Here is a 114,318-nt window from a genome sequence, read left to right as displayed (position 1 = left end):
GAGCCTGACCCCGCCGATCACGGCCACCAGGCGGGGCTCGTCACCGGCGGCCACCTCCAGCTCCGCCCCGAGCGCGGCGAGGTCCGCGGCGACGGCCGCGGGGTCGGGGTGGAGGGCCGAGAGCGAGGTCAGCTCCACCACGGGCAGGCCGCGCTCGGCGGGATGCGCCGTGCTCCCCCAGTCGATCAGGAACGGGACCAGGCCGTCGCCGGTGTCGTCGGGTGAGGACGTGAGCCGCCACTCCAGCAGCTCGCCCTCCGGGGTGCGGCGTGACATCGGGTGGACGTCGCCCGGCTCGTACCCGCGCTCGCGGGCCCGCGCGACGGTCGCGTCGAGGTCGGCAGGGTGGATCGCCCAGGTGACCAGGCGCGGGCCGGGCAGCAGGTCGAGGCCGAACGGCCGGGCGAGGCCGGGATCAGGCTGGTCGGGATCCGGGCCGATGATCTCCAGGTAGCGGCGCCCGCCCAGGCCCAGCAGGTAGTTGCGGGTGCCCAGGCCCACGTGGCGCCCGCCCTCGACGGGCTCCGCGCCGAGCAGGCCGGCGAGCTCCCGTACGGTCGCGTACAGGTCGGGGGTGGCGTAGACGAGGTGGTCGAACAGTTCTTCCGGCATGGGTCGGGCTCCCGTCCGTGTTCGCGGCGGACGGCTCGGCGCCCGCAGGAGAGGTGTACTCACGGTACGAGGCGAGGCGGGCGTCACCACCGGCGGTGGCACCGCTACCGGCACCGCTACCGGCACCGGCATCCATCCCGGCACCAACGCTGACACCGGCACCGGCATCGGCACCGGCGCGGTCGTCGGCGCGGCCCGGCGACGGCGACACCGGCCCCGGCCCCGGCCCCGGCGTCGGCCCCGGCGTCGGCACGGTCATCGGCGCAGTCTCCCGACGGTGGCCAGGGCGGCGCGGGCGGACGCGGCGTCGTGGACCCGGAAGACCCGGGCTCCCTGCCAGGCGGAGACCGCCAGCGTGGCCATGGTCCCGGCGTGGCGCTCGTCCACCGGCAGACCGCCGAGGGTCTCGCCGACGAAGTCCTTGTTGGAGACCGCGACGAGCACCGGCCAGCCGGTGGCGACCATCTCGTCCAGGCGGCGGCTGACCTCCAGGGAGTGCCAGGTGTTCTTGCCGAAGTCGTGCGCCGGGTCGATGAGGATCGACTCCCTGGGCACCCCCGCGGCGACGGCGCGCTCGGCGAGGTCGACGGTGTAGCCGATGACGTCGGCGACCACGTCGGCGTAGGCGATGCGGTGCGGGCGGGTGCGCGGGGTCACGCGGCCGGCGTGCGCGCAGACCAGGCCGATGCCGTGCTTGGCGGCGACCCCGGCCAGCTCGGGGTCGACCCCGCCCCAGGTGTCGTTGAGAAGGTCCGCGCCCGCCTCGGCGACGACCTCGGCGACCTCCGCGCGCCAGGTGTCGACGCTGACGACGAGCCGGGGGTGGCGACGCCTCACCTCCGCGACCAGGTCGGCCACCCGGCGGATCTCCTCCGCGGGATCGACCTCGTCGCCGGGACCCGCCTTGACGCCGCCGATGTCGACGATGTCCGCGCCTCCCGCGACGGCACCGTCCACCGCCTCCAGGGCCGCCGCGAAGCCGTACGTCCTTCCCCGGTCGAAGAAGGAGTCGGGAGTGCGGTTGACCACCGCCATGATCGCGAACTCGCCGGGCCGGAACTCACGGCCGCGCAGGCGCAAGATAGTCATCGAGACCGAGCCTATAGCCCGGTGTCGGAGAGGACGGCGCTCCCACCTGCGCCGCCTCTGGGGGAAACGTGGAAAACCGATGAGCCTCGGGGCTCCTACGCGGCCGACCCACTTTCGGCCACGGACAGGAACTCCTGGGCGATGGCGGGCAGCCGCCGCCGCGCGTGAACGATGGCGATCACCCGGCGGACCGAGGGATCGAGGGTGCGGACCACGAGCCCGGCGCGGGCGGCCTGCTCGGCCATCCCCCGATACCAGAGCATCGAGGCCGTACCCGAACGGACGGTGCTCAGCCAGTTGCCGCGCTCGTCGAGCTGCGTCGCCACCACGGGGGCCACACCGTGTTTGGCGAAGAGCGCGTCGAACTCCCGGCGCCGGGAACTGCCGGGAACCGGCAGCACCAGACGCATGCCGTTGAGTCTCCTCATCGGCACCGGGTCGGGCAGGTCCACGCCGGGCGGGGAGATCAGCACGATCTCCTGACGCTCCAGCGGATGGCTGATCAGATCGGTGGGGACGGGAAGGTCCGTCAGGCCGAGATCGGCCCGCTGGTCCCTGATGGCGCTCACCACGCCGTCCCGTCCGTCACAGCGGACGATGTGAATGCGTACTCCGGGATGTTCCGCGGTGTACGCGGGGAGGAGGCGTCCTGCCAGCCCCGGTTCGAGGCTGGGTATCGAGGCGATGCGAAGCTCCGCCTCGGACGCGTGGCCGTGCGTGGACAGGGACTCGATCTCGCGGACGGCGTCGAGCGCCTCCCGGGCCAGCTTGACCACCCGGCGCCCCTGCGCCGTGACGACCACGCCACGTCCGGAACGTGCGAACAACGTCATTCCGAGCTCTCGTTCCAAATCCCTGATCGCACGGGAAAGGGCAGGTTGTGCGATGTACAGCGACCTGGCCGCGTCGGTCATGGTGCGATGCTCCGCCGTCGCGACCACATAGCGGAGCTGCTGCAGATTCATGATTTGAAGCTAGGTCACGGGCCCTGGATCGGTCCGGCACATCGCGGAGATCACCTCGGATGATTTCGGAATGTAATCGAATGCAGCGACATCCGTGACGGATGATAAATCAGTATGCTTACGCCCCAAATTCGGCAAAAGTCCGGACCCGTAGCTCAACATCGGACGCTCGGGTCAACGGGGAGACAGCGTGACAGGCAACGGGCATTACCCCCCTCCGCCCCCTCCACCTCAGGGGCGACCACCCCAGGCACCGCCCGAGTGGGCGGCCCAGGGCCATCCTCAACCGCCACCGCCGGGATATCCGCCACAGCCGCCACCCCCGGGACAGGGATACTCACATCTGCCCACTTATCCGGGGCAGGGAGGCCCGCCGGGGCGGGGAGGCCCGCCGGCGCCTCCACCGGCACCGCCGCCGGAACAGGCGGGGTATCCGCCGGCACCACCGAGACAGGGAAACCATCCAGCGTCGCCGCCGGGGCACGGGAGCCACCCGGCGTCGCCGCCAGGACAGGGATTCCCTCCCGGGTACGGGTACCCGCCCGCTCCCTCGCGGCAGCCACCCCCGCCCCCGCCCGGCCAGGGGTACCCGCCCCAGGGACCACCTCAGGGCCCGCCTCCGGGACCACCTCAGGGCCCGCCGCAGGGCCGCCCCCAGCCGCCGCCCCCGGGATATCCGCCACCCGGACATCCGCCGCGTTTCCCGCCCCCGCCGGCGCCTCCGCAACAGCCACCGCCGGGACAGGGATACCGGCATCCGCCGACGCTGCCCGGGGGCCAGGCGCCGTACGGGGGTCAAGCGCCGTACGGGCAGACGCTGCCCGGGGGCCAGGCGCCGTACGGGGGTCAGGCGCCGTACGGGCAGACGCTGCCCGGGGGCCAGGCGCCCTACGGGCATCCGGCCCCGCCACCGCCGCCGGACCCCCGGCAGCGGCACGCCTACCCGCCACCGCGGTGGCAGCCGCAGCGTCGGCGCTCCGGCGGTGCCGGGGCGATCGTCGGCGGGGTCCTCGGCGTGTTCGCGCTGGTGTTCGTCGGGCTCGTGGTGGTGGGCGCGGTGGCCAAGAACAGCCGCCGCTCGGATCCGGTCTCGCCGGTCGCGATCCTGCCGCTGCCCACGTCCCTGGACGACAGGCCGTCGTACACGCCCACCGCGGAGCCCGCGCGGACCTCGTCCGCCGAGCCGAGCCGGACGACGGCCTCCTCCGACATCTCGCAGGACACGATCAAGCCCCCGGTCAAGGTGCGTACGCTCAACACCAGCCTGGAGAACAACACGCTCTACCGGGCCGGAGGGCTGCCCAGGGTGAACTGCCCGGCGGGATCGGCCAGCATCTACAGCCACAGCCAGCTCAAGGCGCTGATCCTCAGGACGTCCAAGTGCATGGATCGGGGCTGGTCCCAGATCATGCGCAAGCAGGGCATGGACTGGCACCCGCCCGGCTACGCCCTCACTTCGACGAAGGGCCGCGGCGCCTGTGGCGACTTCCCCTCGCCGGGCAGCATGGTGCCGTACTACTGCCCGCGCAACACCACCATCTACGCCTCGACCAGGGCGATGGTGCGGGGGGTGGGCAACTCCGGCGGGTACGGCTCCATCACCGACTGGCACGGCGGGGTCGTCAGCATGATGGCGCACGAGTACGGGCACCACGTGCAGCAGATGTCGGGGCTGTCCAACACCTGGTGGCAGCGGTCGCTGCGGTCCGGCAGCCGGAGCGGGAGGCTCGCGCTGAGCCGCAGGTTCGAGCTCCAGGCGACCTGCTTCGGCGCGATGTTCATGCGCTCGGTCTCGGCCAGCTACCCGGTGACCCCGGCCCGTCGCAACACCCTCTACTACTTCTACTCGCGCGTGGGCGACTGGCCCGGCTACCCCCGGGACCACGGCTCCCCGCAGAACAACAACCGGTGGTTCCGTCAGGGCTACGAGAAGAACAAGGCGTTCCAGTGCAACACCTGGTTGGCGCCTTCCTCATCGACGTCTTAGGCGACGTCACGACTTAAAGGATCATTCACCACAGATTAGCCATCTGTCTGTCATGTCCAGGTATGGGGACTAGAATCCTGGCAAATTCCGTTCAATCGGGGAACCTGGCTGTTTTGGCAGGTAGACCGGGGCAAAACGTAGTAGGAAGCGGTGTGACGATGCGCCTTGGGCAAGACTCGGGGGATCTCGCCGGCGACAGTGGGAAACGGCGCCCCCGGCGTCGCAGCGGCGGCTCGGGCACGAACCGCGGCAGCGCGCAGGGTCCGGCCGAGACGCGAGTCCCCCCTGGCCCACCCGGCGTGCCACCGGCCCAGGACACTCCCGCCGGGGACGCGCGCAACGGGCTCAGGGCGGTTCCCGACCTGGTCCAGGGCGTACCGGACGGGCAGGGGACGCCTCCCCCGCACGGTGCGCCCAACGGCCAGGGAACATCTCCCTCGCACGGCGTACCCAACGGGCAGGGAACGTCCGCCTCGCACGGTCTGCCCAGCGGGCAGGCCGCGTACAACGGGCAGGAACCCCTTCCCGCCCAGGGCGGGCCCGACGCCCGGATGACCTCCTCCTCCCAGACCGGAGCGGGCACGCGGCCCGGCCAGGGCGCGGGGCCGGGCCAGGGCGCGGGGCCGATCCAGGGCGCGGAGCCGGGCCAGGCGGGCGGCCGGACCGGAGGGCCCGCCGGGTCTCCCCCCGGTCCCCCGGGCCCTCCCGGGCCGCCCGTCCCTCCCGGGAAGCGCCCGCGGTTCGCCAGGCCGCTCACGGTCGGCGCGCTCATCGGCTGGACCGCGCTGTCGGCGATCCTCCCCGGCGCGGCGCACCTGCGGTCGGGCCACCGCCGCACCGGATACATCCTGCTCACGATCTTCGGCGCGCTGCTGCTGTCCGTCCTGGTCGGCGCGCTCGTCCTCAGCAGCAAGGGGAACGCGGGGTTCCTCGCCCGCGACAGCACGCTGATGACCGGGGCGGTGCTGGCCATCGTCGGCGCGATCGCCTGGTTCCTGCTGGTGCTCTTCTCCTATATCGCCCTCGGGCCCGACCGGCTCAGCGGCCGGGGACAGATCTTGTCGGGCGTCGCGGTCGGCGTGCTGTGCGTGTCGGTGATGGCGCCGTTCGCGCTGACCGCGAGCACCGTGCTGACCGGCAAGGAGACGGCCAACGCCATCTTCGAGAGCACCTCCAGCAACCCCACGGCCGTCCCCGTCAAGCACGAGGACCCGTGGGGCGGGCGCAAGCGGGTGAACTTCCTGCTCGTCGGCGGCGACGGCGCCGGAAACCGGGAGGGCGTGCGGACCGACAGCATGACCATGGCCAGCGTGCACGTCGAGACCGGCAACACCGCCATGTTCAGCCTTCCCCGCAACCTCCAGCACGTCCGCTTCCCGCCCAGCACCGCGCTCGGCAAGAGGTTCCCCAACGGCTTCATGCGCGAGCTGCCCAACGGCGGCCTGCTCAACGAGGTCTGGCAGTACGCCGAGGACCACCCCGAGCTGATGCCCGGAGTCAAGAACGGGCAGCGGGGCCCCCGGGCGCTCATGGACGCCGTCGGCTACACGCTCAACCTGAAGATCGACTACTACGCCCTGGTCAACATGTTCGGCTTCGCCCACCTGGTGGACGCCATCGGCGGCCTGAAGATCAGGGTGGAGCGCGACGTCCCGTGGGGCGGCCTCTACGGCACCGCCGGGACCATCAAGGCCGGATACCGGAAGCTCTCCGGCGAGGAGGCTCTCTGGTACGGGCGCTCCCGCGTCGGCAGCGACGACTTCTCCCGGATGGCCCGCCAGCGCTGCGTCATCGGCGCCTTCGCCCAGCAGGCCACCCCTTCGGTCGTGCTCACCAACTTCGCCAAGATCGCGGGCGTGGCCAAGAAGATGGCCAAGACCGACATCCCCCGCGAGCTGCTGGAGCACATCATCGAGCTGGGGCTGAAGGTCAAGGACGCCCGGATCGTCAGCCTCCAGTTCGTGCCGCCGCAGTTCTACACCGGCTCGCCCGACTGGCAGAAGATCCGTGCCGCGACCGCCAGGGCGCTGCGCCGCTCGCTGCAGCCCGCCCGCCGCCCCCTGGCCGCGACGGCCTCGCCCGGCGCGAGCGGTACGAGCGGTACGAGCGGCGCGACACCCGCCGCCACGCCCAAGCCCTCCAGGACGGCGGTGGCGGCCGCCCCGAGCCAGACGCCCACCCAGAACGGCGAGGCCGAGTCCCTGGACGAGCTCTGCGGATTCTGACGGCCCCGCGCGGGCGGCCCCGCCGCTGAGGGCCCTCGCGCTGTCGCCACACGCGTGTGGCCCGCCCTCCTTCACGGGAGGACGGGCCACAGTGCTTTTCCAGGACTCCAGGTGCTCCGGGACTCCGGGATTTCGGGACTCCGGGCCCCCGGCGCCTCAGAACCCCGGGGTCACCCGGAACCCGCCGACCTCAGCCGACCTTCGCCACTCCGGCACCCCCGGCACCCCCGGCGCCTCCGGCCGCCCCGGAGGTCCTGGGCAGCAGGGCGAAGGCGCCCAGATAGACCAGGCCCGCCACGATCAGCAGTCCCTGGTAGCCGATGACCAGCGCCAGATACTCCAGGCAACCGCCGACCATCGCGCCCAGCAGGTTGGCCCCGAAGGACACCGTGGCGTCCGCGGAGTCGGCGAAGCGCTTGGCGAACACCACGTTGGCCGCGAAGATCGGCAGGAACGCCACGACCACGGCGGTCACCGCGCGCAGCGGCAGCGGCAGGCTCAGCAGCCAGGAGTTGGGCACCAGCCAGGCCAGGACGAGCCCCGCGAGCAGCACGCCGTACATCACGGGCAGGGACGGCACCCTGAAGCGGCGCGTCACCTCCACCGCGGCGAGCACGGCGACCAGCACCCCGCCGAACACGATCGCGTTCACCACCCAGGTGGTGCCGAACAGCAGCGCGAACCCGGTGACGCTCTTCGTCTCCAGCAGCAGGAACGCCACCCCGAGCAGGAACAGGTCGGCGTACGGGCGCATCCTCCGGTACGGACCGGCGACGGCGCGGACGGCGAGCAGGCTCACGACGAGGATCAGGCCGAGGGTGATGATGTAGATCTGCGGGATCGTCCGGTCCTTCAGATACAGGAAGGGCAGGTCGTCGCTGGCCGGCGGCGGGGTGTCGGCCTTCGCCCCCGCCCACTCGGACTCACACCGCTGCGCCTCGGCGGTGAGCCCCGCGGTGATCACCGCCTGCTGGCCGGTCTCGCTGACGATGTCGACGCAGGGCTTGTGGCCGAAGGCGGCCTGCATGGTGGAGCCGAGGCGGTCCACCAGCCAGGTCTCGCGGTAGTAGTTGTACATCGAGAAGGTCCCGCCGGGCTTGAGGTGGTCCCTGGCCGCCTCCATCGCCTGCTGGGTGAACAGGTAGCTCTCCAGCCGCAGCGAGCTCGCCCCGGACACCAGGGTGAGCGAGTCGGGCAGCGCGAAGAGGATGAGGTCGTACTTGTCGGAGGTCCGTTCCAGGAAGGCGCGGCCGTCGGTGACGTGGGGGGTGACCCGGGGGTCGTCGTAGGGCTTGTCCGGGTGGTAGGAGCGGCCGAGTTCGAGCAGCTTGGGGTCGATCTCCACCGCGTCGACGTGCTTGGCGCCCTTCGACAGCGCGATGGACACGTCGGTGCCGCTGCCCGCGCCCACGATGAGCACGTTGTCCAGCTTGCCGGAGGTCGCGCGCTCGTACGGCAGGGCGTACTGGCGCTCCCACTCCAGGCGGCTCTTGGCCGGGGTGGCCTGCTGGTGCGGGATGCCGTTGACGTCGATGTTCATCAGCGGCACGTCGTTCCAGTAGCCGCGCACGTAGGTCACCTTGTAGTAGGGCGACCACAGCGCCCCGGCCGTCAGCGTCTCCGTCGCGAGGACGCCGACGACGATCAGCGACGGCACGAGCAGCGCCGCGCGGGCCCAGACCCTGCGGGGCCAGAGCAGCACCGCGTAGGCGATCGCGGCGATCGTGCCCCACACCACCGGGGGCGCGCTGAGGAACGACAGCGCGGTGAACAGCCCGATGCCGGTGAGGCTGCCGATCAGGTCGTAGCGGTAGGCCTCCAGCCGTTCGAGTTCGGGGAAGCACCGCCCGACCAGCTCGGCCGGGCCCATCAGCACGATCGCCGCCGCGGCGAAGATCACCGGCAGGATCAGCCAGGGGGGCGGCCCGCTCGCGCTCAGGCTCGTCCAGTACAGGACGCCCTCGGTCTGGCGGTCCACGGTGACCGGGAAGAGCCACACGACCAGGACCAGGACGGCCAGCACGATCGGCGAGTAGTACGGCTGCCGGGTGCTGCGTCCCACCCGCAGGAAACCGAGCCCGATGCCGAGGAAGGACCCGAGCAGGACGAAGTTGGTGAAGTAACTCAGATGGACGATGTTCGATCCGGTCCATCGAATCAGGGCCAGTTCCAGGAAGAGCATGAAACCACTGGCCACTATCAGTCTGGGCCGCGTGCTCAGCCAGTGCGTGTGCCGGACATCGGGGCTGGGGGGTGGAGTCGTCTCCGCCTCTGCGGTCATGACGCACAACGCTAGTGATCGGTACCCGCGCAGGGAAGGAAATCCACGCCTGTCGTTTGCAGTGGTTCGTCCTACGAGTTCGGTTAGGGGGTGATTTCAACGGCTGGACGCGATCGAGGCGGATGCAGGAACGTGGTGGGACCCGATCTCCTCGAACCCCGGTGGTGCACATGCGGGTCCTGCTCCAGCTCCGTCCCTCCCCCGACGTCGTCGCGGCCGTGGCCGACCCGGCGGTGAGCACTCCGGCGGCCGACGTCGCCGACGCGCTGCCCGGGGTCGTCGTGGACCCCTCCTTCACCCCGGTCGTCTCGCCCCGGCCGGTCCCCGCGGCCGGGGGCGACCCCCTCTCGCTCAACCAGCCGCTCACGTTCTCCTTCGCCGACAACGAGGCCTCCGTCCTGGTCCGCGGGGAGATCTCCGACGACGAGATCTCCACCCGGATCACCCTGCTGCCCTCGCTCCGTCCCGACGTCGTGGGAGTCTTCGCCGACCCGGTGATCGAGCGGGGTCTCACCTGCGGCGGGACACCCCCGGTGGGCGACTGGCGGGACGTGGAGCGGCTGCTGAACGTCGCCGAGCTGGCCCGCGAGGGTCTCGACGGCTCGGGCGTCGCGCTCGCGGTGCTCGACACCGGCATCAACGCCGCGCACGTGGCCCGGCGCCTCGACCGCGCCGTCGCCCTCGACGCGCAGCACAGCTGGAAGCCGTCGGGGGTACGGGGCGAAGCGGGCGAGTTCCCCGTCGACCACGGCACGATGTGCGCCTTCGACACGCTCATCGCCGCGCCGAGGGCGTCGCTGATCGACGTGCCCGTGCTGCTGTCCCGGCGCCCCGGCGGCAGCGCGCTGGACGGCCTGCTGTCGGACGCGGTGGCGGCCTTCGCCCACCTGCGCACCGTCCTGGAGGCCCAGCCCGCCGCCTCGCGCTCCCTGGTCATCAGCAACAGCTGGGGCTCCTTCTCTCCCGACTGGGACTTCCCCGCGGGCCACCCCGGCAACTACTCCGACAACCCGGCCCACCCGTTCAACCTGATCGTCGCCAGCCTGGAGCGGGCGGGCGCCGACGTGCTGTTCGCCGCGGGAAACTGCGGGCGCGACTGTCCCGACGGCCGGTGCGCGTACCCCAGCCGGCCGATCACGGGCGCCAACTCCCACCCGCGCGTCCTGTCGATCGGCGGCGTCGACGTCCAGAAGCGGCGGGTCGGCTACTCCTCCCAGGGGCCCGGCCGCCTCACCGCCCGCAAGCCCGACCTCTGCGCCTACACCCACTTCTCCGGCTCGGGGGCCTTCGGCGACGACGAGGCCGACTCGGGCACCTCGGCCGCGTGTCCCGTCGCCGCCGGGCTGGTCGCGGCCGTACGCACCCAGTGGCCCTCCTCCCGCCTGTCGCCCGCCCAGCTGCGCACCCTGCTCCGGCGCACCGCCGACGACCACGGCGACATCGGGTTCGACCACGACTACGGCTACGGCGTCCTCGACACCGCCGGAATGCTCGCCTCGTTGCGTCGCCGCGCCAAACGCGTAGCGTGAGTGCATGCTCCTGATCACCGTACGGCTCCCGTCCGACGCGACGCTCGCGCAGGCCATGCGGCGACTGGAGTTGTCCGAGGACGACGTCGACACCGACTACGGCCTGGTGCTCATCGACCCCACCAAGGGTCTGTACGGTCTGCGGGTGAGCGAGTCCGCCGCCCACCGGGTCTCCCCGGCGGGCGGTGGCCCCTACTCCGACCCGAAGATCGAGCCGTACGGCCCCCCGGGCTGAGCACCGCGCTCGCCGGGCGGAGCCCCTGTTCCGGCCCTGTCCAGGCCCTGTTCAGGCCCGGCGGCGACCCGGCGGCGATGCCGTGGCCGCGGGAGGAGTCCGCGGAGACGGACGGTCAGGCGTTCTCGCGGTTGAAGACGCGGGTCCCCGCGGCGACGCAGAGCACGGACAGGACCACGGTCACGGCGACGCCGAGACCGACGGTCCCGTTCGCGTAGTGGCCGTTGAACAGCTCGCGCATGGCCTCCAGCACGTAGCGGAACGGCGTGGCGCGCGACAGGACGTCCAGCCAGCCCGGTGCCATCGACATCGGCAGGAACGCGCCGGACAGCAGGACCAGCGGGACGATCGCCGTGCTCATGATCGGCGCGAACGCCTCGGGGTCCATGACGAGCGCGATGGCGTTGGACAGCGCGGCCAGGCTGACGCCGAGCAGGATCATCATCAGCAGCGCGACCAGCACACCGGGAACCGCCGCGCGCAGGCCGAAGGCGTAGCCCACCGCGATCAGCATGATCGACTGGATCACCAGGGTGAGCGAGTTGGCCAGGACGCGGCCGAGCAGCAGGGAGACGCGGTGTGCCGGGGTGACCCGCAGCCGCTCCAGCACCCCGGCCCTGGCGTCCATGACGATGCCGAACCCGGCCAGGCCCGCGCTGAACAGCGCCACCTGGATGAGCAGACCGGGGATCAGCGTCTCCCAGGGGCCGATCGTGACGAACAGCGGGCCGAACAGCACCAGGTAGAGCAGGGGCTGCAGGACCCCGAAAATGATCCCCGCCTTCTGCCGCAGCGAGATCCGGACGTTGTGCCGGAAGATCAGCCAGGTGTCGCGGACGACGCTCATCGCTCCCCACCCGCCAGGTGAGCCGCCCGCCGCCCGCCGTTCGTTTCCGGTGAGCCCGGTGAGCCCGGTGGATCGTCTCTCAGGGAGCGGTCCGTGACGGACTCGCCGTCCGTTCCCGATGAGTCCGGCGAGCCCGGCGAGCCCAGTGAGCCCGGCGGATCGTCTCTCAGGGAGCGGCCGGTGATGGACAGGAAGACGTCGTCGAGGGTGCCGGTGCCGCCCTTGAGCTCGGCCGGGGTGCCCTGGGCGACGATCACGCCTCCGTCGATGATGAACAGGCGGTCGGCGAGCGCGTCCGCCTCGTCGAGATAGTGCGTGGTCAGGAAGACCGTGAGACCGAACCCGTCGCGCAGTCCTCTGATGTGGTCCCACAGCGCGGCCCGGCTCTGCGGGTCCAGGCCCGTGGTGGGCTCGTCGAGGAAGAGCAGGACGGGGTCGTGCACCAGGCCGAAGGCGAGGTCGAAGCGGCGGCGCTGACCGCCGGAGAGCGCGCCGCCCGGCCGGTCGCGCAGTTCGGTGAGCCCGAACCGGCCGAGCACCCCCGCGACCCGTTCGCGCGCCTCGGCCGGGCGCATGCCGTACAGCATGGCGTGCAGTTCCAGCTCCTCCCCCACCGGGTTCGACAGGTCGATTCCACCGCTCTGGGACACGTAGCCGACGCGCCGCCGCACCCCCCTCGGGTCGGTGAGCAGGTCGTGGCCCGCGACCGTGGCGGTGCCGCCGGTGGGACGGACCAGGGTGGTCAGCATCCGCATCGTGGTCGTCTTCCCCGCGCCGTTCGGGCCGAGGAATCCGACGATCTCCCCGGCCTCCACCGCCAGGTCGACGCCCCGGACGGCCGCCACGCCGCCGGGGAAGGTCTTGCTCAGTGCCGATGTCTTGATCATTCGATCGCCTCCATTTTTACAGTAACACCAATTTTGGAGTCACTGTAAAAATAGCCCGACACCTAGGATGGGATCCATGAGCGAGGGCCTGCGCGAGCGTAAGAAACGGGAGACCCGGCAGCGCATCTCCGACATCGCCACGTGGCTGTTCGTGACGAAGGGCTTCGACAACGTGACGGTGGCCGAGGTCGCCAGGACAGCCGACGTGTCGGTCAACACGGTCTTCAACTACTTCGGCACCAAGGAGGACCTGCTCTTCGACCGGCAGGAGGAGGTCGAGGACCTGCTGAGCGGGGTCGTACGGGAGCGAAGGCCCGGCGAGAGCGCGCTGGAGGCGCTGCGCCGCGACTTCCTGGACGCGCTCGACACCCGCCACCACCGCTACGGGTTCCACGAGGGAAGCGACGCCTTCACCCGCATGGTCTCGCGGAGCCCGTCACTCAACGGCCGGGTGCGGGAGATGAACGAGGCGCGGGAGAAGGCCCTGGCCAGGACGCTCACCGAGGAGGCGGGCGCCGAGCCCGGCGACCTCACCCCCGTGTTCGTCGCCGCCCAGATCAGCGCGGTGCTGCACCGGCTGATGACCCACGCCGTCGAACGCATGCTGGCGGGCGAGACCCTCGACGTCATCGCCCCCGACCTGCGACGACACGCCGAACGCGCCTTCGGGCTGCTGGAGTCGGGCATCGGCGACTACTGCGTCCGCCGGTAGGACGTCCCCCGGGGAACCCTTCCGGCCTCCCCGCGGCCGGAAGGCCACGGGGAGCGGAGACAACGACGACACCGGCGCGTCGCCCGCGTCGCGGTACGTCGGCGTGCGAGCCAGGGGGGCCGTCCCGGCCGGGCGACTTCCGGAGCCCGAAGGTGACCGTGACGGACGAGGCTCCGACGGGCCGGCCCAGCGCCCGGACCGGGCTCCGCTCACTGCCGGTCGTGGCGGTTGTCGAGCAGGTGGGTGAGCAGGCCCATGGTGGCGGCACCGGCGGCGCCACCGCTGAGCAGGGCGGTGGGCCAGGTCGCGCCGGTGGCCAGGGTGAGCGCGCAGGCGATGGTCGTCACCAGCGTGGTGGTGGTCAAGGTGAGAAGCACGGGTACGGAAAACATCGAGGTCACTCCTGAAGGGGCCTTTGAAAGGGCGTTGCCGGGGATCCGGCGGTCTGGTCGTCGGCCCAGAACGCGATGAGCTCGGTGGCGGTGAGCTCGTCGGTGGGGCGGCGGGGCGGGACACGGCCGGTGGTCAGGGACCACACGGTCACCAGCAAGGTCAGCAACTGGTCGTCGTTGTGCACCCACGGCGGGGGCGGGGAGCCCGGCCGGGTGGCGGTGACACGGAGAAAGACCGGGGAGGCCAGGGCATGCGCCACGGGCTTTCTCCTTCGTCGTCGACATCGGATGGCGTGACCAACGATGGGGTGCCGCACGGGTGGCCGCTACCGGTTCAAACATGTCCGGAAAAAGCCGGATAAAAGATCTTTTTCGGCCCGAAAAAGATTCATGTTCCTCTTTTGGCAACGGCTTTTCGACCCGGCTGGACGTGACGAGGTTCCCGTCCCCTTCGATGAGGTCCGGCATCATCCGGTTTCGTCCGGAGTCATCCGGACTTATCCGCATCCGGCCGTACTCATCCGAGCCCATCCGGATCTATCCGGTCTCATCCGGGGCTCGGTGCAGTTGTGTAAGTACAGGTCAACCGCTAGTTAATTCCGGACGAAGCAGAATGTGTGATCTCCCTCAGATTGACCACCACTGGTGTCAATATGACTTCCGCAACCACCGATAGATCATGGATCACTTGATTTCGGCTAAGGGTGATGGCTGAACAACACCGTGTTGCGGCGCTACGCGCCTTCGTCGACCAGCTCAACGAGCTGCACGACCTGGCCGGCTCCCCGACGCTGTCCCATTTGCGCACGCTGTCGCTGCTCGTCCCCGAGGACAACCTGAGAAGGGGGCTGGCGACGAGCACCACGCACGACATCCTGAGCGGGAAACGCAAACGCGTACCGCCTTGGGCATGGGTGGCGTGCTTCGTGGCCACCTGCGCGCTGGCCGCCAAGGAGACCGGCTTGAACGTCCAGGCCATGGGCGATACGCAGGCTTGGCACCGGAGATGGCGGGCCGCCCAGGACGCGCGCCCTCCCGACCCGCCGGCCGCGCTCCCCTCACCCGCGCAGCGGCTCCCGGCCCGGCACGCGCCGCTCACCCCGCCACCGCTCACCCCGACACCGCTCGCGCCGACACCCACCCCGCCACCGCTCACTCCGACACCGCTCACCCCGCCGTTCACCCGGGCTCCGGGCAACAGCGCGGCCCACCCGCCGACGGCCGAAATCGAGTTCCCGCCGCTGTCTCCGGCCCGCCAGCGGCTGCTGCAGATCTACGGCAGGACCGGCGCCCGCCTGCTGACCCGAAGCGAGACCGGCGACGGCCGACGCTGCATGCACCTGGCCGTCATCGCCCTGCTGAGGGGCTGTTCCAGCGAGGCACGGCCGGAGCTGCGCCAGGCCCGCGCCGCCGATCACCCCGACGTGTCGAGACTGCTCGACCATTCCGGCCGGCTGCGGGCCGATCACCGGCAGGCCGCCGCCGACCTCGCCTACGCCTATGGCCGTGACTACGAGCGGGCCGATCCGACCAAGCCCAGCGTCGCGATGTTCTTCTACCGGCTCGCCAGCGACCACGGCCACGCCGCGGCCGCCTACCGGCTCGCGATGATCCACCAGGACAAGGGAGAGGACTGGGCGGCCGCGAGCCTGTTCAGCCGGGCCGCCGGTTTCGGCCACCCCCAGGCGGCCGCGAAGTTCAACGGAGCCTCCCAGCAGCTCACCCAGGCCCCGTGGAACGCCGCGGGCGTCATGCGCCCAACCCTGATCGAGGAAGACGAGCCCGCCATGGAACCGCCCTCGCCGGCCGGTGACCCTCCCCCGGAGTTTCTCTGAGACGGCCCGCCGACCCTCGGCGTCGCCTCTCCCCCCGAACGTCGCCCTGCGGCACGCCGATACGAAGAGACCGCCCCCAACGCTCGCCGCGACGAGACACACCACGGCGGGCCGGGCCAAGCCGATGACCGGGATCCTGCCCCTCCTCTTCGAGCGGGGGCGGCCCTGTCTCCGTGGCCACCCTTCGTCGAAGTGTCTATCAGTGCTCGGCTCGTCACTTCAGGTGAATGCTCAATTTTCATGATTCCTCACCGAGCGCTCCGTGGCGCCCCGGTGGTCGTCCTCGACGCGGGCGAGGAAGAAGTCCCGGACATCCCCGGCGAGCAGCTCCGGCACTTCCATCGCGGCGAAGTGGCCACCGCTCTCGAACTCCGACCAGTGCCTGATGTCGTACAGCCGCTCGGCCAGCGGTCGCACCGACTGCGTGATGTCGTGCGCGAACACCGCCACGCCAACCGGCACCGGGCACGGCTCGATCCGCCGCGGAGCCTCGCGGGACAGCCGCGCCGAGGAAGCCGCGGTGGCGGTGAGCCAGTACAGCGAGATGTCGGTGAGCATCCGCTCGTCACTGATCGGCGAGCGAGGGTCCGTCCACTGCGCGAAGCGCTCGGCGATCCAGGCCAGCTGGCCGACCGGCGAGTCGGTCAGCGCGTAGCCGATGGTCTGCGGGGTGGTGGCCTGCAGAGCCTGGTACGGCGGACGATTCGCCATCAGCTGCCGGACCTTGTCCAGCCGGGCTTCGTCCGTTTCGGACAGTTCGATGTCGGCGTCCGGGACCGGCCGGGTCGGCAGGTAGTTGACGTGCACCCCGACGACCCGCTCGGGCGCCACCGCGCCGAGCGCCATCGAGATGCCCGAGCCGAAGTCGCCCCCCTGCGCGCCATAGCGCTCGTACCCGAGACGGCTCATCAACTCGGCCCAGGCCCGCGCGACCCGGACGATGTCCCAGCCGCGCTCGTGGGTCGGCCCGGAGAAGCCGAAGCCCGGGATGGACGGGATCACCAGATGGAAGTCGCCCGACAGCGGCTCGATCACGTCGAGGAACTCCAGGAACGAACCGGGCCAGCCGTGGGTGAGGACCAGCGCGAGCGCATCCGGCTTCGCCGACCGGACATGGACGAAGTGGATGTTCTGGCCGTCGATCTCGGTGGTGAAGTGCGGGAGCTCGTTGAGCCTGGCCTCGTGCTCGCGCCAGTCGTAACCGGTGCGCCAGTATTCGGCCAGTTCCTTGAGTCGCGCCAGCGGGAAGCCGTAGTCCCACCCGGCGTCGGCGACCTCGTTGGGCCAGCGGGTGCGGGCGAGCCGGTCGGCCAGGTCGTCGAGGTCGGCCTGGGGGATGTCGATGCGGAACGGCTTGATCATGGTCTCGGCTCCGGGGAGATTCGTTCGGTGGGCGAATGTTTGATGGACTAACGTTTACTTGGCAAACGATAGCAAACCATTAGTGCGCCGAACGAATCCCTGGACTTGCCACATGGAGACCGGCATGACTTCCCCGGCGGGAGGGCCTGCCCAGCCGGCTGCCGGGCCATACCGCCCAGCACGCGCACCGCCTGGCGGCCGACGGCTTCTCGTCCGTCGGCGCCCGCACGGCCGCCGGTGTCGCGCCTGGCCGGTTCCACCTCGGCGTACGGATCGCGACGCGGTGCGCAGGCCCTCGCCCTTGCCGGGATGCCGTCGGAGTGGGGGGTCATCGGAGCACGGCGGAAACCGGGCGCCCCCCTGAAGACGCGGGTCGAGGCAGGACGAGAGCACAGGTTTCGGCGATGGGCCGCCGCGTGACGCGCGGGCCCGCCGCCACCGGCCGGGAAACGATGTGCGCGGTACGAACCGCTGGGAGGCGCGATGTTTCCGGACAGCAAAGATCGAATGGCCGGAATGTTTCGCAACACGTATACAGGATCCGGAACTTCACCAGTCCGTTATGATCTTGGCTGTTCCCGGCCCCTCCGACCCCCAGGAGCCCCCGTGCCCTCGCGCGAGCGTCTCCGCGCCCTGCTCGAAACAGACCGTTTCCAGCAGTTCATCATCGCCGTCATCGTGATCAACGCGGCCACCCTCGGGCTGGAGACCTCGGCGGCGACCGTCGAACGGTACGGCACGGCGCTCACCGCCGTCGACCACCTGGCGCTCTACATCTTCGTCGTCGAACTGGCCGCCAGGCTCTACGCCTACGGCTGGCGGTTCTTCCGCAACCCGTGGAACCTCTTCGACGCCGCGATCGTGACGGTCTCACTGCTGCCCACGGCGGGCGGGCTCTCGGTGCTGCGGGCGCTGCGGATCCTGCGGGCGCTGCGGCTGATCTCCGTGGTGCCGAGCCTGCGCCGGGTGGTGACCGCGCTGCTCACCGCGATGCCGGGGATGAGCTCGATCGTGCTGCTGCTGGCACTGGTGCTCTACGTCACGGCGGTGATGGGCACGAAGCTCTATCACGTCACCGCCCCGGAGTACTTCGGCGACCTGCCCACCTCGCTGTTCACCCTGTTCCAGATGATGACCGGGGACGCCTGGTCCGACATCACCCGCGAGGTGATGGCCGTACACCCGTCGGCGTGGGTGTTCTTCGTGGTGTTCATGCTGGTGTGCACCTTCGTGGTGCTGAACCTGTTCATCGCGGTGGTGGTCAGCGCGATGGAGGAGGAGCACGCCGAGGAGTCCGTCCAGGCGACCGAGGACCTGGGCAGGGCGGTGCTCACCGAGCTGGCCACGCTCCGGGCCGAGGTGCGGGAGCTGCGGGACCGGGTCCCGGTGACACCGAACGGCGGTCCCGGCCCGGCCGTGAAGGACACCCCGGGCGTGGTGGGAAACGGCGCGAGAAAGCCCGCCACCCGGGGGGCGGCGGGCCGGCGCCGCGGATCGGCGTCAGGTCAGCGCGAGTAGAACTCCACCACGAGCTGCTCGTCCACCGGGACCACGACCTGCTCGCGCAGCGGGCGGCTGAACAGGGTGAACTTGAGCTCGGCGTGATTGACGTCGAGATAGGCGGCGATCCGGTCGTCCGCGTACACGCCTTCGGAGGCGGCGACGAAGGGCTGCATCCGGTGTGACTTCTCGCGCACCGCGACGACCTGGCCCGGCTTGACCAGATAGCTGGGGATGTCGACCTTGCGGCCGTCCACGGTGATGTGGCCGTGGGCGACGTACTGGCGGGCCGCGTAAATGGACGGGGCGAGGCCGGAGCGCAGGACCAGGGAGGCGAGGCGCGTCTCCAGCAGCACCACCAGCTCCGCGCCCGCACGCCCGGTGCCGCGCAACGCCAGGTCCCAGTAGCGGCGCATCTGCCGCTCGGAGACGTCGTAGTACCAGCGGAGCTTCTGCTTCTCCATCAACCGCAGCCCGTAGTCACCGGTCTGCCGCCGGTTGGTCTTGCGGCCGTGCTCACCCGGCGGGTAGGGGCGCTCCTCGAAATAGCGGACGGCCTTGCGGGTCAGCGGCACGCCGGCCCTCCGGGACAGACGCACCTTCGGTCCGGTGTAGCGCATGCTCACTCCTTTGTGGTTAGGTCTACCTTAGTTAGGTAAGGCTAATCTTATACAGCAGTGTCTCCCGACCTCAAGGAGAGCCGGTCCATGCAGCCCGTCACCGCTCCGCCGATCCCCGAGCGGGTCCGCACCCTCGCCGCCACCGCCGCTCCCACCCACGTGTCCATCTCCGGAACCACCGGAGCGGCGGCCCCCGCCAAGGGCGGCGTGGACGGCGCCGGCCGTCCCGTGCTGCTCGTCCTGCCGGGCGACCCGCTCTACGACGCGCGGGACGAGCCCGTGGTGACCGTGGACCTGACGTCGAACCGCTCGCTGGGAGAGCACGAGCTGTCACGTGGCCTGCTCAAGGTGCAGGGCTGGGTACAGGCCGTGCCCGAGGCCGAAGTGCGGGAGACGGCGGTGGCGATCGCCGAGCGCTGCCCCGACGAGGCCCTGTTCGAGGTGCTCGAGAGGACGGACGGCCCCCGGCTGCTCCGCGTCGACGTCGGCAGGGTGATATATCTCACCGGGCCGGAGTCGGGCGTGCTCGACGCCGAGGAGTATCTCGGCGCCACCCCCGACCCCCTGATGGGCGAGGCCGAGCGCATGCTCCACCACGTCAACGATTCCCACCGCAGGCAGCTGGAGACCGCGCTGGGCTCCCTGCTCGCCGCGCCGGTGCCGGAGGCCTGGCTCTGGGAACTCGACCGCTTCGGGGCGACCGTCCGCCGCGGCGTGGACGACCCGACGCTGATCCGGCTCCCCTGGCCCTCCCCCGTCACCGACGCCGAGTCTCTCGAACACGCCGTACGCTGCCTGCTCTGCCACCACTGACGAACCCCCACCACCGCCGGAGCCGGGCCGGTACGGACGGAGCGGCCACGGACGGCGGGGGGCGGCCAGGTCGGGGGCGGCCGGGGCGATCGGGAGGCGGGCGCCCGGAGGACAACCGATGTCCGGAGGGCGGCCGCCGTTCCGAGGACGGCCGGGAGACGGAGGGTGTCCGGGGCACCCGGAGGACGGCCGTTGGCGCGATCAGGTGGCAGCCGTTCGACGGCAGGCGGGCGATACCTTACGCGGATTTCTTATCGCGGATTTCTTATCGCTGTGGCGCCATTTCCGGCCTCGATGGGAAATGGCGCCAGGCCATTTCGCGCGAAACCACCCCGGAAGCGGAATTATTCCCAGGGTGCGATCGTCCCGAGAGGAATTCGTCTCGGGAACGGAATGTCAGCCCTCGGACATCACCTCGCTGGTGTTCCGGATGACCTGGTCGACGAAACCGTAGTCCATGGCCTCGGTGGCGGTGAACCAGCGGTCGCGATCCCAGTCTTCCTCGATCCGCTCCAGCGGCTGGCCGGTGTGGAAGGCGATCCGCTCGCGCATCGTCTGCTTGGTGTAGAGCATCTGCTCGGCCTGGATGGCGATGTCGGCGGCCGTACCCCCGAGGCCCCCCGAGGGCTGATGCATGATCACCCTGGCGTGCGGCAGGATGTAGCGCTTGCCCGGGGCGCCCGAGCAGAGCAGGAACTGCCCCATGGACCCCGCGATGCCCATGGCCACGGTGGCGACGTCGTTGGGGATGTACTGCATCACGTCGTAGACGGCCATTCCGGCCGACACCGAGCCACCGGGTGAGTTGATGTAGAGCCAGATGTCGCGCCGGTCGTCGTCGGCGGAGAGCAGGAGCAGCTCCCCGCAGATCCGGTTGGCGACCTCGTCGTTCACCTCGCTGCCGAGCACGACGATCCGCTTGCGCAGCAACCGCTGGTACAGCTGGTCTTCGGGGACGATCTGGGGACCGCTCATGTCTTCCACCTACTCCGAACCCGGGTTCGCGAATAACGAATACTCGCGACCATAGTCCCGCCGGGGACCGCGCTTTCCATTCGTTCGCTGTCAGCGCTTTTCGCTGAAAGCGCAGCGTCCGTCATTTCGTTTTCCCATCGCGCCCGGCCGTTCCCCGGCGAGCCGGTGGCCTCTGCCCCACCCCGCAGGACCAGGTCCCGCCGCGCCGGCCACGTCTCGTCGCCGGGCGCGGTCACCGGCTCCTGTTCGCCCGCGCCTCGGCGACGGCCGGCGACCGCCGTGGCCGGATCCCTCGCCAGGCGGCGGTCATCCCGCCGTCGATCGCGAGCGCGGCCCGGCGACGAACCCGGTCTCGTCGCCCGGCGGGAACGCCACGAACGCCACGATCTCCTTCCGCCCGCCCGGTCCGCCCGCGCGGTCGCATCGCCCCGGCCGCGCGTCACCGGCGTCCTCAGCGGCGGTCCGGGGCCGGATCGGCCTGACCCCCGGGGAGGGCATGTTTACCCCCTCCTCTGCGGGAGAGGGGATACCACTGCGTGGACAAGACTCCACAAACGGGAGGGATCACATCATGGGTGCAGACGACAAGATTGCCAACAAGGCCGAAGAGCTCGGAGGCAAGGTCAAGGAAGGCGCGGGACGCGCCACCGGCGACGAGCGCCTTGAGGCCGAAGGCAGGACCGACCAGGCCGAAAGCCACCTCAAGCAGGCCGGGGAGAAGCTGAAGGACGGCGCGGAGAAGGTCAAGGACGCTTTCAAGAGCTGATTTCCGGTCATGTGACGGGGGTCGGTTCCCGGCCATGTGGCGGGGGTCCCGGTTTTCCGGGACCCCCGCCGCCGCGTTCGGGGTGGGAACGCCCCCTTGGGAGGCCGGGCCGGGAGGCTCGAAGCGAGCGGTTCCAGGAGGCCGGGTCGCCCCTGAGGGGCCAGGTGATCCCTGAGGGGCAGGTGATCCCTGAGGGGCAGGTGATCCCGAAAGGCCGGGGCGCTCCCGCAGGAGACCGGGTCAGCGGGTCAGGAGGAGGCCGGGTCAGGAGGCCGGGCCGACCTCCGGTTCCGGTGCCCCGTCGCCGGCCGTGCCCTCCCCCTCCCCCGCGTTTCCCCCGGCATCGTTCCCGACGTTCCCGACGTTCCCGGCGTTCCCGGTGTCCCCATCGGCCTCGCCCGCCTCGCCGTCCTCAGCGCCGTCCCCCGGGACGGTCCCGTCGTCCCCGTCATCGGCCTCGGCGTCGCTCGCGCCTTCAGGGCTCTCCTCTTCCGGGGTGCGGCGCGCGTCGTCGGGGTCCGCCAGCAGCGGCCGCTCGGGGAAGGTCGTGTCCGACCCCGACCGCTCCGCCACGACCCGGGTCTCGCCGTCGACCCCTCGCGGACCCGCGGGCGGCGGGTCCTTCTCGGGGATGTCACGCTCGGTCGTGTCTTCGCTCACATCAGGAGTCTCGGTCATGCCGGTCCCCTCCCCTGGGAAACCCCAAATATGTCGCAGGCAGGCATGGGGCCGGTCAGCCGGGTAGGGAAACCCTCGACGAAGGGAGCGAGATCATGACGGTCACACGATTCCAGGATCTACCACTGGCCGATCACGACAGGGCCTGGGACAGCGAAGCGGCCGAGAAGCGCATCCGCTCGTGGTCAGGCGCCACGGAGGAGCCCAACACCCGCTACCGGGAAGCCCATCTCTGGTACGACGGCGACGAACCGGAGAACTTCGGGAGCTACAAGCTCCCCATCGCCGATGTGATCGACGGCAGGCTCAAGGTGGTGCCGCACGCCGTACGGGCCGCGGGAGGGATCCTGCAGGGGGCCCGGGGCGGGGTCAAGGTGCCCAAGGAGGACCTCGACCGGATCAAGGCCCACCTGGCCAAGTACTACGCCAAGATGGGCGAGGACGCCCCCTGGGAGTCCTGAGCGGATGACGCGCTTCGCGTTCGGCCTCGACCCCGCGTGGCGGATACCGTTGCTGCTTCTCGGGGTGAGACCCGGCACGGCCTTCGCCGAGGTCCGTGAGGGCGAGTTCGCGGTCCGCTTCGGTTTCTGGTCGCTGCGCACGCCCCTGTCCAATGTCGCGGGCACCACCGTGACCGGTCCGTACGCGCCGTGGAAGGCCATCGGGCCGCGCCTGTCTCTGGCCGACCGCGGGGTGACGTTCGGCACCAACGCCAGGCGGGGCGTGTGCGTCCGGTTCCACACCCCGGTGCCCGCCCTGGCGCCCGGCGGTTTCCTGACCCATCCGGGCGCAACCCTGACGGTCGCCGATCCCGAAGGACTGGTGGAAGCCCTCGAACAGTCACGTCGAACGTGAGCCGGACACATGACAGCGGGGCGTCCGGGTAAGGGACGCGTTCCAACCGAGGAGGGAAACATGACGGCCGAAGGACAGATGCCGGAGGAGACTTCGGCGAGCGGGAAGCCCATGGTCGCGGCCACCCCGCGCGACGTCGTCCACATTCGCCTGGGCTCGTTCGCCCTGATAGCGGTGATCGGCCTCGGAGTGCTCGGTGTCGTGGCCGGGATCACCTGGCTCACCGTCGCGATGGCCGTGCTGGCCGTGATCGCGATCGCGGACATCGTCCTGGCGATGCGCCGGCAGTCACGTGCCGCTCCGGGCACGACGACGGAAGCGGGCTGAGCCGCCGCGCGGCTCCCGGGACGCGCCCCCCGCGCGTCCCCGGCCCGGCACCTTGCGCCGCCCGCGCGGCAGAGGCCGGTACACGGCGCGGCACGTGCCCGGAAGGCGCCCATGTCCCCGATCGCCCCCTCCGGCGACCGCACCGCGCGGCGTGACGGCGAACGGCGCCGGGCGTGGTCGGCCACGCCCGGCGCCGTCATACCCGGCCATTACCGTGTTCTGCCTTTTCCAGGATTACCAGGTGCGGAAGACGACAGGAGGGTAGAAAGACCGGAAGCCAAAAGGAACGTACGTGTTGTAGAAACCGAACGGCGAATAGCGGGGGTAGAAGCCGAACGGGTTGTAGGGGTTGTAGGGGTCGAAGCTGCTGCTGCCGGTGGTCGCCGGAAGGGCCGACAGGGAGGCGACCTGCTGGGGCGCCGCGCTTGCGCCGGCGGGCTGGGCCGCCATCGTCAAGCCGACGACCAGGCTGGATGCCACCAAGGTGCCGGCGGCGAGAGCATGCTTGAACATGAAAAATCACTCCGTGTCTGATGGTTGAACCCGGCGTGCCGCCAGGACTTACAGGGCGTCGAACAGATTTCCAGGAAATATGCTGAATCGACGTCACGTAAGACGCTAGTTCAGAGCCATAAGGACCTTCGCCCCAGAAAGGACAAAGCCTTGGTCCGGGATCGTCGCCGGAAAGGACCGGAAAGGAAAGGCGGGGGTTACACCGGAGCGGGGATCACACACCCGCTTTCCACCGGGGATCACTCACCCGTTTCCGCCGGGGATTCGCGCCTCGTACGGCGCACCGTCTCCTGTACGCGCCGTCTCCCGCGCAGCACACCGTCTCCCGTACAGCGCGTCGTCTGCCGTGACCGCCTACCGTCCTCCCTGCCGTCCCGGACGCCACGTGGTCCGGCGTACCGGCAGCCGGAACCGGCCGGTCCACTCCAGCCGGTCCAGCAGATAGGCCACGCCGCGCGCGGTGTAGGAGACCTGGAACCTCTCCGCGATCAGCGCTGCGACGCGCTCGGTGGTCCAGCGGCCGTCCTCCCAGCCGTGGGCGGCGGCGCCCTCCTCCAGGGCCTCCTCCAGCCGCGCCAGTTGCTCGTCGGTGAGCTTGCGGCCACTGCCGGATCCCTTGGAGGCCAGCGCCGCCCTGCCGCCCCGCCGCCAGAGCGCGTACCACTCGTAGGCGGACTTCCGGGTGATTCCCAGCAGCCGCGCCACCTGCGCCGGCGCGATCTCCCCCGCGAACATGTCCGCGGCCCGGAACCGCAGTCTCTCGCGCCTCTCCCGCTCCTGCGCGGACAGCCCACCACCTCTGTCTGAATATCTCATACTTTAAGGCTCTCACCTGGGCAAACGTGATCTAACAGGCACCCATCCCGTGTCACCCCGGCGGTTCCCGGAAAGGAGCGGGATCAGCGGGGCGCGGGGATCCTCGCGGAGGGGTGGGCGTTCAGGAACTCGTCCAGCACGAGGGTGGCGGCCCCGTGGGCCACGGCGTCGGGACCGAGGCGGCCCAGGACGATGGAGGTCGCCGCGTACGGACGGGGCAGGGAGCTCTCCGCCGAGGCGGCGCGGATGTCGTCGAGCAGGTGCCGGCCGAGCAGGAGCCCGAGCCAGCCGCCGATGACGATCCGCTCGGGGTTGATGAGGTTGATCAGGTTGGACAGGCCGACGCCCAGGTAGGTGACGGTCTGGGTGATCACCGGTGATCTGGACTCCACCAGGGCGGCCAGCTCGGCCTGCCAGTCTGCCGTCCGGGTGGGCACCCCGGCGCGGTCGAGGATGCCCTCGGCCCCGATGTAGGCCTCCAGGCAGCCGCGGCCGCCGCACCGGCAGGTCCGGCCGTTCACCACTATCTTGGTGTGGCCCCACTCCCCGGCGCTGCTGCTCACGCCGCGGAAGGTCACGCTGTCGGAGACGATGGCGGCCCCGACGCCGGAGCCGATCAACACGATCACCGCGTCGCCGGAGCCGCGCCCCGCGCCGTCGCGTCCCGGGGCGCCGCCACCGCGGCGGGGGTCGGGCCACAGCTCGGCACGGCCCAGCGCCTTGGCCCCGTTCTCGACGAAGAGCGGGAGCGTGGTGCCCGCGCGTAGGAGCGCTCCCATGGGGACGCCGTCCCAGCCGAAGGTCCTGGCGTGGATGGGCGCGTCGGGACCGTCCTCGACGATGCCGGGAACGCCCACGCCCACGCCGAGGGCCTGGTCCGCCGGGACGCCCGCGTCGTCGAGGACGACCTCGATCCCGGCGAGGATGTGGCGCGCCACGAGCTCGATCTGGTGCCCGCCGGGGCGCAGGGCGTACTCGACCCTGGCCCGCTCGTTCATCTCGAGGTCGAACAGCTCGACGCGCACGTGGGTCTCCGCGACGTCGACGCCGACCACGTGGCCGTAGACGGGGTTGACGCGGAGGATGGCGCGCGGGCGGCCGCCGTCGGACTCGGCCTGGCCGGCCTCGACGACGATGTTCTCGGCGAGGAGGTCGCCCGTCATGCTGCTGACCGTGGCGGCGCTGAGGCCGGTGAGCCTGGTCAGCTCGTTGCGGGTCACGGGGCCGTTGAAGTAGAGGGTCCTCAGCAGCATGGCCCGGTTGCCCTTGCGCACGTCGCGGACCGTCCTGCGCTCGGGCCTCACGATGGCCCACCTCCCCATGTCACGGCACATGGTAGTTGAGAATCAGAAGATCTTCGTCCGGCTCCCCGGGCCTCCGGGCGGCCCCTGCCCCACGGGTGACCGACGTCCGTCTTTCCTCCGTGTTACCAAAGCGTTTCTTAAGGGGACTGAACTTTTTTCACATCTTACATTATCGTCCGTTGCACCCCCCATCAGGAGGAAGAAATGATCAGGAGAGTCACAGGGGCTGCGGCCGGTATGGCACTGCTCGCCGGGCTCGTCGCCTGCGGCGGCGGCAACGGGACGGCCTCAGAGGCCACGACACTGACCTACTGGATGTTCCAGGACCGCACCCCGCAGGCGGGGGAGGTCGTCGAGAAGCTGCGCACCGACTTCGAGAAGGCCAACAACGTCACCGTCAAGATCGTCAAGATCCCCAAGGACGACTACAACACCAAGCTGGGCAGCGCCGTGGCCGCCGGGACCGTCCCCGACGTCGGCATCCTGGACCAGCCGCTGGTCGCCAGGTACGCGCTGGACGGCACCATCAAGGAGGTGCCCGCCGGCACGGTCGACGAGAAGATCTTCTACGAGGGCGCCCTCAACACCAACAAGGTGAACGACAAGCTCTACGGGCTGCCGCTCGACCACACCGCGGTCGCGCTCTTCTACAACAAGAAGCTGGTGCCGACGCCCCCCAAGACCTGGGACGAGCTCAAGGCGACGGCCGCGAAGATCCACCAGGCCGACCCGAAGATCGCGGGCATGGTGGTGCCGAAGGGTGACGGCTACGGCGGCTGGATGTGGCCGGGCTTCCTCGGCGCCGCCGGAGGCTCCCTGGTGGACGAGAAGAGCAAGAAGATCCTGTTCGACCAGCAGCCCGGAGTCGACGCGCTCCAGCTCTGGGTCGACCTGCTGCCCTCGTCGCCCCGGCAGATCACCGACTCGGACAAGCCCTTCGAGAACGGCCTCGCCGGAATGATGATCTCCGGCCCGTGGGACGTGGCCACCATCAAGGCGGACTTCCCCGACCTGGAGTTCAGCACCGCCCCGCTGCCGTACAAGACCGAGCCCTCCGGCAACATCGGCGGCGAGAACGCGGTGGTCTTCAGCAAGGGCAAGAACGCCGAGCTGGCGTGGAAGTGGCTGACCTTCCTGACGAACGCCCAGAACAACACCACCCTGGCGCAGGCGCTGGGCGGCTTCCCGACCAACATCGAGGCCGCCGAGCGGGACGCGGCCACGTTCGGGCCCGACCAGGCGGCGTTCCTGGAGCAGCTCAAGGTCGCCCAGGCCAGGCCGGCGCTGCCGGAGTGGATCCAGATCAACGACGAGATCATCGCACCCGCCATCGAGGCGGCGCTGAGCGGCAAGGTCACCTCCCAGCAGGCGCTGACCGAGGCCGCGGACAAGACGCGCGCGCTGCTCAAGTGGAACGGCTAACGCGAAAGCGAGGCAAACGTGGCATCTCCGGTGCTGGCTGACAAGCCCGCCGTGACGCCTCCTCCCGGGCGGCGACGCCGTCGCCCGGGGTTCGGGCGACGCGACCACGTCATCGGGTGGCTGCTGATCGCCCCCGCGGTGATCTACTTCGTCATCTTCCTGCTCTACCCCGCCCTGGCCGCCCTCTACTACAGCTTCACCGACTGGAACCTGCGGACGGCGCCGAACTGGGTGGGCCTGGCCAACTACACCGACCTGCTGTTCGACGACGTGAAGTATCCGCACTTCTGGAAGTCGGTCCAGGTCACCCTGCAGTACACGCTGATCGCCGTACCGCTCACGCTGGGCACCGCGCTCGTCCAGGCGCTGCTGATCAACGCGATCCGCCGGGGCTCCAACCTGTTCCGGCTGCTGCTGTTCCTGCCGGTCGTGACGGCCGAGGCGGCCGTGGGCGCCATCTGGCGGTGGCTCTACGACCCGCAGTACGGCCTGGTCAACACCATGATCGGGCTGGTCGGCATCCCGCCGCAGAACTGGCTCAACACCCCGGACCTGGTCATCCCCGCGCTGTCGTTCATCGCCGCCTGGCAGTGCGGCATCTCGATGATCATCTATCTCGCCGGGCTGAAGGGCATCCCCGACTCGATCCGCGAGGCCGCGATCATCGACGGCGCGGGCCCCTTCCAGCGGTTCCGGAAGATCGTCGTGCCGATGCTGCGGCCCACCACCTTCTACCTGCTGGTCACCGGCGTGATCGCGGCGCTCCAGGTCTTCGGCCTGGTGTACGTGATCTTCTCGGGCGGCGGCGGCAGAAGCGTCACCGGTGGCCCCGAGCAGTCGGGCCTGACCTACGTCCTGCACCTGTACCTGTTCGCGTTCCGCTACGACGCGATGGGCGCGGCCTGCGCGATGTCGTTCATCCTGTTCGTCTTCATCATGATCATTACTGCGCTGCAGTTCAAGTTCGTCAAGCAGGAGGCGTCGTGAAGGCCGCGAGGAGAGTACGGCTCGCGCCCATCTACATCGCGCTGGTGCTGCTGGCCCTGGTGTCGGTCGTCCCGTTCCTGTGGATGCTGGCGACCTCGTTCAAGCACGGCTCGGACGTCTACACCAAGGTGCCCAGCCTGCTGCCGCTCGACCGCAAGACCGGCGAGTTCTCCCCCACGCTGGAGAACTACGAGCACGTCCTGCAGGTCAGCGGGCTGGGCCAGGCGTTCGTCAACAGCGTCTGGGTCTGCCTGATCCTGGTCCCGGCCAAGCTCCTCGTGGACGCGCTGGCCGCCTACGCCTTCGCCAGGATCCCCTTCCCCGGCCGGGACAAGCTGTTCGTCGTCCTGCTCGCGGGCATGATGGTCCCCACGATCACGCTGCTGGTGCCGCGCATCCACGTCACCCAGGCGCTCGGCATGTTCGACTCCGGATGGGGTCTGATCCTGCCCAACGTGGCCTCGGTGCTGGACATCTTCCTGCTGCGCCAGTTCTTCATGTCGCTGCCCTCCGAGCTGGAGGAGGCGGCGCGCATCGACGGCGCGGGGCGGATGCAGATCTTCTGGCGCATCATCATCCCGCTGTCGAAGCCGGTGCTGGCGGTCGTGACGATCACCAGCTTCATCTTCCACTGGAACGACCTGGTCTGGCCGCTGGTGGTGCTCAACGACCCCGAGCTCTACACGCTGCCGCTGGCCCTGCAGCAGCTGGCCAGCAGCGAGTCCGGGCGGGCGTACTACATCATGGCGGGCGCGGCCCTCGCGGTCATCCCGGTCATCGTGGTGCTGCTGATCTTCCAGCGCCGCATCATGCAGGGGATCGCGTTCACCGGGCTCAAGAGTTGATCTCCCCGCCGGGCGCGGGCGAGGCGCCGTGCGACCGCGAGGACCCGCCGGGTACGGGCAGGGCGATGCTCGACCACGAGGATCCACCGGGGACGGGCGGGACGGTGCTCGACCACGAGGATCCACCGGCCGCGAGCCGGACGACGCTCGACCGCGAGGGTCCTCCGGCGGCGGGCGGGGCGGCGCTCGACCGCGAGGACCCGTCGGGTGCGGGCGGGACGATGCTCGGCCGCGAGGACATGCGCCGGCTCGTGACCGAGCTGGCCGAGCCGCTGCTCCCCCGCTTCAGTCCCGGACGGGCGCGCCTGCGGCTCGGGACGAACGCGGCCCTCTACGGCGACGAGGCCGCCGAGCTGGAGGCGTTCGCCCGCCCGCTGTGGGGGCTGGCCCCGCTGGCGGCCGGAGGGGGGTCCTTCGGGCACTGGGAGCTGTGGCGGCGCGGTCTCGCCGCCGGGACCGACCCCGGGCACGAGGAGTTCTGGGGGGCGGCGACCGACGTCGACCAGCGGCTGGTGGAGACCGCCGCGATCGGCCTGGCGCTCGCCCTCGCCCCCGAGGCCGTGTGGGACCCGCTGAGCGGCGCGGAACGGGACAACCTCGCCGCCTGGCTGCTCCACGCGATGACCCGCGAGACCGCCGACAACAACTGGCGGTTCTTCCCCGTGCTGGTGGGGCTCGGGCTGGACCGGGTCGGGGTGCGCTTCGACCCCGGGCCCAACCACGCCCGGCTGGAGCGCCTGGAGTCCTTCGCCCTGGGCGGCGGCTGGTACGGCGACGGCCCCACCGCGCAGCGCGACTACTACGTCCCCTTCGCGATGCATTTCTACGGCCTGGTCTACGCCGCCCTGGCCGGCGACCGCGACCCCGGCCGGGCGGAGCGCCTGCGCGGGCGGGCGGCGGCGTTCGCGCTCGACTTCCAGCACTGGTTCACCTCGGACGGGGCCGCCGTGCCCTTCGGCCGGAGCCTGACCTACCGCTTCGCGCAGGGGGCCTTCTGGGGTGCCCTGGGCTTCGCGGGGGTCGAGGCCCTGCCGTGGGGTGAGGTGCGGGGCCACCTCATGCGGCACCTGCGCTGGTGGCTGCGGCGTCCGCTCCGCGACGCCTCGGGCCTGCTGACCCTGGGGTACGGCTACGCCCAGCCCGCCCTCGCCGAGCAGTACAACGCCCCCGGCTCCCCGTACTGGGCGATGAAGGCGTTCCTGCCGCTCGCGCTCACCGACGGCCACCCCTTCTGGGCCGCGGGCGAGGAGCCCGCGCGGGAGCTCCCCGAGACCAGCGTGCAGCCCGAGGCCGGTGTCGCGCTGATGCGGTGCGAGGAGGGCAGGCAGGTCGTCATGCTGAGCGCGGGGCAGCACAACACGTGGGTGCGGCACGGCCCGGCGAAGTACGCCAAGTTCGCCTACTCGACGTCCTTCGGGTTCAGCGTGCCCGCCGGTTCGTGGGGGCTGGAGCAGGGCGCCCTCGACAGCACCCTGGCCCTGAGCGACGACGGGACGCACTGGCGGCCCTGTGAGGAGCCGGGGGACTTCTCGGCGCGCGACGGCCTGCTGCACGCCCGGTGGGCGCCGTGGCCGGACGTGGAGATCGACACCTGGCTGCTCCCGCGCTCCCCGTGGCACGTGCGGGTGCACCGCGTACGGTCGGGGCGGAGGCTGCTGTCTGCCGAGGGCGCGTTCGCGGTCGACCGCGACCCGGTCGCGCACCGCGTCGCCGAGGGGCGGGGACACGCCCGCCTCGACTCCCCCGCCGGGCTGTGCGTGATCGAGGACCTCGGCGGGCCCCCCGGAGCGGGGAGGACCGGGGAGCTGGTCCGTCCCCTGCCGGGGACGAACGTCGTCGTCCCGCGTACGGTCATCCCCACGCTGCGCGGAGAGCACGAGCCGGGCGAGCGCTGGCTGGCCTGCGCGGTCCTCGGCCTCTCCGGTTCCGGCCTCTCCGGTTCCGATCACCCCGGTTCCGGCCATCCCCGTTCCGGCCTCCCCGGTTCCGGTCCGGACGGCTCTCGGACGCCCGGTTCCGGGCCCTCCGGCGCCGGAGGACCCGCGGGCTGGCCGGAGCCGCCCGGCCTGGAGGACGTACTGGCGCTCCTCCCCGGCGGCCACCCCTTCGGGACCGGCTGACCGGCGCCACCCGGGCCACGTACGAAAAGGTGTCGAAGCAGGTCAGAACGGGAATTTCCTCCCAGAGCCACCATTTCTCCCGGCGGCATTCTCGGCCGGGAGGGTGCCACGACGGCCGGGACGCCGAACGGAGCGCCGCGTCGCCACGACGAGCCGCGAGCGCCACGTGTCGACCGCGCGCGTCGGGCCATGGAGCTCTCCAGACGCCCCACCGGGAGGAGGCGACCGTGAAGTCCTTCGCAGACGGCACGTTGCCCTCGGACGACGTCGTCGTCGCGGCCCTGCGCGCCGGGGACGAGGCGATGTTCACGGCGCTGCTGGACACCTGGTCGCGGGGGATGCTGTGGCTGGCCCGCGCGCACGTGTCCACCAACGACTCGGCGGAGGAGGTCGTGCAGGACACCTGGCTCGCGGTGATCCGGGGCATCGAGGGCTTCGAGGGCCGCTCGTCGGTGAAGACCTGGGTCTACCGGATCCTGGTCAACACGGCCAGGAAGCGAGGCGTGCGCGAGAACCGCACGGTGCCCTGGAGCAGCGCCTTCGAGCAGGAGCGGCAGACCGTCGACCGCTCGTGTTTCCAGGGGGCGGGCGATCCCTGCCCGGGGCACTGGAAGGATTTTCCCGCCGCCTGGCCGACCCCGGAGAGCGAGGTGCTCGCCGCCGAGGTGCGCGGCCGGATCGCCGCAGCCCTCGCCGAGCTGCCGGTCAGGCAGCGCACCGTGATCACGCTCCGCGACGTCGAGGGATGCACCTCCGAGGAGGTCTGCGAGATCCTGGAGATCTCCGCCGCCAACCAGCGCGTCCTGCTGCACCGCGCCCGCACGGCGGTGCGCGGGCGGCTGGAGGATTACTTCGAGACGGCGAGACGGCCGGCGTAGCGCGGGCGGCGCGACAGGTGCGGTCACGGATCCGGTTACCGGGATGGGAGGTGGTCACGGTTGTGAAGCGGTTCAGCTGCGAGGAGGCGGTGGAACTCGTCACCGCCTTCCTGGAGGGCGACCTCGACGAGCCCACCCGGCGCCGGTTCGAGGAGCACCTGGACGGCTGCGAGGGCTGCGAGCGCTATCTCGACCAGTTCCGCGTCACCGTCGAGGCCCTCGGCCGCCTCCGGACCACCGAAGCCCCTGACCGGCTCCACAGCACGACCGACACCCCCGGCACGACCGGCACGACCGAAGCCGACGGCCCGCACCACGACGCCGCCGACAGTACCGGCAGCACTGACGCTCCCAGCGCCACCGACGCTCCCGGCGCTCCGGGGGTCACCCCGGGCCCGTCGCGGCCGGGAAGCCTGCCGAAGAGGACGCGCGACCGGCTGCTGGCCGCCTTCCGCGCCAGGCGGACCACCTGAGCCGGTGGAGACCCCGCCTCCCGGAGCACCGTCCCGGCCCGGCCGACCGCTTTTCACCACCTTGCCCCTGGAATGACCCGCCCCCTTGTAACGCCTGGGCGCCTCACGGCTCTGTAAATCCATACATATCTGCATATGTCAGGCGAAAGGGGATGGGGATGACCGGTCTGGCGACCGAGGACACACTGATCCGGAACGCCTCGGATGTGGAGATTTTCGCGCGACGCTGCTTCCTCGGCTCTCCCGGCGACCAGGTGGGGATCGAACTGGAGTTCCTGGTCTTCGACCGCACGGCCCCCGCCCTGCAGGTCCCGATGGCCAGGATCGCCGACGCCCTGCCCCCGCTGCCCGGCGGGAGCCTGGTGACCTTCGAGCCGGGAGGCCAGTTGGAGCTCTCCGGGCCACCCGGCTCGCTGCCGGTCGCGATCGCCCTCCTCACCGCCGACGTGAACGCCGTGCGCCTGGCGCTGCGGGACGCCGGCCTGGCGCTGGGCGGGGTGGGTCTCGACCCGCTGCGCCCGGCCAGACGGCAGCTGCGCCTGCCCAGGTACGAGGTGATGGCGCGGTTCCTCGGCACGCCGTACGGGTCGCTGATGATGTGCTCCACGGCGTCGATCCAGGTCAACCTGGATTTGGGCGACCGGCCCGCGGTGCGGTGGGAACGCGCCCACCTGCTGGGACCCGTCCTCGTGGCGGCCTTCGCGAACTCTCCGCTCAGCGAGGGCCGGCCGTGCGGGTGGATGTCGGGGCGCCAGGCGGTGTGGGAGCGGCTCGACCGCACCCGGACGGCCTCCGTCCCGGCGAGCGCCGACCCCGGCGCCGCGTGGGCCGAGTACCTGCTCGACGCCCGTCTCATGGCCGTGCGCGACACCACCGGGAACGGCGGGAACGGGAACGGCGCGGAGCCGTACCACCCGGTCCTCGACGGCTCGACCTTTCGCGACCGATTGGCCTCGTCCGGGCACCCGCCGACCCTGGCGGACCTGAACTACCACGCCACGACGCTCTTCCCGCCCGTACGGCCGCGCGGCTGGCTGGAGATCCGCTACCTCGACGCCCAGCACCCGGCGAGCTGGCCGGTGTGCGCGGCGGTGACCCACGCCCTGGTGATGGACGACCGCGCGGCCGACGCGGCGCTGGCCGCGGCCGGACCGTGCGCGGAGATGTGGTCGTCGGCGGCACGCCACGGCCTGTCGGATCCCCTGCTGCGCAGGGCCGCCGGCGCCTGCTTCCGTGCCGCCCTCTCGGCGCTGCCCCGGCTGGGGGCGCCCCCGTCCCTGGTCTGCGAGGTCGCCGCGTTCGCCGACCGGCACGTGACACCCGGCCGCGCCCCGGCCGCCGACCTGCTGGATCTGGCGAGAGGACCGGGAGGGCGCCTGCCGGACTGGCTGGCCGAGGAAGGACGGATCTGAGTCCTTCCCGGACCGGCCCGGGACCGGAACCGGAACCAGGACCGGAGCCGGACCGGACCAGGACCGGGACCGGACCGTTTCCGGGCCGGAACCGCACCGGAACCGTGAGCCGGCCCCAGACCCAGACCAGACCCAGACCGGATCGGAACCGGCCCGGACCGGCCGGGGACCGGATCGAGAGCTCGGGCCGGAAGGACCCGGGGTCTCCACGCTGGAGGTATCTGATGAGCGACTTCAAGGAACGGATCGCCGCCGAGCTGACCGCCGCACGGGACCGCTCCACCGCCTACACCGACGCCGAGGACGACCTGCTGGTCACGCAGCACTCGCCGCTGATGTCGCCGCTGGTGTGGGATCTCGCCCACGTGGGCAACTACGAGGAACTGTGGGTGCTGCGGCAGGTCGGCGGGATCACCCCGCTCCGCCCGGAGATCGACGAGTTGTACGACGCGTTCAAGCACCCGCGCGCGGACCGCCCGTCCCTGCCCATCCTGGGCCCGGTGGAGGCGCGTCGCTACATCGAGGGCGTGCGCGGCCGGGTGCTGGACGTCCTGGACACGGTCGACCTGCACGATCCCGACCCCCTGCGGCGGCAAGGCTTCGTCTTCGGCCTGGTGATCCAGCACGAGCACCAGCACGACGAGACGATGCTCGCCACCCTGCAGCTCTCTGGGCGGCCGGGCCTGGTCCGCGACGGCGACCTGCCGCCCGGCGGGTCCGGGCGGGCACCGGGCGCCGACGAGGTGTTCGTCCCCGCGGGCCCCTTCATGATGGGGACCGACACCCATCCGTGGGCCTACGACAACGAGCGCCCCGCCCACCGGCTCGACCTGCCCGGTTACTGGATCGACAGGCTGCCCGTCGGCAACCGCGCGTACGCGGACTTCATCGAGGACGGCGGCTACGACGACCCCCGCTGGTGGGCTCCGGACGGCCTGCGCTGGCTGCGGCGGACCCGCGCCTTCGCCCCGCTGTTCTGGACCAGGGACGGCGACACCTGGTGGCGCACCCGTTTCGGCAGGACCGAGCCCGTCCCCATGGACGAACCCGTGCAGCACGTGTGCTGGTACGAGGCCGACGCCTACGCCCGGTGGGCGGGGAGGCGGCTGCCCACCGAGGCCGAGTGGGAGAAGGCCTGCGGCTGGGACGCCGAGGCCGGGCGGTCGCGTACGTATCCGTGGGGCGACGACACCCCCGGGCCCGGCACGGCGAACCTCGGGCACCGGGCGGCACGGCCCGCGCCGCTCGGCGCCTTCCCCGCGGGAGCGAGCCCCTGCGGCGCCGAGCAGATGATCGGGGACGTGTGGGAGTGGACCGGTTCGTGGTTCCTGCCCCACCCCGGCTTCCACAGTTTCCCCTACCGCGAGTACAGCGAGGTGTTCTTCGGCTCGCAGTACCGGGTGCTGCGCGGCGGGTCCTGGGCGTCCGACCCGGCCGTGGTCCGCACCACGTTCAGGAACTGGGACCGTCCGGCCCGCAGGCAGATCTTCTCCGGCTTCCGGTGCGCCCGCTCGGCCTCCCCCGAGCAGTCCCCGGTTTCCGCAAAACACTCCACGGAACGCCCGGCGGAGCGCTCCTCGGGACGCCCGGCGGAGCGAGGGTAGATGTGCCGCCACGCGTCCTGGCTGGGTGTTCCCCGCACCCTCGCCTCGCTGATCCACGAACCGGTCCACGGCCTGCTCAGGCAGTCCTACACCCCGCGCCTGCAGCGTCACGGCACGATCAACGCCGACGGCTTCGGCATGGGCTGGTACGACGCCGCCCGCGCGGAGCCGGTCCGCTACCGCCGGACGATCCCCGCCTGGACGGACGCCAACCTGGCGGGCCTCGCGCGAATCGCCCGCTCCGGCTGCATGCTGGCCGCCGTACGGTCGGCCAGCGCCGGGATGCCGGTCGAGGAGACCGCGACCGCGCCCTTCACCGACGGGTCGTGGCTGCTCAGCCACAACGGCCGCGTCGCACGGGAGGCGGTCAGAGGGCTCGCCGACGACGCGGAGAGCTCCTGCGACTCCGCGTGGCTCGCCGCCGCGGTGTTCCTCCGGCGCCGGGCGGGCGATTCGCTCGGCGAGGCCGTCGCGGAGATCGTCACCCGCGCCGGGCTGAAGGATCCCCGCGCCCGCCTGAACCTGCTCGCCTGCGACGGCACGTCGGTCGCCGCGACCGCCTGGGGCGACACGCTCTTCGTCCGCCTCGACGGCCACCCGCTCGACGGCGTGTTCGTGGCGAGCGAGCCGCTGGACGACCTGCCCGGCTGGCAGGCCGTACCGGATCACACCCTGGTCCTCGCCTCACCCGACGGGGTGCGCGTCCAGCCCCTGTGACCGGGCGGAGCGAGACCACAGGAAAGCCCACAGGAAAGCACAGCACCCGGCCACGGACCGGCGAGCGGGACCGTGGCCCACACACCCAGGAGGCCCCGTGTCCGTCAGCCAGTCAGCCATCCGCCTGGTCAACCATCTCGGCCGCGACCATCTTCGCCAGGCACTCGAACACGACGTCCGCGCCGGGCTGACGTCGACGCCGAAATGGCTACCGCCCAAGTGGTTCTACGACGAGGCGGGCAGCGAGCTGTTCTCCCGCATCACCCGGCTGCCCGAGTACTATCCCACCCGCCGCGAGCTCGCCATCCTGCGCAGGGAGGCCCTCGACATCGCCGTGCGCAGCGGCGCGGACACCCTGGTCGAGCTCGGCTCCGGGACCAGCGAGAAGACCGTCCTGCTGCTGGACGCCCTCTCCGCGACGGGGAGGCTGCGCGCCTACACGCCGGTGGACGTCGACGCGGCCACCCTGGGCGAGGCCGCGCACCGGCTCGCCTCCCGCTACCGGGGCCTGACCGTACGCGCGATCTGCGCCGACTTCGAGGCGCACCTGAGCCTGCTGCCCCGTACGGGACGGCGGATGGTGGCCTTCCTCGGCGGGACCGTCGGCAACCTCACCCCGGCGGCGCGCGAGGTGTTCCTGAAGGAACTGCGCGCCACGCTCCGCCCCGGCGACACCTTCCTGCTCGGCGCGGACCTGGTCAAGGACACCGGCCGGCTGATCGCGGCCTACGACGACGTGAGCGGGGTGACCGCCGCCTTCAACCGGAACGTCCTGCACGTCATCAACAGGGAGCTGGACGCCGACTTCGAGCCGGACGCCTTCGAGCACGTCGCGCTGTACGACGCCCGGAACGAGTGGATCGAGATGCGGCTGCGCGCGAGCCGCGCCATGGGCGTGCGGATCGGCGACCTCGGCCTGCGGGTCTCCTTCGCGGACGGGGAGGAGACGCGGACCGAGATCAGCGCCAAGTTCCGCCCGGAAGGGCTGCGGCGGGAACTCGTCGCGGCCGGTTTCGGGATGATCCGCCAGTACGTCGACCCGACCGGCGACTTCGTCCTCGCCCTCGCCCACCCGTGATCCGCGCCAACGGCGACCCGCCCGTCCTTCGCGTGATCCGCGACCACCGCGACACACCCATCCCGCCCGCCGCCGTCGTGTCGCGGTGAGGGCCGGAACGCGGGACCCGGCCGTCACGTCGCGGCACGGGTCCCGACCGCACGGCTCCTGACCGTAGGGGTCCTGACCGTACGGCTCCCGGCCCTCGTACACGGTGAGAGCCGACGCGCGAGCCCCCGCCGTCGTACACGGTGGGAATCAGGGCACGGACCCCGTCCCCGGAGCGGTGATCCGCCGGAAGACCGGGCGCGGTTCGGGAAGCCCGCCGTCCCCGGCCGTGCACTGCGCGGTGATCCGGGCGGCCGTGCCGGGCAGGAAGGGCGCCAGCTGGTCGCCCAGCGTCACGCACGCCCGGACGAGCTCGGCGAGGACGGCGTCGAGCCGGGCCGCGGCGCCGGGGTCGCCGTCGCGTTCGGCCCGGGCCAGTTCCCAGGGCCGGACGTGGTCGACGTAGCGGTTGGCCTCGTCGACGACGGCCCAGACCGGCGCGGTGGCCCGGCGGAACTCGAAGTCGTCCAGGGCCGAACGGACGAGATCGGGGGCCCGCAGGCAGGCCGTCCGGAGAGCTTCCCCGTCCGGCGCGCCGGTCTCCGCTTCTGCTCCTGCTCCTGCTCCTGCCAGGGGAACGTGCCCGTCGCGGTAACGGTGGACCATGGCGACGACCCGGTTGACGAGGTTGCCCAGCCCGTTGGCGAGCTCGTCGTTGGCGCGGGCGACGAGCCGGTCGACCGTGAAGTCGGCGTCCCCGACGCGGGGCACCTCGCGCAGCAGCCACCAGCGGACGGCGTCGGTGCCGTACTCCCCGGCCAGGGCGACCGGGTCGGCCGTGGCCCCGCCGGACTTGCTGATCTTGCGGCCATCGGCGGTGAGGTAGTCGTGCACCACGATGTCCGTGGGCAGCGGCTGCCCGGCCGACAGCAGCATCGCCGGCCAGTAGACGGCGTGGAAGCGCAACACCCCCTTGCCGACCAGATGAACGCGACGGTCGGCACCGGTCCACCAACGTTTGTAGCTCTCACCTTCGGTGCCGTAGTCCAGGGCCGTGACGTAGTTGCCGAGCGCGTCCCACCACACGTAGACGACCTGGCCCGGGTCGCCCGGAACGGGAATCCCCCACCCCCGGGCACGGGCGGTCGACCGGGAGACCGAGATGTCCTCCAGGCCACCGGCGACGAAGCCGAGGACCTCGTTGCGGCGTTCGGCGGGCTCGATCCTCAAACGCCCGCTGGAAACGAGGTCGTGGAGCCGGTCCGCGTAGCGCGAGAGGCGGAAGAACCAGTTCTCCTCGGCGATCCGCTGGGGCTCGACGCCGTGTTCCGGGCAGCGTCCGCCGGTGAGCTCGGCCGGGGTGTAGAACTGCTCACAGCCGACGCAGTAAAGCCCCTCGTAGTGCTTGCGGTAGAGGTCACCGGCGTCGGCGCAGGCCCGCCAGAGCCGCTCCACCCCGGCCCGGTGGCGGGGGTCACGGCTGGTGCGGACGACGTCGTCGACCGCGAGCGCCAGCGGCTCGCGCAGCGCGACGAACGCCTCGGCGTTGCGGTCGACGAACTCCTGGACGGCAACCCCCGCGGCCTCCGCGGCCAGCACGTTCTTCAGCGAGTTGTCGTCGGTGCCGGTCTGGAAGCGCACCCGGTCGCCCTGCGCCCGGCGGAACCTGGCGAGCACGTCGGCCTGCACGAGCTCCAGCGCGAACCCCAGGTGGGGACGGGCGTTGACGTACGGGATGGTGGTGGTGACGTAGGTGTGCGTCGTGGTCATCGGAACCTCCTGGAGAAGGGGGCTCCGGCCGGTGAAACGCGTCGAGGCCCCGTGACAGGGCCTCGGAAACGAACGTCCGTGCGGCGTCAGCGGCCCCGTGAGCGGGGCATCATCACCTGGCGTGCGGACGCGTTCATACGGTCAGGCTAACACCCGCCACCCGGCACGATCCGCCGGTTTTACCGTAAGCCAGAAGGTCCGGGCCGCTGACTTCTCCCGCGCGACGGCGGGAAACCGCCAGTGGCGGCGGTGCGGGCGCACCGCGCCCAGAGCCGGGACGGTTCGGCGGGTGGTTCGTCATCGGAGCCCGCCCGGGAAGCGCGGTTCCCCCACGCGTGATTCTCTGTCGGGGCCGTTCGGAACAATTGACTGGACGTGCCTTTCACCCGCCTCCACGCTGCGACTATGAACGACCACGCCTTCGAGACCTCGGCCGCCACTCCTCCGGTTCTCTCGAGTGAGCTGCTGGGCTTCCCTCCCGATGCCCGGGTGCTCATCGTGAACAACGACGACTTCGGGATGTACCACGCGATCAACACCGCGGTCGTCGACTCGATCGAGGAGGGGATCGCCAGCTCGTGCAGCCTGATGGTGCCGTGCCCGTGGGCGCTGCACGCCATGCACCTGCTCCGCCGGCGGCCGGAGATCCCGTTCGGGATCCACCTCACGCTGGTCTGCGATACGACCCACTACCGGTGGGGGCCGCTGGTCGCGAAGGAGAAGGTGCCCTCACTGCTCGACGAGAGGGGTGGACTGTTCACGCCCGCCGGGGTTCCCGAGCTTCTCGCCCGGGCTCGCCTGGACGAGGTGGAACTCGAGTTCCGCGCACAGATCGACGCCGTGGTCGACACCGGGCTGGCGCCGACCCATCTGGACTGGCACTGTCTGGCCGACGGCGGACGCGAGGACATCTTCGACCTCACCGTGGCGTTGGCCGAGGAGTACGGCCTGGCGGTGCGGGTCTGGCTCGAACCTGGACGCCGGAAGTCGCGTCGACAGGGCTTGCCGGTCACCGACAACGACTTCCTGGACAGTTTCGGTCTCGACATCGACGGCAAGGCGGCACGATACGCCGAGCTGCTGCGCGACCTGCCGGTCGGTCTGAGTGAGTGGGCGGTGCATCCCGGCCTGGGCAACGAGGAGTCGCGGGCGATCGACGGCGGCTGGCGCGTGCGCCGGACCGACTACGAGTTCCTGACATCGCCGGAGGCCCGCGAACTCCTCCGGCGGGAGGGGATCGTCGTGATCGACTACAGGACCGTTCAACAGGCCTGGTCCCGGACCGGCGCACCCCGATAGATCGACAGGTCGGGCCGGTGCCTCACCGTCCCACTCGACGGAACCTCGCGCCGAACCTGTCCACGTCACCTTTTCCAGCGCCTGGTTGGGCTCGCGTCGACACTCTGCGCATATGGGCCCTCCTTGCACCGGCGGCCCCAAGGAGCACGAGGCTTTCATGGCTGATCGCACCCGGAGCAGTGGTCGCCCTTGCGCCGTTTCCGTGGAACACGGAAACTCAAGCCGCACCAGGCGTTTCGATCGGGATGTTCAGCGCCCTGGTCGTACCCTCACAACTGTTTCAACAATTCACAGGTCCACCACATTCAGCCGCCTGCGTTCCGGCACCCGGCGAGAGGCGCGAACCGGTTTCTCTTCAAGAGCTTGACACGACAGGAACAGCTCAATTCACAGGCGGAAATGAAGTGCAGGTCACTTCCTACGAGGCGGGCCACCCGGCGGTACCGTTCGTGAACCGTCTGCGACGCGATTGTGTCGACAATGAGCTTTGCCTGACATATTGTCGCCGGCCGGGCGGCCGATTTTAGCACACGTGGAACCGCTCTCACAATCGTTGCAATGGACTTGCGGACGGTTGATAATTCTGGTCGCGAAGGCGTTCGACGTGACCGTGCCGGTCATCCTTTGTCGCCCATTCACAGGAGGTTCCGTGAAGGTCAGCGTCGTCATTCCAGCCTTCAACGTGCGGAGCAAGTTGCGCCTGTTGCTGTACACCCTCGCGCACAGCGTGCTCGATCCGGAAGACTCCTTCGAGCTCGTCGTCGCCGACGACGGCTCCACCGACGGCACCGGCGAGATGGTCGCCGAGCTGGCGGGCCGCGACAATCTGACCTACCTCTACCTTCCGCGCACCGATCGGTCGAGCCGGGCGGCCGCCCGTAACGCGGCCATCGCCAAGGCCACCGGGGAGCTCGTCGTCATGGTCGACGCCGACACGGTGGTCGGGCCGACCTATCTCGCCGAACACGTCCGTTACCACCGGCTCAGGAATGACCTCGTCGTGATCGGCCCCCGCCCGGACCTCGGAGACGGAGACTTCGACAAGGAGCGCCTCAGCCGCGAATTCACCTTTGACGCCATGCCCGCCGTCGCCTGGGGTGATCCGCGCGAGAAGGTGCTGGCCGAATTCTCGGGCAACATGAACCGGCTCGCCATCTGCTGGCATCTCCTGTTCACCTGCAACGCCTCGGTGCGCGTCGAGCACCTGCGCCGGCTCGGTGGTTTCGACGAGGCGTTTCTCGGCTGGGGACTTGAGGACACCGACCTGGGGTATCGGCTGCGGCAGGCGGGACTGGCCTTCGCCTTCAACGTCTCGGCCGTGGCCTACCACCAGCGGCGCCGGGGGATAGACGCCGGAATGTACAGCGACTGGGTCCGCAATCTCGCCTACATGATGGCCAAGCATCAAGCGCCCGAAGTGGCGATCCAGTCGATCGTCGGGCTGGCCATGAACCCCGCCGACCGGCGGATCGGCTGGGTGGAGGCGATGCGCTGCTTCGAGTTCGCCGCGCGGGCCCTCGACGGCCGGCTGCCGGTGCCCGTCACCTACCGGCTCGTGGTGGTCGAGGAGGACACGGTCGACGCCGCGAAGGCGGAGCTGGTGGCCCGCGGTGCGACGAGCGATCTTCTCGTCATCGACGAGACCCGCGGCGCCGAGCTGGCCGGCCTGGTCCAGTGCGTGGACACCCCCGGCGAACTGCTCTACTTCCACCGGCCGTCGGCGACGCAGCGAGCCGAGATCTTCAGCCGCTACCCGGTGGCCGACGGATGAGTTGAACGTATTCCATCCCGCTTCGCGGGCCTGAAGGACGAAGACGGCTTTGACGAGCCGACCTGCGCGAAGGGGGCAGCAGCGTAGTTTCCGGAGGCGGAATTACAGAAAGGCGGTTCAACCATGCCGCCCCATCCACTCCCAATACTTACACCAACGAGCCAAACCGGTACGGCGGCCTCATTCCTTTTCAACCGATGAAGCCTCCGGCGATCCCGGCGCGGTTCGATTTTACAGACCATCGCGTTCAGCCTCCCACCCCTTCTCCGAACTACGGCAGAACAGGTACCGGCGTCCTTCCCTCCTGATCACGGCACGTATACGGCCGCGTCCCGTCGAAAGCCGGCACCGGGCCGAGGCGGCAATCGGCTGGTAACCGCCGGCCAAAGACAGGCCCCCGGCCACCGTGCCCTCATCGATCGTTGGGGGCGATCCGATCCAGTGAAGCACCAGTTCAGGTCGGGCGCGATGAGCTTCGGAGGGGTACGGGGTACGAAGAGGCCATGACCAAGAAGCACAAGCGGGACGAACTTGATGTGGGCGACGAGGTCACGTGGGAGAGCCACGGCTCGTCGACCTCGGGCAAGGTCGAGAAGAAGATCACGAAACGGACCGAGGAGGCGGGGCGCGTCGTGGACGCCTCGGCCGACGATCCGCAGTACCTCGTACGCAGCGACAAGAGCGGCAGGACCGCCGTGCACAAGCCGTCGGCACTGCACAGGAAAGACCCGCCGTGACTGAGGACGGCGAGCGGATCTCCGTGGACTTCGACCAGGCGGTCAACATGACGGCCGCGGAGCTGGAACAGTGGCTGGAGACGGAGGAGTCGAAGAGCGTGGGAGACAAGCCGGGCGGTGAGGAGTCGACAGGTCACCGGTCCGGCCGCCGCATCGTCGAGATCCTGCGGAAGCGGAAGGGCGACCTGGGAGAGGACGACTACGCCCACATGCGCAAGGTGACCGGCTACGTCCACCGCCACCTGAGGCAACGCCCGTCCGGGGACGTCGAAGAGACTCGGTGGCGATACTCCCTCATGAACTGGGGACACGACCCGCTCAGGTGAGCGGCGCGCTCCGGACGGCCCCGCGACGGCGGCTGGGCGCGTAGCCGGACAGTGTGACATGACGGTCATCCCGGATACGTCGCTAAGATCATCCGCATCGTCACTCGAATCCGGGCCGCCGTCGGCCGATACCGCTTCGGGCGCCCGGCCGCGGTCGTCGTCGCGCTCTACCTGGCCGTCGTGGCCGTCGCCGGGGTGTTCGCCGTCGTGTCCGGCGAGGTGTCGGCGCTGTCGGTGGCCGCGACGGCCACGACCTGGGCACGCCTCATGCGGGGGGCCTGGGTGGTCCCCCTGCTCGCCGGGATCTGCGGGCTCAACGCGTGGGCGCTGTGGCAGGTGCTGCGCGGTCCCATGCTGCCGCGCGCCGAGGGGTCGCCGCGCGACGTGATCTGGCTCCGGCGCCTGCTCTACGCGGGCATCGCCGGCGACCTCGTGCTCTGGGAACTCGTCGAAGCGCTGTCCGGCATCGTGGAGTACGTCGCGCGCCTGGCCCTGTGGACCGCCACGCTGATCCTGCTGGCGCGGGTCGTCTCCGGGGTCTCGGCCCGGTTCCGGGCGATCACCCTCGCGCTCGGCCTGATCGGCACGCTGACCCCGTCCCTGCTCTTCCTCCTCGACGACCTCAGCCTCCGGGTGATCGACCTGCTGAGCCTGGCGAGCCTCGGCTGGACGGTGATGACCCTCATCGGGCAGCGCCGCGACGGTCGATGGAGCGGCGCCACGATCGGCGTCGGCAGGATCGCCCTCGCCTCCTCGCTGGCCTTCCCCGTGCTCGGCTTCGTCTTCCAGAGCGACTGGCCGCTGTTCGACGGCTCGGTGCTCGCGGTGAACGCGCTCGGCGTGTTCACCACGGTGTGGCTGGCGCGTACCGCGCACGAGCTCGCCAGGCCCGCGGACACGACCGCCGCCGAAACCACCCCCCGGTCCGCCACCGGCCGCGAGCCGCGGCTGCTCGTCGCCGTCGCGCTCGCGCTGCCGCTCGTCGTGGTCGGCGCCGAGGAGGGCGCCCGGTTCGGTTTCACCGGCCTGGACGAGGGGTGCCGCGAGCGGATCCGGCCCTACGCCGACACCCGGCCGCAGGACCGGCGGCGGTCGTTCCTCTGCCTCGCCAGGGACGCCCCCCACGCAGGGGTGGCGATCTTCCCAGGGAACCTGCCGGAGCAGCGCGTCCTGGCCCTCGGAGAGGAACTGTGCGCGGTGTCCGGCGCCGAGGAGCGGCAGGCGCTGCTCCGGCGAGCGGGCGGGTCGGCGACCACGGACGAGCTCGGCGACACCCTGGAGTTCCTGTGCCCCGGCGTCATCGCCGGGCAACGGGCGGACCAGGTGCGGGAACAGGCGCGCAGGCAGGCCGAGCAGGAGCGGGAACTGGCCGCGTGGAAAGCGGAGGCGAACGCCCGGTGCGCCGACCCCTGGCCCAGGCTACGGGCCGGGCGGCAGGGCACGGCCGCGTACTCGCTCTTCGAGGGAGGCGGCTACTACGTCTTCGACGACCGGGACAGCGTCGCGGGCCCGGCCGGGGACATCTTCAGGGCCATCGACGACGGGTTCGTCGACGCCGCCGGCAGCAGCGCCGCCATCAACACCTACGGCGAGAACGAGGCGATGTGCCTCACGGTCAAGGCGTTCGGCGCCGCCCCGCCGCTCCGGCTCAAGGGCTGGGACAAGGTGGTCGAGGTGGGCCTCCTCAGCCGCAGCGGCCGCATGGTCGTACCGCCGTACCCTGAGGGCGGCGACAGCGGGGCGATCGGGCCGCTGCCCAACCTGGCCGTCGACGGCCCCGGCCGCTACCGGATGCGCGTCTACGCCCGCGCGTTCGAATGGGACGAGGACGACCCCGAGGCGCCCGTCGAGGAGCACCTGATCGTCGTCTATCCCGGCCGTTCCACGAAGAAGGTCATCCACCGCCCGTGGCGGTGACCTGTTCAGGAGCGGAGAAGGTCCCGATCGAACCGCACACCGCCTGATCCGTTTTTTGCGGCACGAACCGCCCGCACGCCGCGTCCACGCAGGCGGGGACGGCCGGGATCACGGAGAGCGCGCCCTGCCGGCAGGGCGCGCTCTCCGTGATCCCGGCCGTCCCCCTGTACGTTCGTCCTGTTGGACATCTCCGCCGACAGCGAGGACCCGTCATGCGAGCCGTCACCGTCCGAGACCGCGCCGCCGGTCTGGACGGGCTTGCCCTGACGGAGGAGCCGTACCCGCATGCCGCCGAGAACGACGTCGTCGTCCGGGTGCACGCCGCGGGGTTCACCCCCGGAGAGCTCGACTGGCCGGGGACGTGGTCCGATCGCGCGGGCCGGGACCGGACGCCCAGCGTGCCCGGCCATGAGCTGTCGGGTGTCGTCGCCGAGCTGGGATACGGGACCACCGGCCTCACCGTCGGCCAGCGGGTGTTCGGGCTGACCGACTGGACCCGCAACGGCTCGCTGGCCGAGTACGCGGCGGTGGAGGCCCGCAACCTCGCGCCGCTGCCGGCCGACGTCGACCACACCGTGGCCGCCGCGCTGCCGATCTCGGGGCTCACCGCCTGGCAGGGCCTGTTCGAACACGGCCGCCTCGCCGCCGGGCAGACCGTCCTGGTCCACGGCGCCGCGGGCGGCGTCGGTTCCGTCGCGGTGCAACTGGCGCGCGAGGCGGGAGCCCGGGTGATCGGCACCGGCAGGGCCGGCGACAGGGACACGGCACTCGGTCTCGGCGCGGACGCCTTCCTGGACCTGCGGGCCGATCCCCTTGAGGACGCCGGTCAGGTCGACGTGGTGCTCGACGTGATCGGCGGCGACGTCCTGGACCGTTCGGCCGCGCTGGTGCGCGCCGGGGGCACGCTCGTCACCGTCGCCTCGCCGCCCACGGTACGGCCCCGGGACGGGCAGGCGATCTTCTTCGTCGTCGAGCCCGACCGTGCCCGGCTCGCCGACCTGGTCCGGCGGGTCCGGGACGGGCGGCTCCGCCCGATCGTCGGGGCCGTGCGGACGCTCGCCGAGGCGCCCTCCGCGTTCGCGCCCGGCCGGCGCACCCCCGGTAAGACGATCATCAGGGTCGTGGAGACCCCCTGAGCGTGCCGCCGGCCGGCGGGTGGTGACGGCGGCCCCGAGCGGGGCCGGTTCGCCTGTTGACGGGCGGCACGGCATTTCGTACGTTCCGCGTGGGCCGTCTCCCGGGCGCGCCGGATCGGAAGGGGTCACCATGAGCACCGAGCTGGATTCGGACGGGGCCTGGCCGGACATCGTGCCGGGACCGCTCGCCACGCCGCCGCCGGAGTTCGCCCGCAGGCACGAGTCAGGGCCGCTGGAGCCGGCGACCATGCCCAGCGGCGACCGCGTCCCGCTGGCCGTCAGGTACGAGGACGTCCGCGCCCTGCTGGCCTCGCCCACCTCCAGCCGCAACCTGCGCCTGCCGGGGTTGCCGCGGCTGGTGAGCGGCATCGGCATCGACGACGACCCGGACGCGCTGATCAACCAGGATCCGCCGGAGCACACCCGCTACCGCCGGATCATGCACGGCACCTTCACCCCGCGCCAGATCGAACCGTGGCGCCCCCGCGTCGCGGAGATCGCCCAGGAGCTCCTCGACGGCCTGGGCGACGACTTCGACCTGGTCGAGGGGTACGCGCTGCAGCTGCCGGGCCGGGTCATCTGCGAGATGCTCGGCGTGCCGATGGACCACTACGAGCGGTTCGTCCGGTGGACGGACATGTTCCTGACCACCTCCACGGCCGACGAGCGGGCGCGTTACGAGGGCTACACCGACTTCATGTCCTACGCCGCCGAGCTGGTCGCCCAGCATCGCGCGGAGCCCGGCGGGGACCTCATCGACCTGCTCGTCCAGGCCAGGGACGAGGGCGACCGGCTGTCGGAGGGCGAGCTGGTCAACACCGTGTTCTCCCTCATCACCGCCGGGCACGAGACGACGGCCTCGATGATCGCCCGTGGTGTCTTCCGGCTGCTCCTGCATCCCGGCCAGTGGGCCGAGCTGGTCGCGGACCCGGGCCTGACGGCCACCGCCGTCGAGGAGATCCTGCGCTTCGACGGACCTCCCGCCAGCGCCTTCATGCGCCGGATCACGAAGGACACCGACCTGCCCAGCGGCTGTCTTCGCGCGGGGACGGTCGTCATGCCGGAACTGAACGCGGCCAACCACGATCCGCGGGCCTTCCCCGAGCCCGGCCGCTTCGACATCCACCGCTTCACCGGCCATCCCCCCAACCCGCACGTGGCGTTCGGGTACGGCCCGCACCGCTGCCTGGCCGCGAGCCTCGCGAGGGTCGAGCTCACCGAGGCGATCAGGGCCCTGGTCACCCTGCGGCCCGGCCTCCGCCTGACCGGCTCGCCCGAGTCGGTGACCTGGACCGACGGCCTCACCCTCCGGCCGGTCGCCATGCGCGTCACGACGGGGGAACGCGCGTGACGGTGACCGCGGACGCCGACGGCCGATCCGTCTCGGCCGCGACGGGACCGCGAGCGGCTCCGGACCCGTTCGGCCCCGGCCCCTCGTGACGATCGGCGTCGAGGGGGTGCGCGGGCACGGGTGCGGCAGGTGAGCGCAGGGCCCGTCACCGGGAGACGACCGGCAGGGTGACGTGGGGGCCGGGAGGGCGGCGCACCGGCTCGCCCATCTGCTCGAACTCATCGCCCCGGCGATACTTTCCGTGAGCGATCCAGGCCATTCGCGGCACACTTTACTCACTCAGAGTAATATCTTGATGACTCCAAGTAGAGAACCGAGATCATCGAGAGGATCGTCGTGAAGCGAATCGCCCTCGTCCCCGTCATCTCCGCCGCCATGATCGCGATCATGAGCAGTGCCGCCTACGCCTCGCAGTACGTGGCCTACGAGGGGCCGGGCTTCACCGGCCGGTCGGTGGTCATCGACCGGTGCGGCCCGTCCAACATCCCCTTCCACGGATCGTACAAGTGGTACGGCGACGGCCAGAGCGGCCGGATGTACAACCAGCCCGACGCGCAGGGGGTGGCGCACTTCGAGCTGGCGTCCGACCGCAACGCGGAGCAGCGGACACCCGTCGGCTGGAAGAGCATCTTCATCGTGTGCTGAGGCCCGGAAGGCGTGACCGGAAGCCGGAGACCGTCCGTCTTCCGGTCACGCGCCCGCCGAGACCGACAGGTCGCGTCCCCACGCGTGAAGCCAAGCCCAGCGATGCAGCCGGACCGGGAGGCGAAGCGCCTGCGACGACGACTGCCGGGCAGGGATGGCGATCGTGGGTCCGGACCCGGCCGGCAAGGGCCGCAAACGCCGGCTCGCCCGCCGGAAAGCCGCCCGACCGCCTTCGCCATCACCTTCGAAGGACGTCTGGCCTCGACCACGCGGTGGAACCAATCAAAGTCGAAATACACCGGTCAACCGGACACCTCCATCTCGGCCGCGAGAAGCCCCCGATGCGACACGCTCGGCTCCGGCCCGTTCGGCCCCCTGTGACGATCGATGTCGGGGAGAGGTCGCGGGCGCGGGTGCGGCAGGTGACCGTCCGGACCGGGGGCCGTCACCGGGGGACGATCGGGAGGGTGACGTAGGAGTCGGGGAAGACGGTCTGGTGCTGGACGACCAGGTCGGCCTCGGTGGAGTCGGCGGAGGTCCGGCCGGTGCCGGGGTTGCGGTCGAAGCGGGGGAAGTTGGAGCTGGAGATCTCGACGCGGATGCGGTGGCCGGTCTTGAAGACCTGGCTGGTGGCGACGAGGTCGACCTCGTGCACCCCGGACGCGACGGAGGTCCGGACGATGCCGTCGGTCACGCTCATGGCCCGGCCGTCGGGGTGGACGTCGACGAGCTTGGCCGTCCAGTCGGTGGAGACCGCCGAGGTCTCGGCGTGCAGGGTGACGGAGAGGGGGCCGGTCACCTCGACATCGGAGGCGAGCGCCTCGGTGGTGAAGCAGAGCACGTCGGGGCGGAGCTCGATGTCGCGCTGGTCCTGGGGGCCGGTGTTCGTCACGTCGGGGAGCAGGAGGGGGCCGCCGGTCGTGGGCACGGGATCGCGGGGGTCGAAGGTGAAGGTGGACGGCGCGGCGTCCGAGGGAGGCTCGGTGGACAGCAGGCCGCCGGTGTGCAGGTGGTAGCGGGTGCCGACCGCGCGGGACAGCGGCCATTCCTCCTCGTCCCGCCAGACGTCGTCGCCCATGACGAAGATCTTCACGGCCGGTCCGGTGTCCTCGCCGCGCAGGAAGTCCATCTGCCGCTGCGGCAGCCCGACCCCCTGCGCCGAAGAGAAGAAACCGAAGTCCAGGCGGCCGGTGCCCGTCGCGCCGGAACCGTGGGACCAGGGGCCGATGACGAGCGGGCCGCCCAGCCGGCGGTGGTTCTCCAGGGTTCCGGCGAGGAACAGGTCGAACCAGCCCGCGACGTGCATCACGGGCACCTCGATCCGGTCGTGCCGCAGGGTCTCGGCCAGCCCCTCCCAGTAGGCGTCGCGGGTCGGGTGCGAGATCCAGTCGTTCCACCACGGTCCCGCCGGGATGTCGCGCAGCGGCAGCCTCCGCACGGCGGCGGCCTGGTCGCCCAGTACGGGCAGGAGCGCGCCGAAGCCCGCGCCCACGTCCTCTCCGGCCTCCATCCCGTGCATCAGCCCGAGCATCTCCTGCAGCAGGCCCCAGTTCAGCGCCGAGCCGAGCGCGAAGGCCCCGCCGTGGTACTTCAGCCCGTCGTAGAAGTCGTGCGGGGTCATCGAGGCGACCACGGCCTTGAGCCCCGGCGGGCGCGTCGCGGCGGCCTGGAGCGCGCATCCGGCGAGGTAGGACATCCCGAAGGCCACGACCTCGCCGTTCGACCACGGCTGGGAGGTGATCCATCCGACGGTGTCGTAGCCGTCGTCGCCCTCGTCCAGCCACGGCCGGAACTCCCCGTCGCTGCTTCCGCGCCCCCGGCAGTGCTGGAGCACCACCGCGAAGCCGGCCTCCAGCGCGAGGGTCTTCGGCGCCATCAGGAACGAGCCCGCGCCGTACGGCGTGCGGACGAGCAGGGCCGGGAACGGCCCGTCCGAGGCGGGGCGGTAGACGTCGCCGCGCAGGATCGTGCCGTCACGCACCGGCATCGGGGTGTCGTGCTCGGCGACGATGGGGAGCGGGGGGCGGTTCAGCTTCGGCATCACGAGTTCCTCGGGGGTGTCGTGTCCGTCGAGCCTCGGGGGTCGTGCCCGGGTCGGGAAGGGGGCGGGTCGAGGGGCGGGGTATAGGCCAGGGCAGGGTGCGGGGCGTCGTACGGGAAGGGTCAGGTCAGGGTGTAGGCGTCGTAGCGGACGGCGTCGGGCAGCCGGCCGCCCGTTCCCACGGCGAGGGTGCGGTTGAGCCACAGGTAGCGCTCGTCACCGGTCTCGAAACGGCAGAACAGCCGGAAGTAGTACTCCGACGGGTCCACCGGCTCCCCCAGGGCGAGGCGGGCCATGACCTCCGCGGGGCCGTGCCGTACGCCGGAGGTGGAGAGATAGAGGTGCGCGCCGTCGTGGGTGCGCAGGGTGTACCGGGTGTCGACGCTGGCCATGCCGTCGGCGTGCACGACCTGCCAGTCGGCCCCGCCGGGCAGGACCACGCCGGAGAACCGCGGGCCCTCGAACGATCCGCCCACGATGTTGATCACCCGTCGCCGGCCCCAGTGGGTGCCGCCGAGTTCGAGGATCGGATCCAGCTTCACGGTGAACGTGGCGAGGTGTTCGAGGTTCAACGGATACCTCCAGCGTGGAGACCCCGGGCTCTGGCCGTGGGGAGGATGTCAACGGACGACGCTCCAGGAGGGGGATCCGTTCAGCGAAGCCGGGTCGAACCCCGCCGTGCGCTTGTAGGAGGCGGCGATCTCGGCCCGCTCCGCGTAGGGGATGACCCGCTCGATGTCGTCGAACCCGTCGGGGGCGCGCTCGTGGGCGAGTCTCATCACGACCTCGGGGCCCATCCGCCGGTTGGACAGCTGCAGGGTGGTCGTGGCGGGCCGCCGCGTGGCCTCGTACGCCGCCAGGTCGCCGTGCGCGAGGGAGTGGGCCAGCACCCGGGCGTCGATGATCGCCTGGGAGGCGCCGTTGGAACCGATCGGGTACATCGCGTGGGCGGCGTCGCCCAGCAGGGTGACGTTTCCCTCGGTCCAGTACGGCAGCGGATCGCGGTCCACCATCGGGTACTCGTAGGCGGCCTCGGCCCCGGCGATGATCCGCGGCACGTCCAGCCAGTCGAACCGCCAGTCCGCGAAGTGCCTCTCGACCTCGGCCAGGTCCGCCGGCCGGTTCCAGTCGCCCCGGTCGGGCGCCTCGCCCTCGAAGGGCTTCTCGGCGATCCAGTTGATCAGCGTCCGCTCACCGGCCTCGATCGGGTAGGCCACGAACTTCTGCGTCCCGTCACCGATCATGATCATGGACTGTCCGGTCAGGAACGGCGTGCCGTACGTCGTCCCGCGCCACAGGACCAGCCCGTTCCACGGAGGGGGTCCCTCGCCGGGGAACAGGCGCGCGCGGATCGCCGAGTGGATGCCGTCCGCACCGATCAGCAGGTCCTCAGCGCCCGGACCGGTGATCCGGCTGCCGGTGACGACCGACCGCGGGCCGAGCCGCTCGATCACGGCGTCCAGCAGCATCATCTGCAACCGTCCCCGGTGGACGGAGTACTGCGGCCACAGGTATCCCGCGTCGACGCCCCTGGGCTCGGACCAGATCGCGGAGCCGTACCGGTCGAAGTAGCCGAGTTCGGCGGTGGCGACGCCGATCGCCGCCAGCCGGTCGGCGAGGCCGAGCTCCGTCAGTTCCCGTACGGCGTGGGGCAGCAGGTTGATGCCCACGCCCAGCGGACGGATCTCGCGCGCGGCCTCGTGGACGGTGAGGTTCTCGAAGCCCGCCGCGTGCAGGCTGAGCGCGGTGGCGAGGCCGCCGATGCCGCCACCGGCGATGACGATCTCCACGGGCACCTCCCGTCGATTGTTATGGCCATAACAATATTCAGGTCGAGGGTGCTCCTGCGCAAGACTTGTGCGGTGGAATCACCAGTGGAGCCGGACGGCGGGGAAACGACGGGCGCGGGTTCGGGCCGTCGCGCCGGAGACCGGGGAAGGGCCGCGACGCCGGGCGCGGCCGAGGACAAGAGGTTGCCGAGGGCCGAGGGCGGCGGGATGTCGCGGGCAGAGGGCGGTGAGATGCCTCGGGCAGAGGGCAGCGGGACACTGCGGAACGAGGGGAGCGAGACGCCTCGGGCCGAGAACAGCGGGACGCTGCGGAGCGGCGACGGTGGGACGCCTCGGGTGGAGCCGGCGGGCAGGGCGGATCTCCGGTATGCCGCGTACGCGCGGGAACGTCTCGCCGGCATGCCGCCTCCCGCCGACCCGGAGGGGTTCGAGCTCGCCTACAACCTGCTGCAGCTGGCCTACCTGCTGGTGACGGACCTGGAGACCCGGATCCACCGCCCGCGCGGCTGGACGCTGCCCGGTTTCCGGCTGATGTTCAAACTCTGGATTCTCGGCCCGACCCAGCCCGCCCGGCTCGCCGAGATCTCCGCCATGTCCCGCTCGGCGGTGACGAACGTGGTCAACACCCTGGAACGCGACGCCCTGGTCGAGCGCCGCCCGGTGCCCGGCGACCGGCGCGCGGTGGTGGTCGCGCTGTCCGGGAAGGGGGAGGCCGCCGTCCGCGAGACGTTCGCCGAGCAGACCCGCAGGGAGCAGGAGTGGTTCTCCCCACTGGACCCGCGCGAGCAGGCCGATCTCAGCGGTCTGCTCGCCCGCATCCTCACCGCTCGCCCGGCTGACACTCCGTAGCCCGCCCGGCCGCTGTTCCGTGGAGCTCCCGTCGCGCTGTCCACGCTGTCCATGCTGTCCACGCTGCCCGCTGGAGCCGCTCGGACCGCTCGGGCCGGCCGCTCGGGCCGCCGGGAAAGCGGGCTACTCGCCGCCGCGCAGGTCGGACAGGCGCTTGGGCGAGTACACGATGTCCTCGAAGCGCACGGTGCAGCCCTCGCCGGTGGGACTCTGCGCGAGGAAGCCGACCTCCGGGTCCCCGTCGAGCGCGAAGTACCTGATGAGGTTCCAGAAGCCGGACTCGTCGGCGACGTGGAAGGCGAAGGCGGTGCCGATGCGGGAGATCCGCAGCCGGATGTCCGTGCCGTCCATCGTCACGGAGTTGCAGTCGTCGGACACCCCGCGGGTGACCACCGAGACGATCGTGGGCCTGCCCTGCGGGGAGAGTTCGAGGCAGAACTTGGCCCACCGGTCGTCGTCGGCGTACAGCAGCAGCACGGCCGCGTCGTAGGTGGACAGCAGGTCGAGCCTGACCCGCGCGCTGAGCGTGAAGTCACCGTCCAGGCGGCCGACGAGAGCGGGGGCGTTGGCGTAGCGGTTCGGCTCCCCGGGGTCGGAGAAGAGGTCGGTTCCCGCTCCCGCGACGATGGAGAGCGCGTCGCCTTCGGCACTCCAGTCCTGGGGCCGGTTCAGCCAGCGTAGCGGCGAGGGGAAGGCGGGCAGGGAGACGGTTTCGGTCACGGATGTTCCTCCAGACGGGTTGCGAACGCGTAGGCGTCCGCGATGAGACGGTCGACGACCTCGGCGTCGCCGACAGGGCAGACCGGTTCGGTCCCCTCCCGGACGCTGCGGGCGAAGTCGGCCATGAGGGGCAGGTGCGGGTTCTCCGGCGGCGGGAGGAACTCCTCGACGGCGGCCCCGTCGACGATCCCGCGCACGGTCCCCGAGTCGAGGGGGTCGAGTTCCAGGTGACCGCCCTCGAAGGACAGGCGGAACCGGTCCTGGCGGGCACCGGGCGTCCACGCCGCCTCCAGAGCGGCCGTGCCTCCCGACGGCCAGGCCAGCTCCACCCCGGCGAGCCGCTCCGCGCCCAGGTCGAAGGGCAGGCCCGTGCGCGCACCGGTCACGACGGCCTCCCCCAGCAGCCAGCAGAGCAGGTCAAGACGGTGACTGCCGATGTCGGCGAGCACTCCCCCGCCGGAGATCGCGGGGTCGGTACGCCAGAGCCGGGGGTCGTCCGGCCCCGGGTCGAAGTGGCTCCGGAACTCCACGGTCGCGTGGTGGACGGCACGCCCGCGCAGGATCTCGCGTACCCGCCCGAGCGCGGGCGCGAGCCGCCGGTAGTAGGCGACGCCCGCGTGCGCGGTGGCCAGTTCGGCCACCGTTCCGCGGTGGTAGGCGTCCCCTGTGTGCGCGGTGGCCGACGCCGGGACCGGCCCACGGGGGTCGCGGCCGGTGGCCCGCCCGGGAACCGTCCCACGGGGGTAGGCGTCCTCCGCGTGCGCGGTGGCCGACGCCGGGACCGGCCCACGGGGGTCGCGGCCGGTGGCCCGCCCGGGAACCGTCCCACGGGGGTAGGCGTCCTCCGCGTGCGCGGTGGCCGACGCCGGGACCGGCCCGCGGGGGTCCCGCCCGGGAGCCGTTCCGCCGAGTGGTTTCTCCACGAGGACCGGCAGGCCCGCGCGTGCCGCCGCGATCGCGAGGGGCAGGTGGGCCGCGACCGGGGTGGCGACGTAGACGACCTCGGCCACGTCGAGCAGCGCGGTGTAGTCGGACGTGCCGAAGGCGCCGGACGACCCGTCGCGGGAAATCCCGGACTCCTCGCAGGTCGCCTGCGCTCGCGCGGCGTCCCGGCCCCACACGCAGGCGACGGTCTCACCGAGGGAGAGCAGGGCGGGCAGTGCCTTCCTGCGGACGATGTCGCCGTATCCGGCGATCCCCCATCTCAATCCTGGTTCGGGCATATGGCTATCTTCAGGGTTTCCGGGGGCGGAGTCTGGAACGGCGCGGCACTTCCGGCCGGATGGAGGGTGGGGCTCTCGGACAGGCGGTCGAGGGCCTCCTGGAGTCGTTCCAGCGGGTAGGTGGCGGTGAGGATCGCGTCGAGGCGCAGGCGCCGGGTGAACGTGGCCGCCAGCCGCTCGGCCACGCGCATCGCCTCGGCCCGCGCGGTGTCGGTCGGCTCGGCGGAGCTGTGCACCCGCAGCCCCTTCTTCTCCCACTTGACCATGTCGAAGGTGACGTGGGTGTCGACGTGGTGGGTGCCGAGGAAGACGACGAGACCGTTCTGCCGGACCATGTCGACGCAGGCGTTGGCTGTGTGCGGGGTGCCGACCGCCTCGATCGCGACGTCGAACTCCGTCCCCAGTTCCTCCGGTACGGCCTGCGGCGACTTCACCAGCGAGGTCCGGTCCGCGCCGAGGAGCACCGAGCGCTCCAGGCGCCAGGGGTCCAGGTCGGCGACGGCGATCTCTGCCGCGCCGCGCAGCCGCGCCACCTGCAGGGCCATCAACCCGACCGGTCCCTGTCCCACGATGGCCACCCGGTCGCCCAGCCTCACCCCCCGGGTCGCGTGCACGGCCAGGGGAAGCAGCTGCAGGATCGCGCCCTGCTCGAAGGGCACGTCGTCGGGGAGGGCACCCACGCTGACCTCCCTCGCCGCCGCGTACTCGGCGAACCCCGAGGTGAGCGGGGTGCGGACGAACACCCGCTGCCCCGGCGCGACGCGGGTCACCCGCTCTCCCACGGCCTCGACGGTGCCGGCGACCTCGTGTCCGAAGCAGCCGGTCGCGCAGTGGTCGCGCAGGCCGTGGTAGTGGTAGTAGGCCAGGTCACTGCGGTTGCAGACGGTGCAGGCCCCCACCCGGACGAGCACGTCGCCGGGCCCGATGGACGGGACCGGCGCGTCGCCGTCCAGGCGGATGCGGTGTCTGCCGACGAGTTCGATCCGGCGCACTTCACTCCTCGTTTCCGGTCTGCGGATGCCCTGTGGGCGTGCCACCGATCAAGGGCCGCGGACGTCCTGCCGTCACGCCGCCGATCAAGGACTGTGGGTCTCCTGCCGTCGCGCCACCGGCCACGGGCTGCGGATGCCCTGTGGGCGTGCCACCGACCACGGGCTGCGGATGTTCTGCCGTCACGCCACCGACCAGCTCGCGCCAGAACAGGTCGCCGCCCGCTGTGGCGCCGATGAGCCTGCCCGCCGTGCCGGTCAGCGTGACCAGGCCGGGGGTGGTGCCCAGGGAGATCCACCCGTCGTCGTCCCGCGTCCTGTCCCGGCCGTTACGCGCCCCGAAGCGGTCGTCCCGCGTCCCAAGGCGATCGTTTCGCGACCCGGCCCGGTCGTTTCGTGCCCTGACCCGTACCTCCCCGTCGCGGGTCAGCCCGATCAGCCGTCCCCCCACGTGGGCGAGGGCGGCGAGGCCGGGCCCGTCGTCGCCCGCGCGGGTCCACGGTTCCGGCCGCCCGGCGGCGAGCGGGCGCTGCCACAGCTCGCCCTCCGCCCCCGCGGCGAACATGGTCTGGTCGACGGGTGCGATCCCGACCGCTCCCGGCGGGGCGTCGTACAGGTCCGTCCAGGACGCCTGCCCGGTCACCGGCTCGCGGGCGAGGACGCGGCCGTCGGCGTGCAGGCCGTACAGGAGAACGGGCGAGCCCGGCGTCGCCTCGCGCGGCGCGGCGAGTGCCACCAGGCCGGGCGCGGGCTCGATCCGCCGCCATCTCAGGTTCTGGGTGCGGTACGGCCGGGTCCAGAGGTCGCCGTCGGTGAGGACGGCGAAGAGTTGTTGCTCGCAGGCGGCGAGCGCGAGCGCGGACGCCCCGCCGCCCATCGGCTCCCACCAGCCGGGGGCTCCGGCGAGCCTGGCGAGCACGTTGCGGGTCACACGGTCGACGATCGGATCGTCGAGTGCGTCGCCCCAGCCGATCGTGGCCGCGTTGAAGACGGTGCCCGCCCCCCGGCGCATGATGCCCATGGTGGCGTGGCCGCCCTGGCCCAGGCGTCGCCAGTGGCGCAGGTCGGCGGTGGCCAGGATGGCGAAGTCGGCGGGGGTGCCGTCGGCGCCCGTCGCCAGCGGGACGCCGTCGACCTCCACGTACTCCGCGGCGTCGGTCTCGTAGCCGACCGCGCCCCTGCCGAAGGTGTCGCCGTCGCGCAGTCCCGTGCCCTCGAACGCCCAGTGCCCGGCGAAGCGCACCGTGTACGCCTCGGACTTCATGGCGTCCATGTCCTCCCAGCAGCCCGCGCCGCGCCGGAAGCTCACCCCGGTCAGGCTGTTCTCCGGCCGGCACACCGGGGAACCCGACCACTCCACGGTGACCAGGCTCGGATCGGTCGCGGCCACCGGGTCGAGCAGGGCGTCGCGGTGGCACACCATGGTCCGGCCGTCGTCCTCCAGCCGGACCTGCCACCAGCACGTGTTCCCGCCGAAGAAGGCGATGTTCCCCCCTGACGCGACGAAGGACTCCGCGGCGTCGCGCATCCGCCGGGTCCAGTACTCGTCGTGCCCGGGGATCACGAGCAGGCGCCGGTCGCGCAGCAGCGTGTCCGGATCCTCGTGCAGGTCCAGGTTGGAGCAGTAGTCGGCCCGGACGCCGTTACGGCTCAGCCACCGGTAGAAGTTGTCCTCCCAGTTGCCCGCCGGTCCGCCGCCGGGGCGGTCGAAGGTGACCCGGCCGGCCCGTTCGGCGCCCTCGGTGGGGTACAGGCCCTCCCCCGGCACTCCGGCCCTGTTGTACGCCTGCCAGGTGAGGAAGGGCACGGACACCAGGATCGCCGGTGTCCCGCCGGCGACGGGCGCCGACGGCACCCCCGCCGGCTTCCCGGCGGCCCGTGGTTCGCGGGAGCGGACGACGAAGTAGGTCTCCCCGTCCGGGTCGCCGGGGGTGAACTCCACGGCGTAGAGCGAGCTGGGCCAGCTGTCGGGGACGTCCAGGGTCCACCAGGGCCCGGCGGCGTCCAGCTCGGCCCTGACCTCGCCGGTCACGGCGTCGCGCACCCGGGCGCGGCAGCGGGCCGCGCCGCGCTCGCCGCCGTCCACCGGATCGCCGGTGACCGGATCACCCGGGACCGGATCACCCGGGACCGGATCACCCGGGACCGGATCACCGGTCGCCAGGTTCCCGGTCGCCGGATCGCCCGTCACCGGGGCTCCGGCGGTCAGGTCTTCGGCCGTCAGATCTCCGGCGGTCAGGTCTCCGGCGGTCAGGCGGAAGCGTAGCGATCCGCCCTGCGGCACCGATGTGCGCGTCGCGTAGGCGCGAACGACCGAGGTCATCCCCTGGGACCGCGCAGGTCGCCGTACCCGCCGGTGACGCTCCAGCTCAGCGGGTCGATGTGGGCGTTGAACGGCACCCCGTCCAGGGTCATCTCCGGACGCGGGTGGGCCAGGTGCAGCAGCGGGTCGTCGAAGCGGGTGAACCGCCCTGCCAGGCTCAGCCGTGCCACGACGTCGTCGTCCTCACCGCCCCAGCCCTGGTAGCGCTCGTCGAACCCGCCGATCGCGTCGAAGATCGTGGATCTGGCCCAGAGGCAGGCCCCCGGCGGCTCCTTCAGCACCAGCGAGCGTACGGCGTCGAGCGGCACGTCGGCCTCGCCGCGCTCGCAGCGGCGGCGGATGGCGGCGGCGGAGGTCTCGGGGTCGAGGCAGAACATGCGGCGGTAGGGCAGGAAGGCCGAGAGCTCGGGCTCGCGCGCCATGCGGTCCAGGTTCCGGCTCACGAAGCGGCGGTCCGCCAGGATGTCGGTGTCCAGCACGCAGATCAGCTCGGGCTCGCCCGGGGTCTCGCGGACCCCGACGTTGACCGCCCAGGACTTGTTGAAGTGCCCGTCGTGCCGCGCGAACACGTAGTGGTCCACCAGTGGTTCGACGGTGTCACGCCAGGTGGGCGCCGTGTCGGACTCGACCACGGTGACGGTCACCTCGTCGCGGTGACCGTCCTGGTCGCGCAGCGCGGCCAGGCAGGCCAGCAGGTTCCGGGCGCGGGCGCCGCCGACGCGGTCCCGGAAGGGGATCACGATCACGGCCCGCGCCCCCGCCGTCCGCGTTCCCGACGCTCCCGGTGCTCCCGGTGCTCCCGGTGCTCCCGGTGTCACGGACGCCCCCGACGCCGCAGGCACCGCGGACACTCCCGGCGTTCCCCGCCGAGACCAGGCGGAGACGTCGGCCACCGACACCTCGGCGGCGGAGCGGTCGGCCAGCACGCCGTTGTGGTAGTCCACCAGCACGTGCGCGTCGGCCTCGGCGATCAGCTCCCCGAGGCGCGCGCCGTCGGCGGGTGAGCGCTCCAGCAGGGGGACGAGCGCGCCGGCCAGGGCGTCCTCCAGCTCACGGTCCCCGGGAGAGGCGGCGAAACGGCGCAGGTCCTCGGCCGCGGGCTCTCCGGCCACGAAGTGGGCGAGGGCGTCGGCCACCGCCTTGTAGTGCGGGCCACTGATCTGCCACCAGTCGGCGGCCACCAGGGGAACCGAAGGATCGTTGGCGAGGAAGGCGTAGGCGGCCAGCCTGGACCCGAGCGTCCGCGCGTCCGGGAAGGAGACCGGCATTTGGGGCGACGCTATTGGGGTTTCTGTCATGCCGTTTCCTTCCACCTGCACGAATTCCCTCCGGCCGCGCGAATGTCGAACCCGACGTACCGTACCGTGCCCAAAAATGCCCCACAAGGGGACTTGACCCGGTTTAGGATATGTTTTAATCTCCCCGCAAGAGCGCTCCTACGGCCGGAATCCATGTCCCTTGACCTGGACCCGACTTACCCGAACACGTATCGAAACGGCGTTACCAGCACGTCGACTTTGGCGCACAAGGACCGGGTTATTGGAATCCCTCCCGGTCGAACGGGGGACGGAAATGTCGAACGAGAGTTACAGGTCGGCGCGCCCCAGCAACGGGGAGGGGCTGGCGGAGGTCACCCTTGACCAGGCACACGCCCCCGACAAGGTCCTCGCCCACGAGGACCTGCTCAGGAAGTTCGTCAACGGGGAGACCTTCCGCCCCGTCCATATGCGCATCGGCATCATGGGCGCCTGCAATATGCGCTGCAATTTCTGCAACTTCCACTCGCCGAACGAGGAGAATTTCTACGATCTGTTCTCCTTCAAGGACGCTATTCCCACCGACAAGAGCGTCAAGCTCATGCGGGAGTTCGCCGAATCCGGTGGCCGGGCCGTCACGTTCTGCGGCAGCGGCGAATGCACCATTCACCGCGGGTACACCGAGATCTGCAATTCCGGGCACGCGGCCGGGCTGCGCATCGGCCTGATCACCAACGGCTCCCGCCTGCACCGGGACGACATCGCCGACTGCGTGGTCAACACCCACACCTGGGTGCGTATCGGCCTCAACGCGGGCACCGAGGCGACCTTCAACGAAATCACCCGGGACCGCGAGCAGACGTTCAAGTCCTTCCTCGGCTCCGTCCGCAGGCTGCGCGACAACGCGGTCGATCCGGACTTCCGCATCGGGTTCAACTTCGTGATCACCATGCAGAACTACCGGGAGATCTCGGAGGCGGCCCGGATCGCACGCGACTCGGGGGCGCACTACGTCCGGTTCGAGCCGGAGTTCTACAGCTCGATGGGCCACGAGACGATCGAGCAGGTCATGGCGGAGGTCTCCGCCTCGCTCGACGACGTCTCCGCGCTGTCGTCGGAGGAGTTCGAGGTCTCGGTGCCCAAGCTCGACCGGGGGCCGATGGACCAGGTGGAGTCCGTCGAGGGCGACTTCGACCACTGCCACTACAGCCGTTTCGTCACGGCCGTCGGCGCGGACGGTCACCTCTACCCCTGCCCCCAGGTGCACCTGAACAGCCGCTACCGCATCGGCAACGTGCTGGAGGACGGCTACCTCAACGTCCTGGAGGGCGGACCCAGGGCCGAGTGGGAGTCGAGCAACCCGCTCAGGACCGACCTGTGCAAATCCTGCTTCTACCGGCCGCAGAACGAGCTGCTCGAATGGCTGCGCAAGGGGCGGATCAAGCTGGATGACGCGCTGAACACGTACCGCGTCGAGGTTCCGCACGCGCTCCACGCCGACTTCGTCTGAGATCCGAGGTTCGCGTTGACGTCGATCGACCGGTTCCACCACCTCGGCCACTCCCCGGTCGATCCCGTCCCCGGCTCCCCCGCGCCGGACCAGGCCGTCCGGAACGGCCAGGTGCGCCGGGCGGTGGCCCGGCTGGCCGCCACCCGGCGGGTGACCCTCCGCGTGCGCTCCACGCGCAGGCAGGAGGGCGGGGAACCGCGGGTGGACCACTACCTCTTCGAGCACGAAGGGCGTCGCGAGCTGCGCGCGGTCATGCTGGCCCCGCCGGGCCCGGGACCGTGGCCGGCCGTGCTGGTCTGCGCGGGGCGCAACGCGACCCTGGAACGGGTCACCGGGCTGCTGCCTCCCGACCATCCCGGCCGTGACGTCGCCGCGTACCTGACCGGGGCCGGTTTCCTCACGCTCACCCTCGACCACGGCCTCGACGGCTGGGCCGAGCCCGCCGCGCTGGGCGGGCGCGACCCGGGCGACGTGCTGGACGGCACGCTGCGGCTGCGCGGCGGGAGCCTCCTCGGGGCGCTGGCGGAGGACGCGGGGGCCGCGCTCGACTGGCTCCGCGCGCATCCGGACGTGGCCCCCGGCCGGGTCGGCCTGTTCGGGCACAGCATGGGCGCGGCGGTGGCACTGCACGCCGCGCTGCTGCGGGAGGAGCCGCTCCCGCTGTGCGCCGCGAGCCACCTGGGCACGTACGAGACGATGATCGGCCGGTCGCTGGCCTGGAACCAGTACGTCGCCCTGCCGTCCATCCTGCGCCACGCCGACCTCCCCGACCTGTACGCGGCGCTGGCCCCGGCGCCCCTGCAGATCCAGTACGGCACGGCCGACGGCCGCCTCGATCCCGGCGACGCCAAGACCGCCGGTGAACGGATCGCGGGCGCCCACGAGACGGCCGAGATCCTGCCGCTGCCCATGGGCCACGGCACCGGCCTGGCCGAGGCGGCGGACTTCTTCACCCGCTCCCTGGCCCCCGCCCGCTCCCCGGACTCGGCCCACTCCCCCGCCGGACCCGCCGCCGGTACACCGGGCGCGTTCGTGGCCGGCACGCCGGACGTGCCCGCGGCCAAGGTGGGTTTCGACGTCCGGGCCCGCCTGGACATCCTGGACCTGGTCGACGACGCCCTCGCCTCGGGGGCGCTCACCCTCGGGGCGCGCGGCGCCCGGCTGGAGGCGCTCGCGAGCCGGGAGATCGGGCGCGGCACCGCGGCGGTGAGCTCGGGCTCCTCGGCCCTGGAGATCGCGCTGCGGATCGTCGGGGTCGAGGGGCGCACCGTCCTGGTCCCGGCCAACACCTTCTTCGCGACCGCGGCCAGCGCCGTCCGCGCCGGTGCCCGGGTCGGCTTCGTCGACCTGGAGCCGGACGGTCTCGGCATGGACCCGGCGGGACTGCGCGCCGCCCTCGCCGCCCACGAGGACGTGGCCGCGGTCGTGCCCGTGCACATCGCCGGGGTCGTCGCCCCCTCGCTGGCCGAGGTGCTGGCCGAGTGCGACCGGCAGGGCGTCGCCGTCGTCGAGGACGCCGCCCACGCGCTCGGCTCCTCGCTGCACGGGCGCCAAGCGGGCACCTTCGGTCGGCTCGCCGCCTTCTCCCTCTACCCCACCAAGATCATCACCAGTGGCGAGGGCGGCCTGCTCAGCGCCGACGGGGCCGACCTGAAGCGGGTCACGCACCTGCGCGACCACGGCAAGCGGTCCTTCGAGGAGAACCTGCACGACGATCTCGGCAGCAACTGGCGCATGAGCGAGCTGCACGCGGCGGTAGGCCTCACCCATCTGGCCCGGCTGGCGGAGGTGCTGGCCGAACGCACGGCGCTGGCCGCCCGGTACGACGAGAGCCTGGCCGGCGTGCCCTCCCTGACCCGTCCCGCCGTGCCGGAGGGGTGCGCGTCGAACCACTACAAGTACCTCGCCCTGCTGCCCGAGGGCGTCGACCGCGCGGCGCTCAAACAGAGACTCCGCGCCGAGGGGGTACGGCTCGCGGGCGAGGTGTACGACGTCCCGCTCCACCGCCAGCCCTACTTCGCCCGGCGCTTCGGCGACCTGTCCTTCCCGCGCGCCGAGGCGTTCGCCTCCCGCCACATCTGCCTGCCGCTCTTCCCCGGCATGACGGACGCCCAGCAGGAGCGGGTCGTCCGCGCGCTGCGGGACGCGCTGTCATGACCGGCGAGACGGTCCTGCCGTTACTGCGCGCGGGACGGTGGTACCGGTCGATGGACACCGTGCCCGTACCCGGCGGCCCGCTCCTCTCCCTGGCTCCGGAGATCATGGTCCGCGACGACGGCGCCCGCCTGCGGGCGCGCCGTGCCGCGACGGCCGTGCCGTCCCGCGCCCGGCGCCTGGAACTGCTCCGCGAGGCCGTCGCGCTGTTCCGGCACGGCCGCGTACCCGTCGAGTCCCTCGGCGTCCAGGACGCCGGCGGGTTCGCCGAGGCGATGCGCGCCACGGCGGGCCTGCCCCCGGCTCTCGTACGACGCTGGTCGGGGATGCTCGCCGAGCGGCTGGAGGAGCTCGCGGCGGACGCGCCCGATCTCGACGCCGGCGGCCTCACCCTGGTCTCCCTGCCCGCCAACACCTTCACCTGCCTGGAGGGGGTGCTGGAGGCGGCGCTGTCCGGCGCGGCGGTCTGGATCCGCCCCAGCAGGCGCGAGCCGCTGTCGTCGGCCCGCCTGGTCGGGGCCCTGCTGAGCGTGGGCTGGCCGCCCGAGACGCTGGGCTACTACCCGAGCGCGCCCCGGACCCTGCCCGCGCTGATCCGGGCGACCGACCGGCAGATCGTCTACGGCGGCGACGGCCTGGCCGCCGGACCCGCCGCCGACGCGCCGTCCCTGGATCTGCGCGGCCCCGGCCGGGCCTGCGTGATCGTGGGCGCGGGGGAGCCCGTGGACCCCGAGGACCTCGCCGCGCGGATCGCACGGGACGCGGGCCGCTTCTGCACCTGCGTGTGCACGGTGGTCTTCCTGCGGGAGACCGAGCCCCTTCGGAAAACCCAGACCGCGCGGGAAGCCGGGACCCTACGGGAAGCCGGGCCCCTGCGGCAGGCCAAGGCTCCGCGGGAGACCGAGACCCTGCGACAGGCCAGGATCCTGTGGCAGGCCGACGCCCCGCGGGAGGCCGACGCCCGCCGGGTCGCGGCCGTGCTCGACGGAATCTCCCTCGACTCGCCGGACCCTCGCTGGCCGCAGGCGTCCTGGGCCGAGGCCGACGCCGCGAGGATGGCCGCGTTCGTCTCCGACCGGCTCGCTCCCGGCGGGCGCCTGCTCACCCGGCGGCCGCTCCTGGTGAGGTCGGGCGGGACGACGTTCCTCGCGCCCACCCTCGTCCAGGTCGACGACGTCGGCCATCCGCTCGTCGGCTGCGAGCTTCCCTTCCCCCTCGCCGTCGCCGTCTCCACGGACGAGGCGGGAGCGCGCGGCGTCGTCGCCGGGTCCCGTTTCGTGCACCCGGCCTGCTTCGCGACCGTCCCTGAAGGAGTCCCGTCCTGAACCCGAGCAGTCATCTCCCGCCTGGCGGCTCCCTGCTTGACGCCATGCGAGAACAGATCCCCCCCATGCGCGAGTCCCTCGACGAGTGGACGGTGCGCATGATGAGCTGGCACTTCGGCGAGGAGAGCGGCTCGCCGTTCTGGCTGGCGCGCAGGAGCCGCCTGCCCTTCGACCCGATCCGCGACGTCACCGACTACGCCTCCCTGCGTCTGTTCGGCCTGTTCGACAAGACCGACCTGCGGGGGGTGAGCGCGCGCGACCTCGTGCCCCGGGGCTTCGCGGGGCGGCCGTTCCGCGTCGTGGAGACCGGGGGGACGTCCGGCCCGCCGTACCGGGTCGTCGACGTGACCCGCGCCACCTACGACGTGCTGATGTACCGGGTGATGCTGGAGGCGCGCGGCCTGCTCGGCGGCGACATCCTGGCCATGACGCCCAGCGGCCCGCACGCCTACGGGCACTTCGTCAAGCTGCTCGGCGACAGCTGGGGGGCGGCCGTCTTCTCCGTGGACTTCGACCCGCGCTGGGTCAAACACCTGCTTCGCACCTCCGGCGGACCCGGCGGCGCCGACGCCTACGTCGAACACCTCATCACGCAGACGGCGGACATCCTGCGGGACGAGCGGGTCGGCCTGCTCTTCACGACCGCGAAGCTGCTCATGGCGCTCGCCCCGGCGCTGGACAAGCCCCTCGCGGAGTACGGCGTCCGCGCCGTGTGCACCGGCGGCACCTCCTGCTCTCCCGAGGAGGCGCGCTATCTCCGCGAGGAGTATCTGGACGGCGTCCAGTGGATCGACACCTACGGCAACACCCTCGCCGGACACGCCCTCCAGGGGGACGCCCCCTCCCCCGGCGAGCCGCACAGCTACCATCTGCCGCCGCCCTTCGCGGTCATGCACGTCGTCCGGCCCGACGACGTGTGGCAGGAGGTCGCCGAGGGCGAGCGGGGCCGGATCAGGGTGGTGACCCTCCTGGAGGACCTCTTCCTGCCCAACCTGCTGGAGCGGGACAGCGCGCTCTCCGCCCCGCCGCACCCCTGGTTCCCGTGGCCCGGGGTGGCACGGGTGGGCCCCTACGAGGACGAGGACGCCGGCCAGATCACCGAAGGGGTCTACTGATGCCCGGAGACCGGCGAGCCGTCTCCTCCAACGGCGTGCCCGTACCGTTCACCGACGAGTTGTTCACCCCGCTGCCCGACAGCAGTGGGCTGCTCGGCGACCCCGGCGCGCTGAGACGGCGGTTCCACGACGACGGCCTGGTGCTGCTGCGGGGGTTCCTCGATCGCGAGACGGTTCTCGCCCTGCGCGAGGCGTACCTGTCGACGTTTCCCGAAGGGCTGCTCAAGCCGGGGTCCACTCCCCGGGACGGCGTCTTCTCCGGCCGCCCGCCGGAGGGGCTGCCCTCGCACGGGGTGAAGGACCATCCGGCCTACGACTTCGTGCGTACGGAGCGGTTCGCCTCGTTCGCCAGGCAACCGGCCCTGACGGGGCTGGCCGAGACCCTGCTCGGCGGTCCCGTCCGGCTGATGCCCCGGGGCATCCTGCGCCATTTCTACGCGGGCTCGCTCCGGGCCTCCCGCGCCCACACCGACCACGCCTACATGTCCCAGGGCAGCGACCGCGTCCTGACGATGTGGATCCCCGTCGGCGACTGCCCGGTGGAGACCGGGGGGCTGGTCTACCTGGAGGGCTCGCACCGGGACTCCCCCGAACGGTTCGATCCGGCGCGGCTCGCGAGCGACCGGGCCCACGACTCCCGGCCGATCAGCCACGACCTCCAGCTCACGGCCCGCGTCGTCGGCCGGAGATGGCTGTGGAGCGACTACGAGGCGGGCGACCTGACCGTGCACAGCCCGTACGTGGTGCACGCCTCCCTCGACACCGTGACCGACGTCATGCGTGTCTCCGCCGACGTGCGGTTCATCCGCGAGGAGGACAAGATGGACCCCCGGTGGACGAAGGAGTGGGCCGGCGATGACGGCGCCTGAGAACACGACCGAACCCGCGTCCGGGGGACGGCCCCCGGGGGAGACACTCGGCACGGACTCCCCCGCGGACGATCCGCCCGGGACGCCTGCCGGGGCGGTGCTGTCGGGGGCCGCGGGCCGGACACGTCTGGCCGCGATGGCCGCGTTCCTGATCGTCGGGCTCTCCTACGCCAGCTTCCTGATCAGGGTCCCCTCGCTGAAGGTGGAGCACGGCCTGTCCGCCGGGCAGCTCGGTCTCCTGCTCGTCGTCCCCTCCGTCTCGGCCCTGATCGCCATGCAGCTCGCCGGTGGCCTGGTGGCCAGATACGGCAGCGCGCCGATCGCCAGGGTGACCGGGGTGGTGCTGCCGCTCTCCCTGGTCGGCCTCGCGCTGGCCGACGACCCGATCCAGCTCGCCGTCGCGCTGGTGGTCTTCGGCCTGATCGACGGGCTTCTCGACGTCTCCATGAACGCCCATGCCATCGCGGTCGAGCGCGCCCACAAGCGGTCCGTCATGAACCGCTGCCACGCCGCCTGGAGCATCGGCGCGATGGCCGCCTCCGTGCTGGGCGGCCTCGCCATCCAGGCCGGGCTCTCCCCGATGACGCACTTCCTGTGGCTGGGTGTGGCCGTGGCCCTCCTCGCGCTCGTCACCGGGCTGTGGATGCTGCCGGCCTCGGCGGACCGGCACGCGAGCCAGGAGGGCGAGAAGAAGGTCCGCGTGAGGTGGCGGGACGGCTGGACCCCGCGGGTGCTGATGTTCGGCGCGATGGGCGCGGTCATCCTGATCGTCGAGGGCGCGGTCGGCAACTGGAGCGGTGTCTTCCTCCTGGAGGATCGCGGCGCGACCCTCGCGGTGGCCTCGCTGGGCTACACGTTCTTCAACCTGTGCCAGACCGGCGGCCGCCTCGTCGGGGACCGCCTGCACGAGCGGTACGGCGCGCCCGCCCTGGTCAGGGTGAGCGGCGGCATCGCCCTCTGCGGCCTGCTGATGGTCGTGCTCAGTCCGGGCATCCCCTTCGCGATCGCGGGTTTCGCGGTGGTGGGGATCGGCCTGTCGGTCCTGCTCCCGCTCATCTTCAGCGCGGTGGGACACGGCGGCGCCGAAGGGCTCGGGGCGGCCGCGGCGCTGGCCAGGTTCACCACGCTGACCTACTCGGGGCTGCTGCTGGGCCCCGTGCTGGTCGGCTGGTTCACCGAGCTCGTGGGCCTGGCCGCGACGTTCGGCGGGCTGCTCGTCCTGCTGGCGCTGGTGGTCCTCAACGCCCGCGCCACCGGCACGGCGGACCGGAAGGAGACCTCGCAGGAGCCGTAGAAAGCTCCCGGGAACCGTGGAGAGCTCCCGTACCGCTCCCTCGGAGAACCTCGCGGGAGCCCCCTGGAAGGCCCGCGCGCCCTCGCGGAACCCCGCGCGAGGGCGCGCGCCGCGACGTGCCGGAAGCCCGGCTCGGGCGAGGGGGCGGACGGACCCGGCTCACGCGAGGGAGCGGGACAGGCGCGGCTCAGGCGCGCCTCAGGCGAGAAGGGCGACGGGCGCGGCTCAGGCGAGGGAGCGGACGGAGCGGAGCGGCTGCCAGCCGGCGGAGTCGACGGCCTCGGGCGACAGGATGTTGTCCAGGACCATGTGGGCGCAGCCGATGATCCCGGCGCTCGGGCCGAGCCGGCTGCGCTCGATGCGCAGGTTGCGGGTGGCCAGGGCCGTCGAGCGGCGGTGGATGACCTCGCGCACGCCGGAGACCATCGGCTGGAAGGTCTCCGCGACGTCGCCGCCGAGGACCACCACCGAGGGGTTGAGCAGGTTGACCGCGCTGGCGACGACCTCGCCGAGCATCCGGGCGGCGTTGCGGACCACGGTCATGGTCTCCGCGTCTCCGGCCCTGACCAGGCTCACCACGTCGGCCAGGGTCCTGACGTCGTGTCCCATGTCGCGGAGCCGGCGCAGGATCGCGGTGCCGCTGGCGATGGAGTCGACGCAGTCGATGTTGCCGCAGCGGCAGAGGACTCCCCCGCCGTCGCGGACCGGGATGTGCCCGATCTCCCCCGCCGCGCCCAGCGCCCCCCGCAGGATCTCGCCCCCGGCGATGACCCCGGAGCCGATCCGGGTGGAGACCTTGATGAACAGCAGGTCGTCGGCCTCGCCCGCGTAGATCTCGCGGTGCTCGCCGATCGCGATGACGTTCACGTCGTTGTCGAGGAAGACGGGGACGGGGAAGCGCTCGGCGATGATCGGCGGGATGGCCACGCCGGTCCAGCTGGCCATGATCCGGGCGCTCTCGGTGCGGCCGGCCGCGAACTCCACCGTGGCGGGGACCCCCAGGCCGACCCCGCGGACCAGGGAGGCGGGACGGTCGCCGAGCAGCTCGCTCCAGGTCTGCATGACCAGGGGCAGGACGACGTCCGGCCCCTCCTCCACGTCCACGGACAGGGCGGTGCCGGCCAGCACCTCGCCCGCGAGGTCGCAGACGGCGACCTGCGCGCGGCTCGCGCCCAGGGAGCCGACCAGGACGACCCCGCCGGAGGCGTTGAAGACCAGGCGGGTGGGCGGACGGCCTCCGGTGGAGGGGCCCTCGCTGTCCTCGACGACGAGGCGCCGGTCCAGCAGCTCGGTGACGCGCAGGGAGACGGCGGGTCTGGACAGGCCGGTGACACGCCCTATGTCCGCGCGGGTGACGGCCTCGCCTGAGCGGATGAGGCGCAGCACCTCACCGCTGGTGGCCAGCGCGGCAGCGGGACGTCGAGGCATCCGCCAAGTGAATCACACCCACTTAGGAAATGAAAACTTCCTACTTTCTCATCTCAAATTACAAAACTCCGCTTGTGTAGAGCGCAAGATCTAGCTACTGTCCGATCTATACCTAATTTTGATAGATCACTGTTGGTAGATCACCACGGAGCGCCGCCGCATGTCTGAGACCCCGCAACCCGCCGACCTCATCGTCTTCGGCGGCACAGGCGACCTCTCCATGCGGAAGCTCCTGCCCGCGCTCTACCACGCCGACCGCGACGGGCGCCTCGCCCCCGAGACCCGCGTGATCGCGATGTCCCGCGGCGGGCTCGACGACGCCGACTTCCGCGGCAAGGTCGACGCCGAGGTACGCGGCTCGGTGCCGGTGGACGACCTCGACACCTGGCAGCGCTTCCTCGGCCGCCTGCACCACGTCACCGTCGACATCGCCGGCCAGGACCCGACCGGGTGGGCGAGGCTCGCCGGGATGCTCGGCGGGTACGAGCACCGCGACCGGGTGTTCTACCTCGCCAGCCCGCCCATGACGTTCGGCCCGTTCTGCCGGGAGGCGCACCGCGCCGGCCTGGTCACCCCCGCCTCGCGGGTGGTGCTGGAGAAGCCCCTCGGCCGCGACCTGTCCAGCGCGCTGCGCATCAACGACGAGGTCGGCGCCATCTTCGAGGAGCGGCAGATCTACCGCATCGACCACTACCTCGGCAAGGAGACGGTCCAGAACCTCCTCGTGCTCCGGTTCGCCAACGCGTTCCTGGAGCCGATCTGGAACTCCCTCTGGATCGACCACGTCCAGATCACCGTCGCCGAGACCGTGGGCACCCCCGGCCGCCGCGGCTACTACGACCACGCGGGCGCGCTGCGCGACATGGTGCAGAACCACCTGCTCCAGCTGCTGTGCCTGGTGGCGATGGAGCCGCCCTCGCGCAACGACCGCGAGTCGATCCGCGACGAGAAGGTCAAGGTCCTCCAGTCGCTGCGGGCCGTCACCGGCGGCGAGGTGGACCGTTTCACCGTACGCGGCCAGTACACGGCGGGCGAGTCCGGCGGCGTCCGGGTGCCCGGCTACCTCGACGAGCCCGACAACACCGCGCCCACCGAGAACTCCCGCCGGGTGGAGACCTTCGCCGCGATCCGCGCCGAGGTGAAGAACTGGCGCTGGGCCGGGGTGCCGTTCTACCTGCGGACGGGCAAGCGCATGCCGAACCGCTGCTCGGAGATCGTGGTGCAGTTCAAGGACGTGCCCCACTCGATCTTCCCCGGCAGCACGCCCAACCGGCTGGTGCTGCGGCTGCAGCCGAGCGAGGGCATCCAGCTGAACATCATGGCCAAGGAGCCGGGCGCGGGCGAGGTGGCGCTCAAGCCGGTCCCGCTGAGCCTCAGCTTCGCCGAGACCTTCACCGGCCGGGTGCCCGAGGCCTACGAGCGGCTGCTCCTGGACGTCCTCACCGGCAACCCGACCCTGTTCATGCGGCGCGACGAGGTCGAGGCCGCCTGGCGGTGGATCGATCCGATCCTCGACGAGTGGGACTCCCAGGGCACCCCGCCCGAGCCGTACCCGGCGGGCACCGCGGGTCCCGCCGCGGCCCACGAGCTCGTCGGCCGCAGCGGACGGGTCTGGCACGAGGAGGGGCACGCGTGAGCGCGCGGACCGAGCACCCGAACCCGAACGATCACCACACCGGAAACGACGACGCAGCTTACGACCGAGGAGGCCGGATGCATCCCGTGATCCAGGAAGTGACCGACCGTCTGGTCGAGCGCAGCCGTCCCAGCCGCACCGCGTACCTGAGGCGGCTGCACGCCGAGGCCGAGGCGGCCCGCCTGCGCGGTCCCGCGAGGGCGAGCCTGGGCTGCGCCAACCTGGCGCACGGCTTCGCCGCCGTGGGCGAGAACGACAAGCGTGACCTGCGCGCCAACGTCAAGCCGGGCGTGGCGATCGTGTCGAGCTACAACGACATGCTGTCGGCGCACCAGCCGTACGAGGCCTACCCCGCGATCCTCAAGGCGGCCGTCAGGAAGGCGGGCGGCGTCGCGCAGTTCGCCGGGGGTGTGCCCGCGATGTGCGACGGCGTCACCCAGGGCCGGGCGGGCATGGAGCTGTCGCTCTACAGCCGCGAGGTCATCGCGATGGCGACCGCGATCGCGCTCTCGCACGACATGTTCGACGCCTCCCTCATGCTCGGCGTCTGCGACAAGATCGTTCCTGGCCTGCTGATCGGGGCGCTGCACTTCGGTCACCTGCCCGCGATCTTCGTCCCCGCCGGGCCGATGACCTCCGGCCTGCCCAACAAGGTCAAGGCCCGCACCCGGCAGCTGTTCGCCGAGGGCAAGGTCGGCAAGGACGAGCTGCTCGACGCCGAGGCGAAGTCGTACCACTCCCCCGGCACCTGCACCTTCTACGGCACCGCCAACTCCAACCAGGTCATGATCGAGGTCATGGGCCTGCACCTGCCCGGCTCGACGTTCGTCAACCCGCGCACCGAGCTGCGCGAGGCCCTGACGAAGGCGGCGGGCAGGCGGGCGGTCGAGCTGACCGCGCACGGCCCCGAGTACACCCCCGTCGGCGAGGTCGTCGACGAGAAGGCGATCGTCAACGCCTGCGTGGCGCTGCTCGCGACCGGTGGCTCGACCAACCACACCATGCACATCGTCGCCATCGCCGCGGCGGCGGGCATCGAGCTCCTCTGGGACGACCTGGCCGAGCTGTCGAAGGCCGTGCCGCTGCTGACCCGCATGTACCCCAACGGCCAGGCGGACGTGAACCACTTCCAGGCCGCGGGCGGCATGCAGGTGCTCATCGGCGACCTGCTGGACGCCGGGCTGCTGCACGGCGACGTCCTGACGGTCGCCGGGCACGGGCTGGACCACTACCGCTCGGCCGCCGAGCTGAAGGAGGGCGAGCTGGTCTGGGAGGAGCGCACCGAGGGCAGCACCGACCTCGACGTGCTGCGCCCGGTCTCCGCCGCGTTCTCCGCCGACGGCGGCATCCACATGCTCGACGGCAACCTGGGACGCGCGGTCAGCAAGGTCTCCGCCGTCAAGGAGGAGCACCTGGTCATCGAGGCCCCGGCCAAGGTCTTCGACGACCAGCTGGAGCTGCTGCGCGCCTTCGACGCGGGGGAGCTGGACGGGCAGGACTTCGTGGCGGTCATCCGCTACCAGGGGCCGAGCGCGAACGGCATGCCCGAGCTGCACAAGCTCACCCCGCCGATGGCGGTGCTGCTGGACAGGGGCCAGCGGGTCGCGATCGTCACCGACGGCCGCATGTCCGGCGCGTCCGGCAAGGTCCCGGCCGCCATCCACCTGTCGCCCGAGGCCGCCGACGGCGGCCCCATCGCGCTGGTGCGCGACGGCGACCCGATCCGCCTCGACGCCGCCGCCGGAACCCTGGAGCTGCTGGTCCCCGCCGGGGAACTGGCCGCCAGGCCCGTCCAGGGAGCGCCGCTCACCGACGCCCAGTGGGTCGGCACCGGCCGCGAGCTGTTCGGCGCCTTCCGCCGCGCGGCGGGCCCTGCCGAGCGCGGCGCGGGCGTCTTCGCCCTGAACGGCCACGCCGAGGCCGTCGCGAACGGCACCCGCCCGGCGACCGCCCAGAGCGGAATCCGTGCGTGAGGGAACACACCACAGTCTCCTTCGCCCTCGCACGATCCGGATTCGCGCGGTCCACATTCGTACGACCTCCGTCCGTACGGCTCACGTCCGCGCGGCCCACGCCGGACGCGCGGGTCGCGGGAGTCGCACGGGTCGCGGGAGGAGCGCGGCCCGTGAAGGTCGTACGGCCCGTGAACCTCGGGCGGCCCGCCGGGGCCGCACGACCCGCGAAGGAGATCCCGTGAGCCTTCCCTGGCTCGTCGCCGACATCGGCGGCACCAACGCCCGGTTCGGGCTGATCACCGAGCCCGGTGGACAGCCCGAGGCGGTGGCCGTGCTCGCGGGCGCGGAACACGATGGCCTACCCGAAGCCGTAGCCGCCTATATCGCAGATCATGCGGGCGGAGTTCAGCCGGGAGCCGCGTGCGTCGCGATCGCGGGGCCCGTGGAGGGCGACCGCTACCGGCTCACCAACGCCGGGTGGACGGGGTCGGTACGCGACCTGGGCATCCCGAACGCCTGGCTGCTCAACGACTTCGAGGCCCTGGCCGCGTCCCTGCCGTACCTGCGGGGCGACGACCTGGTCTCCCTGGGCGGCCCCGAGCCCTCGCGCGGCGTCAAGGCCGTGCTCGGCCCCGGGACCGGTCTCGGCGTGGGCGGCCTGGTGCCCGCCGCCGAGGGCTGGGTGCCGATCCCCGGGGAGGGAGGGCACGTCACCGCGCCCGTCCTCGACCGGCGGGACCACGAGATCGTCCGGGCACTGCGCGCGGACGGCCTGGAGCACGTGGTGGCCGAGCACCTGCTGTCGGGACCGGGCCTGTCGCGCCTGCACCGGGGACTCGCGCTCGTCCACGGGACGGACGCGCCGAGGCTGTCCGCCTCCGACATCGTGGCCCGGATGGACGACTCGCTGTGCACGGAGACCGTCGAGGTCTTCTGCGCCATGCTCGGCACCTTCGCCGGGAACGTCGCCCTCACCCTCGGCGCACGGGGCGGTGTCTACCTGGGCGGCGGCGTGCTGCCGCGTATCGTGGACCGGGTCCGCTCCAGCGACTTCCGCCGTCGCTTCGAGGCCACCCCGACCCTGAACGACTACCTTTCCGGCATCGCCACGTCGCTGATCGTGGCCCCCCAGCCCGCCCTGACCGGCGCGGCGGCCTGGCTGAACCAGCGCCTGTCCACCCTGGAGTTCGCATGAGTCTGCTCGACATCGCCCCGGTCGTCCCGGTCGTCGTGATCGACGATCCGGAGACCGCGGTCCCCCTGGCCCGCGCCCTGGTCGCGGGCGGCCTGCCGGTCATCGAGGTGACCCTCCGCACCGCCGCCGCCCTGGACGCCATCGCGCGCATCGCCGCCGAGGTCCCGGAGGCGGTGATCGGCGCGGGCACCATCCGCACCCCGGCCGACGTGGCGGCCTCCGTCGCGGCCGGTTCCAAGTTCCTGGTCAGCCCGGGGACCACCCCGGGCCTGGTCGACGCCATGGAGGTGAGCGGGGTGCCGTTCCTGCCCGGCGTGGCGACCGCGTCGGAGGTCATGGCGCTCGCCGACCGCGGGGTGACCGAGATGAAGTTCTTCCCCGCCGAGGCCGCCGGCGGCCTGCCGTACCTGAAGGCGCTCGGCGGCCCGCTGCCGCAGGTCAGGTTCTGCCCGACGGGCGGCATCAGGCTCGCGACGGCCCCCGACTACCTCGCGCTGCCGAACGTCGGCTGCGTGGGCGGGACCTGGCTCACCCCGGCCGACGCGCTCGCCACCGGCGACTACGCCAGGATCGAGAAACTGGCCACCGAGGCGGCCGCCCTCCGCTGATCCTCCCCGCTCGCGGGACCCGAAGAGACCCCGTGGACGCGCCTTCTCCTCCCTTTGGCGCGCGCCGCGGCCATGAGTCGCCGTGACCCGGTGTGACGCTCATGGGATCCGGCCCGTGGCCGCCCCACCAGGCGGTCACGGGCCGCCCTTTTCCGCCCCTCCGGCTCCTCCCAGGTCCGGGCCGTTCAAAACGGACTGAACCGCGCGCGGACCCCGCGCGTATCTCGCGGCGAAAGGCACTCCCTCACAGAGGAGCCATGAATGCGAGTACGCATCGTCACGATCTGCGCCACGGTCCTGGTCATGGGCGTCGCCGGTACGGCGTCCGCCGGGACCCACCAGGCGCAGGCCGGAGCGAAACAGACCAGGGCCGGCAGCGGCCCGGAGAAAGCCGCCGGACAGACCCTGCGAAACCATTTCGCGGTCACCAACCTGGTCTCGGACGTCAGCGGCCGGGCCGCGGTCACCGATCCCACGCTGGTCAACCCGTGGGGTCTGGCCATGGGCAAGACCCTGTGGGTCTCGGCCGCGGGCACCGGCCTGGCCACGGTCTACTCCGGCGGCGCGGGCACCGTGAAGCAGGAGAAGACGCAGGTGCGCGTCCCCGGTGGCAGGCCCACCGGGCAGGTCGTCAACAAGGGCGAGGAGTTCGTCGTCAAGGGTCCCGGCGGTTCCGGGCCGGCGACGTTCATCTTCGCCAGCCCCAGCGGGGCGATCACCGGCTGGAACGCCGAGGCCGACCCGGACGACGCGATCATCAGCGCGTTCGTCAGGGGCGCCGACTTCAAGGGCCTCGCCCTGGCCGAGACGAATCGGGGGGCGATGCTGCTGGCCGCCGACTTCGCCCACAACAAGGTCCACGTCTTCGACGGCGACTTCGACCGGATCTCGTTCGGCCGCCGCGCGTTCCAGGACCCCGGCCTGCCGGAGGACTACGCGCCGTTCAACGTGGAGGTCGTGGGCAACTCCATCCTCGTCGCGTACGCCAAGCGCGACCCCGAGACCGGCAAGTCGGTGGCCGGGCAGGGCAAGGGGTTCGTCAGCCAGTTCAACGGCTCGGGCCGGTTCGTCGGCCGCTTCGCCGCACGCGGAGCCCTCAACGCGCCCTGGGCGATGACGCTGGCTCCGAAGGGCTTCGGCGCCCACTCCGGGGCCCTGCTGGTCGGCAACTTCGGCGACGGCCGGATCAACGCCTACAACCCGCGCAACGGCCGCCCGCTCGGCCCGCTGCGCTCCTCCGACGGCAAGGCGATCACCCTGGGTGGCCTGTGGGACCTGGAGCCCGGCACCGAGACCGTCGGCGGCACGAACGCCCTGTGGTTCAGCGCGGGCAGCGACGGCGGCACGCACGGCCTGCTCGGCCTGATCAGGCCCTCGGGAGCGGCCACCTCGACGAACTCCCCCACGGGCGGCGCGTCCCCCTCGCCCTCCTCCTCGCACCCGAGCTCCCACAACTCCGGCTCGAACAACTCCAACTCCAACTCCAACAGCTCCGGCAACTACGGCTACTGAACTCGTCCGTAGTGCTCCGGTGCTCACGCCGGAGAGGATGCGGACTCTCTCTCCCGTAGCGGGGCAAGAGGCGCCGGTTCGTCCTCACCGCGGACTGGCGCTCGGCGAGGCGCTCACGCCAGGTACCGCCGGACGGGCGGGAACGGAGCCCGTGAGGGCTCGAAAGCCTGTGGAGACCCGGTAAGACCACCATCTCGGTGGCCCAGGTCGGTAAAGCGGGAAGCCACAGAGGTGTCGCGAGAGCGGTACGGGCTGAATTCTCGGCGTTCATGCCGAGGAGCGCGTCGAAACCATTGACGGAACCACCGCCGGGCCCACGGCCCGGGGTTTCTCCGGGCTGCGCCGGCACCCCCACACCAGCGGACCGCGAGGCCGAGCCGACAGGCCGGCCCACGCGGACCACGGAGGGGTGCCGGCGCCGCGGCGCGTCCGGACCGGGAAGCGGAGACCGGCGAGAACCGGGGACCGAGGAGCGAAGACCGGAGACCGGGGACCGGGAAGCAGGGACCGAGGAACGGTTGAGCGGCCCCGACTGCCGAGAACCGGTGACCGGTGACCGGTGATCTGGACCCCCGGCTCCCTTCGTGGACGCTCCGGCACGAGGCCGCCCAGGACAGTCACTCCTCGGTGACCGCGCCACTGCCTGGTTTCCTTTAACCTTGAACGAACGAGGGGAGTACTTCCCAAGAACCGGCCCGGTCAATACGGACGCCCTGTGGCGTCCCCGGACGGTCGCCCGCGAGGTGCGGGTGAAGGAGACCTCGAATGGCCGAGCGCATTCGAGGAGCGAGCATGCCCCTGACAGTCCCCTCTCCCTGTGGGCACCATCTCACCGGCGTTCCCCCACCACGGCACCCACCCCTCCGGGGCCGTGTCTCCGAGGTTGCCAGGGTCGCCGGGACCGCCAGAGGTGCCGGGATTCACCGGGTTTCCCGGGACTCCCGGGTCTCCGGGGCTTCCCTCGCCTTCCAGGTCTCCGGCGTCTCCCGCGCCGCCCGGGCCCCTGAGGCTTCCCGGGCTTCCCGAACGTTCCGGACTTCCCCGGCTTACCTGGCCTTCCGGCGCGACGTCCCACTTCGCCACACCCCCACCGCGACCCGTCCCGTGGCCATCGCCTTACCGTCCCGGCCACCGGTCATCCCCATCTCCGGACGCGCCTCACGAGTAGCCCTCGGTCCGATCTTCGCCAGGTTCGTCCCCTCCGGCGACCGCCGGATCGACGGCGAACCCGATTCCGCCACTGGAAGGCTGCGAGACGCCCTATGAGAGAAGTCCCCCACACCAGCGAGGTGCACGTGATGGCCACCACACCGGCCGGCCGGTCCTCCGTCGAGGATCTGCGCTATCCGGCAGGATCGCTGGTGCTCCTCGCGGGGCTCCCCGGCGCGGGCAAGAGCACCCTGCTCGACCGGCTGTACGGACTGCGCGGTGACGAGAGGGAGCCGGTGCGCGCCGGTGAGGCCCGCGTCATCGACTCGCGCCAGTCCCGCAACTGGTGGGCCCGCTACCTGGGCCCGGTCCCGCCGAGAGCCCGCATCCCGCTCGTGCACACCACCCACGTGGTGCGGATCGCCCGCGCCCTGCTGAAGGGGCACGCCGTCGTCGCGCACACCCGCGGCACGTGGCCGCACATCCTGTACGGGTTCGCCTGGCTGGCCCGCAGGGTCGACAGCGAGGTCCACCTGATCCTGCTCGACGTGGAGCCGAGGACGGCCCGCGAGGGGCAGCTCTCGCGCGGCCGGGTCGTGACGAGCGCGACCTTCGCCCGGCACTGCCGCCGCTGGCGAGTGATCATCGACCGCGCCCGGGGCGGCTCGTTCCCCCCTGCCGCGAGCGTCACGATCCTCGACCGCCCCGCCGCGGACCTGCTCGGGGCGATCCACTTCGACGAGCGGTCCCCCGCGCGGCGGGACGGATGACTTTACCTTCGCCTGGTTCTGCGCCTCACCGGCTCAGGGCAGGTTCACAGCGACCGGGAGGAACCCAATGATCGACGTACTGGCTCTCGCCGCGGAACACCTCACCCTCGCCAGGGCGAGCTCGCACGGTCGCAGTGCCCACACCTACCTCAACGAGGGCACGCTGCGTCAGGCGATCATCGCGCTGACCTCGGGAACGGTCCTCGGTGACCACGACGCCCCGCCGGCCGGGAGCCTGCACGTCCTGTCGGGGCGGGTCCGGATCATCGACGGCGAGCGAGCCGTCGGGCTCGGCGCGGGCCAGACCGCTCCGATCCCGCAGCGGCGGCACTCGCTGGAGGCCGAGGAGGAGTCGGTGGTCATCCTCACCAGCGTCGTCAACATCGGCGACTGAAGGCACCGGCGCGGCCCGTTCCCGCCGGACAGGGGCGGCCGGGGCGCCTATCCCACGAGGCGCCGGCCGTCCGTCGACAGCGGTCCCTCCCCGAAATGCGGCAGGTAGTGGCGGAAGAAGATGTCCGCGACGAGCGCGCGTCGGCTGCCCAGGCCGGTCTTGGCGAAGACGCTCTTGAGGTGGTCCTGGACCGTGTGGGGGCTGATGTTCATCCGGCCCGCGATCTGTGTCGTGGAGTGGCCGCGCATGACGTGCTGGGTGATCTGCCGCTCGCGCTCGCTCAGACCGTAGGCGCCGAGGATGACCGCGGTCGGCTCCCCCGGCTCGGGAGGGCTGAGGGAGACGGCGACGAGCCCTTCCTCTCCCTGCCCCATCGACCACGCCTGGAGGGCCACCCACCGGCCGGACCGGGTGAGCGCGCGGGAACGTGCCATTCCCGAGGAGAGCGCGGCGGCGGCCACCGCGCGCAACGGCCGGGCGTGCTCCGGGGTGCCGTCCTGCAGGAGCTCCAGCCAGGTGCGCGCCGTCGGCGACATCGACCGGGCCCTCCCCTCACGGTCGACGACGACCAGGCCGGGCGCGTCCGGGACCGTTCCGGTGTCCACTCCGGACAGGAGCAGCGAGCGCCGCAGCGCGGCCGTCGCCGGGCGGCCCAGCCGGGCGGCGACGGCCTCGTCGGCGTCGGTGAACGGCGCGGCACCGTGCTCCCCGCACATCACCAGCAGCCCCCAGACGTGCGGGCCGTCACGGAGGGCGACCCGTAACTCGTCACCGAGTCCCTGCGGCTCTCCGCCGTCCACCCGCGCCTCGCGTCAGGGCCCGTGACGATCCTCCGCTCGCTGCAGCACGGCTTCTGGACCGGCAGCGCCTCCAACCTCACCGGCCGCTACCTGCCGCTCGGCGGGCTGAACCCCGGCACCTACCGGCTGGGGGTGGAGAAGCTACGCAGTCCGCTGTCATCACTGTCGACCCCGTGGTTCGATGCCGTTATCGTCATCAACTGACCACGGACAGGCGCGGGAACCGTGTCTGCCAGCGCCCGAGCTGGAGGTCCCACATGCCCCTCGAAGCGGGAGGGAACGCGCCCGATCCCGGCCACGCCGAGCGCCCCGAAGTCGTCCCCGCAGGCGCCCCCGGAGACGCCCCGGCGGACCACCAGGACAGCCAACCCCGGCGCGACGTCCCGGCGGACGACCAGGACAATCACCAGCACGATGCTCCGGCGGACGATCAGAACGGCCACCCCTCGCGCGGCGTCCCGGTGGGTGGCCGGAACGGCCGCCCTCACCACGGCGCCGTCCGGTCGCTGCGGTCGAGGATCACGACCCTCCGCAGGGCCGCCGCGACGGAACCGAGGAAGCCCCTCCGCCCGCGGCGTTTCCGCTTCCCGAGGCGGGGCGACGGGGAGCGGGGCGGCGCCCGGCCGTACGAGCGGATCATCGCGATCGCGATCGGCCTGTCCACGATCACCGGCGCCGCCGCCTCGTACGCGGCGGTGCGGCTGAACTCGCAGGCCATCGACACCGACCGGCAGGCCGTGGTGGAGACCATCCAGGTGCGGACGGCGGGCGTGGTGGGGCACATGAGCAGCCGGTCGAGAGGCGGGCAGGTCGTGCACTACCGGGCCCTCCACGCCCAGGCCGACGCGATCGAGGCCGTCGACCCCGACGAGGCCAGGGCCCTGCGCGAGGTCGCCGACGGCTTCCTCGTCGACCAGTACATCGACCGCCGCCACCTGCCGGGCGTGGGTGCCACCGCCAAGTGGGACTACGAGATGAGCGAGGCCGCGGTGATCCGCAACTACGAGACCTTCACGGTGCCGAGCGACCAGCCCGCCCGGACCGTGCGGCGCGCCGACGCCCTGCACGACCGGGTCGGCCATCTCACCCTCACCGTCGGCGGCACCCTCGCGATCGTGCTCCTGCTGACCGTCGCCCGCCTCGTCACACCGCCGCGGCGCGACCGGCTCCTGCGAGCCGCCCTCGGCGGGTACGGGCTGCTCACCGCCCTCGCACTGTGGCTCTCCCTGGCCCCGGTATGACGGAGGGACCCGGTATGACCGATGAGGAGTTCGACACCCCGTTCAAGCGCCGGCTCGCGCTCACGATGACCGCGGTGGGCCTGCTCGCCGGGATGCTCACCTACCTCGGGGGGCAGGCGGGCGCCCAGGAGGACAGGAACGCCCGCGAGGCACAGCGCGCCTCCGTCACCGCGCTGGCCGCCCAGGCGGGGGCGACGGCCGACTCCATGGAGAGCACCGCCAACCTCGGCACCGCCACCACCGTCAAGCGCCGTCACGACCTGGAGTCCCTGCGGGCCACGCTGCTCGGCGAGCAGGAGCACGAGGCCCTCGCCGACCGGCTCCGGCGGGCGTACGGCAAGCTGTCCGGTTCCTCCCCGCTGCTGGGCGCCGACGCGACCGCCGCCCAGCGCTACCTCGCTGATCTCAACAGGGAGGCGACCGTGGCGGGCCTCCTGCAGGAGGCGACCCAGGAGACCGCGAGCTCGTGGGGTGACAGGAGCAACACCTACTCCGCGGGGACCGCCCTCCTCGCGGTCGCGCTGACCCTGTTCGGCCTGTCCCTGACCGTCGGCGAGGCCACCCGGCACCACCTGGTGTGGCCCGCCGCCGCGCTGGTGGCCGTCACCGTCGCGGGCACCCTCGTCCTCCTGGCGGTGCCGCCCGTCACGACGCCCCGCGCGGCCATCGCGGCCGTCGCCGAGGGCGACCGTCTCGCCGGGTTGCGCGACTACGAGAACGCGCTCGACCACTACACCCGCGCGATCGCGCTGCGCGACGACTACGCGGTCGCCTACGAGCATCGCGCGAGCGCCCGCGTGATGGCGGCGAGCCCCGAGCGCGCCACGTCGGCGTACGTGTTCAGCACGGCCTCGCGCAGCGCGTACGAGGCCGCGGTGGCGGACATGACCAGGGCGGTGGAGTACGGCGGCGAGAAGTACACCGCCCTGGGCAACCTGGGCGGCTTCGAGATCCACCTGACCGCCTATGAGGCGGCCGAGGAGCACAGCCGGGCCGCCATCGAGCTCAACCCCGGCCCGCCGATCCCCCGGCTGAACCTGCTGCTGGCCCTGCTCGGCCAGAACAGGACCGCCGAGGCCAGGCGGGTGGCGACCGAGCTGCTCCGGGTGATCAGGAGCCGTCCCGACCCCACCGAACGCAACGAGCTCTACGCCGCCACCCGCACCAACCTCGACCTGGTGGCCGCCCAGCGCGACCACGCCCGGCCCCTCGCCCAGGAGCTCAAGGGCGAGCTGGTGCGCGCGCAGGGCGAGGAGCTCGCCCCGAACGCGCGGCCCGCGCCGTCGGCCAGGATCCCGGCGATCCGGGTGGAAGCGCAGGGCTCCGTCATCCGGGCGACCCTCTCCTACGAGGGCATGTTCAAGGGCGCGAGGATGGCCTCGATCGTCTACCACCGGGCGCGGCCGGGCGACGAGTGGCTCCAGCGCTCCGACCTGGTCAGCATCCAGCCCTGGCAGCCCGAACAGACGTCGGGCACCACGTACTGGACGGTCGTCGACGCCGCCTGCCCCGCGACCGGCGAGTATCGCGTCGAGTTCTACGCCGAGGGCCGCCTGCTGGCCAGCGCGGGCGCCACCCTGTCGACCGGCACCGGCGTCGGCCTGACCGGGTACGCCGACTGGGCCGGCGGCCTGGCCCTCTGCCGCCCCGACGGCTGGGCCTTCTCCCACGACCTGGCCGGTACCGCCGACCTGACCTCCCCGGACAAACGTCACCACCTGGCGGTCAGGATCCTGCGCATCGCCCCGCCCACCTCGGCCGCGTCCCGCGCCCGGACCCTGGGCACGGTCCGCGAGCAGCTGGAGCGCACCCTCCCCGCCCGCCCGCTGAGCGCCCGGCCCCCGGCCGAGGCGACCTTCGGCGGTTTCACCGGCACCGCCTGGTGGATGACGCTTCCCGGCTCCGAGGTGGCCTACCTGTGGGCGGCCCTCGACGACACCGGCAGGCTCCGCACCTTCGTCGCCCGCTTTCCCGAGAACGATCCCGAGGTGCTGAACAACGTCATCGGCTACCTCCGTTTCGTCTGACCCGCTTCATCCGACCTCGCTTCATCCGACCTCGCTTCATCCGACCTCGCTTCATCCGACCCGCTTCGCCTGATCCCGTTTCGTCTGTTCCGCTTCCTCCGACCCCGCGCCCGGGAGACGGCTCTCCCGGGCGCGAGGTCCCTCGAGGCCGGAACGGAACGACCCCTCGATCACCAGGCCGCCCCCATCGCCTGCCTCGGCGAGCCCCGGAGGCGTGGATCCGCGGGACCGTGGTGGGCCAGGGCGGTGATCCTCCAGTCGTCCCACCTGCTCAGCGGGAAGACGTCACCCATGAACAGCACATGCCGCCCGGTGACGTCGTAGCGGATCAGGTTCCACCGGGCGGCCTGCCCGTCGCCGCTGCTCGCGGTGACCAGACCGCTGATCCTGCCCCCGCCCGTGACGGGGTACTCGTCGATGCGGTAGTGGGCCACCCGGCCCATGGGCGGCTGGCTCCGGCCGACCAGCATGACGCGGCCGTCCGGGCTGATCGCCGCGGTCGTGACCTCCTGCCCCCCGACCACGACACGAGCGGCCGCGAGTGTGGTGCCCGCGGCGGCCGTGTCCAGGACCTTGGCCTCGGACCTCACCACGAAACCGAGCGTACGGCGATCGGCCGCCCACGACAGGTGTTCGATCTGCCCCGCGGCCTTCGTCGTCCAGGCGCGTTTCGTCCCCGCGGGCAGGTCGACGACCGTGAGCCGGGCCCCGGGGCAGAAGCGCAGGGTTTCGTCCTTACCGCACACCCTGCCGTCGAGGCTGTAGGCCAGCCGGGTGCCGTCGCCGGTGACGGCGAGGGAGCTCGCGGCCGTACCGATCACCGCGGGAATCACGTCGCGGGCCAGGTCGGCCACCCTGCCCATCCCGTCGATCCGCACCCGGTGGAACCGGGTGGTGCTCACGTCCGTCCGGCGGGACATGACACTCCGGGCGACGTAGAACTCCCTCCCCTCACCTGTCCCGGCGAGCAGGTACCCGCCGGGCTCCCGGAAGCTCCCCTCCGGGGTTCGCGGCACCTCGACCCGGTCGGTGACCTTTCCGGTGTACGCGTCGCGGACCGTCACCCCGTCGTCGGCGGCGACCAGCAGGAAACGCGGCCCCGAGGAGACCTTCACCGCGGGCTCCGCCGGGGCCGGGCCGCGTATCCCCGCCGGGACGGCCACGCTCACGGCCGCCACGAGGAGGGCCGCCACCAGCGGGACCGCCAGGACGAGCCCGCGCCGGCGCGGGGCGGCCTCCACCCGCACGGCGTCCTCGTCGGAACGCAGCGTCTCGGCGCGGACCAGTTCGGCACCGGCGGCGAAGGCGTCACGGAGCCGGTCTTCGATCCGCGGGCTCATCGGGTCTCCTCCAGTTTCACGGCGAGCGCCCTGAGGGCTCGGAAGGTGGTCGATTTCACCGTTCCGCGGCTGACCCCCATCGCCTCGGAGATCTCCGCCTCCGACAGGTCGAGGTAGTACCGCAGCACCACGGCCTCGCGCTGGCGGCGCGGCAGCGCGCGTACGGCGAGCAGCACCTCACGACGCGTCTCGCCCAGCAGGGTGGCGGCCTCCGCCGACCAGAACGGGGTCTCCCGCTCACCGGTGAACCGGCCGACGACCGCCCGTCGCCGGTGGACCATGCGGCAGCCGTTCACCACGGCCACCCGGAGGTAGGGCAGCATCCGGTCGTGGTCGGCCAACCGGCTCCAGCGACGCTGGAGCGCCGCGAAGGCGTCCTGAACGACGTCCTCGGCCGTCTCCTGGTCCCCCACCAGCAGGAATGCCAGGCGGACGAGGCCGAGCCGGTGGGTCAGGAACAGCCCGGCCACGGCGGCGTCCCCCGGAACCGCGTCCACCGGCGGCGGAGATGCCGCTGGCGGAGCGGCCGGTGGCGGTTCCACTACCGCTCGTCGAATCTGAGATCGCATACCTCTTCCATGCACGACCTCCCGTCCGGGTTGCCTCACCGGGCCCGGGAAACGTGCCCGGCCTCTCCGGACGGCCGGGCGGCGCGCCTACGCCGTCGCCGCCGCGTCCGGACGCCCCGGTCGGCCGGCCCGGCGGGGCGGAACGGGTCGCCGGGCGGCAGCCACGCCGTGTCGGTGTCCAGGCCGAGGCCGCCGACGTCACCGGTGAGTGTCTCGACGGTGGCCCGTACGGCCTCGCGGGTCTCGTCGCGCCGGAAGACGAGGGCCCAGGCCCAGTACGGTGCCGGGTTGACCACCGCGCGCCGCCGGAGGTCGGGCGGCACCGAGGTGTCCTGGCCCTTCGCCGAGTTGACGACGGGGCGGCGGAGCCGGCCGTGACCGTTCGGCCGGACACGTCCCCCGAGGGCGCCCCGACACGGCCTCGGCCGGGGTACGGCGCCGCGACGGGCTCCGTACCCCGGCCGGGGCGGGGATCAGGAGTTGGTGATGGTGATGTCGTCGATGTAGGCGGTGAAGGCGCCGGCCGTGCCGCTGCGGTCGTAGCCGACGAGGATCTTGTCGATGGTCTTGCCGTTCAGCGCGGAGCCGAAGTCGCTCTGGATCCGCGTCCACGAGCCGACCGTGCCCTTGGCCGCGCCCGGGTGCATGTCGACGCCGGTGGTCGTGGCGGCGGCGCTGTCGCGGAGCGTGGTGCCGTCCGTCATCGTGAAGTCCACCGAGACGTTACGGCCCCCCACGTCCTTCGGCAGGAAGGAGTACTGCAGCTTGGTCGCGGCGGTCACCGGGATGTTCACGTCGAACACCTGGAAGTAGGCGTGTGAGGCGGCGGTGGAGGCGGCGCTGCCCTGGATGCGCAGGGCGGACGCGCCGATCTGGTTGTCCTCACCGGTCGCGACCGCGAGCGACTGGCCGGTGACGTTGGTGGTGCCGCCGCCGCCCGGCGTGTTGATCCACGTCGGCTGGGCGTCGGTCCCCTGCTCCACGCTGGTGCGGAAGAAGACCGGACCGGCGCTGAGCGGGATGGGCACCGTGGTCACCAGCGGGTCGAGGCCGGTGATCATTCGGGTGGCCCTGCCCGCCAGGCGCAGGTAGAAGTCCGACGCCACGTACTTGCCGTCGGCGCTGGTGGTCAGGAAGTACTGGTCGGTCGGCACCTGCGAGGAGTCCTCGGCGCCCGGCGCGAGGGCCGTGCCCTCGTCGTACTCGTCGAACATCGCGATGAACGCCTGCGGCACCCCCGCCCGGCGCACGCTGGTGGCCTGCTCCCACATGAAGTCGCCGGCCCGGCGCGGGATCATGTTGCGCGCGCCGCCGTTCCAGTTGGACCAGGCGAAGCCCGGGTAGATGACCGGCTGGTACGCCTGGCCGGTCGCGTTCAGCGCGTCACGGTCGCCCGTGAGCAGGCCGTTCGTGTCGCCGACGTATCCCACCATCCACGGCGAGATCATGTCGAACGCCCGGTACACCGGGGCGAAACCGGGCTTTCCGGCGCCCGTGCGCCACTCGCGCGGCACGCCGCCGATGACGTACAGGCCGCGGTCCTTGAACCAGCGCACGATGCGCTCGGCCTGGGCGGCCGTGCCCGGCCGGTCCTCGAAGCCGAAGCCCCAGATCTCGACCACGGGCTTGCCGTTCTCCCTGGCGTACGCCGGAGAGTCGGTGAGGTGGAGCTGGCCGGTGATCACGTCGGTCCAGTCCCGGGTGAGGACCTGCTCCACGTTGGCGTCGGTCAGGCCGCTGACGTCGTACTCGACGTAGAACCCGCGGCCGTGCTTCTCGGCGGCGTCCCTGGCCCTGGAGGTGATCGTGTTGCGGACCTGGGCGTTGGCCGAGCCGGGGTCGGCGACGTCGCTGCCGAAGCGCTGGATCGCGGCGCCGTCGATGCCGTGCTGGCTCATCCACTGGAAGTGCTGGTCGATCACGGCCGTCGGGTAGGACGAGAAGAGCGTCGCGGGCTGGCCGTTGCCGAGCGCGGCGTACCCGGTCTGGTATCTGGCCGAGGCGGGGTACCTGCTCATGTCCGGGTAGAGCTCGAAGGTCTGGTTGCCCGGCGACGGCTGTGTTCCGCGGGACCAGTGCCGCCAGTTGTTGAGCGGTGAGCCGTCGCCCGGGGCGTTGAACCAGCCCTGGTAGCCCGCGTAGACCTTGTTCTTCACGGTGGGGGGCGCGGCGGCTTGGGCGCCGAGGGCCGGGGCCACGGCCGACCAGCTGAGGGCGGTCGCGAGGAGGGAGACGGACAGCGCCGCTCTCATGAGGGATTTGTGGCGGTTGTTCACGAATTAGCCTTCGGTGGGGGGTGACGGAGGTTACGAATATGTAAATCCATTGGATTGACTATGTCAATCCGCGCGGAATCCCGTCACCTTCTCTGTAAAGTCCCGCGCCGTCGGCGGATGCGACCGCACGGCGGTGCAGTCCTGGTGCGGCCCGACGCAGTCCTGGTGCGGCCACACGGCGGTCACCCGGCGTGGGCGGTCACACGGCGTCGGGGTGCGCCGTCCGCGTCCGTGAACCCAGGCTGGGCGTGAACACCTCGTGGAACACGCTGGACGCGGCCCCCACCGCCGCCGCGGCCCGGTTGAGGTGCGACCGGGCGACCTCCACCTCGCGCAGGTGCCTGGCCATCGGGAACCCGTTGACGGCGGCGGTGATCTGCCGGTGGTAGATGTCGGCCACCGCGGGCAGGACGGCGGGCCCGCCGATGATGAGCAGCTCGACGTCCAGCAGGTCGATGAGCCCGGCGGCGCCCAGGCCGATCACCCGGGCCACCTCATCGATCACCGCGACCGCCCGCCGGTCACCGCTCCCCGCGGCCGCGCAGACCCACTCGTAGGCGGCGTCACCCGGCGGGACCACCATGCCCGCCGCCCTGGCACGCTCCACCACCGTCGACGTCGGGGCGCACTCGGGGACGAGCGTCGGGCCGCCCTCCGGGGTGAGCCAGCCGGTCGCGATCGCGCACAGCTGGCCGACCTCTCCGGCGTTGCCCGTACGTCCCCGGTAGACGTCGCCGTTGAGGAAGGCGCCACTGCCGACGCCGGCACCCAGATAGAGGTAGACGAAGTCGTCGGCGCGGTCGGCCGCGCCCAGCCAGCGCTCGCCGATCGCCGCCGCCGTGGAGTCCTTCTCGACGATGACGGTGACGTCCAGCCGGGCGGCCAGCTCGGCCTTGAGCGCCACGTGCTTCCAGTCCCGGAACAGCGGCGGGTCGAGCAGCAGCCCGGCGTGGGTGTCGAGCGGGCCCGGCACGGCGACCCCCACACCCAGCAGGGCCTCGGAGGCGGGGTGGGCGGCCTCGGCCGACTCCAGCGCCAGGCGGGTCATCTGCGCGAGGCACCACTGCGGGTCGGGCCGCTCGGGCAGGGGCAGGTGCCGCTGGTCGAGCAGGTCGCCGCACAGGTCGACGGCGACCACGGTGATCATCTTCGGGTCGAGGTGGACGCCGATGGCCGAACCGGCGTCGGGACGCAGCCGCAGCGGCACCCTCGGTTTGCCCGCGCCCGCGGGCTGGCGGGCGTCCTCGGTCAGCAGGCCCGAGGTCAGCAGGTTGCGGGTGATCCGCGACACCGCCTGCGGCGTGAGACCGGTGCGTTCGGCGATCTCCACCCTGCTCGTGGACACGGCCTGCCGGATGCTCTCGATCACCAGCTTCTCGTTGTAGGAACCGAGGGCGAGCTGGTTGAAGGCACGAAGCTCCGGGCGTGCCCCGCTCTCGCGCCGGCCCGGCACCGGCCTGGCCTGGGGCGGGCGCCCGGCGCGCGAGCGGCGCTCGGGGCCGCCCCCGAAGGTCTGCCGCGCACCGGGACCGTTCAAGCCGGGAGCGTTCATACCGGGACCGCTCACGCCGGGGCCGTTCACGCCGGGGCCGTTCACGCCGGGAGCGTTCACGCCGGGACCGCTCACGGCAGGACCGTTCACAGCAGGACCGTTCAGGCCGGGAGCGGGCGTCCCGCCCGGCGCGCCACGGCCAGGGCGCCATCCCGCGTCGCGGGCGTGGGAGGGAAGCGACGGCGCGCTCCACGGCGAGGCGGACGGGCTCTCCGGATCCGCCTCCGTCCGCGCCGGCTCACACTCTCCGTCCGCTTCACGCATGCCCTCATCCAACACCCTCCCCGCGCCGGCGAAAAGCGCCGCTTCCGCCGGGGACCGCCCCGGCCGGAGCGGAACGGTCCCGGCCGGCGAGCGGGCGGGCGGGGAGTTCGGTGATCACCGGGCGCGACGTCCCACCCGCACCGGCCGGGATCCACCCCGGTCCCCGGTCCGATGCGGGCCCGATCCGGACTATGTCTAGAGTGATCTCGTGCCTGCCACGCTGAACGCTTCGAAGACCCGCACCGCGCTGCGCACCTCGGCGCGCATCTCCCTGGAGATGCTGCTCGTCGTGGTGATCATCGCGGTGGCGCTGTGGATCCTGGGCCAGATGTGGTCCGTCATCTGGCCGCTCGTGATCGCCCTGCTCCTCACCACGCTGACCTGGCCCGTGACCCGCTTCCTGCGCCGGCACGGCTGGCACCCCACTCTGGCCGCCTCGGTCGTGACCGTGCTCTTCCTCCTGGTGGCCGCCGGCACCGTGGTGCTGATCGCCGTCCCGGTGGCGTCCCAGTCGGGCGAGCTGGCCACCGGCGTGGGCAACGGCATCAAGCAACTGCGCGACTGGGCCGCCGGGCCGCCGCTGAACATCGGCGACGAGCAGGTCAGCAAGGCACTCGACACCGCGGCGGCCCGCATCCAGTCCAGTGTCGGCAGCATCGTCACCGCCACCCTCACCGGCGTGGGCACCGTGGTCAACGGCCTGGTCACCACCGTCCTGGCGCTCTTCCTGATGTTCTTCTTCCTCAAGGACGGCCCGCGGTTCCTGCCCTGGCTCACCCGCCAGCTCCCCGGCCGCCTCGCCACGGACGTGCCGGCCCTGGCCTCGCACAGCTGGGACACCCTCGGCTCGTTCGTACGCTCCCAGGCCTTCGTGGGCCTGCTCGACGCCGTCTTCATCGGTCTCGGCCTGTGGATCGTGGGGGTGCCGCTGGTGCTCCCCCTGGCCGTCCTCACCTTCGTGTCGGCGTTCATCCCCATCATCGGCGCCCTGTTCGCCGGCTTCGTCGCGGTCCTCATCGCGCTGGTGTCCAACGGCCTGACGGACGCGCTGATCGTGCTCGCCATCATCGTCGCCGTGCAGCAGCTTGAGGGAAACGTCTTCCAGCCCATGGTGCAGAGCCGCGGCCTCGGCCTGCACGCGGGGGTGATCCTGCTGGCGGTGACGCTGGGCGGCAGCCTGGCGGGCATCGTGGGCAGCCTGCTCGCCGTACCGGTCGCCGCCCTGATCGCCGTGTTCTGGAACTACCTCCACGAACAGCTCAGCGACCCGTCCCGGGAACCGGGGCCCGGTGAGCCGGCGCCCGGTAAACCGGAGCCCGACAAGCCGAAGCCCGGTGCCACCGTCCTCGCGAAGAAAGCCGCTGAAGAAACCTAAAGAAACCTGCAGAAAACCGCCTGAGGATCCCCCGAGGCACGGGCCGGGCACCGGCCCGATCGCGTTCCCGGCCGCTCCCGGCGGATCACCCGGCGCGACGGGAGCGGGCCAGAACCAGCCCGCCGAGAGCCATGCCGGCCAGCCCCACCACCAGGGCCACGAAGCCCCCGACTATTCCGTAGCCGGTTCCGGGGCCGCCGTCGGCGGCGGCCACGACCAGCCCGCCGATGACCGCGCCGGCCAGCCCCGCCGCCAGTGCCACGACGGCCCCCCTCCTCCCGGAGCCGGTGCCGATACGACCGGTGGAGCGGGCCAGAGCCAGCCCCCCGACGACCACTCCGGCCAGCCCCGCCAGCGCGGCCACCAAGGACCAGAGACGCCCGGAGGTCAAGGTGTAGGCGCCGACGGGGTCCAGCTGGACCGAGGCGTGCGCGGCCGCCGGTACGAAAGCCCGGAAACCTCCGATCAGGGCGGCCACGGCCACGGCAAGCACACGTCGGACCGGCATGAGGTACTCCTTCTCCTACGGCCGGCCGCTACGACCGGACGTTCTTCCACGGCCGGCCGCTACGACCGGATGTCACCCGATCATGTCCACCGGACCCGGCTCCGGTCGTCCGGCGTATGCGGACACTTCGCGCTGCCGCCGATGCCGCGACCGGCTGCCGCGGACACCGCAGGAGCCGCGAAGCTACCGCGGGCGCGGTAGTCGGCCGATCGTCCGCGCGCAGGAGTCGCCCGCGCGGACATCCGGCTAGGGTGCGCGCATGGGTACAGGATGGGCCGGGGTCCGGGACTGGGCGATCGCCGTCGGCGTGGCGGCGACGCTGCTGGTCACCGCGCTGTCCGGGCGGCACTCCGCCACGGACCTCGCCCCGTTCGGCTACGCGCTGCTGGCGGCCGGCGGCCTGGCGCTGGCCGCGCGCAGCCGGGCTCCGGTCCTCGTCCTGGCCGCCACCGGCCTGTGCGCGGTGGGCTACCAGGCCGCCGGTTTCGACGTGCCCGCCGTCGCGTACCTGTTCGCGGTGTACGCGGCCGTACGGGCGGGACACCGCGCCGTCACGGTGGCGGCGAGCGTGACCATGCTGGCCGCCCTCCCCCTCGCGGCGCTGGTCTCGGGCTCGCACGACATGGGCGAGGCGCTCGCGCAGGCCCGGGGCGCCCTCGAACTGGCGTGGCTGATCGCGGCCGGCGCCGCGGGCGAGGCGCTGCGGCAGGCCGAGCGGCGGGCGGACGAGGCCGAGCGCACCCGGGAGGAGACCGCGCGGCACCGCGCCGACGAGGAGCGGCTGCACATCGCGCGAGAGCTGCACGATTCGCTCACCCACCAGATCTCGATCATCAAGGTGCAGGCCGAGGTCGCCGTCCACGTGGCCCGCAGGCGTGGCGAACAGGTGCCGGAGTCCCTGCTGGCGATCCAGGCGGCCGGACGTGAGGCGACGCGGGAGCTGCGCGCGACCCTGCGGGCGCTGCGCGACGACGACGCGACCCCGCCACGCGGGCTCGACCACATCCCGGAGCTGCTGGAACGGGCCCGCGGCATCGGCCTGGACGCGACGCTGACGATCGAGGGGCGACGACACGACGTACCGGCCGCGGTGAGCCGGACCGTCTACCGGATCGTCCAGGAGGCGCTCACCAACGTCTCCCGGCATGCCGCCGCCACCACCGCGTCGGTCCGGATCGACTACCGCCCGGACGCCCTCACGATCCGCGTCGACGACGACGGCGGGGCCACGCCGGGCGCCGCCCCGGTGCCCGGCGTCGGGTTGCTCGGGATGCGCGAACGAGTCACCGCCCTCGGTGGTCACCTGCGCGCCGAGCCGCGCGGCGAGGGAGGCTTCACCGTGCGGGCCGAGCTTCCCGTGGACCGGACGTCGTGATCCGTGTCCTGCTGGTGGACGACCAGCCGCTCCTGCGCAGCGGATTCCGCGCGCTCCTCGACCTCGAGGACGACATCGAGGTGGTGGGCGAGGCCGGCGACGGGATGGAGGGCCTCGCCCTGGTCAGGGAGCATCTGCCCGACGTCGCCCTCGTCGACGTCCAGATGCCGGTCGTCGACGGCATCGAGACGACCCGGCGCATCGCCGCGGACCCGGCCCTGGCCGGGGTGCACGTCGTCATCCTGACCAACTACGGCTTCGACGAATACGTCTTCGACGCGCTGCGCGCCGGGGCGGCCGGATTCCTCGTCAAGGACATCGTGCCCGAGGACTTCCTGCACGCCGTACGTGTCGCCGCGCGCGGCGACGCCCTGCTCGCCCCGTCGATCACCCGCAGGCTCATCGGCAGGTATGTCGCCCAGCCGCTCGGCGCCAGGGCCGGCACGGGGCTGAAGGAACTGACCAACCGCGAACGCGAGGCCGTCGTCCTGGTCGCGCAGGGCCTGTCCAACGACCAGATCGCCGACCGCATGGTGATCAGTCCCCTGACCGCGAAAACCCACATCAACCGGGCCATGGCCAAGCTCCACGCCCGCGACCGCGCTCAGCTCGTGGTCCTCGCCTACGAATCCGGCCTGGTGGTCCCCCGCGCCCCCTGACACCTCCTCCGCCACCCCGCCCCGAACTCGCATCACCCCGTCCCGGACGCGGCGGGCCCGGGGCGTCGAAGGGGCTCCCGCGCGAGGAACCGGCTCGACGGCCCGCGCGTCGCATCACGTCGCGTCGCGTCGCGTCGCGTCGCGTCGCGTCGCGTCGCGTCGCGTCGCGTCGCATCACGTCCGCGAGTCGCGGGCGTGTGCGAACGCCCTGACCGGGCCGTCAGGCGGCGTCCGGGCGCCCGCGCTCCCACCAGAGCGCGGCCCCGGTGACCACCGCGCCGATCCCCTCCCAGATGCCGACGCCGACGAACCGGGCGGGGGCCGCGCCGGTCACCACCAGGAGGGTGAAGACCGCGAACGTCAGCAGGCGGAACGGCACCGTCCACAGGAAGAAGGGCCGGTAGTCGGCGGCGGCGGCCAGGAGGTAGTAGACGCCCATGTTCACCGCGGCCATCGAGGAGGCGGCGAGGTACACCTTCGTGTGGTCGCCGGGGTCACGTACCCGCAACACCTCGAAGCCGAGGAGGGCGAGCATGGTGTCCGGCGACACCAGGCCGACGACGCCGAGTGCCACGGCGAGGAGGCCGAAGACGGCCATCGTCCAGCCGGAGAGGGAACGCGGGAGTCGCATGGCGGATCCTCCGGATACCGGGTCGCGATCATGGGGGGTGTCGTCTCCCAGTGATCTTAGGATCACCGCGTACGCCGTCGGCACCGGTGAGCGGGGATGCTCCGGAGGTGCGGGCGGGCGGGCCCGTTCTCAGCGGCGGCGGGTCCGGGGCGGGCTCGGCCGCTCGGGCGGCAGGACCTCGACGGAGGTCTTGCGGATGTGGTCGTAGACCAGCGAGGTCCGCACGTCGGCGATGTTGCGGTGCCGGGAGACGTGGTCGAGGACGAAGTCGCGCAGGTGGCCGGTGTCGCGTACGGCCACCTGGATGATGAAGTCGTCGCCCCCGGACACCACGAAGATCGCGAGGGTCTCGGGGAGCGCGGCGACATGGTCCCTGAAGCCCTCGACCGCCTCCCTGATCTTCGGGTGCAGCCGGACGTTGATGAGCGCCTGGACCGGACGGCCGATGGCGGCGAGGTTGACCTCGGCGTGGAAGCCCTCGATCACCTCCCTGCTCCGCAGGGAACGCACCCGCTCCAGGCAGGTCGAGGGCGCGATGCCGAGCCGCTCGGCCAGCTCGCGGTTGGTCTGGCGGCCGTCACGCTGGAGTTCGGCGAGTATGGCCGTGTCAAGTTCGTCCACGCACACATCTTCCCAGAAATCTCCGAATTTTCTTCGGAAGGATCGGGACTGAGTTGTGATTCCTGTACTCCAGATGCGAGCGTCCTCTCAGAAATTCAGAGAGAGGAACGCGGATGACCATGCTGGCCGACTGGATCGACACCCTGGACCGCCGGACCGACCTGCCCACCCGGCGGCTGCCGGTGAAATGGGTGATCGTGATCGACCACGACCTGCCCCGCGGCCTGCAGGCCAACGCCGCCGCCTGCCTGGCCGCGTCCGTGGGCAACGCCGTGCCCGCGATCCTGGGCTCGGCGGGCACCGACGCCTCCGGCCACACCCACGCCGGGCTGCCCTGGACCGGGTGCACGGTGCTGGCCGCGCCCGGCGACACCGTCCGCCGGATCAGGAACGAGGCCGCGGAGGAGGCGGAGCTGGTCGTCGCCGACATGGCGGCCATCGCGCAGCGGACCAACGTCTACGACGAGTATCTGGCCGGGCTGGCCCGCTCCGGCGGCGAGGAGCTCTCGTACTACGCGGTGAGCCTGCTGGGCCCCCGCCAGGCGGTGGAGCGCCTCACGGGCAAGCTCCCGCTGCTGCGCTAGCGCGGGGCGGGGCGGGGCGGGGAAAGGCGGTCAGGTGACGGGGAGCCTCGGCACGCTGTCGATCAGGCGCCGGGTGTAGGGGTGGCTCGGAGAGCCGAGCACGGCGGCGGTGTCGCCCTGCTCCACGATCCGGCCGCGTTCGAGGACCGCCGTGTGGTCGCAGAGCATCGCGACCACGGCGAGGTCGTGGGAGACCATCACGACGGTCAGCCCGTGGCTCTCGCGCAGCTCGGCCAGCAGGTCGATGACCCGTACGCGCGTGGAGACGTCCAGGGCGCTGACGGGTTCGTCGGCGAGCAGGACCCGGGGCTCGCACACGATGGCCCGCGCGATGGCGATCCGCTGGCGCTGCCCGCCGGAGAACTCGTGCGGGTAGCGGCGCGCGGCGTCGGCCGGCAGCCCGACGGCTTCGAGCGCGGCGGCGACGCGCAGGTCCGCGGCCGAGGTGTCCCACCGCGCCGCCGGTACCAGGCCGAGCGAGCGGAGCGGCTCGGCGACGATCCTGCTCACCCGCTGCCGTGGGTCGAGCGAGGAGTACGGGTCCTGGAACACGGTCTGCACGCCGCGGCGGAACGCGCGCATCCGCCCGCGGTCGCGCGGCGAGAGCGGCGTCCCGTCGAAGAGGATCCGCCCGGCGGTGGGCACGGCGAGGCCGAGCAGCAGTCGCAGCAGCGTCGTCTTGCCCGCCCCCGACTCCCCGACCAGGGCCGTGCTTCGCCCAGGCAGCACCTGGAAGGAGACGTCGGAGAGCACGGGCGCCGCCGCCCCGCGGTAGGTGAAGCCCACCTGGCGCGCCTCCAGGACGGGCTGGGCCACCCCGTCCTGGACGGTCCCGTCCGGCGCCGCGCCTGCCCGCACGGGCCCGGCCGGTCCCGCGGTGCCGGGGACGGGCCCGCTCGTCACGTCAGGAGCGGGCGCGACGGGCTCGGCAGGTACGACGGGCTCGGCGGGCTCGGGCGGCTGGTCCGGGATGGGCCGGGTCAACGGTTCGTCCAATCCAGTGCGCTGTCGAGGTGCCGGGCGCCCGCCACCAGCGACCGGGTGTACGGGTGGCGCGGCGCGTCCACGATCTCCCTGACGGTTCCCGACTCGACGGCCTCGCCGTCCTTGAGGACGAGGACGCGGTCGGTGATCCCCGAGACGACCGCGAGGTCGTGGCCGATGAACAGCAGGGCCATGCCCCGGGCGGTGACCAGGCCGCCGAGCAGGGCGAGCACCTCCGCCTGCACCGTCACGTCGAGGGCCGTGGTCGGCTCGTCGGCGATGAGCAGCGCGGGCTCGCAGGCCAGGGCCATCGCGATGGCGACGCGCTGACGCTGGCCACCGGAGATCTCGTGCGGGTACGCCCGCGCGACCCGGCCGGGTTCGGTGATCCGGACCTCCTGGAGCGCGGCGGCCACGGCGGCGCGCAGGGCGGCGCCGCGCAGCCCCCGCCTGCGCCTGATGGGCTCGGCGAGCTGGCGGCCGACCCTCATGAGCGGGTCGAGTGCCGTCAGGGGCTCCTGGAAGACGACCGACACCACCCGGCCGCGCAGGCCGTTCAGGCGCCGCTCGGGGGCGCCGACGACCTCGGACGGGCCTGTTTCCGGCGTGTCCAGCACGACGCTGCCGGAGGCGGTCATGCCGGACGGCAGCAGGCCCGTCACCGCGAGGGCGGTGAGCGACTTGCCGGACCCGGACTCGCCGATCAGGCCGAGCCGCTCCCCGGGGCCGATCGTGAAGGACAGGTCCCTGACGAGGTCGCGGCCGTCGGCGGAGCGCACGCGCAGCCCCGTCACGTCGAGCAGGCTCATCGCGTCCTCCGCCGGGTCGGGTCGGCCACGTCCCTGAGGCCGTCGGCGATCAGGTTCACCCCGATGACGAGCACGACCAGCAGCACGCCGGGAGCGATGGCGCCGACCGGCGCGGTGAGCACGGTCGCCTGGGCCTCCTGCAGCATGCGCCCCCAGGAGGCGTTCGGCGGGGGCGGGCCGAGCCCCAGGTAGGACAGCGACGCCTCGGCCAGCACGGCGAGCCCGAGCTGGAGCGCGAGGTTGACCAGCAGCGTCGGCCAGATGTTCGGCAGGATGTGCTCGGTCACGACGCGCGGCCAGGAGGTTCCGGACGTGCGCGAGGCCGTGACGAAGTCCTGGGCCAGCACGCGCTTGACGAGCACCCGGGTCAGCCTCGCCACGATCGCGGACATGCCCAGGCCGATCGCGAGGATCGCCGAGCCGAGCGACGCCGAGCGCACCGCGACGACGAGCATGGCCAGGAGCAGGGTGGGGAAGGCGATGAGGATGTCGAGCAGCGCCGAGACCGTGTCGTCGAGCCACCGGGTGGCGAACCCGGCGGCGAGACCGGCGAGCAGGCCGAGGACGCCGCCGAGCAGGACCGACCCGGCTCCGACCGTCAGCGCGATCCGCGCGCCGATCATCAGCTGGGTGAGCAGGTCCCGGCCCAGCTTGTCGGTGCCCAGGAGGTGCGCGGCCCCGGGGGGCATGAGCCGGTCTCCGGAGGTGTCGTCCGGGGCGTACGGGAGCCACAGCAGGGAGACGGCCGCGACGGCGACGACCAGGCCGGCGAGCACGCATCCGACCACGAGCGTCGTGGACCGCCTCGATCGGGCGTGGGCGTCCGGTGTGAGGGTTTTCCGCGAGGAGGCCGCGACGTTCATCGGGGGCCTCCGGAGACGGTGCCGCGCAGCCGGGGGTCGATGAGCCGCTGGGCGAGGTCGGCGGTGAAACCGATCACCAGGACCGCGAAGGTGCTGACGAACAGGATGCCCTGGATCACCGGGTAGTCGTGCTGGGCGATCCCCTTGACCAGCATGCCGCCGAGACCGGGGAGGGCGAACACGCTCTCGACGACGACGGCCCCGAGGAAGGTCGTGGCGAGCTCGATCCCGAGGACGGAGACGACGGGCACGGCAGCGTTGCGCAGGCCGTGCCGCCACATCGCCCCGGTGAAGGAGGAGCCGAGCGCCCTGAAGGTCCGCAGATGGTCGCTGCCGAGCACGTCCAGGGTGGCGGAGCGGACGTAGCGGATCAGCGAGGCCGACATGACGAGGGCGATCGTGACGACGGGCAGCGCCAGCGAGGTGAGGGCCGCGACCGGGTCGGCCCAGTCGTCCCTCGGGAAACCACCGGCCGGGAACACCCTCAGCCGGAGCGCGAACACCGTGACCAGCAACATCCCCACCCAGAAGGCCGGGACCGCGATGCCCAGCTGGGACAGCCCGCCGAGCAGGGACCCGTACCAGGTGCCCGCGCGGTGGGCGGCGACGAAGCCGACCGGTACGGCGACGGCGACGGCGAGCAGGAAGGACAGCAGGGTCAGCGGGACGGTGACGACCAGCCTGGAGGCGATCTCCGGGCCGACCGGCAGGGTGCTGACGAACGACTCGCCCAGGTCGAGGGTGACGATCTGCCCGAGCCAGGTGGCGAACTGTTCGGGCAGCGGCCGGTCGGAGCCGATCTGGTGGCGGGCGGCCTCGATCTGCTCGGGGGTGGCCCCGGCCGACAGCAGCGCGTTGGCGGGGTCGCCGGGCAGCAGGCGCAGCAGCAGGAACAGCACGACGCAGGCGAGGAGGAACGAGACGAGGAGGAACGCCGCTCGCCGCAGCAGGTAGGTGGTCATGGCGGGCCGGACCGGCCGGGTGCGGTGCCCGGCCGGCCGGGTGCGGTGCCGGGCATCAGCCCTTCTTGATGCCGTAGGCGTGGAACTGCGAGTTGAGGCCGTTGACCGGGTAGCCCGACAGCGACGACGAGGCCACCACGATCTGCGGGTAGAGGTAGAGCCACTCGCTCGCGGCGTCCTCGGCGATCAGCCGGTTGGCCTGCTTGAGCAGCTCGGCCTGCCCCTCGACGGTGTCGGACCGCTCCGCCTCGTCGACCAGCCTGGTCACCTCGGGGTTGTCGTAGCCCCAGTAGAAGTCGGGGTTGCCGTACCAGACGACGTCGCGGTCGTTGACGTGCTCCTGCAGCGTGGCGGTGAAGTCGCGGTTCTTGAAGACCTTGGTGTACCACTCGTCGGCGGTGATGACGTTGATCGTCACGTTGACGCCGATCTTGGCCAGCTCGCTCTTGATGAACGTGGCCGCGGTGGGGTGCGGGTCGTAGTTCGGGGTGTCGAGCGTGAAGTCGAACCCGTTCGGGAGGCCCGCCTCGGCGAGCTGCTTCCTGGCGAGTTCCACGTCGTAGGGATCGACCGAGGTGAGGTCCTCGTACCACGGGTCGGTGGGCGGGACCATCGAGCCGATCGGCGTCCCGTAGCCGCCCCAGACGGAGTCGAGCAGCTTGCGGTCGTCGATGGCGGAGCCGACGGCCTTGCGGACGAGCTTGTCGTCGAACGGCTCGACCTTGTCGTTGAAGGCCAGCAGGAGCTTGGTCGTCGACCGGCCGTCGTTGACCTTGTAGTTCGGGTTGTTCTTGAACTGCTCCAGCGCGTCCGGGCTCTGCTCGCTGGTCACGATGTCGACGGCGTCGGTCAGCAGCGCGTTGTTGAGCGCGGTCGCCGAGGTGAAGTAGTGGAACACCACGCCCTTGTTCGTCGGGGCGGTGCCCCAGTAGCCGTCGAACGGCGTCAGGCTCAGCGTGGAGCCGCGCCGCCACTCACCGAGCCGGTACGGGCCGGTGCCGTCCTCGGACTTCGCCAGGTCCTTCGCCGCGTCGTTCACGATCCAGACGTAGCTGAGGTTGTAGACGAAGGAGATCGACTTCTCCTTCAGCCTCACGACGACCGTGCCGTCGTCGGGCGTCTCGATGCTCTTGACGACCGCGAAGCTGCTCTTGCGGGCCGACTGCGACTCCTTCGCGGTGACCTTCTCGATGCTGTACTTCACGTCGGCGGAGGTGAGGGGGTCGCCCGAGTGGAATTTGACGCCGTCGCGAAGGGTGAAGGTGTAGGTGAGGCCGCCGGAGCCGACCTCGTGGCTCTCGGCGAGCAGGTTCTCGACCTTGCCCTCGTCGGTGAGCCTGAACAGTCCCTCGTAGACGTTGCCGTTGAGCGCCTCCGTCGTGCCCTGCCCGCCGCCGCCGGTGTTGTCGAGGTTCTGCGGCTCGTAGAGCGAGCCGACCTCGATCGTGGCGGCCGGGTCGAAGGCGGCCGCCGACCCCGCGGGCGCGGCGCTCCCCCCGGAGCCCGAGCCCTGAGCGGAGCCGGAGTCCGGGCCGGAGCCCGAGCCGCACCCGGCGAGGACCAGCGCGGCCGCGATCACGGCTCCGATGAACGGCGTCGTCTTCCTGTTCACTGTCTCTCCTGTGGCCGTCCGCGCCATCAGGCCGCACGGGCCGCACGGGAGGCGTGGGGCCGTTGCGGGCATGGTTTCGGACAGCTGACTTCGTCACGGTCGGCGAGGGCTCGCCGGAGGGTTTTCACTGCGGTAAGCCGCCGACGACAGGCTGGGAACGCGTCGTCAGCGGCTTCTCGGCTAACCCTACAGAAATAGTAGGCTTTATTCAATTTCGGACAAAAACCTGATTTACGGACACCCCTTACCGGCGGAGCGGCTTGAGGGCCAGGTAGACGGCGGCCGAGATGAGGAAGCCGACCGCGAACGCGATGTCGCCGACCGCCGGGACCCGTTCGGGCACCAGCCCGACGTACAGCTCCTGGTTGGAGAACAGCCACACCGACAGCACGACGCCGGTGACCATCGCGATCGGACCGGCCGGGTTGGTGTGCCGCCTGTCGTACAGCAGCGGCCCGAACTCCCCGCCCCGGCGCAGGTAGGCGTCGACGAGGACGATGCCCAGCCACGGCCCGATCCAGTAGGAGATCACCAGCAGGAACGACTCGTACTTGTGCCCCGCGTCCTCCAGCCCGGACAGCGCGACCAGGAACCCGATCACCCCGCAGGCCAGCGCCGTGAGCGCCCTGCGGAGCGTCAGCGGGAGCCGTACCCCCATGGTGAGCAGGGACATCGCGCCCGAGTAGACGTTCAGCGCGTTCGCCGAGATCGCGCCGAGGGTGATCGCGAGCAGCGCCAGGGCGGCCACCGGGCCCGGCAGGTGGCCGGTGAACGCGGTGGTCGGCTGGCCGAGGGCGTCGCCGCCGATGGTCACCGACGCGGCGCCCACGACCTCCAGGATCACGCAGGGGACGAACACCCCCAGCCCGGCGTACAGCCCCACGGCCCGCCTGCTCGCGTCCGGCGGGAGGTAGCGGGTGTAGTCGGCGGCGTAGGGGTTCCAGCCGGCCGCGTAGCCGAAGGTGGCGCCGACGGTGAGCAGGAAACCGCCGAGCCCGCCGCCACTGCCCGCGAAGCCCGGCCGCGCCTTCGACAGGATGACGACCGCGGTCACCGCGAAGATCACCGCGAGAACCGGGAACGCGTACCGCTCGAAGGCCTGCACGAGATTGTGCCCGAAGAACCCGAGCACCACCATGACCGCGACCACGATCACCAGGCAGAGCCAGGAGGGCAGGCCGGTGAGGGTGTTGAGCGCCAGCGCGCCGCTCACGCTGTTGACCGCGAACCAGCCGATCCCGGCCGCCACGGTGTTCAGCGCGGAGGGGATCAGGTTGCCCCAGTAACCGAAGGGCAGCCGCCCGAGGACCATCTGCGGCACCCCCGCGGAGGGACCCCGCGCCGAGAGCACGCCGTGCGAGAGCGCGCCCAGACCGGTGCCGAGGGCGACGGCCAGGGCCGCCTGCCAGAAGCTCAGCCCGAACGCCGCCACCGCGAGCACCCCGAGGAAGATCGTGGCGAATTCGAGGTTGGGCGACATCCACGTCCACAGCAGCTGCCGTGGCCCGCCGTGCCGCTCGGACAGCGGGATGAACTCGACGCCGCCGGGCTCGACGGCGGCGATCCTGTCGCCGTACTCGCCTTCGCGCACCGCGACGCCGGAGGGCTCCATCACCTTCATACCGTTATCGCCTTCAGCTTCTCGAGGAGGTAGTCGGACGCGCGGACGGGCTCGTACGAGACCCTGCCGATGGGCGGGCCGAGGGACTCGACCTGCGCGAGGGGGTCGCACTCGTAGAAGTAGATGAGCGAGACGAGCTCCTCGTCGGGAGCCGAGGGGTCGGGCGGGAGCACGCGGTGCCGGGTGGAGCGCCAGCGGTCGCCCGTCCAGCGGGCGAGCAGGTCGCCGATGTTGACGGTGAAGGAGTCCGCCACGAAGGGGGCGTCGATCCACTCCCCCTCCAGGGTGAACACCTGCAGCCCGCCGACGCCCGGCTGCCGCTCCAGGACGGTGACGGTGCCGAAGTCGGTGTGCGGGCCGATCCTGAACTGCCCCGGCTCCGGCTCCCCCACCTGCGACAGCGGCGGGTAGCGGTTGACGTTCATGGTGTACGTGGGATGCGCCGCCCGGGAGGTGAAGAAGTCGTCCGGGAGGCCGAGGGCGGCGGCGCAGATCACCAGCAGCTCGTCGGCGAGGGCCCGCATCCGGTCCAGGTAGCCGGTGACGAGCGCCCGCAGCTCGGGGACCTCCTCGGGCCACACGTTCTCCAGGAACCACTCCGCGTCGATCGCGGGGTCGCCGATCGGCAGGTCGGTGCCGACCGCGAACGTCTCCTTGAGGTCGGGCGGCGTGGGCGTGCCCTCGGCGTACCCGTTGGCCTCGACCCCGGGCGGCAGCCACCCCCGCTCGCCGACGGTGGCCGCGTAGCGGTTCTTGACCTCGTACGGCAGGGCGAAGAAGCGCTTCGCCGCCGCACGGACCTCGGCGCGGAGTTCGGCCGGGACGCCGTGCCCGGTGACGAGCAGGAAGCCGATCTCCCGCAGCGCGGTGTCGACCTGGGCGGCCACCTTCTCGCGGTCGCCCGCGTCGCCGTGGAACCAGGGGGTGAGATCGATGATCGGGACTGATTTCATTGGTCCTCTCCGATGTCCTCGTTCCACAGGGCGGGGTTGGCGGCGATGAAGGCCGTCATCAGCTCGACGCACTCGGGCGAGTCGAGGACGAGGACGTCCACGCCGTGCTCGGCGAGCCATTCGTGCTGGCCGGTGAAGGTCCGGCTCTCGCCGACGATCAGCCCGGTGATGCCGAACTGGCGGATCAGGCCGCTGCAGTACCAGCAGGGCGACAGGGTCGTCACCATGGTGGTTCCCCGGTAGGTCCGCTGGCGGCCCGCGTTCCTGAAGGCGGCGGTCTCGCCGTGGACGGACGGGTCGCCGTCCTGGACGCGGCGGTTGCGGCCCCGGCCGAGCAGCCTGCCGTCGGCCGCGAACAGCGCGGCGCCGATGGGGACGCCCCCTTCGGCGTATCCCTTCACGGCCTCTTCGAGCGCCACGCCGAGCATCGCGGCCGGGCTGACAACGTCGCTGGTCATGCGCCCACTATCCCCCGCGGGACGAGGTTCGAGAACGGGCAGACCGTCCGTACTATGGCGGTCCGGAACGGACAATCCGTAAAGGGATCACGAATGCCGTTGACGTTGCGCGAACTGCTCTCCTTCGAGGTGCTCCGCGAGGCCCGCCCGGAGGTGCTCGCCGGGGAGGGCTCGCTCGACCGCGTGGTGCGCTGGGTCCACTCCAGCGAGATCTACGAGATCGGGCCGCTGCTGACCGGCGGCGAGCTGCTGCTCACGACCGGGCTCGGGCTGGCGGGCACCGACGCGGGCGCGCGGCGGCACTACCTGCGGGAGATCGCCGCCCGCGGGGTCGCCGGGATCGCCCTGGAGCTGGGCCGCACCTTCCCCGAGACGCCCCGCGAACTGGTCGAGGAGGCGCGCAGGCAGGAGCTGCCGTTCATCGTCCTGCGCTCGGTGGTGCCGTTCATCCGGATCACCGAGGACGCCAACACCCTGATCGTCGACTACGCGAGCAGGCGGCTGCGGCTCGGCGACTCGGCCACCCGCGCCCTCAACGAGGCGCTCATCGCCGGGGCGGGCATCGCCGGGGTGCTCGCGACCGGGGCGCAGGTGATCGGCGCCCCGCTGGTGCTGGTCTCGGCGGGCGGCGCCCTCGTGTCCGCGTACGGCGTGGACGGCGACAGGGAGGCGTGGCGGGCCGTCGAGCACTCCGCCTGCGAGGCCCCGGTCACCCTGCACGGGCGGCCGTGGGGGCGGCTCGTCGCGGGCCCCGGCTCGGCCCTGCCCGCCGAGGACCTGTCCATCGCGCTGGAGCGGACGGCGGTGGCGCTGGCGCTGGCCATGCTCCGCACCGGCAGCCCGCCGAGCGAGCGGGACCGCCAGGTCTCGGCGCTGCTGCGGGACCTCATCGAGGGTGGCGCCGAGGCGGGATCCTCCGTACGGGCGATGATGGCCGGATTCCATCCGGCACCCGACCACGTGCTCGTCGGCGTCGCGGCCGACGCCCTGGAGACGGCGGCGGCACTGGCGGTGATCGACCGCGCGGCCCACATCCTGCACACCCCCGCGCTGCGGGGGCGGCTGTCCCGGCTGGTGCTCGGCGCCCTCTCCGTGCCACGCGCGGTGACGGACGCGGTCGGCGCGGCGTCGCAGGCGCTGGACGAGGCCCTGCGGCGGGTGAGCGCCCCGGAGCTACGGGTCGCGGTGGGGTATCCGGCCGCCGACCTCGGCGAGCTGGGCGGCTCGCTGCGCGACGCGCGGGCCGCGCTCGGCCTGCGCCCGTCGGCGCGTCTGGTCAGCACCCGCGCTCTCGCGCTGGACCTGGAACTGACCCGGCACGGGGACGGCGGCCACGCGGCCGACCTGGTCCGGCGGACGATCTCGTCGCTGGTGGACTGGGACGCGGCGCACCGGACGAACCTGGTCGGCACGCTGGAGGTCTTCCTGCTGCACGGGTGCAGCGCCACCCGGGCGGCGGCCGTGCTGCACCTCGGCCGCCAGTCGTTCTACCAGCGGCTGCAGCGCATCGAGGCGCTGCTGGGCTACACCGTGACGGATCCGGACGTGCACGCCGCGCTGCTGCTCGCGACGGCGGCCCACCGGATCGCGGGGACGTGAGGGTGACGTCCTCGACCGGGGCGGACGGCGCCGCGCCGGGGCAGGACGCCGAGGGTGAGGCCCCAGGTGGGCCTGGCAGGTCCGGTGGGCCCGGCGCGTTTCCGGGGGGGGACGTTTCCGGGAAGACGCGGCCCCGGAAGACGCGGTCCCGGGAGGCGCCGGTTCACAGGGGCAGGACGCCGCCGGGCTTGAGGGCTTTCATCGCGATCTGCGAGGTGAGCTTGTCGAGGCCGGGCAGGCGGCCGAGCCGCTCCAGGCAGAGCTGGCTGTAGGCGTCCATGTCGGGTACCGCCACCCGCAGCACGTAGTCGGGGCGGCCGAACATGCGCAGGCACTCCACCACGTCGTCGATCTCCATGACGGCGGCCTCGAAGGCGGTGACCGTCTCGGCGTCCTGGCCCTCCAGCTCGACGTAGGCGACGACCTGGAAGCCCCGCCCCACGGCCGCCGGGTCGATCACGGCGCGATAGCCGGTGATCACTCCGGTCTCCTCCAGGTTGCGGACCCGGCGCAGGCACGGCGAGGGGGTGAGCCGCACCCGCTCGGCCAGCTCCAGGTTGCTCAACCGCCCCTCCACCTGTAGGAGACCAAGAATTGCGCGATCCGTCACATCCATGACATCGGATGCTAACGAGACGGGTCAGCCTTGGAAAGTTTGACATCGAATTTTGTTCTGCCTGGCATAACCTTGCGGCAACGCAGGAGCGCCGACGACGGGACGAAACAATGACGATCTTCGCAGATGCCCGGGAGATCTCCCCCGACGACCGCTACCTGCTCGGCGAGGGCGAGGTCTTCATGACCGGCACCCAGGCCCTGGTCAGGGTGATCATCGACCAGATGCGCGCCGACAGGGCCGCGGGCCTGCGCACCGGCACGATGGTGTCCGGCTACCCCGGCTCCCCGCTCGGCGGCTTCGACCAGGAGCTCGCCCGCTCCCGCCACCACACCGAGCCGCTCGGCGTGGTGCACCGCCCCGGGCAGAACGAGGAACTCGGCGCCACCTCCGTCTGGGGCAGCCAGCTCGTCCCCGCGCTCCCCCGCCCGCGCACCTCCGGCGTGCTGGGCGTCTGGTACGGCAAGGCGCCCGGCGTCGACCGCGCGGCCGACGCGTTCCGGCACGGCAACTTCGTCGGCGCCCACCCCGAGGGCGGCCTGATCGCGCTCTGCGGCGACGACCCGACCTGCAAGTCCTCCACCCTCCCCTCGGCGACCGAGGGCACGCTCGCCACGCTGGGCATGCCGGTCGTCCACCCCGGCAGCGTCCAGGAGCTGCTCGACCTGGGACGCCACGCGATCGCGGCGTCCCGGGCCAGCGGCCTGTGGGTCGCGGTGAAGGCCGTCTCCAACGTCGTGGACGGCACCGGCACCGTGAACGTCGGGCATGACCGGGTCGTCCCGGTCATGCCCGTCGTCGAATACCAGGGCGGGCCGTACCGGCACGTGCCCGACGCCACGCTGCTCACCCCGTGGTCGCTGGAGATGGAGCGCACGCTCGTCGGCCCGCGTCTCGACCTGGCCCGCGCCTACGCCCGCGAGAACGGGCTCAACCGCGTCACCGCCGACCCCCGCGACGCCTGGCTGGGCGTCGTCGCCTCCGGGACCGCCTACCACGACGTCCGCGAGGGCTTCCGCAAGCTCGGCGTCACGCCGGAGGAGGCCGGTGTCCGCCTCCTGAGGATCGGCATGCTCTGGCCGCTGGACCCGGAGATCGTCCGGACCTTCGCCCGGGGGCTGTCGGAGATCCTCGTCGTGGAGGAGAAGGCCCCGCTGCTGGAGACCTCGGTCAAGGACATCCTGTACGGGACCGCCGACGCCCCCCGCGTGCTGGGCAAGCTCGACGAGAACGGCGCGCGGCTCATCCCCCGGCACGGGGCCGTCGACGCCGACCTGGCCGCCAAGGCGATCGCCTTCCGGCTGCGCCGCCGGGGCCTGACCGGTCTGGACGGATCGAACGGCCTGAACGGCCTCGGCGAGCGGGTGGAGAAGGGACTCTCCGCCATCTCCCGCCCGGCGCCGCTCACGCTGCTCACCCCCAAGCGCACCCCGTTCTTCTGCTCGGGCTGCCCGCACAACCGTTCCACCGCCGTCCCCGACGGCGCGCCCGTCGGCGCCGGGATCGGCTGCCACACCATGGTGGTGCTCAACCGCGAGGGCAAGGGCACGCTCACCGGCCTGACCCAGATGGGCGGCGAGGGGGCGCAGTGGATCGGCCAGGCGCCGTTCACCGACACCCCGCACATCTTCCAGAACCTCGGCGACGGCACCTTCCACCACAGCGGCTCGCTCGCGGTCAGGGCCGCGGTCGGGGCGGGCGTCAACATCACCTACAAGCTGCTCTACAACAGCGCGGTCGCGATGACCGGGGGCCAGACGATCACCCCGGCGCTGTCGGTGCCCGACCTCACCCGCTGGCTGGAGACCGAGGGGGTGCGCAGGGTCGTCGTCACCACCGACGAACCTGAGCGCTACCGGGGTGTCAGGCTGGCGGGCATCGCCGAGGTGCGCGACAGGACGGCGCTGGAGGACGCCCAGCGCGAGCTGGCCGCGATCCCCGGCGTGACCGTGCTCATCCACGACCAGCAGTGCGCGGCCGAGAAGCGGCGGCTGCGCAAGAAGGGCGACCTGCCCGACCCCGCCAGGCGGGTGGCGATCAACCAGCGGGTCTGCGAGGGCTGCGGCGACTGCGGGCAGAAGTCCGAGTGCCTGTCCGTGCTGCCGGTGGAGACCGAGTTCGGCCGCAAGACCGAGATCCACCAGTCGTCCTGCAACAAGGACTACTCGTGTGTGGAGGGCGACTGCCCGTCCTTCCTCACCGTCCTGCCCGCCGTGTCCGCCAAGGGGAAGGCCGCCTCGAAGAGGCGCGCCCCGATTCCCGCGCCGCCGGAGATGCCCCTACCCGAGGCGCGCACCGGGGAGACCTCGATCAGGCTGGTCGGCATCGGCGGCACCGGCGTGGTGTCGGTCGCGCAGATCCTCGGCACCGCCGCGATGCTCGACGGCAGGCGGTCACGGGGGCTCGACCAGACCGGCCTGGCCCAGAAGGGCGGCACGGTCGTCTCCGACGTCCTCATCTTCGACGGTGACGGCGACCGCTCGGCGCGGGGCGGCGCGGCCAGCGTGGACGCCTACCTGGCGCTGGACCTGATCGGCGCCACCGACCCCGCCCACCTGGCCGCCGCCGACCGCGACCGTACCGTGGCGGTGGTCTCCACCAGCCTGGTGCCGACCGGTTCGATGGTGCTCGACCCGGCCACCCACCTGACCGACGCGGGCTCGCCGATCGGCGCGCTGGAGTCGCGGACCCGGCGCGAGCTGAACGTCTACCTCGACGCCGAGGAGATGGCCCAGGCGCTGTTCGGCGACCACATGCCTGCCAACACGATCATCGTCGGGGCCGCCTGGCAGCGCGGTCTCATCCCGCTCGGCCTGGAGTCGATCGAGCGGGCCATCCGCGCGGGCGGCGGGAAGGGCGCCGAGCGGACCGTCGCCGCCTTCCACTGGGGGCGCGCGGTGGTCGCCGCCCCCGAGGCCGTGGCCGCGGCGACCCGCCCCGCCGCCCCGGCCGCGCCGCCCCCCGCCCCGGAGGCGGTACGCCTGGTCGACGCGGTCGCCGAGCCAGGCACCGAGCTGCACCGGATCCTCACGGTCCGGGTGCCCGACCTCGTCGCGTACCAGAACGCGCGCTACGCCGCCCGGTACGCCGACGCGGTCCGCGCGGTCCTCGCCAGGGAGCGGGAGGTCTCCCCCGGGAGCACCGCCGTCACCGAGACCTACGCCCGGCAGTTGCACCGGCTGATGGCGTACAAGGACGAGTACGAGGTGGCGCGCCTGCACCTCGACCCGGCCGAGCGGGCGCGGATCGCCGCCGAGTTCGGCCCCGGCGCGCGGGTCTCCTACAACCTGCACCCGCCGTTCCTGCGCGCCCTGGGCATGAGGCGCAAGCTCCGCCTCGGCCCCTGGTTCGACCCGGCCTTCCGCCTGCTGTACGGCATGCGCGTGCTGCGCGGCACCCGCCTGGACCCGTTCGGCCTGGGCGGGGTGCGCGGGACCGAGCGGGAGCTCGCCGCCGAGTACACCCGCGACGTGCACCTCGCGCTGGACCACCTGCGCCCGGAGACCGGGGAGCGGGTCCGCGAGCTGGCCGAGCTGCCCGACGTGGTCCGCGGCTACGAGCACGTGAAGCTGCGCAACGTGGCCGCCTACCGCGCCTCCGTCAGGGCCGTCCTCGACGACCTGACCGGCGCCTGAGGTCCGCGCCCCCGGCTCCGGGACGGGGAGGTCCCACCGGGGGCGAGGGCGGAGCCGGATACGGGCGAACGCGCGGATCCCGGATCCGGGCGCACGCGCGGAGCCCCGGAGCGTCCGGCGGCGGCCCGCGCCCCCGGCGTGGGCCCGGCCGCGCCGACGCCCGTGCCGGCACCTGTGCCGGTGCCCGTGTCGAGGCCGGTTCCGGTGTCGGTTCAGGTGTCGGTTTCGGTTTCGGTTTCGGCGGGGTCAGCCGGCACGATCGTGGTCGGCCAGGACCTCGTCGATGACGCGGCGGTTGACCGCGGCCCGCTCCTCGTTCTCGTCGATGTCCCTGACCAGGGTGATCAGGGCCTTCCACAGCGCCCAGCCCCGAGCCCGCGCCCACGTGGCGGGCTCCTGGCCGACGGCGCCGCGGAAGGCCTCCCGGCTCTCGCCGGAGAACATCGTCCACGCGATCACCAGGTCGCAGGCGGGATCGCCGACGCCCGACGTGCCGAAGTCGATGACGGCGGCGAGCTTTCCGTCCCTGACCAGCAGGTTGCCGCTCGCGATGTCGCCGTGGAACCACACCGGCGGCCCGGACCAGGCCGCCCTGAGGGCGGCGTCCCACACCGCCGACGCCCGGGCGGTGTCGACGCGGCCGTCCAGCGCGGCGAGGGTGCGGCGTGTCTCGTCGTCGTAGTGAGCCGGTGAGGCCCCCCGGTGGAAGCTGTGCGCGCCCGCCGCCGGACCGCCGGTCGCGTCGACGCGCTGCAGGGCGCGGACGAAGCCGGCGACCGAGACCGCGAACTCGGACAGGTCACCGATGCGGTCGGGGCTCGCGGTCTCGCCGTCCAGCCAGCGGCGGATCGACCAGCTGAACCGGTATCCCTCGCCCGGGGCCCCCTTCGCCAGCGGCACGGGAACGGCGACCGGCAACGACGGGGCGAGAACCGGCAGCCATCGATGCTCCTTGTCGACCGCCGGGACATAGCCGGCGGCGGTGGGAAGGCGCGCCGTCATCTCGTCGCCGAGACGGTAGGTGCGGTTGTCCCACCCGTCGACCTCGACCGGGGTCACCGGAAGGGCGCTCCACTGCGGGAACTGGGCCGCGACCAGTCTCCTCACCAGCGCCGCGTCGATACCGGCGCGCCCGTCAGCGTGCATGCTCTCGACCACCCCGAGAGTGTGTCGGCCGTTCCCTCCGCCGTGCAAACGGTTTTCCGCGTCCGTCGAACGCGGACGCCGTCACGCGGCACCCGGGCGGGCGCGGCCGGCGTGCCCGCGCGAGGGCTACGGAAGACGGGCGGGTTCCCCGGGTTCCCCCGCGCGGCCGGGTCCTCCCGCGCGGCCGGGTTCTCCCGCCTCTCCGGCGCGGGCGAGGAGGTCCGGCTCGCCGATGGGGTTCTCGTGGGTGCCCGCCGACGTGCAGGCGTGAGCTCCCGCGACGGCGCCGAGGCGGATGGAGTCGTCGAGGGAACGCCCGGAGAGCAGCCCGTACAGGACCCCCGAGACGAACGCGTCGCCCGCGCCGTTGCTGTCGACCACCGGCCCCGGCAGGGGGGCGGCGGGTCGGCCGCGGAAGCCGTCCGCGTCCAGGACGCGGCAGCCCTCGGCGCCCTCCGTGCAGACCACGGCCCTCGCCCTGCCGCGCGCCAGGATGTCGCGCATCACCTCGTCGCGGCGCGGGCCGAGCGCGGTGGCCGACAGGAAGACCAGGTCGGAGGAGTAGGCGAAGTCCCGGTGGTGGTCGTTCTCGCCGTCCCAGTCGTGCAGGTCGGTGGAGACGGACCCGCCCCCCAGGACGATCCCGGCACCCGGGACGGTCCCGGCGGCCGTTCCGGATCCGGTGACCCGCTCGGGCCCGGTGCTCGGACCGGAGCCGGTACGCAGGTCGGGGTAGACGTGCCGGGAGAAGTCGGTGATCGACACGTGGACGTGCCGGGCCGCGCGGACCGCGTCCAGGTAGAGCTCCCTGGGCAGCCGCTCGCCCGGCGCGGCGCGCGGGTCGAACAGCGAGGTGCGCCGCCCGTCCGGGCCGACGAGCAGGACGCTGCGCCGGGTCCCCTGCGGCGCGAGCGCCCAGCCGGTGTCCACTCCCCTCTCGGCGAAGTGGGCCCGGACGAACCGGCCCTGCGGGTCGTCGCCGATCAGGTCGACCAGCTTCACCCTCAGCCCGAGCGCGTGGCAGCCGAGGGCGACACCGCTGCCGGTGTTGCCGATCCGGTCGATCACCGGCGGGACCGCGTAGGTGTCGGCGTACGGCAGGGGGAGCGCGGGCACGTAGACGGTGGTGTCGACTCCGGTGCCGCCGATGACGACGACATCGTGACCAGTGTTCATGAGGCCATGCTCCCACCCGGGCTCCCACCCGGGCTCCCACCCGGGCTCCCACCCGGCCGGGCACGTGCCCCCGGCGGCCGGCCGGGGCCCGAGCCGGCCGGGCCTAGCGGCTGACCAGGGGGCCGGAGCCGGTCGAGCGGCGGACGACGAGCTCGGGCTGGAACATCAGCTCGACGTGTTCGGCGCGGACCCCGTTGATCTCCTCAAGGAGGGTCGCCACCGCCGCCGAGGCCATCGCGCCGATGGGCTTGCGCACGGTGGTGAGCGGCGGGTCGGTGAACGCGATCAGCGGCGAGTCGTCGAACCCCACCACCGAGACGTCTCCCGGCACCGACAGCCCCCGGTCGCGGCAGGCCCGGATCGCGCCCAGCGCCATCAGGTCGGACGCGCACACGATCCCCGTGCACCCCCGCGCCAGCAGCTGCGCCGCGGCGGCCTGCCCGCCCTCCACCGAGAACAGCGAGTGCGAGATCAGCTCGTCGACGTCCGTGACGCCGAGCAGCTGGGACATGGCCTGCCGGTAGCCCTCGATCTTCCTGATCACCGGCACGAACCGGCGCGGCCCCACGGCCAGGCCGATGCGCTCGTGCCCGAGGTCGGCCAGGTGCTGCACGGCGAGCCGGGCCGCGGCCCGGTCGTCCGGGGAGACGAAGGGCGCCTCGACGCGCTCGCTGTAGCCGTCGAGCAGGACGATCGGCAGCCCGCGCTCGATCAGGCGCGTGTAACGGTCCATCTTCGCCGTGGTGTCGGCGTGCAGCCCGGAGACGAAGACGATGCCGCTCACCCCGCGGTCCATCAGGAGCTCGGTGAACTCGTCCTCGGGGGCGCCCCCGGGCAGCTGGGTGCAGAGCACCGGGGTGTAACCGTGCTGGGTGAGCGCCTTCTCGATCGCCTGGGCGAAGGCCGGGAAGATGGGGTTGTCCAGCTCCGGGGTGACCAGGCCGACCAGGCCGTTGCTGCGCTGGCGCAGCCGTTGCGGGCGTTCGTACCCCATCAGGTCCAGGGCGGTCAGCACCGCCTGCCGGGTCGACTGCGACACGCTGGGCTTGCCGTTGAGCACCCGGCTGACCGTGGCCTCGCTCACCCCGGCCTGCGCCGCTATGTCGGCCAGCCGGACCGCCGTCCCGTCGGAACGGAGACGCGAGGTCTGCGCGAGCTCACCGTCCATCAAGCAGTCACCCCACGATGCGGCCGGACCGGGCGCGAAACGATCGGCATCCGGCACCCTCTATGAAATTCGTTTCTGCAACTTTTCGCAAATTGTAACATTTCAACCCTCGCGCTGGTGTTCCGGTAAAGGCTCCATGTCACGGCTGGACGTCACACCGGGGAACGGAGAAGTAACCATTAGATGAGCAATTTCTAACGACATCTATGGACACATAGGCAAGTGTCGCGATGTACTACCTCATCAATCACACGGCTGGGATCCGGGCGGGGGCGCCCGGGAGGAACGAGCGCGCATGAGTACCGTCGTCCTCGACAACGTGAGCAAGGTATACCCGGGTGGATACCTCGCGGTCGACCGCATGAGTCTGCGCGCGGAGAACGGGGAGTTCCTCGTCCTGTTAGGCCCTTCCGGCTGCGGCAAGTCCACCCTGCTCCGGATGATCGCGGGCCTGGAGGAGGTCACCGACGGGGACCTGTGGCTGGGCGGCACGCTCGCCAACGAGCTCGCCCCCCGCGACCGCGACGTGGCCATGGTGTTCCAGAACGGGGCGCTCTACCCGCACCGGACGGTACGCGGCAACATCGCCTTCCCCCTGGAGATCGCGAAGGCCGACCCGGCGATGGTCAGGGAGCGCGTGACGGAGCTGTCCAAGGCGCTGCACATCGACGAGACCCTGGAACGGCGCCCTGGAACGCTCTCCGGCGGCCAGCGCCAGCGCGTGGCGATGGGCCGCGCGATCGTCCGCCAGCCCTCGCTCTTCCTGATGGACGAGCCGCTCTCCAACCTGGACGCGGGCATGCGCACCGAGCTCCGGATGGAGATCTCGTCGCTGGTCCGCTCCCTCGGGGTGACCACGATCTACGTGACGCACGACCAGGTCGAGGCCCTCACCCTGGCCGACCGGATCGCCATCATGAACCGCGGCGTCCTGCAGGACGTCGGCACTCCCGGCCAGGTCTACAACGACCCCGCGACCGCCTTCACCGCGGCCTTCCTCAGCTCCCAGCAGATCAACCTGCTCGCGGCCACCGTGCGCACCCCGCAGAACCAGTTCATCCTGCTGGACTTCGGCCCGCACCAGATCATGATCCCCTGGACCGATCCGAGGGCGTACGTCATCTCCCAGCACGTGGGCCGCCAGATCATCGTCGGCCTGCGCCCGGACTGCCTCGCCCCGGTTCCCGAGAGCTTCGAGGGGCCGACCTTCCTCGGCCGCGTCCGTGCCCTGGAGTACCACGGCCACGAGTGGCTCGCCTACGTCGAGAGCGGGCTCACCTCCGTGGCCGTGCCCGAGCCCCCCGACCCCCGGCACAAGGCCAACGGCCTGGGCGTCCCGCTCGTCGGTGGGCGGATCCGCTCGGTCCTGCGGCGGCTGATGCCCGGGGGCGTGTTCGACGAGGACGCCGAGCCGCAGCAGGAGCAGGAGCAGGCCGGCGGCAACCACCGCAGGGCCGACCTCATCATCCGCCTGGGGTCCCGCCCGGTCTGGCGGGCCGGAGAGCCCGCCCGGGTGGGGGTCGACGTCACCCGCCTGATGCTCTTCACCATGGACGGCGCCCGCATCGACCCGCCGCAGCGCTGACGCGGCGCCGGTGCGGAGCCGCCTCAGCGGCGAAGCGGGGCCGCCGCGGTCGTACGGGAACGGGACGGTCAGACCGGTCTGATCGTCTCGCCGATCCGGTCGAACAGTTCCTGCTTGCCCCCGGTGTCGGTGCTGAGCGTGACGATGCAGGTCCTCTCCGCGACCGGCACGTAGTACTGGGTGCCCCGGACGCTGACGCCGTTGGTCTCGAACGAGTAGACGATCCGGGCCGCCTCCCTGGAGCCGATCCGCATTTTCTTCGTCTCGACGACCTTGGCGTTGAGCTGTTCCAGCTGGGATCTGGTCTCGCTGATCAGCTGTTCCATCGAGATCTGCCGCCCGGCCTGGCAGAAGGCGTTGAGGTTGGTGGGGAAGCCGTTCCTGGAGGTCTTCGCCGAGTCGGTGTCCGACGCCCAGATGCCGTTGTTGTCGACCAGGGTCCGCAGGCTTTTCTTCGCCTGTTCCAGCGTGGGGCCCGTCAGGCCGCTCTCCTTCAGCCCCTTGTCGAGGTCGTCCTTGGTCAGGTCGAGCGCCACCCATTCCTTCGGGACGGCGACGGTGACG

The 114,318-nt window shown here is 72.0% G+C and carries 101 protein-coding genes and 2 pseudogenes (2 of these 103 cut by a window edge); 54 read left to right on the top strand and 49 right to left on the bottom strand.

Features of this window, described 5'->3' with window-relative positions:
- From ACFFRH_RS13800 to ACFFRH_RS13790, 3 genes are all read right to left on the bottom strand, one after another.
- Positions 1-612, bottom strand: the 5' portion of a protein-coding gene (locus ACFFRH_RS13800; protein ID WP_386156713.1) for a VOC family protein. The gene continues 6 nt to the left of window position 1, outside the view; the window shows 612 of its 618 coding nt (coding positions 1-612); the start codon lies at positions 610-612; its stop codon lies off the left edge, out of view.
- Positions 613-867: 255 nt separating this feature from the next.
- The gene (gene folP, locus ACFFRH_RS13795) at positions 868-1,701 is read right to left on the bottom strand and encodes a dihydropteroate synthase (RefSeq protein WP_386156710.1); all 834 of its coding nucleotides are present in this window, start codon (positions 1,699-1,701) and stop codon (positions 868-870) included.
- 95 nt (positions 1,702-1,796) lie between these two features.
- Positions 1,797-2,666 (bottom strand): LysR family transcriptional regulator, encoded by an 870-nt coding sequence (locus tag ACFFRH_RS13790; RefSeq protein WP_350966547.1) that lies wholly within the window; start codon positions 2,664-2,666, stop codon positions 1,797-1,799.
- Positions 2,667-3,681: 1,015 nt separating this feature from the next.
- Here ACFFRH_RS13790 and ACFFRH_RS13785 point away from each other — a divergent pair.
- Positions 3,682-4,653: a neutral zinc metallopeptidase gene (locus ACFFRH_RS13785; protein ID WP_386156707.1), complete on the top strand. Its 972-nt coding sequence runs from the start codon at positions 3,682-3,684 to the stop codon at positions 4,651-4,653.
- A gap of 299 nt (positions 4,654-4,952) precedes the next feature.
- The gene (locus ACFFRH_RS13780) at positions 4,953-6,878 is read left to right on the top strand and encodes an LCP family protein (protein ID WP_386156704.1); all 1,926 of its coding nucleotides are present in this window, start codon (positions 4,953-4,955) and stop codon (positions 6,876-6,878) included.
- Positions 6,879-7,068: 190 nt separating this feature from the next.
- On the opposite strand, the gene ACFFRH_RS13775 is transcribed toward ACFFRH_RS13780, so the two are convergent.
- Positions 7,069-9,159 carry a spermine/spermidine synthase domain-containing protein gene (locus tag ACFFRH_RS13775; protein WP_386156701.1) on the bottom strand — a complete coding sequence of 697 codons (2,091 nt, stop codon included), beginning with the start codon at positions 9,157-9,159 and terminating at the stop codon, positions 7,069-7,071.
- A 170-nt stretch (positions 9,160-9,329) separates the two neighbouring features.
- Between ACFFRH_RS13775 and ACFFRH_RS13770 the strand changes: the two genes are divergently transcribed.
- A complete protein-coding gene (locus ACFFRH_RS13770) occupies positions 9,330-10,688 on the top strand; it encodes a S8 family peptidase (RefSeq protein ID WP_386156698.1) in 1,359 nt (452 codons plus the stop codon).
- 4 nt (positions 10,689-10,692) lie between these two features.
- Positions 10,693-10,923, top strand: coding sequence for a hypothetical protein (locus ACFFRH_RS13765; RefSeq protein ID WP_386156697.1), 231 nt, complete (start codon positions 10,693-10,695; stop codon positions 10,921-10,923).
- 115 nt (positions 10,924-11,038) lie between these two features.
- Here ACFFRH_RS13765 and ACFFRH_RS13760 read toward each other — a convergent pair whose 3' ends face one another.
- Positions 11,039-11,770: an ABC transporter permease gene (locus ACFFRH_RS13760; RefSeq protein WP_386156694.1), complete on the bottom strand. Its 732-nt coding sequence runs from the start codon at positions 11,768-11,770 to the stop codon at positions 11,039-11,041.
- Positions 11,767-12,657, bottom strand: coding sequence for an ABC transporter ATP-binding protein (locus tag ACFFRH_RS13755; RefSeq protein WP_344745628.1), 891 nt, complete (start codon positions 12,655-12,657; stop codon positions 11,767-11,769). Before ACFFRH_RS13755 ends, ACFFRH_RS13760 begins: the two co-directional genes overlap by 4 nt.
- 76 nt (positions 12,658-12,733) lie before the next feature.
- On the opposite strand from ACFFRH_RS13755, the gene ACFFRH_RS13750 reads away from it, so the two are divergent.
- Entirely contained in the window at positions 12,734-13,369 is a 636-nt protein-coding gene (locus ACFFRH_RS13750; RefSeq protein WP_344745629.1) for a TetR/AcrR family transcriptional regulator, read from the top strand.
- 209 nt (positions 13,370-13,578) lie between these two features.
- Here the strand turns inward: ACFFRH_RS13750 and ACFFRH_RS13745 are convergent, their stop codons facing one another.
- The gene (locus ACFFRH_RS13745) at positions 13,579-13,761 is read right to left on the bottom strand and encodes a hypothetical protein (RefSeq protein WP_344745630.1); all 183 of its coding nucleotides are present in this window, start codon (positions 13,759-13,761) and stop codon (positions 13,579-13,581) included.
- A 5-nt stretch (positions 13,762-13,766) separates the two neighbouring features.
- Positions 13,767-14,021 carry a hypothetical protein gene (locus ACFFRH_RS13740; protein ID WP_344745631.1) on the bottom strand — a complete coding sequence of 85 codons (255 nt, stop codon included), beginning with the start codon at positions 14,019-14,021 and terminating at the stop codon, positions 13,767-13,769.
- Between the two features lie 447 nt (positions 14,022-14,468).
- Between ACFFRH_RS13740 and ACFFRH_RS13735 the strand changes: the two genes are divergently transcribed.
- Positions 14,469-15,596: an SEL1-like repeat protein gene (locus ACFFRH_RS13735; RefSeq protein WP_344745632.1), complete on the top strand. Its 1,128-nt coding sequence runs from the start codon at positions 14,469-14,471 to the stop codon at positions 15,594-15,596.
- Positions 15,597-15,827: 231 nt separating this feature from the next.
- Here ACFFRH_RS13735 and ACFFRH_RS13730 read toward each other — a convergent pair whose 3' ends face one another.
- Entirely contained in the window at positions 15,828-16,958 is a 1,131-nt protein-coding gene (locus ACFFRH_RS13730) for an epoxide hydrolase family protein (protein ID WP_344745634.1), read from the bottom strand.
- Between the two features lie 606 nt (positions 16,959-17,564).
- On the opposite strand from ACFFRH_RS13730, the gene ACFFRH_RS13725 reads away from it, so the two are divergent.
- Entirely contained in the window at positions 17,565-18,476 is a 912-nt protein-coding gene (locus ACFFRH_RS13725; RefSeq protein ID WP_344745635.1) for an ion transporter, read from the top strand.
- Here the strand turns inward: ACFFRH_RS13725 and rpsD are convergent.
- The gene (rpsD, locus tag ACFFRH_RS13720; RefSeq protein WP_344745636.1) at positions 18,464-19,078 is read right to left on the bottom strand and encodes a 30S ribosomal protein S4; all 615 of its coding nucleotides are present in this window, start codon (positions 19,076-19,078) and stop codon (positions 18,464-18,466) included. The genes ACFFRH_RS13725 and rpsD overlap by 13 nt on opposite strands.
- A gap of 87 nt (positions 19,079-19,165) precedes the next feature.
- Between rpsD and ACFFRH_RS13715 the strand changes: the two genes are divergently transcribed.
- A complete protein-coding gene (locus ACFFRH_RS13715; RefSeq protein WP_344745637.1) occupies positions 19,166-19,891 on the top strand; it encodes a DUF2470 domain-containing protein in 726 nt (241 codons plus the stop codon).
- A gap of 396 nt (positions 19,892-20,287) precedes the next feature.
- Here the strand turns inward: ACFFRH_RS13715 and ACFFRH_RS13710 are convergent, their stop codons facing one another.
- Positions 20,288-20,866, bottom strand: coding sequence for a ClpP family protease (locus tag ACFFRH_RS13710; protein ID WP_344745638.1), 579 nt, complete (start codon positions 20,864-20,866; stop codon positions 20,288-20,290).
- A 306-nt stretch (positions 20,867-21,172) separates the two neighbouring features.
- Positions 21,173-21,364, bottom strand: coding sequence for a hypothetical protein (locus ACFFRH_RS13705; RefSeq protein WP_344745639.1), 192 nt, complete (start codon positions 21,362-21,364; stop codon positions 21,173-21,175).
- Between the two features lie 73 nt (positions 21,365-21,437).
- Here ACFFRH_RS13705 and ACFFRH_RS13700 point away from each other — a divergent pair, with 73 nt between their 5' ends.
- A complete protein-coding gene (locus ACFFRH_RS13700) occupies positions 21,438-21,632 on the top strand; it encodes a CsbD family protein (protein ID WP_344745640.1) in 195 nt (64 codons plus the stop codon).
- Between the two features lie 264 nt (positions 21,633-21,896).
- Here the strand turns inward: ACFFRH_RS13700 and ACFFRH_RS13695 are convergent, their stop codons facing one another.
- Positions 21,897-22,292: a hypothetical protein gene (locus ACFFRH_RS13695; RefSeq protein ID WP_386156684.1), complete on the bottom strand. Its 396-nt coding sequence runs from the start codon at positions 22,290-22,292 to the stop codon at positions 21,897-21,899.
- A gap of 113 nt (positions 22,293-22,405) precedes the next feature.
- On the opposite strand from ACFFRH_RS13695, the gene ACFFRH_RS13690 reads away from it, so the two are divergent.
- The 3 genes from ACFFRH_RS13690 to ACFFRH_RS13680 are packed head-to-tail and all read left to right on the top strand — an operon-like array spanning position 22,406 to position 23,492.
- Positions 22,406-22,771 carry a hypothetical protein gene (locus ACFFRH_RS13690; RefSeq protein ID WP_344745642.1) on the top strand — a complete coding sequence of 122 codons (366 nt, stop codon included), beginning with the start codon at positions 22,406-22,408 and terminating at the stop codon, positions 22,769-22,771.
- Between the two features lie 4 nt (positions 22,772-22,775).
- On the top strand, positions 22,776-23,165 hold the full coding sequence (locus ACFFRH_RS13685; RefSeq protein ID WP_344745643.1) for a hypothetical protein: 390 nt from the start codon (positions 22,776-22,778) through the stop codon (positions 23,163-23,165).
- A gap of 60 nt (positions 23,166-23,225) precedes the next feature.
- Entirely contained in the window at positions 23,226-23,492 is a 267-nt protein-coding gene (locus tag ACFFRH_RS13680) for a hypothetical protein (RefSeq protein WP_344745644.1), read from the top strand.
- A 234-nt stretch (positions 23,493-23,726) separates the two neighbouring features.
- Here the strand turns inward: ACFFRH_RS13680 and ACFFRH_RS13675 are convergent, their stop codons facing one another.
- From ACFFRH_RS13675 to ACFFRH_RS13665, 3 genes and pseudogenes are all read right to left on the bottom strand, one after another.
- Positions 23,727-24,005 carry a hypothetical protein gene (locus tag ACFFRH_RS13675; RefSeq protein ID WP_344745645.1) on the bottom strand — a complete coding sequence of 93 codons (279 nt, stop codon included), beginning with the start codon at positions 24,003-24,005 and terminating at the stop codon, positions 23,727-23,729.
- 378 nt (positions 24,006-24,383) lie between these two features.
- A pseudogene (locus ACFFRH_RS13670) lies at positions 24,384-24,821 on the bottom strand (helix-turn-helix domain-containing protein); the annotation flags it as partial.
- Positions 24,822-24,904: 83 nt separating this feature from the next.
- Positions 24,905-26,143 (bottom strand): ROK family protein, encoded by a 1,239-nt coding sequence (locus ACFFRH_RS13665; RefSeq protein WP_386156679.1) that lies wholly within the window; start codon positions 26,141-26,143, stop codon positions 24,905-24,907.
- A gap of 186 nt (positions 26,144-26,329) precedes the next feature.
- Between ACFFRH_RS13665 and ACFFRH_RS13660 the strand changes: the two genes are divergently transcribed.
- The 10 genes from ACFFRH_RS13660 (at position 26,330) to egtD (ending at position 37,661) form a co-directional block, all read left to right on the top strand.
- Positions 26,330-27,547: an ABC transporter substrate-binding protein gene (locus ACFFRH_RS13660; RefSeq protein WP_386156677.1), complete on the top strand. Its 1,218-nt coding sequence runs from the start codon at positions 26,330-26,332 to the stop codon at positions 27,545-27,547.
- 30 nt (positions 27,548-27,577) lie between these two features.
- A complete protein-coding gene (locus ACFFRH_RS13655; RefSeq protein ID WP_386156675.1) occupies positions 27,578-28,534 on the top strand; it encodes a carbohydrate ABC transporter permease in 957 nt (318 codons plus the stop codon).
- Positions 28,531-29,379 (top strand): carbohydrate ABC transporter permease, encoded by an 849-nt coding sequence (locus tag ACFFRH_RS13650; protein WP_386156672.1) that lies wholly within the window; start codon positions 28,531-28,533, stop codon positions 29,377-29,379. Before ACFFRH_RS13655 ends, ACFFRH_RS13650 begins: the two co-directional genes overlap by 4 nt.
- Positions 29,376-31,499, top strand: coding sequence for a DUF2264 domain-containing protein (locus tag ACFFRH_RS13645; protein ID WP_386156669.1), 2,124 nt, complete (start codon positions 29,376-29,378; stop codon positions 31,497-31,499). Before ACFFRH_RS13650 ends, ACFFRH_RS13645 begins: the two co-directional genes overlap by 4 nt.
- Before the next feature lie 227 nt (positions 31,500-31,726).
- Entirely contained in the window at positions 31,727-32,377 is a 651-nt protein-coding gene (locus ACFFRH_RS13640) for an RNA polymerase sigma factor (protein WP_386156666.1), read from the top strand.
- 50 nt (positions 32,378-32,427) lie between these two features.
- Entirely contained in the window at positions 32,428-32,850 is a 423-nt protein-coding gene (locus ACFFRH_RS13635; RefSeq protein ID WP_386156663.1) for a zf-HC2 domain-containing protein, read from the top strand.
- A 158-nt stretch (positions 32,851-33,008) separates the two neighbouring features.
- Positions 33,009-34,262: an ergothioneine biosynthesis glutamate--cysteine ligase EgtA gene (gene egtA / locus ACFFRH_RS13630; protein ID WP_386156660.1), complete on the top strand. Its 1,254-nt coding sequence runs from the start codon at positions 33,009-33,011 to the stop codon at positions 34,260-34,262.
- A gap of 224 nt (positions 34,263-34,486) precedes the next feature.
- Positions 34,487-35,866, top strand: coding sequence for an ergothioneine biosynthesis protein EgtB (gene egtB, locus ACFFRH_RS13625; protein WP_386156657.1), 1,380 nt, complete (start codon positions 34,487-34,489; stop codon positions 35,864-35,866).
- A complete protein-coding gene (gene egtC / locus ACFFRH_RS13620) occupies positions 35,867-36,583 on the top strand; it encodes an ergothioneine biosynthesis protein EgtC (protein WP_344746789.1) in 717 nt (238 codons plus the stop codon).
- 97 nt (positions 36,584-36,680) lie between these two features.
- Complete coding sequence (gene egtD / locus ACFFRH_RS13615; RefSeq protein WP_344746788.1) at positions 36,681-37,661, top strand: L-histidine N(alpha)-methyltransferase; 981 nt, start codon at positions 36,681-36,683, stop codon at positions 37,659-37,661.
- 237 nt (positions 37,662-37,898) lie between these two features.
- Here egtD and ACFFRH_RS13610 read toward each other — a convergent pair whose 3' ends face one another.
- Entirely contained in the window at positions 37,899-39,458 is a 1,560-nt protein-coding gene (locus tag ACFFRH_RS13610) for a methionine--tRNA ligase (protein ID WP_344746786.1), read from the bottom strand.
- Between the two features lie 405 nt (positions 39,459-39,863).
- Here ACFFRH_RS13610 and ACFFRH_RS13605 point away from each other — a divergent pair, with 405 nt between their 5' ends.
- Both ACFFRH_RS13605 and ACFFRH_RS13600 read left to right on the top strand, forming a co-directional pair.
- Positions 39,864-40,757 (top strand): polysaccharide deacetylase family protein, encoded by an 894-nt coding sequence (locus ACFFRH_RS13605; protein ID WP_344746785.1) that lies wholly within the window; start codon positions 39,864-39,866, stop codon positions 40,755-40,757.
- A 649-nt stretch (positions 40,758-41,406) separates the two neighbouring features.
- Entirely contained in the window at positions 41,407-42,528 is a 1,122-nt protein-coding gene (locus ACFFRH_RS13600; RefSeq protein ID WP_386156653.1) for a glycosyltransferase family 2 protein, read from the top strand.
- A gap of 18 nt (positions 42,529-42,546) precedes the next feature.
- On the opposite strand, the pseudogene ACFFRH_RS13595 reads toward ACFFRH_RS13600, so the two are convergent.
- Positions 42,547-42,624, bottom strand: a pseudogene (locus ACFFRH_RS13595) (IS5/IS1182 family transposase); the annotation flags it as partial.
- 407 nt (positions 42,625-43,031) lie between these two features.
- Here ACFFRH_RS13595 and ACFFRH_RS13590 point away from each other — a divergent pair.
- The 6 genes from ACFFRH_RS13590 to ACFFRH_RS13565 all read left to right on the top strand — a co-directional run bounded on the left by ACFFRH_RS13590 (position 43,032) and on the right by ACFFRH_RS13565 (position 48,640).
- On the top strand, positions 43,032-43,265 hold the full coding sequence (locus ACFFRH_RS13590; RefSeq protein WP_344746783.1) for a hypervirulence associated TUDOR domain-containing protein: 234 nt from the start codon (positions 43,032-43,034) through the stop codon (positions 43,263-43,265).
- On the top strand, positions 43,262-43,591 hold the full coding sequence (locus ACFFRH_RS13585) for a DUF3140 domain-containing protein (RefSeq protein ID WP_344746782.1): 330 nt from the start codon (positions 43,262-43,264) through the stop codon (positions 43,589-43,591). Before ACFFRH_RS13590 ends, ACFFRH_RS13585 begins: the two co-directional genes overlap by 4 nt.
- Positions 43,592-43,771: 180 nt before the next feature.
- Positions 43,772-45,508, top strand: coding sequence for a hypothetical protein (locus ACFFRH_RS13580; RefSeq protein WP_386156648.1), 1,737 nt, complete (start codon positions 43,772-43,774; stop codon positions 45,506-45,508).
- A gap of 212 nt (positions 45,509-45,720) precedes the next feature.
- Complete coding sequence (locus ACFFRH_RS13575; protein WP_344746780.1) at positions 45,721-46,644, top strand: NADP-dependent oxidoreductase; 924 nt, start codon at positions 45,721-45,723, stop codon at positions 46,642-46,644.
- Positions 46,645-46,774: 130 nt separating this feature from the next.
- On the top strand, positions 46,775-47,995 hold the full coding sequence (locus ACFFRH_RS13570) for a cytochrome P450 (RefSeq protein ID WP_344746779.1): 1,221 nt from the start codon (positions 46,775-46,777) through the stop codon (positions 47,993-47,995).
- Between the two features lie 336 nt (positions 47,996-48,331).
- Positions 48,332-48,640, top strand: coding sequence for a MiAMP1 family antimicrobial peptide (locus ACFFRH_RS13565; RefSeq protein WP_344746778.1), 309 nt, complete (start codon positions 48,332-48,334; stop codon positions 48,638-48,640).
- A gap of 445 nt (positions 48,641-49,085) precedes the next feature.
- Here ACFFRH_RS13565 and ACFFRH_RS13560 read toward each other — a convergent pair whose 3' ends face one another.
- The 3 genes from ACFFRH_RS13560 to ACFFRH_RS13550 form a co-directional block, all read right to left on the bottom strand.
- Positions 49,086-50,681 carry a CocE/NonD family hydrolase gene (locus ACFFRH_RS13560; RefSeq protein WP_344746777.1) on the bottom strand — a complete coding sequence of 532 codons (1,596 nt, stop codon included), beginning with the start codon at positions 50,679-50,681 and terminating at the stop codon, positions 49,086-49,088.
- 122 nt (positions 50,682-50,803) lie between these two features.
- Entirely contained in the window at positions 50,804-51,253 is a 450-nt protein-coding gene (locus ACFFRH_RS13555) for a DUF3237 domain-containing protein (protein WP_344746776.1), read from the bottom strand.
- Positions 51,254-51,301: 48 nt separating this feature from the next.
- On the bottom strand, positions 51,302-52,471 hold the full coding sequence (locus tag ACFFRH_RS13550; RefSeq protein ID WP_386156641.1) for a flavin-dependent oxidoreductase: 1,170 nt from the start codon (positions 52,469-52,471) through the stop codon (positions 51,302-51,304).
- 231 nt (positions 52,472-52,702) lie between these two features.
- Here ACFFRH_RS13550 and ACFFRH_RS13545 point away from each other — a divergent pair, with 231 nt between their 5' ends.
- A complete protein-coding gene (locus ACFFRH_RS13545) occupies positions 52,703-53,320 on the top strand; it encodes a MarR family winged helix-turn-helix transcriptional regulator (protein ID WP_386156638.1) in 618 nt (205 codons plus the stop codon).
- Positions 53,321-53,443: 123 nt separating this feature from the next.
- Here the strand turns inward: ACFFRH_RS13545 and ACFFRH_RS13540 are convergent, their stop codons facing one another.
- Genes ACFFRH_RS13540 through ACFFRH_RS13520 form a run of 5 tightly spaced genes read right to left on the bottom strand, consistent with a single transcriptional unit; the run spans position 53,444 to position 59,843 of the window.
- Positions 53,444-54,040: a DUF1349 domain-containing protein gene (locus tag ACFFRH_RS13540; protein WP_386156635.1), complete on the bottom strand. Its 597-nt coding sequence runs from the start codon at positions 54,038-54,040 to the stop codon at positions 53,444-53,446.
- Positions 54,037-55,263, bottom strand: a complete 1,227-nt coding sequence (locus ACFFRH_RS13535) for a Gfo/Idh/MocA family protein (protein ID WP_386156633.1) — start codon at positions 55,261-55,263, stop codon at positions 54,037-54,039. The genes ACFFRH_RS13540 and ACFFRH_RS13535 overlap by 4 nt, the downstream gene beginning before the upstream one ends.
- A complete protein-coding gene (locus ACFFRH_RS13530; RefSeq protein ID WP_386156630.1) occupies positions 55,245-56,255 on the bottom strand; it encodes a zinc-dependent alcohol dehydrogenase in 1,011 nt (336 codons plus the stop codon). Before ACFFRH_RS13530 ends, ACFFRH_RS13535 begins: the two co-directional genes overlap by 19 nt.
- Before the next feature lies 1 nt (position 56,256).
- Entirely contained in the window at positions 56,257-58,575 is a 2,319-nt protein-coding gene (locus ACFFRH_RS13525) for a N,N-dimethylformamidase beta subunit family domain-containing protein (protein ID WP_386156627.1), read from the bottom strand.
- Positions 58,572-59,843: a galactosyltransferase-related protein gene (locus ACFFRH_RS13520; protein ID WP_386156624.1), complete on the bottom strand. Its 1,272-nt coding sequence runs from the start codon at positions 59,841-59,843 to the stop codon at positions 58,572-58,574. The genes ACFFRH_RS13525 and ACFFRH_RS13520 overlap by 4 nt, the downstream gene beginning before the upstream one ends.
- 304 nt (positions 59,844-60,147) lie before the next feature.
- On the opposite strand from ACFFRH_RS13520, the gene ACFFRH_RS13515 reads away from it, so the two are divergent.
- The 6 genes from ACFFRH_RS13515 to ACFFRH_RS13490 are packed head-to-tail and all read left to right on the top strand — an operon-like array spanning position 60,148 to position 68,098.
- Positions 60,148-61,341, top strand: a complete 1,194-nt coding sequence (locus ACFFRH_RS13515; protein ID WP_386156621.1) for a radical SAM protein — start codon at positions 60,148-60,150, stop codon at positions 61,339-61,341.
- 15 nt (positions 61,342-61,356) lie between these two features.
- Positions 61,357-63,498 carry a DegT/DnrJ/EryC1/StrS family aminotransferase gene (locus ACFFRH_RS13510; protein WP_386156618.1) on the top strand — a complete coding sequence of 714 codons (2,142 nt, stop codon included), beginning with the start codon at positions 61,357-61,359 and terminating at the stop codon, positions 63,496-63,498.
- Positions 63,495-64,820 (top strand): hypothetical protein, encoded by a 1,326-nt coding sequence (locus tag ACFFRH_RS13505; RefSeq protein WP_386156615.1) that lies wholly within the window; start codon positions 63,495-63,497, stop codon positions 64,818-64,820. Before ACFFRH_RS13510 ends, ACFFRH_RS13505 begins: the two co-directional genes overlap by 4 nt.
- A 44-nt stretch (positions 64,821-64,864) precedes the next feature.
- Entirely contained in the window at positions 64,865-65,935 is a 1,071-nt protein-coding gene (locus ACFFRH_RS13500) for a class I adenylate-forming enzyme family protein (protein ID WP_386156612.1), read from the top strand.
- Entirely contained in the window at positions 65,935-66,804 is an 870-nt protein-coding gene (locus tag ACFFRH_RS13495) for a phytanoyl-CoA dioxygenase family protein (protein ID WP_386156609.1), read from the top strand. The genes ACFFRH_RS13500 and ACFFRH_RS13495 overlap by 1 nt, the downstream gene beginning before the upstream one ends.
- Complete coding sequence (locus ACFFRH_RS13490) at positions 66,791-68,098, top strand: MFS transporter (RefSeq protein ID WP_386156606.1); 1,308 nt, start codon at positions 66,791-66,793, stop codon at positions 68,096-68,098. Before ACFFRH_RS13495 ends, ACFFRH_RS13490 begins: the two co-directional genes overlap by 14 nt.
- Positions 68,099-68,323: 225 nt before the next feature.
- Here the strand turns inward: ACFFRH_RS13490 and ACFFRH_RS13485 are convergent, their stop codons facing one another.
- Entirely contained in the window at positions 68,324-69,526 is a 1,203-nt protein-coding gene (locus tag ACFFRH_RS13485; RefSeq protein ID WP_386156603.1) for an ROK family transcriptional regulator, read from the bottom strand.
- A gap of 160 nt (positions 69,527-69,686) precedes the next feature.
- On the opposite strand from ACFFRH_RS13485, the gene zwf reads away from it, so the two are divergent.
- From zwf to ACFFRH_RS13450, 7 genes are all read left to right on the top strand, one after another.
- Entirely contained in the window at positions 69,687-71,162 is a 1,476-nt protein-coding gene (gene zwf, locus ACFFRH_RS13480; protein ID WP_386156600.1) for a glucose-6-phosphate dehydrogenase, read from the top strand.
- 77 nt (positions 71,163-71,239) lie between these two features.
- Positions 71,240-73,135 carry a phosphogluconate dehydratase gene (gene edd, locus ACFFRH_RS13475; RefSeq protein WP_386156597.1) on the top strand — a complete coding sequence of 632 codons (1,896 nt, stop codon included), beginning with the start codon at positions 71,240-71,242 and terminating at the stop codon, positions 73,133-73,135.
- Between the two features lie 220 nt (positions 73,136-73,355).
- A complete protein-coding gene (locus tag ACFFRH_RS13470) occupies positions 73,356-74,312 on the top strand; it encodes a glucokinase (protein ID WP_386156594.1) in 957 nt (318 codons plus the stop codon).
- Positions 74,309-74,920, top strand: a complete 612-nt coding sequence (eda, locus tag ACFFRH_RS13465) for a bifunctional 4-hydroxy-2-oxoglutarate aldolase/2-dehydro-3-deoxy-phosphogluconate aldolase (RefSeq protein WP_386156591.1) — start codon at positions 74,309-74,311, stop codon at positions 74,918-74,920. The genes ACFFRH_RS13470 and eda overlap by 4 nt, the downstream gene beginning before the upstream one ends.
- A 261-nt stretch (positions 74,921-75,181) precedes the next feature.
- The gene (locus tag ACFFRH_RS13460; RefSeq protein ID WP_386156589.1) at positions 75,182-76,432 is read left to right on the top strand and encodes a TIGR03118 family protein; all 1,251 of its coding nucleotides are present in this window, start codon (positions 75,182-75,184) and stop codon (positions 76,430-76,432) included.
- 1,298 nt (positions 76,433-77,730) lie between these two features.
- The gene (locus ACFFRH_RS13455) at positions 77,731-78,351 is read left to right on the top strand and encodes an AAA family ATPase (RefSeq protein WP_386156586.1); all 621 of its coding nucleotides are present in this window, start codon (positions 77,731-77,733) and stop codon (positions 78,349-78,351) included.
- 67 nt (positions 78,352-78,418) lie between these two features.
- A complete protein-coding gene (locus ACFFRH_RS13450) occupies positions 78,419-78,745 on the top strand; it encodes a cupin domain-containing protein (RefSeq protein ID WP_386156583.1) in 327 nt (108 codons plus the stop codon).
- Between the two features lie 47 nt (positions 78,746-78,792).
- Here the strand turns inward: ACFFRH_RS13450 and ACFFRH_RS13445 are convergent, their stop codons facing one another.
- Complete coding sequence (locus ACFFRH_RS13445) at positions 78,793-79,545, bottom strand: helix-turn-helix transcriptional regulator (protein WP_344746124.1); 753 nt, start codon at positions 79,543-79,545, stop codon at positions 78,793-78,795.
- A gap of 21 nt (positions 79,546-79,566) precedes the next feature.
- Here ACFFRH_RS13445 and ACFFRH_RS13440 point away from each other — a divergent pair, with 21 nt between their 5' ends.
- Genes ACFFRH_RS13440 through ACFFRH_RS13430 form a run of 3 tightly spaced genes read left to right on the top strand, consistent with a single transcriptional unit; the run spans position 79,567 to position 82,813 of the window.
- Positions 79,567-79,749, top strand: coding sequence for a hypothetical protein (locus tag ACFFRH_RS13440; protein WP_344746126.1), 183 nt, complete (start codon positions 79,567-79,569; stop codon positions 79,747-79,749).
- 53 nt (positions 79,750-79,802) lie between these two features.
- Positions 79,803-80,786, top strand: a complete 984-nt coding sequence (locus ACFFRH_RS13435) for a hypothetical protein (RefSeq protein ID WP_344746127.1) — start codon at positions 79,803-79,805, stop codon at positions 80,784-80,786.
- A gap of 14 nt (positions 80,787-80,800) precedes the next feature.
- On the top strand, positions 80,801-82,813 hold the full coding sequence (locus tag ACFFRH_RS13430) for a tetratricopeptide repeat protein (RefSeq protein ID WP_344746128.1): 2,013 nt from the start codon (positions 80,801-80,803) through the stop codon (positions 82,811-82,813).
- 170 nt (positions 82,814-82,983) lie between these two features.
- On the opposite strand, the gene ACFFRH_RS13425 is transcribed toward ACFFRH_RS13430, so the two are convergent.
- The 5 genes from ACFFRH_RS13425 to ACFFRH_RS13405 all read right to left on the bottom strand — a co-directional run bounded on the left by ACFFRH_RS13425 (position 82,984) and on the right by ACFFRH_RS13405 (position 88,640).
- A complete protein-coding gene (locus tag ACFFRH_RS13425; protein WP_344746129.1) occupies positions 82,984-84,153 on the bottom strand; it encodes a hypothetical protein in 1,170 nt (389 codons plus the stop codon).
- Positions 84,150-84,650 carry a SigE family RNA polymerase sigma factor gene (locus tag ACFFRH_RS13420; RefSeq protein WP_386156576.1) on the bottom strand — a complete coding sequence of 167 codons (501 nt, stop codon included), beginning with the start codon at positions 84,648-84,650 and terminating at the stop codon, positions 84,150-84,152. The genes ACFFRH_RS13425 and ACFFRH_RS13420 overlap by 4 nt, the downstream gene beginning before the upstream one ends.
- 107 nt (positions 84,651-84,757) lie before the next feature.
- A complete protein-coding gene (locus tag ACFFRH_RS13415) occupies positions 84,758-85,045 on the bottom strand; it encodes a hypothetical protein (RefSeq protein WP_344746131.1) in 288 nt (95 codons plus the stop codon).
- A 150-nt stretch (positions 85,046-85,195) separates the two neighbouring features.
- Positions 85,196-86,974, bottom strand: coding sequence for a glycoside hydrolase family 99 protein (locus tag ACFFRH_RS13410; protein WP_386156573.1), 1,779 nt, complete (start codon positions 86,972-86,974; stop codon positions 85,196-85,198).
- A gap of 223 nt (positions 86,975-87,197) precedes the next feature.
- Positions 87,198-88,640 (bottom strand): ROK family transcriptional regulator, encoded by a 1,443-nt coding sequence (locus ACFFRH_RS13405; protein WP_386156570.1) that lies wholly within the window; start codon positions 88,638-88,640, stop codon positions 87,198-87,200.
- A gap of 382 nt (positions 88,641-89,022) precedes the next feature.
- Between ACFFRH_RS13405 and ACFFRH_RS13400 the strand changes: the two genes are divergently transcribed.
- Entirely contained in the window at positions 89,023-90,189 is a 1,167-nt protein-coding gene (locus ACFFRH_RS13400) for an AI-2E family transporter (protein ID WP_386156567.1), read from the top strand.
- Between the two features lie 85 nt (positions 90,190-90,274).
- Here ACFFRH_RS13400 and ACFFRH_RS13395 read toward each other — a convergent pair whose 3' ends face one another.
- Positions 90,275-90,697 carry a DUF6223 family protein gene (locus ACFFRH_RS13395; RefSeq protein ID WP_386156565.1) on the bottom strand — a complete coding sequence of 141 codons (423 nt, stop codon included), beginning with the start codon at positions 90,695-90,697 and terminating at the stop codon, positions 90,275-90,277.
- 259 nt (positions 90,698-90,956) lie between these two features.
- Between ACFFRH_RS13395 and ACFFRH_RS13390 the strand changes: the two genes are divergently transcribed.
- Positions 90,957-92,072: a sensor histidine kinase gene (locus tag ACFFRH_RS13390; RefSeq protein WP_344746137.1), complete on the top strand. Its 1,116-nt coding sequence runs from the start codon at positions 90,957-90,959 to the stop codon at positions 92,070-92,072.
- Complete coding sequence (locus ACFFRH_RS13385) at positions 92,069-92,731, top strand: response regulator (RefSeq protein ID WP_344746138.1); 663 nt, start codon at positions 92,069-92,071, stop codon at positions 92,729-92,731. Before ACFFRH_RS13390 ends, ACFFRH_RS13385 begins: the two co-directional genes overlap by 4 nt.
- A 220-nt stretch (positions 92,732-92,951) precedes the next feature.
- On the opposite strand, the gene ACFFRH_RS13380 is transcribed toward ACFFRH_RS13385, so the two are convergent.
- Both ACFFRH_RS13380 and ACFFRH_RS13375 read right to left on the bottom strand, forming a co-directional pair.
- Positions 92,952-93,362 carry a hypothetical protein gene (locus ACFFRH_RS13380; RefSeq protein ID WP_344746139.1) on the bottom strand — a complete coding sequence of 137 codons (411 nt, stop codon included), beginning with the start codon at positions 93,360-93,362 and terminating at the stop codon, positions 92,952-92,954.
- Between the two features lie 129 nt (positions 93,363-93,491).
- Positions 93,492-93,983: an Lrp/AsnC family transcriptional regulator gene (locus tag ACFFRH_RS13375; protein WP_344746140.1), complete on the bottom strand. Its 492-nt coding sequence runs from the start codon at positions 93,981-93,983 to the stop codon at positions 93,492-93,494.
- A gap of 113 nt (positions 93,984-94,096) precedes the next feature.
- Here ACFFRH_RS13375 and ACFFRH_RS13370 point away from each other — a divergent pair, with 113 nt between their 5' ends.
- Positions 94,097-94,567, top strand: a complete 471-nt coding sequence (locus tag ACFFRH_RS13370; protein ID WP_386156559.1) for a DUF2000 domain-containing protein — start codon at positions 94,097-94,099, stop codon at positions 94,565-94,567.
- 30 nt (positions 94,568-94,597) lie between these two features.
- On the opposite strand, the gene ACFFRH_RS13365 is transcribed toward ACFFRH_RS13370, so the two are convergent.
- The 8 genes from ACFFRH_RS13365 to ACFFRH_RS13330 all read right to left on the bottom strand — a co-directional run bounded on the left by ACFFRH_RS13365 (position 94,598) and on the right by ACFFRH_RS13330 (position 102,829).
- Positions 94,598-95,551, bottom strand: coding sequence for an ABC transporter ATP-binding protein (locus ACFFRH_RS13365; RefSeq protein ID WP_344746142.1), 954 nt, complete (start codon positions 95,549-95,551; stop codon positions 94,598-94,600).
- The gene (locus ACFFRH_RS13360; RefSeq protein ID WP_344746143.1) at positions 95,548-96,360 is read right to left on the bottom strand and encodes an ATP-binding cassette domain-containing protein; all 813 of its coding nucleotides are present in this window, start codon (positions 96,358-96,360) and stop codon (positions 95,548-95,550) included. The genes ACFFRH_RS13365 and ACFFRH_RS13360 overlap by 4 nt, the downstream gene beginning before the upstream one ends.
- The gene (locus ACFFRH_RS13355; protein ID WP_344746144.1) at positions 96,357-97,223 is read right to left on the bottom strand and encodes an ABC transporter permease; all 867 of its coding nucleotides are present in this window, start codon (positions 97,221-97,223) and stop codon (positions 96,357-96,359) included. Before ACFFRH_RS13355 ends, ACFFRH_RS13360 begins: the two co-directional genes overlap by 4 nt.
- Entirely contained in the window at positions 97,220-98,185 is a 966-nt protein-coding gene (locus ACFFRH_RS13350; RefSeq protein WP_344746145.1) for an ABC transporter permease, read from the bottom strand. The genes ACFFRH_RS13355 and ACFFRH_RS13350 overlap by 4 nt, the downstream gene beginning before the upstream one ends.
- 55 nt (positions 98,186-98,240) lie before the next feature.
- Positions 98,241-99,797 (bottom strand): ABC transporter substrate-binding protein, encoded by a 1,557-nt coding sequence (locus tag ACFFRH_RS13345; RefSeq protein ID WP_344746146.1) that lies wholly within the window; start codon positions 99,795-99,797, stop codon positions 98,241-98,243.
- Between the two features lie 244 nt (positions 99,798-100,041).
- Entirely contained in the window at positions 100,042-101,418 is a 1,377-nt protein-coding gene (locus ACFFRH_RS13340; protein ID WP_344746147.1) for a purine-cytosine permease family protein, read from the bottom strand.
- Complete coding sequence (locus ACFFRH_RS13335; protein WP_344746148.1) at positions 101,415-102,371, bottom strand: isopenicillin N synthase family dioxygenase; 957 nt, start codon at positions 102,369-102,371, stop codon at positions 101,415-101,417. The genes ACFFRH_RS13340 and ACFFRH_RS13335 overlap by 4 nt, the downstream gene beginning before the upstream one ends.
- Positions 102,368-102,829: a nucleoside deaminase gene (locus ACFFRH_RS13330; protein ID WP_344746149.1), complete on the bottom strand. Its 462-nt coding sequence runs from the start codon at positions 102,827-102,829 to the stop codon at positions 102,368-102,370. The genes ACFFRH_RS13335 and ACFFRH_RS13330 overlap by 4 nt, the downstream gene beginning before the upstream one ends.
- A 93-nt stretch (positions 102,830-102,922) precedes the next feature.
- Between ACFFRH_RS13330 and ACFFRH_RS13325 the strand changes: the two genes are divergently transcribed.
- On the top strand, positions 102,923-104,428 hold the full coding sequence (locus tag ACFFRH_RS13325; protein ID WP_344746150.1) for a PucR family transcriptional regulator: 1,506 nt from the start codon (positions 102,923-102,925) through the stop codon (positions 104,426-104,428).
- Between the two features lie 163 nt (positions 104,429-104,591).
- Here the strand turns inward: ACFFRH_RS13325 and ACFFRH_RS13320 are convergent, their stop codons facing one another.
- Positions 104,592-105,044, bottom strand: a complete 453-nt coding sequence (locus ACFFRH_RS13320) for an Lrp/AsnC family transcriptional regulator (protein WP_344746151.1) — start codon at positions 105,042-105,044, stop codon at positions 104,592-104,594.
- 110 nt (positions 105,045-105,154) lie between these two features.
- Here ACFFRH_RS13320 and ACFFRH_RS13315 point away from each other — a divergent pair, with 110 nt between their 5' ends.
- The gene (locus ACFFRH_RS13315) at positions 105,155-108,679 is read left to right on the top strand and encodes an indolepyruvate ferredoxin oxidoreductase family protein (protein ID WP_386156551.1); all 3,525 of its coding nucleotides are present in this window, start codon (positions 105,155-105,157) and stop codon (positions 108,677-108,679) included.
- A 246-nt stretch (positions 108,680-108,925) separates the two neighbouring features.
- Here the strand turns inward: ACFFRH_RS13315 and ACFFRH_RS13310 are convergent, their stop codons facing one another.
- The 3 genes from ACFFRH_RS13310 to ACFFRH_RS13300 form a co-directional block, all read right to left on the bottom strand.
- The gene (locus ACFFRH_RS13310; RefSeq protein WP_386156548.1) at positions 108,926-109,837 is read right to left on the bottom strand and encodes an aminoglycoside phosphotransferase family protein; all 912 of its coding nucleotides are present in this window, start codon (positions 109,835-109,837) and stop codon (positions 108,926-108,928) included.
- A 114-nt stretch (positions 109,838-109,951) separates the two neighbouring features.
- The gene (locus ACFFRH_RS13305; RefSeq protein ID WP_386156546.1) at positions 109,952-111,001 is read right to left on the bottom strand and encodes a carbohydrate kinase family protein; all 1,050 of its coding nucleotides are present in this window, start codon (positions 110,999-111,001) and stop codon (positions 109,952-109,954) included.
- 103 nt (positions 111,002-111,104) lie between these two features.
- The gene (locus ACFFRH_RS13300) at positions 111,105-112,169 is read right to left on the bottom strand and encodes a LacI family DNA-binding transcriptional regulator (protein WP_386156543.1); all 1,065 of its coding nucleotides are present in this window, start codon (positions 112,167-112,169) and stop codon (positions 111,105-111,107) included.
- Between the two features lie 295 nt (positions 112,170-112,464).
- Between ACFFRH_RS13300 and ACFFRH_RS13295 the strand changes: the two genes are divergently transcribed.
- Entirely contained in the window at positions 112,465-113,754 is a 1,290-nt protein-coding gene (locus tag ACFFRH_RS13295) for an ABC transporter ATP-binding protein (RefSeq protein WP_386156540.1), read from the top strand.
- A 68-nt stretch (positions 113,755-113,822) separates the two neighbouring features.
- Here the strand turns inward: ACFFRH_RS13295 and ACFFRH_RS13290 are convergent, their stop codons facing one another.
- Positions 113,823-114,318: the 3' portion of a hypothetical protein gene (locus ACFFRH_RS13290; RefSeq protein WP_386156537.1), read on the bottom strand. It continues 287 nt past the right edge of the window; only the last 496 of its 783 coding nucleotides appear in the window; its start codon lies beyond the right edge, outside the window; the stop codon is at positions 113,823-113,825.

This window comes from Streptosporangium vulgare (genome assembly GCF_042428775.1).
GTDB lineage: Bacteria > Actinomycetota > Actinomycetes > Streptosporangiales > Streptosporangiaceae > Streptosporangium > Streptosporangium vulgare.
Note: the sequence above shows the minus strand (reverse complement) of the source record. Positions and strands in the feature narration are given on the sequence as shown.

Coding starts and splice junctions, on each gene's coding strand:
- ACFFRH_RS13390 (WP_344746137.1), top strand. CDS start 90,957: ATGGGTACAGGATGGGCCGGGGTCCGGGACTGGGCGATCGCCGTCGGC.
- ACFFRH_RS13775 (WP_386156701.1), bottom strand. CDS start 9,159: ATGACCGCAGAGGCGGAGACGACTCCACCCCCCAGCCCCGATGTCCGG.
- ACFFRH_RS13505 (WP_386156615.1), top strand. CDS start 63,495: ATGACCGGCGAGACGGTCCTGCCGTTACTGCGCGCGGGACGGTGGTAC.
- ACFFRH_RS13340 (WP_344746147.1), bottom strand. CDS start 101,418: ATGAAGGTGATGGAGCCCTCCGGCGTCGCGGTGCGCGAAGGCGAGTAC.
- ACFFRH_RS13295 (WP_386156540.1), top strand. CDS start 112,465: ATGAGTACCGTCGTCCTCGACAACGTGAGCAAGGTATACCCGGGTGGA.
- ACFFRH_RS13570 (WP_344746779.1), top strand. CDS start 46,775: ATGAGCACCGAGCTGGATTCGGACGGGGCCTGGCCGGACATCGTGCCG.
- ACFFRH_RS13700 (WP_344745640.1), top strand. CDS start 21,438: ATGGGTGCAGACGACAAGATTGCCAACAAGGCCGAAGAGCTCGGAGGC.
- ACFFRH_RS13350 (WP_344746145.1), bottom strand. CDS start 98,185: ATGACCACCTACCTGCTGCGGCGAGCGGCGTTCCTCCTCGTCTCGTTC.
- ACFFRH_RS13765 (WP_386156697.1), top strand. CDS start 10,693: ATGCTCCTGATCACCGTACGGCTCCCGTCCGACGCGACGCTCGCGCAG.
- egtA (WP_386156660.1), top strand. CDS start 33,009: ATGACCGGTCTGGCGACCGAGGACACACTGATCCGGAACGCCTCGGAT.
- ACFFRH_RS13315 (WP_386156551.1), top strand. CDS start 105,155: ATGACGATCTTCGCAGATGCCCGGGAGATCTCCCCCGACGACCGCTAC.
- ACFFRH_RS13730 (WP_344745634.1), bottom strand. CDS start 16,958: ATGATCAAGCCGTTCCGCATCGACATCCCCCAGGCCGACCTCGACGAC.
- ACFFRH_RS13460 (WP_386156589.1), top strand. CDS start 75,182: ATGCGAGTACGCATCGTCACGATCTGCGCCACGGTCCTGGTCATGGGC.
- ACFFRH_RS13710 (WP_344745638.1), bottom strand. CDS start 20,866: ATGAGCGGTCCCCAGATCGTCCCCGAAGACCAGCTGTACCAGCGGTTG.
- ACFFRH_RS13305 (WP_386156546.1), bottom strand. CDS start 111,001: ATGAACACTGGTCACGATGTCGTCGTCATCGGCGGCACCGGAGTCGAC.
- ACFFRH_RS13490 (WP_386156606.1), top strand. CDS start 66,791: ATGACGGCGCCTGAGAACACGACCGAACCCGCGTCCGGGGGACGGCCC.
- ACFFRH_RS13455 (WP_386156586.1), top strand. CDS start 77,731: ATGGCCACCACACCGGCCGGCCGGTCCTCCGTCGAGGATCTGCGCTAT.
- ACFFRH_RS13675 (WP_344745645.1), bottom strand. CDS start 24,005: ATGTTCAAGCATGCTCTCGCCGCCGGCACCTTGGTGGCATCCAGCCTG.
- ACFFRH_RS13560 (WP_344746777.1), bottom strand. CDS start 50,681: ATGCCGAAGCTGAACCGCCCCCCGCTCCCCATCGTCGCCGAGCACGAC.
- ACFFRH_RS13485 (WP_386156603.1), bottom strand. CDS start 69,526: ATGCCTCGACGTCCCGCTGCCGCGCTGGCCACCAGCGGTGAGGTGCTG.
- ACFFRH_RS13430 (WP_344746128.1), top strand. CDS start 80,801: ATGACCGATGAGGAGTTCGACACCCCGTTCAAGCGCCGGCTCGCGCTC.
- ACFFRH_RS13715 (WP_344745637.1), top strand. CDS start 19,166: ATGCAGCCCGTCACCGCTCCGCCGATCCCCGAGCGGGTCCGCACCCTC.
- ACFFRH_RS13685 (WP_344745643.1), top strand. CDS start 22,776: ATGACGCGCTTCGCGTTCGGCCTCGACCCCGCGTGGCGGATACCGTTG.
- ACFFRH_RS13410 (WP_386156573.1), bottom strand. CDS start 86,974: ATGAGAGCGGCGCTGTCCGTCTCCCTCCTCGCGACCGCCCTCAGCTGG.
- ACFFRH_RS13745 (WP_344745630.1), bottom strand. CDS start 13,761: ATGTTTTCCGTACCCGTGCTTCTCACCTTGACCACCACCACGCTGGTG.
- ACFFRH_RS13660 (WP_386156677.1), top strand. CDS start 26,330: ATGATCAGGAGAGTCACAGGGGCTGCGGCCGGTATGGCACTGCTCGCC.
- ACFFRH_RS13520 (WP_386156624.1), bottom strand. CDS start 59,843: ATGCCGGTCTCCTTCCCGGACGCGCGGACGCTCGGGTCCAGGCTGGCC.
- ACFFRH_RS13500 (WP_386156612.1), top strand. CDS start 64,865: ATGCGAGAACAGATCCCCCCCATGCGCGAGTCCCTCGACGAGTGGACG.
- ACFFRH_RS13605 (WP_344746785.1), top strand. CDS start 39,864: ATGAACGACCACGCCTTCGAGACCTCGGCCGCCACTCCTCCGGTTCTC.
- ACFFRH_RS13300 (WP_386156543.1), bottom strand. CDS start 112,169: ATGGACGGTGAGCTCGCGCAGACCTCGCGTCTCCGTTCCGACGGGACG.
- edd (WP_386156597.1), top strand. CDS start 71,240: ATGCATCCCGTGATCCAGGAAGTGACCGACCGTCTGGTCGAGCGCAGC.
- ACFFRH_RS13435 (WP_344746127.1), top strand. CDS start 79,803: ATGCCCCTCGAAGCGGGAGGGAACGCGCCCGATCCCGGCCACGCCGAG.
- ACFFRH_RS13330 (WP_344746149.1), bottom strand. CDS start 102,829: ATGACCAGCGACGTTGTCAGCCCGGCCGCGATGCTCGGCGTGGCGCTC.
- rpsD (WP_344745636.1), bottom strand. CDS start 19,078: ATGCGCTACACCGGACCGAAGGTGCGTCTGTCCCGGAGGGCCGGCGTG.
- ACFFRH_RS13535 (WP_386156633.1), bottom strand. CDS start 55,263: ATGCCCGAACCAGGATTGAGATGGGGGATCGCCGGATACGGCGACATC.
- ACFFRH_RS13790 (WP_350966547.1), bottom strand. CDS start 2,666: ATGAATCTGCAGCAGCTCCGCTATGTGGTCGCGACGGCGGAGCATCGC.
- ACFFRH_RS13680 (WP_344745644.1), top strand. CDS start 23,226: ATGACGGCCGAAGGACAGATGCCGGAGGAGACTTCGGCGAGCGGGAAG.
- ACFFRH_RS13760 (WP_386156694.1), bottom strand. CDS start 11,770: ATGAGCGTCGTCCGCGACACCTGGCTGATCTTCCGGCACAACGTCCGG.
- ACFFRH_RS13525 (WP_386156627.1), bottom strand. CDS start 58,575: ATGACCTCGGTCGTTCGCGCCTACGCGACGCGCACATCGGTGCCGCAG.
- ACFFRH_RS13705 (WP_344745639.1), bottom strand. CDS start 21,364: ATGCCCTCCCCGGGGGTCAGGCCGATCCGGCCCCGGACCGCCGCTGAG.
- ACFFRH_RS13575 (WP_344746780.1), top strand. CDS start 45,721: ATGCGAGCCGTCACCGTCCGAGACCGCGCCGCCGGTCTGGACGGGCTT.
- ACFFRH_RS13770 (WP_386156698.1), top strand. CDS start 9,330: ATGCGGGTCCTGCTCCAGCTCCGTCCCTCCCCCGACGTCGTCGCGGCC.
- ACFFRH_RS13690 (WP_344745642.1), top strand. CDS start 22,406: ATGACGGTCACACGATTCCAGGATCTACCACTGGCCGATCACGACAGG.
- ACFFRH_RS13735 (WP_344745632.1), top strand. CDS start 14,469: ATGGCTGAACAACACCGTGTTGCGGCGCTACGCGCCTTCGTCGACCAG.
- ACFFRH_RS13425 (WP_344746129.1), bottom strand. CDS start 84,153: ATGAGCCCGCGGATCGAAGACCGGCTCCGTGACGCCTTCGCCGCCGGT.
- ACFFRH_RS13360 (WP_344746143.1), bottom strand. CDS start 96,360: ATGAGCCTGCTCGACGTGACGGGGCTGCGCGTGCGCTCCGCCGACGGC.
- ACFFRH_RS13335 (WP_344746148.1), bottom strand. CDS start 102,371: ATGAAATCAGTCCCGATCATCGATCTCACCCCCTGGTTCCACGGCGAC.
- ACFFRH_RS13515 (WP_386156621.1), top strand. CDS start 60,148: ATGTCGAACGAGAGTTACAGGTCGGCGCGCCCCAGCAACGGGGAGGGG.
- ACFFRH_RS13495 (WP_386156609.1), top strand. CDS start 65,935: ATGCCCGGAGACCGGCGAGCCGTCTCCTCCAACGGCGTGCCCGTACCG.
- ACFFRH_RS13450 (WP_386156583.1), top strand. CDS start 78,419: ATGATCGACGTACTGGCTCTCGCCGCGGAACACCTCACCCTCGCCAGG.
- zwf (WP_386156600.1), top strand. CDS start 69,687: ATGTCTGAGACCCCGCAACCCGCCGACCTCATCGTCTTCGGCGGCACA.
- egtB (WP_386156657.1), top strand. CDS start 34,487: ATGAGCGACTTCAAGGAACGGATCGCCGCCGAGCTGACCGCCGCACGG.
- ACFFRH_RS13750 (WP_344745629.1), top strand. CDS start 12,734: ATGAGCGAGGGCCTGCGCGAGCGTAAGAAACGGGAGACCCGGCAGCGC.
- ACFFRH_RS13325 (WP_344746150.1), top strand. CDS start 102,923: ATGCCGTTGACGTTGCGCGAACTGCTCTCCTTCGAGGTGCTCCGCGAG.
- ACFFRH_RS13755 (WP_344745628.1), bottom strand. CDS start 12,657: ATGATCAAGACATCGGCACTGAGCAAGACCTTCCCCGGCGGCGTGGCG.
- ACFFRH_RS13380 (WP_344746139.1), bottom strand. CDS start 93,362: ATGCGACTCCCGCGTTCCCTCTCCGGCTGGACGATGGCCGTCTTCGGC.
- ACFFRH_RS13370 (WP_386156559.1), top strand. CDS start 94,097: ATGACCATGCTGGCCGACTGGATCGACACCCTGGACCGCCGGACCGAC.
- ACFFRH_RS13545 (WP_386156638.1), top strand. CDS start 52,703: ATGCCTCGGGCAGAGGGCAGCGGGACACTGCGGAACGAGGGGAGCGAG.
- egtC (WP_344746789.1), top strand. CDS start 35,867: ATGTGCCGCCACGCGTCCTGGCTGGGTGTTCCCCGCACCCTCGCCTCG.
- ACFFRH_RS13590 (WP_344746783.1), top strand. CDS start 43,032: ATGACCAAGAAGCACAAGCGGGACGAACTTGATGTGGGCGACGAGGTC.
- eda (WP_386156591.1), top strand. CDS start 74,309: ATGAGTCTGCTCGACATCGCCCCGGTCGTCCCGGTCGTCGTGATCGAC.
- ACFFRH_RS13610 (WP_344746786.1), bottom strand. CDS start 39,458: ATGACCACGACGCACACCTACGTCACCACCACCATCCCGTACGTCAAC.
- folP (WP_386156710.1), bottom strand. CDS start 1,701: ATGACTATCTTGCGCCTGCGCGGCCGTGAGTTCCGGCCCGGCGAGTTC.
- ACFFRH_RS13665 (WP_386156679.1), bottom strand. CDS start 26,143: ATGGGGAGGTGGGCCATCGTGAGGCCCGAGCGCAGGACGGTCCGCGAC.
- ACFFRH_RS13395 (WP_386156565.1), bottom strand. CDS start 90,697: ATGCCGGTCCGACGTGTGCTTGCCGTGGCCGTGGCCGCCCTGATCGGA.
- ACFFRH_RS13355 (WP_344746144.1), bottom strand. CDS start 97,223: ATGAACGTCGCGGCCTCCTCGCGGAAAACCCTCACACCGGACGCCCAC.
- ACFFRH_RS13320 (WP_344746151.1), bottom strand. CDS start 105,044: ATGGATGTGACGGATCGCGCAATTCTTGGTCTCCTACAGGTGGAGGGG.